The following is a 112990-nucleotide window of genomic DNA, read 5'->3' as shown; positions in this document are numbered from 1 at the left end:
CGGAGACCTCGACGGGCAGGTCCGGCGGGGAGAACGAGGTGGCGTTCTCCATGAGTTCGGCGAGCAGGTGGGACAGGTCGTCCGCGGCGAAGCCGGCCACGTGCGCGTGCGGGGGCAGGGCGGAGATGCGGACGCGCTCGTAGCGCTCGATCTCGCTGACCGCCGCCCGGACCACGTCCACCAGGGGGATCGGGCCCGCGTGCTGCTGGACGTGCTCGGTGCCGGCGAGGACCAGGAGGTTCTCGCTGTGGCGGCGCATGACCGTGGCGAAGTGGTCGAGCTTGAAGAGGGTGGCGAGGCGGTCGGGGTCCTGCTCGCGCTCCTCCAAGCCCTCGATGACCGCGAGTTGGCGTTCGACGAGGCCGAGGGTGCGCAGCGCGAGGTTGACGAAGGTGCCGCCGATGCTGTCCCGCAGCTGGTCCAACCGGGATGCGGAACCGTCCAGTTCGGCGCGCAGCTCCTCGCGGGCGTCGGCCATCATCTGGCGCTGGCCGACGAGGTGCTTGCGGTCGGACTCCAGGGTGGTGACACGCTCGTGGAGGGCGACGGCGTGCGCGTGCAGGGCGTTGACGGAACGGACGACCTGGGCGAACTCGTCGTTGCGGCCGGTGAACGTCACCGGCTCCTCGACGGCCGGGTTCTCGGCGTCGGCGAGGCGGGCGGAGCCGCGGCGCAGGACGGAGAGCGGCCGGGTGAGGCTGCGGGCCATGCCCGTGGAGACGACGACGGCCAGCAGCATCAGGGCCCCGAGGAGGGTGACGCGCAGCTCGAGGCCGGTGACGTCGTCGTCGCGCAGCTGGGCGAGGTCCTTGGTGCGGCGGTCGTAGAACGAGGACTCGGCCCCGCGCATCAGGTCGACGCGGGCGGACAGCGCGGCGTCCAGCTTCTTGGTGCTGGTGCCGAGGTCGCCGTCGCTCAGCGTGGGCTGGTCGGTGAGGGACGTGAGGTACTTCTCGGCGGTGTCGACGTCGCCGCCGGTGACCGTGGAGTCGTAGGAGTCCACCGCCGACTGCGGCGCGCCGTCCCGGAAGTCGGCGAGAGAGGCGTCGGAGCGCAGGCGGCTCTGCTGGGCGGCGGTGGTGAGGGCGTCGCGCTGCTCGGCGTCGGCCTCGGAGGAGACCTTCTCGGTGCTCGACAGGCCGGTGACGGGGTTGTAGACGGTCTCCTCGCGCGTCGGCACGTTCAGCGCCGCGAGCAGCAGTCCGCGGGCGGCGGAGGCCTCCTGGACGGCGGTGTCGAGCTCGGCGAGGGCGTACGCGCCGGAGCCCGCGCGGGGCGGCATGTCCTGCGCGAGTTGCTCGGCGAGGCCGTGCAGGGCGGCGATGACCTCGGAGTAGGCCTCGTGCGCCGCCAGGGCCGTGCTCTTGCCGGTGAGCGCCGTCCGGCGGACGGAGGCGATGGAGTCGAGGGCCTTGCGCAGCGTCGCGGGGACGTCGGTGTCGGCGGTCAGCTCCCGTGACTGGCGGTCCACGCGGGCGCTGCCCTGGGTGGAGGGGGCCTGCGACTTGGGGCGGCCGGCCGCGACGTACACGGTGACCTCGTCGCGCTCGTCCGCGAGGGATTGGGCGAGAGCGAGGGCGTCCTGGGTCTGTTCGGCCAGGGTGACCAGGTCCTGGGAGTCCTTCAGCTGCCCGGAGGCGGCGAGGACGCCGGGGGCTCCCGCCCCGGCTATGGCGGCGGCGACCACGGCCACCGCGACGATCAGCCGGTTGCGCACGTGGGTGGGGCGGCCCTTGCCGACAGGGGTGCGCTCCGCGCCCCCCTCGGAGGCCGTCTTGCTGCCTGTGCGCCGAGGCCGCGTCTTCTGCACCGGTGCTCGCATTCCTGACTCGTGTACCCATGGGCCGGATGTGACGCTCCGTCAACTGGTGCGTACGTCCGGTACGGTTCCCGACCCTCCCAGTGCCGGTGGGCAGGGGTCGCGCATCGCATGCCCCGCCACCCGAAGGAGTGAACATCGGAGGGGAGTTGGCGGGCAAGTTCCCGTGGCGCGTGCGACGGCCTTGCGCGGCAGGCCGGTTGGACGTGGGCGGCGGGCTTTGGCAGTATTCGCCGCCACGTCTTCCCGGACCCCTTCATTACGCCCCAAAACAGGCGTCTGACCTGCGGCGCTACGCCAATTCGGGGATGGATGCAAGCCTTTCGCGAACCTTGTGAAAGGGCGGTGCAGACTGGCCGGATGCGTACGGAACTTGTCTCGGAGCCGGGCGATCGGGCCTACCCCAACGAGGACTTCGCAAGTGTCGGCCTTCCCGCCTGCGGACAGGGCGGTTCGCTCGTCCTCCTGGACGGGGTGACGCCGCCGCGCGACGGCACGGGGTGTCTGCATTCGGTCCCCTGGTTCACCGCGAGGCTGGGCGGGGCCCTGACCGAACTGACCGTTTCACTCCCGGATGTTCCGCTGGCCGAGGCCCTCGCGCTCGCCCTGGCGCGTACCGCCGAGGCACATGCGGAAACCTGTGACCTTTCTCACCCACGCACCCCACAGGCCACCGTGGCTCTCGCCCGTTGGTCGGCGCAGAGCGTCGAGTACCTGATGCTGTGCGACTCGACGCTGCTGCTGGCGTCCCCCGACGGCGTGGTCACGCCCGTCCACGACGACCGGCTGGCCCGTCTGCCCCGCGCCCGCCTGCGCAGCAACGCGGTCGTCGACGCGACGCTGCGCAACAAGGAGGGCGGCTTCTTCACCGCCGCGGCCGACCCGTCGGTGGCCGCCCGCGCGGTGACGGGGACCGTCCCCCGCGCGGACGTGGCCGCCCTGGCCGGCCTCTCGGACGGGGCGACCCGCTGGGTCGAGACGTTCCGCCGGGGCGACTGGACGGACCTCTTCGCCCTCCTGCGCGAGGAGGGCCCGGCGGCGGCGGTTCGGCGCGTACGGGAGCTGGAGCGGGCGGACAGCGAGGAACGGGCGTTCCTGGGGCGCGCGAAGACGCACGACGACGCGACGGCGGTGTACGTGGAGCTGTGAGCGGCGCCGTCGGGGCGGGGGCGGGGTTGGGCCGGGGAGCTCGGCGGCTACTTCTCCATGCCCAGGTTCAGCTGGTGCAGCAGTCGGGCCAGTTCGGCGACCTCGAGGCGGTCCCAGTGGGAGAGCTGGCTGACGTAGCGGCCGCGGCGGGCCTCGCGGACCCGGGTCACGCGGGTGCGGCCCTCGGGGGTGAGGTCGACCAGCCAGGCGCGGCCGTCCGCCGGGTCCGGCTCGCGGGCGATCAGGCCGAGCTCCTCCAGGGCGCGCAGCTGACGGGACATGGTGGCCTTGCCGACGCCGATGTAGGCGGCCAGCTCGGTGGCCCGCTGGCGGCCCAGCTCCTCCAGCCGCACGAGGAGGCCGTACGCGGCGGACTCCAGGTCCGGGTGGACCTCGCGGGCCATCTCTCCCTGGTTGGCACGGGCGCGCCGCAGCAGCACCGTCAGCTCGCGCTCCAGGGAGAGGAACTCCCGGTCGCCCGGCTCCAGACCACGCGACTCCAGCCCTCGCGACTCCAGACCACGCGGCAGGGCCGCGGATTCGCCGCCCCGTCCGTCGCCGTTTCCGTCCTCGTGCACGTCAGCACCTCTGATCCGATGTCCCGATCCTGAAAGTTCTCGCCGATCCGCCGATCCCCGTCATCGCCGCAGCTCCGACAGTATTTCGCAATTTCGCAGGCGGGGGCCGACGGCGGGCCCCCGCGGACACGGCCGACACGGCCGACACGGCCGACACGGCCGACACGGCCGACACGGCCGACACGGCCGACACGGCCGACACGGCCGACACGGCCGACACGGCCGACACGGCCGACACGGCCGACACGGCGAAGGCCCGGGCTCCCTCGCGGGAGCCCGGGCCTCGCCCTATCCGGTCGCGTCCGTCACGCCGCGACCGGAGCCTGTGAATCCTGCACCCGCGCGCCGTCGGCGGCCGGCGACAGGGCCAGTTCCAGTACCTGGCGGACGTCCGTCACGGCGTGGACGTCGAGCTTGTCCAGCACTTCGGCGGGCACGTCGTCCAGGTCGGGCTCGTTGCGCTTGGGGATGACCACGGTGGTCACGCCCGCCCGGTGCGCGGCGAGCAGCTTCTGCTTCACGCCGCCGATCGGCAGGACCCGCCCGGTGAGGGAGACCTCGCCGGTCATCGCCACGTCGGTGCGGACCGGACGGCCGGACAGCAGGGACGCGAGGGCCGTGGTCATCGTGACGCCCGCGCTCGGGCCGTCCTTGGGGACCGCGCCCGCCGGGAAGTGGATGTGCACGCCCCGGTCCTTCAGGTCGGCCACCGGCAGCTCCAGTTCGGCTCCGTGGCTGCGCAGGAAGCTCAGCGCGATCTGCGCCGACTCCTTCATCACGTCGCCGAGCTGGCCGGTCAGGGTCAGCCCCGCCGCGCCCGTCTCCGGGTCGGCCAGCGACGCCTCGACGTACAGGACGTCGCCGCCCGCGCCCGTGACCGCGAGGCCGGTGGCGACACCGGGCACCGCCGTCCGGCGCTCGGCCGGGTCCTGGGCGGACTCGGGCACATGGTGCGGCCGGCCGATCAGAGCGCGCAGATCGCCGTCCGTCACGGTGAACGGCAGCTTCCGCCCGCCCAGTTCGTGCTGGGCCGCGACCTTGCGCAGCAGCCGGGCGATGGACCGCTCCAGGGTGCGGACGCCGGCCTCGCGTGTGTACTCGCCGGCGAGCTTGCGCAGCGCGCTCTCGTCGAGCGTCACCTCGTCCTCGGCCAGGCCCGCCCGCTCCAGCTGGCGCGGGAGCAGGTGGTCGCGGGCGATGACGACCTTCTCGTCCTCGGTGTAGCCGTCGAGGCGGACCAGCTCCATACGGTCGAGCAGGGCCTCCGGGATGGCTTCCAGGACGTTGGCCGTCGCCAGGAACACGACGTCCGACAGGTCCAGCTCCACCTCCAGGTAGTGGTCCCGGAAGGTGTGGTTCTGGGCCGGGTCCAGGACCTCCAGGAGCGCCGCGGCCGGGTCGCCGCGGTAGTCGGAGCCGACCTTGTCGATCTCGTCGAGCAGGACCACCGGGTTCATGGACCCGGCCTCCTTGATCGCCCGCACGATCCGCCCGGGCAGCGCGCCGACGTACGTACGGCGGTGGCCGCGGATCTCGGCCTCGTCGCGGACGCCGCCGAGCGCCACGCGGACGAACTTGCGGCCCATGGCGTGCGCGACGGACTCGCCGAGGCTGGTCTTGCCGACGCCGGGCGGGCCGACGAGGGCCAGCACCGCCCCGCCGCGCCGACCGCCGACGACGCCCAGACCGCGCTCGCCGCGCCGCTTGCGCACCGCGAGGTACTCGGTGATCCGCTCCTTCACGTCCTCCAGGCCCGCGTGCTCGGCGTCCAGGATCGCCTTGGCTCCCCGGATGTCGTACGCGTCCTGCGTCCTGTCGTTCCACGGGAGTTCGAGGACGGTGTCCAGCCAGGTGCGGATCCAGGAACCCTCGGGGGACTGGTCGGAGGACCGCTCCAGCTTGTCGACCTCCTTGAGGGCGGCCTCGCGGACCTTCTCGGGCAGGTCGGCGGCCTCGACGCGGGCGCGGTAGTCGTCGGACTCCTCGCCCTCCGACTCGCCGTTCAGCTCGCGCAGCTCCTTGCGGACGGCTTCGAGCTGGCGGCGGAGCAGGAACTCGCGCTGCTGCTTGTCGACGCCCTCCTGGACGTCCTTGGCGATGGTCTCGGCGACGTCCTGCTCGGCGAGGTGGTCGCGCAACTGCTGGGCGGCGAGCTTCAGTCTGGCGACCGGGTCGGCGGTCTCCAGGAGCTCGACCTTCTGTTCGGTGGTCAGGAACGGCGAGTAGCCGGAGTTGTCGGCGAGCGTGGAGACGTCGTCGATGGCCTGGACGCGGTCGACGACCTGCCAGGCTCCGCGCTTGCGCAGCCAGGCGGTGGCCAGCGCCTTGTACTCCTTGACGAGGTCGGCGACCTGACCGGGCAGCGGCTCGGGCACGGTCTCCTCGAGCCTCGTGCCCTCGACCCACAGCGCGGCTCCCGGGCCGGTCGTGCCCGCGCCGATCTGCACACGGGCTCGACCGCGGATCAGCGCGCCCGGGTCGCCGTCGGCCAGTCGGCCGACCTGCTCGACGGTGCCGAGCACACCGGTGCTCGCGTACGTCCCGTCGATGCGCGGCACCAGCAGCACCCGCGGCTTTCCGGGCTCCGAGCGCGCGGCGGCCTGGGCGGCCTCCACCGCGGCGCGTACGTCGGTGTCGTTGAGGTCCAGCGGAACCACCATGCCGGGGAGCACGACCTCGTCATCGAGCGGCAGCACGGGCAGAGTGAGCGGAATGGACGTCGATGCCATGATCTCCCCTTCGGCAGTCAAGTTGAGCTATGCCGACTCAATGCACATGAGCCCTCGAATGTTCCCCACGATGCCTGCCGTTCGCTGTCAGCGATCACGGCTGCTCTGTAGGCAGCCTGTCAGGCACGGTCCTGCGCCTGCTGTGGCTGTGACTCCGGCGTCGGCTCCGGCTCCGGCGCGGAGAGAAGCGCTGTCGCGCGGCGGGGGAGCAGCAGCGGGGTCGCCAGCAGGAGCACGCCGGCCAGGCCGATGGCCGTGCGCGGGCCGAGCAGGCTGCCCAGCACGCCCCAGAGGGCTGTCAGGAGCGCGGTCGTGGCCTTGGTCGTCACCGCCCAGGCGGACAGTGTGCGGGCGACCCGGCCGGTCGCGGTGCGTTCGAGGCGGTAGGCGGCGTGGACGGGATTGAAGACCCCGCAGCAGAAGATGAGCCCGAGCTCGACGCCCATCACCAGCAGCAGCCCTCCGACGCCCGGCCCCAGGAAGGCCAGGCCGACGGGCCAGATGGCGCGCAGCGTCCCGGCCACGACCAGGACCTGGCGCTGCCCGAACCGGGTGACGAGCGGTCGGGCCAGCCGTGAACCGAGCAGTCCGCCGATCGCGGGCGCGGCGAAGGCGAGGCCGTACTGCCACGGCGCGAACCCGAGCCGGCCGAGCATCAGGACGGCCAGCAGCGGCTGGGCGGCCATCACCAGGCCGTTGAACAAGGCGGTGTTGAAGAACAGCGGACGCAGCGTCGCGTCGGCGAGGATGTACCGCCAACCGTCGAGCAGGTCCCCGGCCCGCATGCGCGCGGCCTCCCGGCGCTCGGGCCGCGGCTCATGGCCGCCCATCGCGCGGATGCCCAGGGCCGAGAGCAGGTAGCTGACCGCGTCGGCAACCACCGTCGCCACCGGACCCAGGAGCCCGATCGCCGCGCCGCCCAACGGCGGTCCGATGATCGTGGTCGTCCAGGCCGTCGACTCGAATCGGGCGTTGGCGACGAGCAGGTCCTCGGCCGGCAGCAACGTCTTCAGGTACGCGCCGGAGGCGGCGCGGAAGGTGATGTCGGCCGCCGCGACGACGATCGAGACCAGCAGAAGCTGAAGGAAGGTGAGCACACCGAGCGCGAACGCGGCGGGAATCGTCAGCAGCGCCGCGAACCGCACCAGGTCCATCGCGATCAGCACCGGCCGCTTACGGCGGAACTCCACCCACGGGCCCAGCGGCACCGCCGCGGCCGCGCCCACCACGGCCCCCACGGAGGAGAGCGCGGCGACCTCGGCCGGTCCGGCGTGCAGCACCCGGATGGCGATCAGCGGGAACGCGCCGAAGGCGAGCCATGTGCCGAGCGCGCTGACCCCGTACGCCCCCCAGAGCCATCCGAACCGCCGCCCCAGCCCCTGTCCGAGCAGCTGTCCCAGCCGGTGCCCGCTCTTCATGCCCGACGCCCCTCGCCACTCACCCGCACAACCGATCCGCGATCGGAAGCATCAAAGCGAGCACCGCCACCAGGAATCAAACAACCACAGAGGCATCAGCCACAACCAACGGTTGTATCCATAGGATGTCGGCATGGACCTCGACACCGTCCGGACCTTCGTCGCCGCCGCCGACGCGGGGCGGTTCCAGGAGGCCGCCGCCGAGCTGGCGATCACCCAGCAGGCCGCCTCCAAGCGCATCGCCGCGCTGGAGCGCAACCTCGGCGTGCGACTGTTCACCCGTACCGCGCGCGGCGCCGAGCTCACCATCGACGGGCAGGCGTTCCTGCCCCACGCGCGCGAGCTCCTGCGCGTCGCCGAGCGCGCGGTCGCGTCCGTGCGCACCGGCCGCCGTCCGCTGCGCGTCGACGTGATCGCCTCGCGCAGCGCGCCGTCGGGTCTGATGCGCGGCTTCCACCGCGCGCACCCCGACATCGAGCTCGACGTGCTGATGCTGTTCGACATCGAGACGGCCGTCGCCGCCATCCGGTCCGGTGCGATCGACGCGTCCTTCCGCGCCGTCGCCGTGCCCGGCCGTCCCCTTCCCGAGGACATCGAGTCCGTCCGGGTGCTCGACGAGCCGCTCCAGCTCCTCACCGGCCCCGCCCACGCGCTGGCGGGCGCCCGGTCGGTGCCCCTGGCCCAGCTCGCCGGGCACCGGATCTGGATGCCCGGCATCGTCCCCGGCACCGAGTGGGCCGCCTACTACGACGACCTCGTCGCCGAGTTCGGCCTCACCATCGAGGCGACCGGCCCCAACTTCGGCTCCGACGCACTCCTCGACACCATCGCCGACACCCCGGCCCTGGCCACCTTCATGGGCGGGCAGACCCGCCTCATCTGGCCCGCCGACCACGGCCTGCGCCGCATCCCGGTGACCGACCCGACGCCCGTCTACCCGCACTCGCTCCTCTGGCGCCGCGACAACCCCCACCCGGCGCTGGCCACCCTCCGCGCCCACCTCGCCGCCACGACGGCCGGCCACGACGCCGCCGGGACCTGGGCGCCGGGCTGGGTGGTTCCGCGCTGATCGACAACGGCTGGCGGCGCGGGAACCCGGAGGTCTATCATCGCAAGTAATAGGTGATTGCCATAGGCGGCCCTTACCGATACTCACCGGTACTCCTAGCGGGGGGAATGGCATGGACGGACTCGTGCGGGCTTGGGTGGACGGCTGGGTCGTGTCGCGCGGGGCCGCTCCGCCGGTCCGGGAGCCCTGGGGGTTCACCGTCGACGTGGGGCAGATCAACCAGGTGTCGCGGCATGTCTTCGAGGCGCTCGGCGACGACGTCCCGGAGGGCGCGGTGCGCAAGGTGGCCGACGGAGTGACCGGGGCGGGGGTCTGTCTCAAGGTGTTCCAGAACCCGGCGGTGGTCGGGGGATGGCTGGGCGACGGGTGGTGGATCAACCCCGAGCCGGGCTATCTCATGACCGTGCCGTTGACGCCGGGGCACGCGCGCGCGGAGGCGTCCGAGGCCCCCGAGATCCCGGCCGGGTACCGGATGCGCGGCTGGTCGGTCGGCGGTGTCCGGCGGTTGCTCGTGGCCGCTCCCGACGGTTCGCTCGCGGCGCGCGGCCAGGTCGCCCTGAGCGATGCCGGCGCCAAGGCCGGTACCGAGGCCGTCTTCGACCAGATCGAGACGGCCCCCGCACACCAGCGGCGGGGACTGGGCAGCCTGGTGATGCGGACACTCCAGGCCACGGCGGCCGCCGAGGGCGCGCGCACCGGCGTGCTGGCCGGGACCCCGGCGGGCCGGGCCCTGTACGAGACCCTGGGCTGGCACGTGGCGGCGATGCTGACCAACGCGAAGTTCACCGGGGCGGGCGACTGAAGCACACGCGGACGGGCGGCTCACGGGAACGGGCGCTGAAGGAGCGGACAGCCGACGAGGCGGGCAGCCGACGGGGCGGACAGCCCCCACCCCGTCCCCGCCCACTTCCGGCATTCGGCCCGAAGTCGCCCCGCACCGCGACCACAATGCGCATATGACCGATGACTGGAAGCGACGACTCGACGCCCTCCACGCGGATCTGGTCCGCCGTGACGATCCGGTCGCCTGGGTGACGGAGGCGGACGCGGTGGAGGCCTCCCGGCGTTACCCGCACATCGCGCTGCGCGGGCCCGTCTTCGGCGTCGCCGCGCGGGATCCGGCCGCCGCCGAGCCACGCTGGCGGCTGCTGAAACCGGTGATCGACGGCATGCCCCAGCAGGCCAGGGACGGGCTGAACTCGCATCTGTGGTTCACGGCGAAGGACGGCGTCGACGACCCGGCGGCCCGGCGCGGGCTGCTCGCGGCCGTGGCCGTGCTGGAGCGCGAGCCGGCCGACGAGGTGGAGGCGTTGGGCGTGCGCTACCGGGTGGTGCGCGGCGACGAGTTCGCCCGGACCGGCGACGACGGTCTGGAGCCGCCCCGCCCCACCGACCCGGAGCCCGCGGACCCCTCCTGGGAGGAGCGCGGCGGCACCCCGTCGCCGGACGTGGACTTCGTCCTCGACCCCGACCGGGACGAGAGCCCGATGGCGGGCGCGTTACGGCTGGGCCTGCGCGACTTCGTCTACACGGGCTCCCGCTTCCCCGCCGACGTACGCGCGGACTCGGCGCGGGCGGCCACGACGCACCCGGACGTCGTCCGCCTGCCCGTCGGCTTCTCGGTGGCCGAACGCGACGGCGTGAACTGGACCCCGCGCGGGTCCGTCCTCGGGACCCCGCACGAGGCGCGCCGCTCGCTGTACTACGGACTGGACCGCGACTGGGCGCTGCTGCACCGCTTCGACGAGCAGAAGAAGGCCCGGTACGCGCAGGCCGCCGAGGCGTTCCGGGCGGCCGGGCGGGCCGACGAGGCGAGCGTGGACGACCGCTTGTTCCGGATCTGCCGGGTCGAACGGATGGTCCGCATGGGCCCCGACGGCCCCGAGCCGCCCCGCCCTTCGGACGTCGACGACTACGGCCCCATGAAGATGCACCCGACCCTGCACGAGGACGGCACCGTCCAGTACGACGACTGACCGACCCGACACACCCCCGCAACGGCGCTCACAGGCAACTCACGCACACTGCAAGCCGGTTCACAGCACGCAGCCGCCCGAACAGGGGCAGAGCGGGACAGGACTCGGGGGACGACGTGAGCGACACGCCAGACACGCCAGGCACACCAGACATACCGAACACATCCAATACACCCAATACACCCAATACACCGGATACGCCGACCACGCCGGACGCGGTGCATGCACCCGATGCCCGCGACGGCCACCGTCCAAGCCGTCGCCCGAGCCGCCGTTCGAACCGCCCGAGTCGTCGCGCCCTCGTCGCCGGAGCCACCGCGATCGCCGCCGCTGCCGTCGCCGTCCCGCTCGCGGTCCGCGCGACCCGCACCGGGGGCGACGGGCGGACCCCGGCCGCCGCCACCCCCGCCCCGGCCGCGCACCGAAGCGCGACGTCCGCGCCCGCCCCTGCTCCCCCGCCCACGCCCACGCCCAGCCCGCGTCTGCGCTCCGACCACCGGCCCAACATCCTTCTGGTCCTCACCGACGACCAGCCCAAGGAGACCGACTGGGCGCTGCGGCAGACCGTCGACTGGCTCGGCCGCGACGGCGTGACCTTCGCGCGGGCCCACGCCAACACCCCGCTGTGCGCGCCCTCCCGGGCCTCGATCATGTCGGGCCGGTACGCCCACCACCACGGCGTCCTCGACACCCGCCACCCCACCCACCTGGACCAGCGCACCACCGTCCAGCGGCAGTTGCACGAGGCCGGGTACCGTACCGGCCTGTTCGGCAAGTACCTGAACTACTGGCGGCCCGCCGACGACCCGCCCCATTTCGACGAGTGGCTGCTCCAGGAGCCGGTGGCCTACAACAACGGCCACTACAACGACAACGGGACGGTCCGGACCGTCCCCGGCTACAACACCACCGTCATCAAGGACCGCGCCCTCGCCTTCATCGAGCGCTCGCGCACGGACACCCGCCCCTGGTTCGCGTACGTCGCCACGCGCGCGTCGCACGAGTTGAACATCCCGGAGCGGAAGTACGCGCACACGCGCGTGCCCGTCTGGAACGGCCGGCCCTCGGTCTTCGAGACCGGCGGGGCCGGCAAGGCGGACAAGCCACCGTTCCTGCGCGCGGCGAAGCACTCCTTCGCCCAGGGATCCGCCCTGCGCACCCGTCAGTTGCGCACCCTGCTCTCCGTCGACGACGCGATGCGCGACTTCCGCGACAAGCTGCGCGAGCTCGGTCAGCTGGAGAACACGCTCGTGCTGTTCACCAGCGACCACGGCCTGTGCTGGGGCGACCACGGCTGGCTGCGCAAGTCGGTGCCCTACCGGCCGAGCCTGGAGGTGCCGTTCCTGATGTCGTGGCCGGCGGGCGGACTGGCCAGGGGCGGCACGGACGACCGGCTCACCGGCCATGTCGACATCGCGCCGACCTTCCTGGCCGCGGCCGGCGTCGCCCCCGACACCCCGCACGACGGCCACTCCCTCCTCGACGCCCGCAACGACCGCGACCACCTCCTCGCCGAGTGGTGGTGGAACCGCCAGGACAAGACGCCGATCCACACCTGGGCGTCGTACGTCGGGAAGAGCGAGCAGTACACCGAGTACTACCGCGGTCGCCTCGACGCCGACGGCCGCCCGCAGGGCTCCGGCGAGGTCCTCTTCCGCGAGTACTACGACCTGCGCGCCGACCCGCACCAACTGACCAACCTGCTCTACGGCGCGAGCCCCGCGCAGGAGCGACGGCTCGGCGTCCCTGCGCTGGCCCGGGGGCTGGCGGGGGCGCGGGGCGTCTGAGAGAGCGCTGGGCGCAGAAAAGGGGCGCGCAGGCGTCCGTACGCCCACTGGTTGCCTCGCGCTCTCTCCTGCAGGCGTGAAGTCCGTCCCCGGTGACGCAGCATCACGTGCCCCACCCGTCGGTCTAGTCGGCGTGATGTCAGACGACCCGCCGGACGACGACAACCACCTGGTGCGCGCGATCGCGGAGGGCAGCGAGGAGGCGCTGTCCACGCTGATCGCACGCCGCTCGGGGCTGGTGCTCGCGTATCTGCTCCACCGCCGTTTTCCCGTCGACGTGATCGAGGAGGCGGTGCAGGAGACGTTTCTGTCCGTCTGGAAGAGCGCCTCGCAGTTCCACGAGGGAAGCGCACGGGCCTGGCTGTTACGGATAGCCGGGTGCCGGGCCGTCGATCTGAGCCGCGCCCACGAACGCTCCTGGGCGCGCGCCGACCGGGCGGCACGGGAACGGTTCGTCCCCGAAGAGGCCGTCGCGCCGTCCGCCGACGAGCGCCTGTTCGCCTCCTTCCCGGACTCGCCGGCCCTGGCCCGGGCCTTCGCCCGACTGCCCGCCCGGCAGCGCGAGGTCCTCGGGCTGCGCTACTTCGAGCAGCTCACCGTCGAGGAGACGGCCGGACGTCTGGGCCTGCGCCCCGGCACCGTCACGGCCCACGCGACCCGGGGCCTGGCCCGGCTGCGCGAGCTGCTGCGAGACGAGGGCGAGGGACGCGAGGGCGAGCAGCGGAGGGCCGAGGGCGACGAGGGCGGGGGCGAGAGCGATGACTGACATCGAGGGGCCGTTCCCGTTCCCCCGGCTCCGCGTCCGCCGGCGCGGGCACCCCCGAGTGGTGCGGGCCCGGCTGCGGCGCGGGGTGTGGCCGGCGGGGGCCTCGGTGCTCGCGGGGATCCTCGCGATCGCAGGCCGGCAGACCTACTCCGCCTGGCGGGACGACTGGTTCGACGTGTCACGGCACATCCACGGGAGCCTCAACATCGTGCTCCCGTTCGCCGCGCTGTTCGCCTGCTGGCAGGGCGGTCTGGAGGCGCGGGCCAGGACCGGCTGGACCGACGAGAGCTCGCCGCGCGGTCCTTGGGCGCGCGCCCTGCTGTCCTTCGCGCCCTCGGTGCTGTGGCCGCTGGCCGTCTACGGCACGGCGCTGCTGGCCATGCTGGCGATCGCCTGGCCGACCGTCCCGTGGGGAGGGCCGCCGTGGCCCATGGCGGCCTACGCCCTCGGCGTGCTGACCGCCACGGTCTGCACGGCGCACGCCCTGGGGGCCCTGCTGCCGTTGCGGGTCGTGCCGCTGATCGTCACGCCGTTCACGGTGTGGGGGGCGGGGACGGACCGTGACGTCCTCGGGTACGCGTTCCCGTCCGAGCGGCCGTACCTCTCCTCGCTCCCCCTTGAGGACGCCTGGCTGCCCTGGGCCGCGCTGGTCCTGCTGCTGACCGTCGCCGTCACGGTCCTCGTCCTGCGCATGCGCCGCCGGCTCGTCCCGGGGCTGCTGCTCGTGGTCGTGCTCGCCCTCTCCGTCCTGGAGCTCCTGCCGCGTGGGAAGGTGGATTCGGGCGTCGGGATCATCGGTGTGCACTGCTCGTTCGGCCCGCCGTCCATCTGTCTGCCGGGCGACCGCGCGGCCCAGCGGACCGAGGTGGCCGAGGTGGCCGCTCACTTCACCGACCGCCTGGCCGGGGTACACGGCGCTCCCGTCAGTTATCTCGCCACCTCCGATCCGTGGTCCGGCTCCTCCTCCGGCTGGTGCTGCTACGGCGAGGGCCCCGTGGTCACGGTCCACCTCGACGCCTCACGCGCCGAGCGCTTCCAGCAGACCGCCCAGTACATCGTCGCCTCCGACACGACCCGGCAGGGGGGCGACGCACTGCTCGTCGCCGCCGTCACCGACTGGCTCCTGCCCCCGGAATACCGCCTGGCCCGCGCCAATCTCGCCGTACGCGACCTGGTCCACCACCTCTCCGCGCTTCCCCCCGCCCCCCGCTCCGCCTGGCTGAGTCAGCTCCTGGCCCAGCTCCGAGCGGGCGGCCCCCTCCCTCCTCTGCCGAAGGAGACGCCCCGATGACCGAACACCACACCCGCCCCGCGCCCGCCGCCCCCCTCCCCTCCGACACCCCCCATCTCCCCGCCGCCTGGGTGACCGCCTACGCCCGGGGACGCCTCGGCGCCGGTCTGCGCGACGGCGCGGAGGCCCACCTTCTGCGCTGCCCGCGCTGTGCGGACGCGGTCGAGAACGCCGTACGACAAGGCCCGTACGGGGTGCGGCTGGATGCGTTGCACCGGTCCCTGATGGACCGTGTCGGCGTGACCCCGCGCCCGCCGGTACCGGTACCGGCGCCCCCGTCGGGGCGGCCCGCGCGTCGGCTCGGTCCGCCCTCCTGGTTCGCGCCGCCGCAGGGGCTGCGGCTGTCGTGGCTCGCGGCCGTGGCCTGTGTGTGCGGGCTGGGGGTGCTGTTCGGTCACCTCAGCCAGTCGCCCACGCCCCGGCTGCTGCTCCTGCTCAGCGCTCCGGTGCTGCCGGTGCTCTGCGTGGCGGGCAGCTACGGCGGCCGCGCCGATCCGTTCGCCGAGGTCACCCGCACCACCCCGGCGGGCGGCCTGCGCATCCTGCTGCTGCGCACCGCGCAGACCCTGATGGCGTGCGTGCCGCTGCTGACGGGCGCGGCGGCCCTGATGCCGCGCGACGACCTGTCGCCGTACACCTCGGCGGGCTGGCTGCTGCCCTGTCTGACGGTGACCCTGGCGACGCTGCTGCTCAGCTCGTACCTGGGCAGCTGGACGGCGGCGCTGACGACGGGCTGCGGCTGGCTGGCGCTCGTGTACCTGCTGGCGGAACAGCTGCCGAAACCGCCCAAGGGGGGCGACGGCGACCGGATGACGCACGTCCTCGAAGGGGTGCAGCTGAAGCTCCTCGACGCGGTCGGGATGACGGCGTTCAGCACCCTCTCCGCCGTCCTCGCCGAACTCCTGATCCTGCGCCGCCACGCCTTCAGCCGGGTGGGCGCCCGATGATCTGCATCGAACGCATGTCCGTACGACGCCGTGGGGCCCTGCTCCTGGACGGCGTCGAGCTGCGCCTGGGGCCCGGGGTGCACGCGCTGCTCGGTCCGAACGGCGCGGGGAAGACGACCCTGCTGCGCGTCCTGGCGACGGCGGCCGGCCCCACCGAGGGCAGCGTCGCCCTGCTGGGCCGCGACCCCCGCGTGCCCGCCCAGCGGCTGGAGATCCGGCGTCGGCTGGGCTATCTCCCGCAGGAGTTCGGGGTGTTCCCCCGCTACACCGTGCGCGAGTTCCTGGCGTACGCGGCCTGGCTGCGGGACATGCCGGGCGGGCGGATCCCTCGGGCGGTGGAGACGTCCGCGTCGGCGGTCGGGCTCACCGAACGCCTCGGGCACCGGCTGAAGACGCTGTCCGGCGGCATGAAACAGCGCGTCGGCATCGCCCAGGCGATGGTCAACACGCCCGAACTGCTCCTCCTGGACGAGCCGACGGTCGGTCTGGATCCCGGGCAGCGGGCCCGTTTCCACGCGCTCGTGCGCGAGTTGGGCCGCACCTCGTGCATCGTGCTGTCGACCCATCTGCTGGCGGAGGACGTACGCGGAGTCTGTGCGGACGCCACCATCCTGCTCGGCGGGCGCGTCGTGTTCCACGGCCCGCCCGCGGCGCTGGACGCGGCCGGCGGCTACGACGCCTTCGTGCCCCCGGAGTGAGCCAGGGCCTCCCCTGGGACCTGGCCCAGCCGCCACCGCCCGACCCAAGGCCAGAGCGCGACGCCGATCGTCAGGGCGATCAGGTGCCCCCAGTTCGTCATGGGGTCCGTGAAGGCGATCAGGTCCTGGAGGAGCATCCCGCCGAAGACCGTGAGCAGCGGCCAGCGCAGCCATGGGCGCAGCAGACCGGCCAGTGCGCCGACGCAGGTGGCGACGCCGAAGCTGATGCCGTAGTCGAGGCGGTGCAGCGAGCTGTCGGGGAGATGGCCCACGAGCACGGCCAGGCCCACCGGGACCTCGGTCGCGAGGGTGGCCAGGACATGCCCGAGCAGGAAGACGACGGCGGTGCGGACGCCGCCTATGCGCCGCTCCAGCAGGGCGAGGACGAGCAGGAAGACCAGGGTGAAGGGGGAGGTGAGTCCGCCGGCCACCCACAGGGCGCTGGCGGCCAGCACCAGGACGGGCGTGCGCAGCAGGTGCGCCACGTCGGTGCTGGAGCCCTGGTGCAGGGCGTGCAGGAGGGCGGGGTCGGCGTGCGCGGTGATGTAGGAGGTGACGGCGAGGACGGCCGCGTAGCCGAGGGTGAAGGGAACGGGGACGGGGATCCGGTGGCGGAGGCGGCGGGAGGCCGTCTCGACCGGCGGGTTCGGGCGGGCCGTCCGTTCGGGGGTGCGCCGGCAGTGCTGTTCGGGGGTGCGCTGGCGGGGCATCCCGTCCAGCAGTCCGGAGACGCCGGGCAGCCCGGAGGCCTCGGGAAGGGGCAGGCTCGGGTGTTGCACGCGATCGACGCGTTCCATCGTGAGGCGCTCCTTCCGTTTCGCCCCAGCCTTCGCGCCGCACCTGTCCCCTGTCTGTGACCGACGCCACGTGGGGACCGATTCTCAGGAACCTCTGAGGCTTCTCAAGGCCCACGCTCAGATCTGCCGAACAGGCGTCCGCCACCTGCCTCCCGAACAGGCGTCCGCCGCCTGCGCCGACCCCGCCGGAATTCCGTCAACAGTCCGTCAGAGAAGTGCCAGGATGGGCCGATGCCCATCCCGTACGACATCCCCGAAGTCCTGGACCGTCGCGAGGGCCCTTACGGCGAGGTGGTCCTGCGCCGGCACGGGGAGTTGCTCCAGATCATCGCCAACGGCTGCTTCCTGATGGACACGTCCGACGGCCGCTCGGAGCGGCTGCTCGTCGACGCGGCGCTGGCCGCGCTGGACGCCCGTCCGTCGCCCGGTGTGCTGATCGGCGGCCTGGGCGTCGGCTTCTCGCTCGCCCACGCGGCCGCCGATCCCCGCTGGGGCCGTATCACCGTCGTCGAGCGGGAGAGCGCCGTCGTCGACTGGCATCGCGACGGCCCGCTGGCCGCCCTCTCCGGACCGGCGCTCGCCGACCCGCGGACGAAGATCGTCGAAACGGATCTGCTCGACTACGTCAATGAGACTTCGGACACGTTCGACGCGGTATGCCTCGACATCGACAACGGCCCCGACTGGACCGTCACCGAGGGCAACGAAGGCCTGTACTCTCCGACCGGACTCGCAAGCTGTGCACGGGTGTTGAGACCCGGTGGGGTACTGGCGGTGTGGTCCGCCCAGCCCTCTCCGGAATTCGAGGGAACCATGAGGAATGCCGGGTTCCAACAGGTGCGTACCGAAGAGATCCCGGTTGCCCGAGGCGTGCCGGACGTCGTGCACGTCGCCGTCCGACCTGGATAGCAAAGCCGTGGCGGCTCCCCGTACGCTGCTGCCCTGACGCCGATCATTTAGGTGTCAACCGCAGTCATGCGCAGACAAGGGACCACCCCACTGGTTCCGAAAAGCACACTTCAGGGGCGGGCGATGGAGCAGACACACACCTCGCACAACGGCACGACGACGGCGACCCCCGGCGCACAGCGCCGTGTGCTGGTCGTCGAGGACGACCCGACGATCGTCGACGCCATCGCGGCCCGCCTGCGCGCGGAGGGATTCCTCGTGCAAACGGCCGGCGACGGCCCGGCGGCCGTCGACACCGCGGAGGCCTGGCAGCCGGACCTGCTGATCCTCGACATCATGCTGCCCGGTTTCGACGGTCTGGAGGTCTGCCGTCGCGTGCAGGCGGCCCGTCCGGTGCCGGTGCTGATGCTCACCGCGCGCGACGACGAGACCGACATGCTGGTCGGGCTCGGCGTGGGCGCGGACGACTACATGACCAAGCCGTTCTCGATGCGGGAGCTGGCGGCCCGCGTGCACGTGCTGCTGCGCCGGGTGGAGCGGGCCGCGGTCGCGGCCACGACGCCCCGCAGCGGCATCCTGCGGCTCGGCGAGCTGGAGATCGACCACGCACAGCGCCGGGTGCGGGTGCGCTCGGAGGACGTGCATCTGACGCCCACCGAGTTCGACCTGCTGGTCTGCCTGGCGAACACCCCGCGCGCGGTGCTCTCCCGTGAGCAGCTGCTGGCGGAGGTCTGGGACTGGGCGGACGCCTCCGGGACCCGTACCGTCGACAGCCACATCAAGGCACTGCGCCGGAAGATCGGGGCCGAGCGGATTCGCACGGTGCACGGAGTGGGCTACGCACTGGAGACGCCGACGCCATGAGCAGCGGGCCGGACGGACCGAGAAGCCCCGGCGGACCGAGCAGCCCCGGGGAGCCCTGGGGCCGCGTACGGCCGTTCTCGATCAAGACCAAGCTGGGCGCGCTGGTCGTCATCTCGGTGCTGATCACCACCGGTCTCTCGATGATCGCGGTGCACACCAAGACGGAGCTGCGCTTCATCACGGTCTTCTCGATGATCGCCACACTGTTGATCACGCAGTTCGTGGCCCATTCGCTCACCTCTCCGCTGGACGAGATGAACGCGGTCGCCCGCTCCATCTCGCACGGCGACTACACCCGCCGGGTGCGCGAGAACCGCCGCGACGAGCTGGGCGACCTGGCCCAGACGATCAACGTGATGGCGGACGAGCTGGAGGCGCAGGACCGGCAGCGCAAGGAGCTGGTGGCCAACGTCTCGCACGAGCTGCGCACCCCCATCGCGGGTCTGCGGGCCGTTCTGGAGAACGTGGTCGACGGCATCGCCGAGGCCGACCCCGAGACGATGCGCACGGCGCTGAAGCAGACGGAGCGCCTCGGGCGGCTGGTCGAGACGCTGCTGGACCTGTCCAGGCTGGACAACGGCGTCGTACCCCTGCGCAAGCGGCGGTTCGAGGTGTGGCCGTACCTGTCGGGCGTGCTGAAGGAGGCCAACATGGTGTCCTCCGCGCGCGCGAGCATGGGATCCGGCGGCAATCACACGCGCACCGACGTGCATCTGCACCTGGAGGTCTCGCCGCCGGAGCTGACCGCGCTGGCGGACCCGGAGCGCATCCACCAGGTCGTCGCCAACCTGATCGACAACGCGGTCAAGCACAGTCCGCCGCACGGCCGGGTGACGGTGAAGGCGCGGCGCGGGCCGCTGCCGGAGTCGCTGGAGCTGGAGGTCCTGGACGAGGGGCCCGGCATTCCGCGTTCGGACTGGCACCGGGTGTTCGAGCGGTTCAACCGGGGAGCCGTCCGCCGGCCGCACGGTCCGGGCAGCGACGGCGGCACGGGACTGGGGCTGGCGATCGCCCGCTGGGCGGTCGATCTGCACGGCGGCCGGATCGGCGTGGCCGAATCCGAACGGGGTTGCCGGATTCTTGTCACCCTGCCGGGATAAGCCATCCGTGCCAAGTTGACGTAAAGTTCGAACCGGAGCCACAAGATCCACGGACGTCCGCACAGCGAGACACGTGTGATCAGGCAGAGGACCCGGCGCAGGTCGGTCCAGGTCCGCACGGGTCCGCACGCCAGGCGTGCGCGACCTGCGACAAGGCATTCCATTTTGCAGCGCAACCGCGCTTGTTTCCCGCCATTTCCACCCGCGAAACGCACTTTCCGATGTGACTTACGCGACGATGCGGCAGCCCGACCTGACCTTCACCCTCTGGGGGGCGTAGCCTTTATTCCCGCTGTCCATCACCTTGTGAAGCGGAAGAGGGCGGTTGCCGCCGTGTCGCCACAGTCCCCCAGTAACGCATCGAGCATCTCGACCGACGCAGACCAAGCGGGCAAGAACCCCGCGGCCGCGTTCGGACCGAACGAGTGGCTCGTCGACGAGATCTATCAGCAGTACCTCCAGGACCCGAATTCGGTAGACCGTGCCTGGTGGGACTTCTTCGCCGACTACAAGCCGGGGGCGGCCACGCCCTCCCCGGCTCCGGCGGGTACTGCGGCCGCGGGGGCCGCAGGGACCACCACGACCCCCACACCCGCCGCCCCGGCGCAGGCCGCGCCCGCCGCCCCGGCTCCCGTGCCGGCCCCGGCTGCTCCCGCGCAGCCCGCGGCAGCAGCTCCGGCCGCTCCGGCTCCGGCCGCCCCGGCTGCGGCTCCCGCTCCCGTGCAGGCCGCTCCGGCCGCCGCCAAGCCGGCCGCCGCGAAGCCCGCTCCGGCCGCCGCCGCGCCCGCCGCGCCCGCGGAGGGGCCGGAGTTCGTGACGCTGCGCGGCCCGGCCGCCGCGGTCGCCAAGAACATGAACGCCTCCCTGGAGCTGCCCACGGCCACGTCCGTGCGCGCGGTCCCGGTGAAGCTGCTGTTCGACAACCGCATCGTCATCAACAACCACCTCAAGCGCGCCCGGGGCGGGAAGATCTCCTTCACGCACCTGATCGGCTTCGCGATGGTGCAGGCCATCAAGGCCATGCCGTCGATGAACTGGCACTTCGCTGAGAAGGACGGGAAGCCCACCCTCGTCAAGCCGCCGCACGTCAACTTCGGCCTGGCCATCGACCTGGTGAAGCCCAACGGCGACCGTCAGCTCGTCGTGGCCGGCATCAAGAAGGCCGAGACGCTGAACTTCTTCGAGTTCTGGCAGGCCTACGAGGACATCGTCCGCCGCGCCCGCGACGGCAAGCTGACGATGGACGACTTCACCGGCGTCACGGTCTCCCTGACCAACCCCGGCGGCCTCGGCACCGTCCACTCCGTGCCGCGTCTGATGCCCGGTCAGTCGGTCATCATGGGCGTCGGCTCGATGGACTACCCGGCGGAGTTCCAGGGCACCTCCCAGGACACCCTGAACAAGCTCGGCATCTCGAAGGTCATGACGCTCACGTCGACCTACGACCACCGGGTCATCCAGGGCGCGGCCTCCGGCGAGTTCCTGCGCGTCGTCGCCAACTCCCTCCTCGGCGAGAACGGCTTCTACGACGAGATCTTCGAGGCGCTGCGCATCCCCTACGAGCCGGTCCGCTGGCTCAAGGACATCGACGCCAGCCACGACGACGACGTCACCAAGGCCGCCCGCGTCTTCGAGCTGATCCACTCCTACCGGGTCCGCGGCCACGTCATGGCCGACACCGACCCGCTGGAGTACCGCCAGCGCAAGCACCCCGACCTGGACATCACCGAGCACGGGCTCACCCTGTGGGACCTGGAGCGCGAGTTCGCGGTCGGCGGCTTCGCCGGCAAGTCGCTGATGAAGCTGCGCGACATCCTCGGCGTGCTGCGCGACTCGTACTGCCGCACCACCGGCGTCGAGTTCATGCACATCCAGGACCCCAAGCAGCGCCGGTGGATCCAGGACCGCATCGAGCGCTCGCACACCAAGCCGGAGCGCGAGGAGCAACTGCGCATCCTGCGCCGGCTGAACGCGGCGGAGGCCTTCGAGACCTTCCTGCAGACGAAGTACGTCGGCCAGAAGCGCTTCTCCCTGGAGGGCGGCGAGTCCGTCATCCCGCTGCTCGACGCGGTGCTGGACTCGGCCGCCGAGTCCCGGCTGGACGAGGTCGTCATCGGCATGGCCCACCGCGGCCGGCTGAACGTGCTGGCCAACATCGTCGGCAAGTCGTACGCGCAGATCTTCCGCGAGTTCGAGGGCAACCTCGACCCGAAGTCGATGCACGGCTCCGGCGACGTCAAGTACCACCTGGGGGCCGAGGGCATCTTCACCGGCCTCGACGGCGAGCAGATCAAGGTCTCGCTGGCCGCCAACCCGTCCCACCTGGAGACGGTCGACCCGATCATCGAGGGCATCAGCCGCGCCAAGCAGGACATCATCAACAAGGGCGGCACGGACTTCACGGTCCTGCCGGTCGCCCTGCACGGCGACGCGGCCTTCGCGGGCCAGGGCGTGGTGGCCGAGACCCTGAACATGTCGCAGCTGCGCGGCTACCGCACCGGCGGCACGGTCCACATCGTCATCAACAACCAGGTCGGCTTCACCGCGGCCCCCGAGTCCTCGCGTTCCTCCATGTACGCGACGGACGTGGCCCGCATGATCGAGGCCCCGATCTTCCACGTGAACGGCGACGACCCGGAGGCCGTGGTCCGCGTCGCGCGGCTGGCCTTCGAGTTCCGCCAGGCGTTCAACAAGGACGTGGTGATCGACCTCATCTGCTACCGCCGCCGCGGGCACAACGAGTCGGACAACCCGGCCTTCACCCAGCCGCTGATGTACGACCTGATCGACAAGAAGCGCTCGGTGCGCAAGCTGTACACCGAGTCCCTGATCGGTCGCGGCGACATCACCCTGGAAGAGGCCGAGCAGGCCCTGCAGGACTACCAGGGGCAGCTGGAGAAGGTCTTCACGGAGGTCCGCGAGGCCGTCACGGCCCAGGCGAGCGTGGGCCCGGTGTCGGACCCGCAGGCGGAGTTCCCGGTCGCCGTGAACACCGCCATCTCCACGGAGGTCGTCAAGCGGATCGCCGAGTCCCAGGTCAACATCCCCGACTACTTCCACGTGCACCCGCGTCTGCTGCCGCAGCTGCAGCGCCGGGCGGGGATGGTCGAGGACGGCACGATCGACTGGGGCATGGGCGAGACCCTCGCGGTCGGCTCCCTCCTCCTGGAGGGCACCCCGGTCCGGCTGTCCGGCCAGGACTCCCAGCGGGGCACCTTCGGCCAGCGCCACGCGGTCCTCATCGACCGCGAGACGGGCGAGGAGCACACCCCGCTCCAGTACCTCGCCGAGGACCAGGCGCGCTACAACGTCTACAACTCCCTCCTGTCCGAGTACGCGGTCATGGGCTTCGAGTACGGCTACTCGCTGGCCCGCCCCGACGCGCTCGTGATGTGGGAGGCGCAGTTCGGCGACTTCGTCAACGGCGCGCAGACGGTGGTCGACGAGTACATCTCGGCGGCCGAGCAGAAGTGGGGCCAGACGAGCGGCGTCACGCTCCTCCTCCCCCACGGCTACGAGGGCCAGGGCCCGGACCACTCCTCGGCCCGCGTCGAGCGCTTCCTCCAGCTCTGCGCCCAGAACAACATGACGGTCGCCATGCCGACCCTCCCGTCGAACTACTTCCACCTCCTGCGGTGGCAGGTGCACAACCCGCACCACAAGCCGCTGGTGGTCTTCACCCCGAAGTCGATGCTGCGCCTCAAGGCCGCCGCGTCGAAGACGGAGGAGTTCACGACCGGTCAGTTCCGCCCGGTCATCGGCGACGCGTCGGTCGACCCGGCCGCCGTCAAGAAGGTCGTCTTCTGCGCCGGCAAGGTCTACTACGACCTGGAGGCCGAGCGGCAGAAGCGCGGTGTCACGGACACGGCGATCATCCGCATCGAGCGCCTGTACCCGCTGCCGGGCGCGGAGCTCCAGGCGGAGGTCAACAAGTACCCGAACGCCGAGAAGTACCTGTGGACCCAGGAGGAGCCGGCCAACCAGGGCGCGTGGCCGTTCATCGCCCTGAACCTGATCGACCACCTGGACCTGGCGGTCGGCGCGGACGTCCCGCACGGCGAGCGCCTGCGTCGCATCTCGCGGCCGCACGGCTCGTCCCCGGCCGTCGGCTCCGCCAAGCGCCACCAGGCCGAGCAGGAGCAGCTGGTGCGTGAGGTGTTCGACGCGTAACCGCTCTCGCGCACGCCGTACGCGGCCGGGCCGCACCCCCTCTTCCGGGGGTGCGGCCCGGCCGTTTCCGCGCATTTATCCTTGACGGCATGTACTTCACCGACCGTGGCATCGAAGAGCTGGAGAAGCGGCGCGGCGAGGAGGAGGTCACCTTCGAGTGGCTCGCCGAGCAGTTGCGTACGTTCGTCGACCTGAACCCGGACTTCGAGGTGCCGGTGGAGCGCCTGGCGACCTGGCTGGCGCGACTGGACGACGACGAGGACGACGAGTAGGTCGATGAGCAGATAGCTCGCTCGCAGCGGTTCACAGCGATGCGCGGCTAGCACGGCGGTGCGCGGTAGTGCACGGCGATACACGGCAGTGCGCGGCAGTGCGCGGCGGTTTTCGGGAGGGGCGTCCATGGACGCCCCTCCCTTCTGTGTGTCTTGACTTTCGACAGCCGCGATATATCGTGTTTTACGGGAGACGCGATATGGCGTGTCGTGACTGTTGCGCTGTGCTGTGCTGCGCTGCGCTGTCTAGGAGGTCTGCACCATGTCCGAGTGGTCCGTCACCGAACCGAGGAAGCTCTCATTCGACGAGCCCGTGAGAGAACTGCACGTGCGCGTCGTCAACGGAACGGTGAACGTGGTGGGCACGGACGAAGGCCCCGCCCGCCTGGAGGTCTCCCACATCGAGGGACCGCCCCTGGTCGTGACCCAGCGCGAGGGGACCCTGACGGTGGCGTACGAGGACCTGCCCTGGAAGGGCTTCCTCAAGTGGCTCGACCGGAAGGGATGGCGGCGCAGCGTCGTCGTCTCGCTCGCGGTGCCGGCCTCCACGCGGGTGGAGGTGGGCGTGGTGAGCGCCGGGGCGGTGGTCTCCGGCATCGCGGGGAGCGCCCAGTTGAGGGGGGTCACCGGGGACACGACGCTGGTGGGCCTGGCCGGCCCGGTCCACGCGCACACCGTCTCGGGGAACGTGGAGGCCCAGGCCCTCACGGGCGACCTGAGCTTCAACTCCGTCTCCGGGGACCTGACCGTGGTCGAGGCGGGGTCCTCCGTGAAGGCCGAGTCGGTGAGCGGCTCGATGATCATCGACCTTGACCCGGCGAGCCGCCGGACCGACGTCAGCCTGTCCAGCGTCTCCGGCGAGATCGCCATCCGGCTGCCCCACCCGACGGACGCCCAGGTCGACGCGAACACCGCGAGCGGCTCGGTCTCCAACGCCTTCGAGGACCTCCGCGTCGGCGGCCAGTGGGGCCCCAAGCGGATCACCGGCCGCCTCGGCGCGGGCAACGGCAGGCTGAAGGCGACGACGGTCTCCGGTTCGATCGCCCTGCTGCGGAGGCCTCCGGCGGAGGACCAGCCCTGGGACGCGGAGCCGGAAACGGGGACGGAAGCGGAGACGGGGGCAGGGGCAGGGGGGCAGGACGGGCCGCGATCCGACCCGCGCTCTTCTTCGGGGGACAATTCCGTTTCCGGCCCGGACGACGAGAGTCCCTCCGACGAGAGTCCCTCCGACGGCCCGGCCGACAGCACGACCGACAAGAAGGTGCTCTGACATGCCCCCCGTCTTCGCCCACGGCCGTCTCCGCCTCTATCTGCTGAAGCTGCTGGACGAGGCCCCTCGCCACGGCTACGAGGTGATCCGCCTCCTCGAAGAGCGCTTCCAGGGGCTGTACGCGCCGTCGGCGGGCACGGTGTACCCGCGCCTGGCCAAGCTGGAGGCCGAGGGTCTGGTCACCCACACCACCGAGGGCGGCCGCAAGGTGTACGCCATCACGGACGCCGGCCGTGCCGAACTGGCCGACCGCAGCGGCGAACTGGCCGACCTGGAACTGGAGATCCGCGAGTCCGTCGCCGAGCTGGCCGCGGAGATCCGGGCCGACGTGCGCGGCGCGGCGGGCGATCTGCGGCGCGAGATGCGGGCGGCGGCCTCCCAGGCCCGCAAGGGCGCGTCCCCGCAGGGGGCCCCCGGGGATCACGGGGACCACGGCGAGCACGGGGAGTTCGGCGACAAGGAGTCGTGGCGCGTCGCCAAGGAGGAGATGCGCCGCGTCAAGCAGGAGTGGAAGGAGCAGGCCCGGCGCGCCAAGGACGAGAGCCGCCGCGCCCGCGACGAGGCCCAGCGGGCCCGCCGCCAGGCCAAGGAGGCGCAGGACCACGCCCGGTCCCAGGCGCAGGAGGAGATGCAGCGCATCGCCCGGCGGGTCCAGGAACAGGTCCAGGACCACTTCGCGCGGGGCGACTGGCCGACGGGCGTACGGGAGGGCCTGACCGAACTGGCCAAGGAGTTCGGGGAGTTCGGGAAGGACTACGGCAAGGAGTTCGGCAAGGACTTCGGCTTCGGCCGTCCCGCCGGCGGCGGTACGGAGTCGTCGGCCACCGCCCGCCCGGAGTACTCCCGGACCCCGGAGGACTTTCCGGCCGACTACGAGCCCGCCTGGGCCCACGAGGAGTCCAGCGGCGACCCGGTCCGCGATCTGGACCGCCTCCTCGACCGCTTCCGCGACGACATCCGCGACGCGGCCCGCGACCACGGCGTCACCGCCGGCCAACTCCACGAGGCCCGCGGCCATCTGGCGAGGGCGGCGGCGCACATCGGGGGGATCTTGCGGGGAACGGAGGGGTGAGGGGCCGCCTGTCGGCGACAGAGCACGACCGCCGACCCCGGCCCCCCGCTTCCCACCGGCCCACCCGGTCCGTCGACCTCCCGGTCCTCCCGGCCCTCCCGGCCCATGCCGTCTCCGTCAGGACGCCGTCCGTCAGCTCGCCGTCCGTCAGCTCGCCTGGGCCTCTCCCCCGCCGTAGAGCACCCGGTTCAGGGACGCGTGGGTGACTCCGTGGTCGGCCAGAACCTCCGCGGCCACGCCGGGGAGGACGGTCAGGGCGAGGAGGATGTGCTCGTCGCCGATGTGGCGGTCGCGCTGGGCCGTCGCCATGCGCAGGGAGCGTTCCAGGATCCGTTTGGCGTCCCGGCCGAAGGGGCGGCGGCCCGTCCAGCCGCCCTTGTCGGGCCGGTCGCCGGACATGGCTCCCACGCCGTGCGCCTCCTCGACCCGGGAGACGATCTCCGAGACGTCGATGCCGAGGTCGGCGAGGGCGTCGGAGTCGGCCCGGGACAGCCCGGCGCGCCGCCTGGCCTCCCGCACCGCCTCCCGCACCGAGTCCTTGCGCTCCGCAAGCCCGAGGGCGGCCAGCGCGAAGGAAGCGCGGCCGGCCTCACGGTCCAGCAGCGCGAGCAGCATGTGCTCGACGCCGACGGTCCGTGCGCCCGAGCTCTCGCAGTGCGAGACGGCGCCCTGCACCACGGCCCGGGCGTCCTTCGTGAACCGTTCGAACATCACTGCCTCCCGTGCTTCTTGTGGACGGCCTGCCTGCTGACGCCGAGTTCGGCGGCGATCTCCTGCCACGACCAGCCCTGATTGCGCGCACTGCGCACCTGCACCGCCTCCAGCTGCTCCAGCAGCCGACGCAGTGCGGCGACGGCGCGCAGTCCGACCCGTGGATCGCGGTCGCCTGCGCGCGCGGCGAGATCCGTTGCTTCGGTCATGACGTCAACCTACGTTGACAGAGGCAGCCTGTCAATTGAAGTTGACACACAAGACAGCGCGGCAGCGACACACCAGCCGTACTTCAGCAGTACTCAGCAGTACGCCAGCGGCACATCAGGAGTGAGTGAGAACCACCTTGCCGAACTGGTCGCCGGACGCGAGCCGTTCGAAGCCCTCGCGGGCCCGGTCGAGCGGCAGCACCTCGTCGATGACGGGGCGCACTCCGGTGGCGGCGCAGAAGGACAGCAGGTCCTCCAGCTCGTCCTTGGTGCCCATCGTGGAGCCGACGACCTTGAGCTCGAGGAAGAAGATGCGGGTGAGCTCGGCGTGCGAGGGGCGGTCGCCGCTGGTGGCGCCGGAGATGACGAGCGTGCCGCCGGGCCGGAGGGACTTCACCGAGTGGGACCAGGTGGCGGCCCCTACGGTCTCGATGACGGCGTCCACGCGCTGCGGCAGCCGTGCCCCCGGCTCCACCGCCTCCACGGCGCCCAGTTCCAGCGCCCGCTTCCGCTTGGCCTCGTCCCTGCTGGTGGCGAAGACCCGCAGCCCGGCCGCCTTGCCGAGCACGATGGCCGCCGTGGCGACACCGCCGCCGGCGCCCTGCACGAGGACCGAGTCGCCCGGCCGTACCCCCGCGTTGGTGAAGAGCATGCGGTACGCCGTCAGCCAGGCCGTGGGCAGACAGGCGGCTTCCTCGAAGGAGAGCTCCTTGGGCTTGGGCAGGATGTTCCACGTCGGTACGGCGACCCGCTCGGCGAAGGTGCCCTGATAGCGCTCGGTGAGGATGGAACGGGGCTCCTCGGGGCCGACGCCGTGACCGCTCTGTCCGATCACGGAGTGCAGGACGACCTCGTTGCCGTCCGCGTCGACGCCGGCGGCGTCGCAGCCGAGGATCATCGGCAGCTTGTCCTGCGCGAGGCCGACGCCGCGCAGGGACCAGAGGTCGTGGTGGTTGAGGGAGGCGGCCCGCACCTCGACGACACTCCAGCCGGGACGGGCCTCGGGGGCGGGACGCTCCCCCAACTCCAGTCCGGAAAGCGGCTGGTCGCGGTCGATTCGGGCGGCGTAGACAGCGAACATGAAGCCGACCCTAGGGTCCACAGGCGGCAAGCGAAACCGGGGCGACCTGTGAGACATGCCCTCTTGCGCTCCCGGCTCGACCGGCGGCGCCGGCCGAACACCGGCCACCCACCCGTGCCCGACGCTCCCCCGTCCGGCGGCGACGGTCGAGCACCGCTCAGGACACGGCAACCCGTTCGGCGGCAATGGTCGAGCACCGCCCAGGACACCCGCCCCGCCCAACGGCGACGCTCGAGCGCCCCTCAGGACACGGCAGCCCGTTCGGCGGCAATGGTCGAGCACCGCCCAGGGCGCCCCGCCCCACCCACCTCGCCTCACCCCGCCCTGCCCTGCCCTGCCCACGACGACGGTCGAACCCCGCCCAGGGCGCCCCAGCCCGTCCGGCGTTTGAGGACGAGGCCCGTTCAGGGCCGATGCGGGGGCGCGGGGGCGGAGCCCCCGGGGACGGTGCGCTGGTGGGTCACCCGAACGGGCGGGCGGGTGGGCAAAGGAAATGGCCCCGCCCAAACGGACGGAGCCATTCAAGGGACCGCACGTCAGCGACGCGCAACCCCTTCCGCCCGAGCCGCCGCAGCGACCGCCGCGGTCACCGCAGGAGCGACCCGCTCGTCGAAGGGCGACGGAATGACGTAGTCGGCCGCGAGGTCGTCACCGACGACCCCCGCCAACGCCTCGGCCGCCGCCAGCTTCATGCCCTCGGTGATCCGGGACGCCCGCACCTGCAGCGCACCCGCGAAGATCCCCGGGAACGCCAGCACGTTGTTGATCTGGTTCGGGAAGTCCGACCGCCCGGTGGCGACGACCGCCGCGTACTTGTGGGCGACCTCCGGATGCACCTCGGGGTTCGGGTTGGCCATCGCGAAGACGAAGGCGCCCTGAGCCATCGAGGCCACCGCCTCCTCCGCGACCGTACCGCCGGAGACGCCGATGAAGACGTCGGCGCCGGCCAGCGCGTCCTCGAGGGAGCCGCTCAGCCCGGCCTTGTTGGTGAACCCGGCCAGCTCGCGCTTGACGTCGGTGAGGTCGCCCCGGTCCGCGGAGACGACGCCCTTGCGGTCGGCGACCGCGACGTCTCCGATACCGGCCTCGACCAGCATCTTCGCGATGGCGACACCGGCCGCGCCGGCGCCCGAGATGACGGCCCGCAGCTCGCCGATGCCCCGCCCGCTCAGCCGCGCAGCGTTCCGCAGCGCCGCCAGCGTCACGATCGCCGTACCGTGCTGGTCGTCGTGGAAGATCGGGATGTCGAGCTGCTCCTGGAGCCTGCGCTCGATCTCGAAGCACCGCGGCGCCGAGATGTCCTCCAGGTTGACCCCGCCGAAGGACGGCGCGAGACGCACCACCGTCTCGACGATCTCGTCCACGTCCGTGCAGGCGAGCGCGATCGGAACCGCGTCGACCCCGCCGAACTGCTTGAAGAGGATGGCCTTGCCTTCCATGACCGGAAGGGAGGCCTCCGGCCCGATGTCCCCGAGGCCGAGGACGGCCGTGCCGTCGGTCACGACGGCGACGACGGACGACTTCCAGGTGTAGTCGTTGACCAGGTCCGGCTGCTCCGCGATCGCGGTGCACACGCGCGCGACGCCGGGCGTGTAAGCGAGGGACAGGTCGTCCTTGTCGCGGACCGGGACGGTGGCCTGCACGGCCATCTTTCCGCCCCGGTGCAGCGCGAACACCGGATCGAACGAGTCGAGGGGCTCCGCACCGCCCTCCTGGCCCGTTCGGTCCGCGCTCTCGCTGCGAGGATTGACGATCTCCGCTGCCACTGTGTCGTACCCCTTAGATGTTCATGGTTTGAGGGTGGCCACTCCTGATTGAGGAGTGGGCGGGCATCGCACAGGGCCCAGAGGTGATGCGTACGGGCGCCTGCGCGTCGGGCGCGCCGCACACGCGCCCTGAGCCCCGGATGAGGGGTGTAAAGAACCTTCTTACCGGACGGACACCGCCGCCGACGAGTCCAATCAGTGCAAGGTCACATGGCGTCCGTTGCAGGACTCCCACAGTCCGCCCAGCTCACGACGGCCGCCTCCACATCCCGCCCGCACCCCGGTCCGTACCTCGATCATGATCCAGTCATATCTCAGTGACATGACTCATGCGCGCGGAGTGGACAAGTACCGGACAAACCCTTGACAGGTACGGACCTGGACGAACGCACTGGATCACCGGTGATCACATCCGGAGATGGGCCTGAGACGAACCGGAGAACTTCCGGCCGGAACGAGGGATTCCCGCAGATGATCCGGCTGTGTCCGGCCGCGATGTACCGGACTGATGCGATTCGGGGGTCGCCCGTTATCCGATTTTGACATGGCTGGCCCCCTGAATGCCGTCGTCCGAATGGCAAGATGCCGTAATCACACGAGGTCGCGACACCCGAAGGTGTGTGTTCTCGTCGACCCATCGGCATCTCCATCCATCCGCCGGAGGAACCCACCATGACCGCAAGCTCCACCCGACGCACGACCGCCGCGCGCACCCGCCTGGCAGCGGTCGGATCCCTCGCGGTCGCGGGCGCCTTGCTGCTCACCGCCTGCGGCGACCAGACCGACAGCGGCGGCAGCTCCTCCGAGTCGTCGAGCGGGGCCAACACGGCGCCGCTGTTCTCCAAGCTGCCCGCGGACATCCAGAAGAAGGGCGTCATCGAGGTCGGCACCAACGCCGAGTACGCCCCGATGGAGTCCGTCTCCAACGGCAAGATCGTGGGCGTCGACCCCGACATCGCGGCCGCGCTCGGCAAGCAGCTCGGCGTCGAGTTCAAGTTCACCTCCGGCGCCTTCGACGGCCTGATCACGGCGGTCAACACCGGCCGCTACGACGTGGCGATGTCGTCGATCACGGACAACAAGCAGCGCCAGGAGGGCCTGGACGACAGCGGCAAGAAGCTGGGCGAGGGCGTCGACTTCGTCGACTACTTCACCGCGGGCACCGCCATCTACGTCAAGAAGGGCAACCCCAAGGGCATCCAGTCCATCGACGACCTCTGCGGTCAGACGGTGGCGGTGCAGCGGGGCACGACGTACGAGGAGGCCCTGCAGGCCCAGTCCAAGACCTGCACGGACGGCGGCAAGAAGGCCCTCAAGATCGAGTCCTTCGAGAACGACACCGAGGCCCAGACCCGCGTGAAGTCGGGCGGCGCGGTGGCCGGCGTCAACGACTACCCGGTCGCCCTGGACATGACCCGTAAGGCCGACGGCGGCAACACCTTCGAGCTCGTCGGCGAGCAGTACGACGCCGGCCCGTTCGGCATCGTCGTCGACAAGAAGAACACCCAGCTGCGCGACGCCCTGAAGGAGGCCGTCGACGCGATCATCAAGGACGGCTCGTACCAGAAGGCGCTGGAGAAGTGGGGCGCCGAGAGCGGCGCGATCAAGGCCTCCGCGATCAACGGCGGCAAGTGATCCACCCGCACCTTTTGAAGCCTTCGAAGGGCAGTCCCCATGACTGACAAGCTCGACAAGTCCGACGCCGGCGCACCACCCGAGGACACGCCCCCGGTCGCGAAGGACGCGGAGTTCTCCGGACCGCCGGAGGCCATCAAGGCCATCCCGGTGCGCCACTACGGCCGCTGGGTCAGCGGTGTGATCGTCGTCGCGCTGCTCGCGCTGCTCGCCAACGCGTTCGCCAACGGCGACATCCAGTGGCACGCGGTGTCCGACAAGGTGTTCGACTCGACCGTCGTGGCGGGCGCTGGGCGCACCCTGCTGATCAGCGTCCTGTCCATGGTGCTCGGCGTGGTCCTGGGCGTCGTGCTGGCCGTGATGCGGCTGTCGAAGAACCCGGTGACCAGCACCGTCGCCTGGCTGTACATCTGGTTCTTCCGCGGCACGCCGGTCTACGTCCAGCTGCTGATGTGGTTCAACCTGGCGCTGATCTTCCCCGTCCTGAACCTCGGTCCGATCTACAAGGACGAGATGACGGACGTCATGACGCCGTTCATGTGCGCCCTGCTGGGCCTCGGCCTGAACGAGGCCGCGTACATGGCTGAGATCTGCCGCGCCGGCCTGCTGGCCGTCGACGAGGGCCAGACCGAGGCCGCGCACGCGCTCGGCATGAGCCACGGCAAGACGCTGCGCCGGATCGTCATCCCGCAGGCGATGCGGGTGATCGTGCCGCCGACCGGCAACGAGTTCATCAACATGCTGAAGACCTCGTCGCTGGTGTACGTGGTGACGTACAACGAGCTGCTGCGTTCGACCTCGGTGATCGGCTCCTCGTCGTACGCCGTGATGGAGCTGCTGTTCGTCGCGTCGATCTGGTACCTGGTCATGACCAGCATCTTCAGCGTCTTCCAGTACTACCTGGAGCGCTACTACGCCCGTGGCAGCAGCCACAGCCTGCCGCCCACGGTCTTCCAGAAGATCAGGGCGAACCTGTTCGGATCCTCGAGGAGCACGGCATGACCGCGATGGTGAAGGCCGAGGGCGTCCACAAGTCCTTCGGGCTGGTCGAGGTCCTCAAGGGCATCGACCTGGAGGTCAAGAACGGCGAGGTGTTCTGCCTCATCGGCCCGTCCGGCTCCGGCAAGTCGACCTTCCTCAGGTGCATCAACCACCTGGAGAAGATCAACGCCGGCCGCCTGTACGTCGACGGGGACCTGGTGGGCTACCGCCAGAAGGGCGACAAGCTGTACGAGCTCAAGGACAGCGAGGTCGCGCTGAAGCGCCGGGACATCGGCATGGTCTTCCAGCGCTTCAACCTGTTCCCGCACATGACGGCGGCGGAGAACGTCATCGAGGCCCCGGTCCAGGTCAAGGGCACGAACAAGGCCCAGGCCAAGGAGCGCGCCCTGCAGCTCCTGGACCGCGTGGGCCTGGCCGACAAGGCCGGGAGCTACCCCGCGCAGCTCTCCGGCGGCCAGCAGCAGCGCGTCGCCATCGCCCGGGCCCTCGCGATGGACCCGAAGCTGATGCTGTTCGACGAGCCGACCTCGGCCCTCGACCCGGAGCTGGTCGGCGACGTCCTCGACGTCATGCGCGACCTGGCCGAGTCCGGGATGACGATGGTCGTCGTCACCCACGAGATGGGCTTCGCCCGCGAGGTCGGCGACAGCCTGGTCTTCATGGACGGCGGGGTGGTCGTCGAGTCCGGCAACCCGCGCGACGTCCTGACCAACCCGCAGCACGAACGGACGCAGGCCTTCCTGTCCAAGGTGCTGTAGCGCCACGACGGTGCTGTAGCGCCACGACGCACGCGAAGGGGCGGTACGGGATTCCCGTACCGCCCCTTCGCGTGCCGCCTCGCCGAGCGGGCGGCCCTACTTGAGCGCGAGCAGCAGGGTGTCCGACGGGGACCGCCAGACCGGGCGGGCCTCGGCGAAGCCCTTCTCGCGCAGTACGCGCGCGTGCCAGGCGGCGGAGGGCATGTCGCCGTCGGCGTGCTCGCCGTAGATCTCGAAGCGCCGGGCCGTGGGTCCGGCGAGGACCGGGTCCTGGGCCGCCAGCTGCCACCACTCGGCCCAGTCGAGGGCGCCGTCGGCCTTGGCCTGATCCATGCGGGCGTGACGCTGTGCGCGCTCCGCCGCGTTGATCCGGGGCGTCGTGTCGTCGATCATGTGGTCCGCGTTCATGAAGACACCGCCGTCGCGGACGAGCTCCGCGACCTGACCGTAGAGGCGCGCGAGGGGTTCGCTGTGCAGCCAGTGCAGGGCCGTGGCGGTCAGGACGGCGTCGTACGACGGGTGCGGCAGCTTCGTCGTCCAGTCGGGGTCGGTGAGGTCGGCCGTCACGAGGGTGACGCGGTCGTCCCCCGCGAAGGTGCCCTCGGCGATGGCGAGGAGGGCCGGGTCGAGGTCGAGGCCGGTGCTGGTGGCGTCGGGGAGGCGGGTCAGGAGGCGGGCGGTGACCGTGCCGGTGCCGCAGGCGAGGTCGAGGACGCGCGGGGCGGGCCCGACGAGCGCCTCGACCATGTCCAGCATGATCCGGAAGCGGTCCTCCCGGTCGGTCATGTACCACTCCTGCTGCCGGTCCCAGCTCTGCTGCCAGGCCGCCCAGTCGGCGCCGGTCGTGGTCGCCCCCGTGGTCGCCCCCGTCGCCCCCGTCGTCGTGCTCGTCGTCCGCGCGTCCGTCATCGCAACCCTCCGCCGCGTATGTCACGTAATACCCTGTAAGCACGACCGGCCGTTACTCCGCCCGCATCCCGACCCTAGAGCCCCCCTGTAAGGACTACAAGTGGAACTGGCCTATTACTCGGACTACGCCGTACGTCTCGTCAACAGCGAGGAACCGGCCCGCGGCAAGGACTCGCTGACCTCGGTCGAGGCGGTCCGCGACCTCTTCGGGGCCAGCCAGTCGGCGGCCCGCCGCGCCACCGACGCGGACGTCACCCGGTTCCGCTCGGTCCGGGCCCGGCTGCGTGCGGTCTTCGAGGCGGCCGACGGCGACGACGAGACGCTCGCCGTGGACCTGCTGAACTCCCTGCTGCTGGAGTTCCCGGTGAGCCCGCAGATCTCCGGCCATGACGTCCGCGACGACAACGGCCGCCCGCTGTGGCACATGCACCTCGCCGACCACCCGTCGAACCCGACGGCCGGCTACGCCGCGATCGCGGCCATGGGCCTGGCCTTCCATCTCACCGAGTACGGCGTCGACCGCCTGGGCCTGTGCGAGGCCGCCCCCTGCCGCAACGCCTACCTCGACACCTCCACCAACCGCTCCCGGCGCTACTGCTCCGACCGCTGCGCGACCCGCGCCAACGTGGCCGCCTACCGGGCCCGCAAACGCCTGGAGGCCGACCGCACGGCCGACACCGGCCTGGCCGCCGACAGCGCCCAGCGCACCTTCGCCAGCGGCGAGCGCTGATCCGGCTTCAACGGGCGGTAGCGCAGCCGGACCCGGCCCAGGATCAGCTCGTCGGGCACGGCCCCGTAGTCGGTGCTGTCGCCGCCTGCGTACGCGTTGTCCCCGCGGACCCACCATCCGCCGTCCCGCCGCTCCACGGCCCGCTTCACCACCAGCAGGTCCTGCTGGAAGGGGTGCCGCAGCACGACCACGTCCCCGGGCCGGACCCTGGCCCCGTACCGCACCACCAGCCGGTCCCCGTGGTACAGCGTGGGCACCATCGACGGGCCGGTCACCTCGGCCAGCCCGAACAACGCGGCCGCCCGCCCGCGCTCGGTCTCCTGCGACAGCTCCGGCATCGCCGGCACCTCCCCGGTCGGTTCCTCCACCAGTCCCAGTCTGACCCCGGACTTTTGTCCTAAGCCCATGGGGGCACCCGCCAAAACCCGTCTTGCAGGGAGTAATGTCCCACCTGAGAAGACGATCACGAGGAAGGAACGCTCCATGCTTTCCCGCCTGTTTGCCCCCAAGGTCAAGGTCAGCGCACACTGCGACCTGCCCTGCGGCGTGTACGACCCGGCCCAGGCCCGCATCGAGGCGGAGTCGGTGAAGGCCGTCCAGGAAAAGATTGCCGCCAACGACGACCCGCACTTCCAGGCGCGCGCCACCGTCATCAAGGAGCAGCGCGCCGAGCTCGCGAAGCACCACGTCTCCGTGCTGTGGAGCGACTACTTCAAGCCCCCGCACTTCGAGAAGTACCCGGAGCTGCACACGCTCGTCAACGACACCCTGAAGGCCCTGTCGGCCGCCAAGGCCTCGACGGACCCGAAGACCGGCGAGAAGGCCCTGGAGCTGATCGCCGAGATCGACAAGATCTTCTGGGAGACGAAGAAGGCTTGATCTCCGATCATGCCGTTTGACCTGCGATTTCTTCGATCGCCTGGGTCGATCTGCCCGCACCCGGCCCACAGGCCGCCGACAACGGCGTCCTTGAGGGTCCGGGTGCGGTCTGCTTCTGCCCTCCCCCTCAGGCGGTCTCGCGCGGCTCCCGCGTCCGGAGGTTGTGGGCGAGGCGGCCGAGCAGTGCGGCGTTGAACAGGCCGGCCAGGGACGTGCCGGTGGCGAAGATCAGGGAGTTCAGCCAGGTGAGCGAGGAGTATTCCGCGGGGGTCGGCACCAGGAGCGCGAGGATGCTGAGCGGGGCCGTGGTCATGAGCGGCCAGATGCCGGCGAAACCCGGGTCCAGCAGCACGTAGTCGGCGCACAGGAAGAAGCCCACCGCCACCGCGACCACGGCGAGATAGCCGCGCGCGAGCCAGTTGTCCACCGCGGGCGCCAGCAGGGCGCGGATCCCCCGTAGGCGAGGGCGTTCAGGGGATCTCGCGGCGAGGGCGCCGAGCACGGCGGCGTTCACGAGGGCGCACAGGAGGAGCCATCCGACCCAGAAGCCGGTGGCCAGTGCCTCGGCCGCCCCGCCGCCCTCGGCGCCGGGGCCGAAGGGGAGCACCACCCCCAGGAGGGAGAGGGGCGCCGTGAGCACCAGGGGGCTCGTGGCGACGGGGCTCTCCGGGAAGAGGAACATGGCTCCGACGGAGGCCGCGACGACGGCCAGATAGCCCCGGGCGGGCACGCTGTCCGTGGCGAGTGCGAGGAGGCGGCGCGGGCGGGAGGCGTTCGGCATCGCGGTGTCCTTCGGGTCGGTCCGGGTGGGTGATCTCCACGGTGGACCGGGAGCCGCGCTCAGGCATGAGTACGAGTACTCACACCTGCATGGGCGTTTCAGGAACGCCGGACCCGTCGCCGCTGTCGTCCTCGCCCGCCTCCAGCAGGCCCGCCGCCTCGCCCACGATGCGCGGATCAGGGGTGCCGACGACCTCCTCGTCCTTGTCGGCGTAGTCGAAGCGGGCGAGCACGCTGCGCATGGCCTCGACCCGGGCCCGTTTCTTGTCGTTGCTCTTGACCACCGTCCAGGGCGCGTACGTCGTGTCCGTCTCGCGGAACATGGCGACCTTGGCCGCGGTGTAGTCGTCCCAGCGGTCCAGCGAGGCGAGGTCCATCGGGCTGAGCTTCCACTGCCGTACGGGGTCGATCCGGCGGATCGTGAACCGGGTGCGCTGCTCGCCCTGGGACACCGAGAACCAGAACTTCACCAGATCCACGCCGTCGTCCACGAGCATGCGCTCGAACATCGGCGCCTGGCGCACGAAGCGCCGGTACTCGTCGTCGGTGCAGAAGCCCATGACCCGCTCGACGCCGGCCCGGTTGTACCAGGACCGGTCGAAGAGCACGATCTCGCCCGCGGTCGGCAGCTGTTCGACGTACCGCTGGAAGTACCACTGCCCCCGCTCGCGCTCGGTCGGCTTCTCCAGGGCCACGACCCGTGCGCCGCGCGGGTTGAGGTGCTCCGTGAACCGCTTGATGGTGCCGCCCTTGCCGGCCGCGTCGCGTCCCTCGAAGACGATGACGAGCCGGCGTCCCGTCTCCTTGATCCAGCTCTGCAGCTTCAGCAGTTCGATCTGCTGGAGCCGCTTGTGCCAGTCGTACTCCTTGCGCTCCATGCGGTGCGGGTACGGATAGTTCTCCCGCCAGGTGTCGACCGGACGCCCGTCCGGCCGCACGAGGACGGGGTCGTCGTGATCGCTGTGGTCGACCCGGAGGCCGGCCGCCTCTGACAGTTCTGATAGTTCGGACAGTTCCGACAGCAGGGGCGGTGTCGCCATCCCGTTCTCCGTTGCATTCGTCTCAGTGGAACTGCGGCACGGGCAGCACGATCAGACGTCGACGTCGTGCGCGTCCACGGGATCGCGGCGGGAAGCGAGGACGACGCCGCCGATCAGCGCCGCGGCGGGCAGGGTGACCAGCCATGCGATCACCATGCGGCCCGCGACGCCCCAGCGCACCTCCGCGAGTCGCCGGGACCAGCGAGGCGGAGGCGATCCTGTGGTCCATTCCCTCATGAGAGCAAGCGCTTACGTACACGAGGCGAACTGGAGGCAAAGCCTGTTCCAGGTCCCCGTGCCCATCGGGTGAGGAACCCGTGGGCAGACCACCGATCTACGATCACTGCATGAGCGCCCCTGTCCCCGCCTCCGTGCCCGTCCGCTGGACGTACGCCTTCGTCGACCGGCCCGTCGAGGGCTTCGCGCGGGCGGCCGCCTTCTGGACCGCCGTCACAGGCACCCGGCTGTCCGAACTCCGGGGCGAACAGGAAGAGTTCGCCACTCTCCTGCCGGGCCCGCCGCACCTACCGGAGCAGACCGACGCCTGTGTGAAGATCCAGGGAGTCGCCGACGGCGTCGGCGGGGCGCATCTCGACTTCGCCGTCGAGGACGTGCCCGGGTTCGTCGGGGCGGCGCTGGGGCTGGGAGCGGAGACGGTCGGCGCGTACGACGGGTGGGCCGTTCTGCGCTCCCCCGCCGGGCAGTCGTTCTGCGCGGTGCCGTGGCACGGGGAGTCCGTCCGGCCGCCCGTGGTCGACGGCAGCCGCCTGGACCAGGTGAGCCTCGACGTCCCGCCGTCCGCCTACGACGCCGAAGTCGCCTTCTGGAGCGCGCTTCTGCCCGACTGGACGTCCCGGTCCGGTTCCCTGCCCGAGTTCCACGTGGTCGCGCCGCCGTCCGGGCTGCCGATCCGCATCCTGCTCCAGCGGCTCGACGAGGAGGCTCCGGCCGCCGCCCACCTCGACCTGGCCGCCGGCCCGGACATCGACGCCGTCCGCGCCCGGCACGAACGGCTCGGCGCGTCCTTCGTCGCCGGACACCCCCACTGGACGGTGATGCGCGACCCGGCGGGCGGCCTGTACTGCCTGACGGGCCGCGACGCGGACACGGGCGGACTGCCGAGGGCGACGAGCGTCAGGCCCTAGCTAGGGGCGCACGGGTCGCCGACCGCCACGGCAGCGGGACGCCCGGGCGTCATGAAGTCCGGGCGGTCGGCGCTTCGGGCTCGTCTTCGGCGGGCTGGGCACCCTCCTCGACGTACTCCTCGCACTTCGGGTTGTGGCACGGGCCCGGGACCCAGCGCGGGACCCAGGCGCCCAGGGTCTTGTGCCGCCGGATGACGGACTGCACGGGCTGCCCGCAGGCCGAACAGACGCGTTGTTCCCTGTCCATGTCCTCAGAGTAGGACGGCAGAGCCGTCGACGCCCCCTCCCGTGCGTCCACTCTCTGCATCCACTCCGGACGTCCGCGCCGTAGGTGAAGGCGCCATAGGTGAAGGCGGGCCCCGCGCACCGTGGGGATGCGCGGGACCCGCCGGACCGGTGACGCCGACACGCAGTCGCACATGCGTACGACTATGTGCTGCGTCGGGTCACGAACTCCGCCAGGGACAGCAGGCCGCCCGCGGACTCCGGGTCCGGGATCGCCCGGGCCAGTTCGTCCATCGCGCGGGACATCCGGTCGGCCGCCTGGTCCTGCGCCCACTCGCGGCCGCCTGCCAGCTCGACGGCCAGCGCCGTGCGGTCCAGGTCGTCCGGTGTGTAGGGCGCCGCGTACAGCTCGGCCAGCTCGCCGGCCGCCGGGGTGCCGGAGGCCAGCGCGGCGACCACGGGCAGGGACTTCTTGCGGGCGGCGAGGTCCGCGCCGGCCGGCTTGCCGGTGTGCCGCGGGTCGCCCCATATGCCGATGACGTCGTCGATGAGCTGGAAGGCCAGCCCGGCCTCACGGCCGAACGCGTCCAGCGCGTCGACGTCCTCCTCGGCCGCCCCGGCGTACAGCGCGCCCACGGCGCAGGCGCAGCCGAGCAGCGCGCCCGTCTTGGCCTCGGCCATGGCGAGCACCTCGTCCAGGGTGACCTCGGCGGGGCCGCGCCGCTCCATGGCCGTGTCCGCCTGCTGCCCGGCGCACAGCTCGACCACACAGGCCGCGAGCCGGGCGGCGGCCGCCGAGGACGCCGGGTGCGGGTCCTCGGCGAGCAGTCCGAGGGCGAGCGCCTGCAGCGCGTCCCCGGCGAGGATCGCGTCGGCGTCGCCGAACACGGTCCAGGCGGTGGGGCGGTGCCGGCGGGTGGTGTCCCGGTCCATCACGTCGTCGTGCAACAGCGTGAAGTTGTGAACCAGCTCGACCGCCGCGGCGGCCCGGGCGGCCGCCGCGCGGGCCGCCGGGCCGCCGAGCGCGGCGGCCGCGGCGAGGACGAGCGCGGGACGGATCGCCTTGCCCGGGTTGCCCGCGGCCGGGGTGCCGTCCGCGTGCTCCCAGCCGAAGTGGTAGAGCGCGACCCGACGCATCGAGCCGGGCAACGCGTCGAGGGCCGACCGCAGTTCGGGGTCGACCGACGCCCGCGCGCGCTCCAGGATCGCCGCCGCCTCCTGCCCGTCGAGCGGTCCCGGACCGGTCTCCCCCTGGCTCCCGATGGACCTCCGCCTTTCGCGCGCATCGCCCCGGAACCGCCTGGTGGCGGAGGTCACCGCCAGCGGCCGATCTCGATGTTCTCCAGGACGCCCAGCGCGTCCGGCACCAGGACGGCGGCCGAGTAGTAGGCCGTGACCAGGTAGTTGATGATCGACTGTTCGTTGATGCCCATGAACCGCACGGACAGGCTCGGCTCGATCTCGTCCGGGATGCCGGACTGGCGCAGGCCGATGACGCCCTGGTCCTGCTCGCCGACACGCATGGCGATGATGGAGCTGGTGCGGGCCTCGGTGACCGGGATCTTGTTGCACGGGTAGATCGGCACCCCGCGCCAGGTGGGGATCCGGTTGCCGCCGACGTCGATCGTCTCGGGCACGAGCCCGCGCTTGTTGAGCTCACGGCCGATCGCGGAGATCGCGCGCGGATGCGCGAGGAGGAACTTGGTGCCGCGCCGCCTGCTGAGCAGTTCGTCCAGGTCGTCCGGGCTGGGCACGCCGTCGTGCGGCTGGATCCGCTGGTCGTACTCGCAGTTGTGGAGGAGTCCGAACTCCCGGTTGTTGACGAGTTCGTGCTCCTGGCGCTCCTTGAGCGCCTCGACCGTCAGCCGCAACTGCTGCTCGGTCTGGTTCATGGGCTGGTTGTAGAGGTCGGCCACGCGCGAGTGGATGCGCAGGACGGTCTGGGCGATGCTCAGTTCGTACTCACGCGGCCGGGCGTCGTAGTCCACGAAGGTGTGCGGGATGTCCGGCTCGCCGGCGTGGCCCGCGGCCAGGTCGACTTCCTTCTCGCCGTATTTGTTGGTGCGCTGCTCCGGGATCGCGCGCAGCGCCTGAAGGTGTTCGCGCAAGGAGTCGGCGCGCTCCGCGAGCTGCTCGACGTCCTGGCGGGTCAGGACCAGCACCGTGCAGGCGGTGTCCGCGCGGGCGGTGTACTCCCAGATGGCGTCCGCGTCGAGCAGGGCGTGGTCGCCGAAGTACGCGCCGTCGGCGAGGACTCCGAGGACCTGGTCGTCGCCGTAGGGTCCGGTGCCGACCTTCTCGACCCTGCCGTGCGCCAGCAGATAGACCTCGTCGGTCTGACCGCCGAAGGAGGCGATCACCTCGCCGGGGCCGAACTCCCGCTGCCGGCAGCGCTGGGCGAGCTCGCCGAGCACCTCCTCGTCCCCGTACGAACGCAGCGCGGGCAGTTCGGCCAGCTCATGCGGAATGACCTCGACCCGGTCGCCGGTCTTGACGAATGTGATGCGGCCGTCGCCGACCGCATAGGTGAGCCGCCTGTTGACCCGGTACGTACCGCCCTGCACATCGACCCAGGGCAGGTTCCGCAGCAGCCAGCGGGAGCTGATCTCCTGCATCTGCGGTGCGGACTTGGTCGTGGTGGCCAGGTTCCGTGCGGCCGCAGTGCCGAGACTCTGCTGTGGCTTGCCCTGCTCCGCGCGGACTTCTTCGCCTACCGACATAGAGAAATGCCCTCCTGATTCATGCACGAGCGCCGAACTGCGCCCGTGCACTGTTCACGCGGGCAAGCCTTCCATCACAGAGTGTGCTCGTGCTATTACACGAAAGAGCGGGAATGGATCACCGGGGGCAGGGAAGAGGCACGTTTCACCGAACGGTGTTCGACAATGAGCGGGTGACCGACCTGCGCCCCCGCCTGCCCTCTCCGCTCCGGGAGGCGGCCGACGACCGGTTCGCCCGGCACGGCGTACGGCTGCTGCTGAAGCGCGACGACCTGATCCATCCGGAGCTGATCGGCAACAAGTGGCGCAAACTCGCCCCCAACCTGGAGCGGGCGGCGGGGCGGACGGTCCTCACGTTCGGCGGCGCGTACTCCAACCATCTGCGGGCCACGGCGGCCGCGGGCCGGCTCCTCGGGCTGCCCACGGTGGGCGTGGTGCGCGGCGACGAGCTGGCCGGGCGGCCGCTGAACCCCTCGCTGGCCCGGTGCTCGGCCGACGGCATGCGGCTGCACTTCGTGGACCGCTCGACGTACCGCCGCAAGACCGATCCGGACGTCGTCGCGCGGGTGCTGCGCGAGGCGGGCGCGGAGGGGGCGTACGTCGTCCCGGAGGGCGGCAGCAACGCGGCGGCCGTCCGGGGCTGCCGGGCGCTCGGGGAGGAGCTGCGCGGCCGGGCGGACGTCGTCGCCGTCGCCTGCGGCACGGGCGGCACCCTCGCCGGTCTGGCCGCCGGGCTCGCCCCCGACCAGCGGGCCCTCGGCGTGCCGGTGCTCAAGGGCGGCTTCCTGGGAGACGAGATACGGACCCTGCAGACGGCGGCCTTCGGCGGTCCCATGGGCGCGTGGCGGCTCGACGAGCGCTTCCACTTCGGCGGCTACGCGCGCGTCACTCCCGAACTCGACGCCTTCGCCGAGGACTTCGGGCGACGGCACGGTCTGCCGGTCGAGCGTCTCTATGTCGCCAAGTTGCTCTATGGACTTGTCGCCCTGGCCGAGGAGGGCGCCTTCCCGCGCGGGACGCGGCTCGCGGCGGTCGTGACGGGGTCGCCGTTCCCTGCATAGACACCTCTCAGCCCGCCTCCCGGTACGCCGCCGCCTCCTCCAGGTCCAGCCGGCGCAGGAGCGTGCGCAGCATCTCGTCGTCGATGTAGCGGCCGTCGCGCAGCCGGACGAACATCGCGCGCTCGGCGCTGATCATCTCGCGGGACAGCCGCCGGTAGGTGTCGTCGACGGTCTCGCCGGTGACCGGGTTCACCTGGCCGAGGCGCTCCCAGACGGCGTTGCGGCGGCGCTCCAGGACGTCGCGCAGTCGGTCGGCGAGGGGTGGGGGCAGGGCGTTGCGCTCGTCGGCCAGGAGGGCGTCCAGGCGCTCCTCGGCGACCCGGGAGGCCTGTGCCTGGGCGTTGGCCTCGGCGAGCGTCTCGGCCTGGGCGTCCCGGCCGGGGAACTTCAGCAGGCGGATCAGCGGGGGCAGGGTCAGGCCCTGCACCACCAGGGTGCCGATGACGGTGGTGAACGTCAGGAACAGGATCAGGTTGCGGTGCGGGAAGGGCGCGTCGCCGTGGTCCACGGTGAGCGGGATGGAGAAGGCGATGGCCAGCGAGACCACGCCCCGCATGCCGGCCCAGGCGATGACGATCGGCCCCCGCCAGGTGGGGTTCTCCTCGCGCGCGCGGATGCGGGCCGACAGCAGTCGCGGCAGAAAGGTCGCCGGGTACACCCACAGGAAGCGGGCGGCGACGACCACGAGGAAGAGGGCGACCGCGTACCAGGCGGCGTCAAGACCCTCGTACGCGCCGAGGCCTCTCAGGACGATCGGGAGCTGCAGGCCGATCAGCGCGAAGACGGCCGACTCCAGGACGAAGGCGACCATCTTCCACACCGCCTCCTCCTGGAGCCGGGTGGCGAAGTCGACCTCCCACGCGCGGTGGCCGAGATAGAGCGCCACGACGACCACGGCGATGACGCCGGAGGCGTGGAACTGCTCGGCGGCCGCGTACGCGACGAACGGGATCAGCAGGGAGAGCGTGTTCTGGAGGAGGGGTTCCTTGAGGTGTGTGCGCAGCCAGTGCAGCGGAGCCATGAGGATCAGGCCCACGGCGGTGCCGCCGACCGCTGCGACCAGGAACTCCTCGATGCCGCCCGCCCAGGACGCGCCCTCGCCGACGACGATCGCGAGGGCCACCTTGTAGGCGGTGATCGCGGTGGCGTCGTTCAGCAGGGACTCGCCCTGGAGGATCGTGGTGATCCTTGAGGGCAGGCCGACCCGGCGGGCCACCGCCGTCGCCGCGACGGCGTCCGGCGGCGCGACCACCGCTCCCAGCACCAGCGCCGCGGTCAGCGGCAGCCCGGGGACCAGCAGGTAGGCGGCCCAGCCGACGGCGAAGGTCGCGAAGAGCACGTAGCCGACCGACAGCAGGGCGACGGGCCGCAGCTGGGCGCGCAGGTCGAGGTAGGAGCTGTCGGAGGCCGACGTGTAGAGCAGCGGGGGCAGCAGGAGCGGAAGGACGACGTCCGGGTCCAGGGTGTAGTCCGGGACCCCGGGCAGGTACGACACCACGAGTCCGACCGCCACCAGCAGCAGCGGCGCGGGCACCGGGGTGCGCCGGGCCGCGGCCGCGATCGCCGCGCTCCCCGCCACCAGCAGCAGCAGTGGCATCACGTCCATGTCTGAACCGCCCTCGTTTTTCCGCGCGGTCGTCCGCACACCCGTCGTAATCTGGCAATCATGAAACAGTGCACGCATGCCGACGCGCTGCCCCGCCCCGAACCCGTCCCGCTCGGCGAGACGTGTCCGGAGTGCCTGCGGGACGGTACCCACCCCGTGCAACTACGGCTGTGCCTGACGTGCGGCCACGTCGGCTGCTGCGACTCCTCGCCGAGCCGGCACGCCACAGGACACCACAAGGAGTCCGGTCATCCGGTGATGCGGACCTTCGAACCCGGCGAGGACTGGCGCTGGTGCTTCGTCGACCATGTCCTCGTCTGAGCCGTCGTTCTGGGAACTTCTCGGACGGTCCGGCCGTCCGACAGGTACGGTTCGACCATCTGACGCCTGGGTACGTCAACCCGGCGCGCCCTCTTCCCTTTTGGGCCCGCAGACCTCTAGACACGGAGCGTGTTCACAGCTTTACTGTGAGTGACGCCAGGGGGTTGGGGTCCCGGGGACAGGAAACCTGAGAGCGCGGTAGCGTCACCGCTGCACCACAGACGCGTTACCCCGGGGGGCGACCCTCGGCCCCGAAAAGCTTGTACCACCTTGGAGGTGAGGGTGTCCCAGATCGCAGGCGAGCCCGCGACCCAGGACTTCGTGGAAGTCCGGCTGCCGGCTGCGGGTGCCTACCTGTCGGTGCTGCGGACGGCCACGGCCGGCCTCGCGGCCCGTTTGGACTTCACCCTGGACGAGATCGAGGACCTGCGCATCGCGGTGGACGAGGCCTGCGCGATCCTGCTTCAGCAGGCCGTGCCGGGCTCCGTGCTCAGTTGCGTGTTCCGACTCGTCGACGACTCACTCGAAGTCACCGTCTCGGCGCCGACCACGGACGGTCACGCCCCCGCGCGGGACACCTTCGCCTGGACCGTGCTGTCCGCCCTCGCGGGCAAGGTCTCCTCCGCCGTCGACGACGACAAAACCGTTTCGATCAGCCTCTACAAACAGCGCGGCGCGGGACCCGGGCCGGCGTGAGGAACGGGGACGGGCCGGTGCGGGACGAAGAGCGCGGCACACGGGAGCTGCCGGCCGAGAGCGCCGGACATCCCGTCTCTCCGAGCGGTTCCCGAGGCATGGCGACGGACGGCATCGACGGCATTCCCGAGCAGGCCCGGCCCCATCCGGAGGACGAGTCGGCCTCCGCGGAGGCCGGCTCGCCGGGCGGCGCCGTGCAGGAATCGCCTCGGGAGAGGCGGATCGGGGGCTCCCCCGGCCGGGCTGAGGACAGGGCTCGACAGAGGGCGACGGGCGGGACGATGAGCGAGCACGAGCGAGACGGCGAACAGAGCGTGCCGGGCACGCAGCACGAGCCCCGGCACGAAACCCGGCACGAAACCTCCGGGCATGCGGACCGCAGCGGGGCACGGGCGATGTTCGTCGAGCTGCGCAAGCTGAACGACGGCAGCCCGGAGTACGCGCAGCTGCGCAACCAGCTGGTCCGTATGCATCTGCCGCTCGTCGAGCACCTCGCGCGGCGCTTCCGCAACCGCGGCGAGCCGCTGGACGACCTGACCCAGGTCGCCACCATCGGCCTGATCAAGTCGGTCGACCGCTTCGACCCGGAGCGCGGCGTGGAGTTCTCCACGTACGCGACCCCGACGGTCGTCGGCGAGATCAAGCGACACTTCCGCGACAAGGGCTGGGCGGTGCGGGTGCCGCGCAGGCTGCAGGAGCTGCGGCTCGCGCTCACCACGGCGACCGCGGAGCTCTCGCAGCAGCACGGCCGCTCCCCCACGGTCCATGAGCTCGCCGAGAAGCTCGCGATCTCGGAGGAGGAGGTCCTGGAGGGCCTGGAGTCCGCCAACGCGTACTCCACGCTGTCCCTGGACGTCCCCGACACCGACGACGAGTCCCCGGCGGTCGCGGACACCCTGGGCGCGGAGGACGAGGCGCTGGAGGGCGTCGAGTACCGGGAGTCCCTCAAGCCCCTACTGGAGGATCTCCCGCCGCGCGAGAAGCGGATCCTGCTGCTGCGGTTCTTCGGCAACATGACCCAGTCGCAGATCGCGCAGGAGGTCGGCATCTCCCAGATGCACGTGTCCCGGCTGCTGGCCCGGACGCTGGCACAGCTCCGCGAGAAGCTGCTGGTGGAGGAGTAGCAAGAAGCGGTACGTCGCGGTAGCGACGCGTTCTTGGAAGGCGACCGCTACTTCTGTGCGTTGCCGGGCCCCCGGATCCCGAGGGCCCGGGTCGTCTCGCCGTTGACGAGCAGGACCAGCGACGCCGCGGCGACGGCCGCGAGGGCGATGCCCGCCGGGATCGCCATGCTGTCGGCCTGCAGCAGGTTGTAGGCCACGGGCAACGCCATGATCTGCGTGATGACGGCGGGCCCCCGGCTCCAGCTGCGCAGGCCCAGCAGCCCGCGGGCGGCGAGCAGCGGCAGCAGCGCGAGCACGATCAGGGTGACCCCGCCGGTGACGGCCTGCTGCCGGTCGTCCGGGTCGCCGGTGAGCCCGAGGACGAGCATCCACATCCCGCCCACGACCAGCGCCAGGCCCTCCAGGCCGGACAGCGCGGCGGCGTACGTCAGACGGCGCGGGCGGGGGCCCGCGGCGGTGTCTACGACGGTGTCCGGGGCGTCGGGAGTCTGCTCACTGCTCACCCCAGAAGGGTAGCCCGCACGACGCTCCGCGCCGCGGCCGCCCACGCACGCGCGACCCCGCCGAGCGGCTTTGTCGCCCCGCGCGTATGCCCGGCGTCCGGGCTCGTATGCGGGCCGGCGCTCGTGTCGAGGCTCACGCGCGATCTCTTACCCGATCCCCACCCTCGGCCTGTGCCCGGTACCACCCAGTAGGTACGCTGCAACTCATGCGTGCACTTCTCGTGGTCAATCCGGCAGCAACCACTACCAGTGCACGGACGCGCGACGTCCTCATCCACGCGCTCGCGAGCGAGATGAAGCTGGAAGCGGTCACCACCGAGTACCGCGGGCACGCGCGCGACCTGGGTCGGCAGGCCGCGGAGAGCGGGAACACCGACCTGGTGGTGGCCCTCGGCGGCGACGGCACGGTCAACGAGGTCGTCAACGGTCTGCTGCACGCCGGCCCCGACCCGGAGCGGCTGCCCGGCCTCGCGGTGGTCCCCGGCGGCTCGACCAACGTCTTCGCCCGCGCGCTGGGCCTGCCCAACGACCCGGTCGAGGCCACCGGCGCCCTGCTGGACGCGTTGCGCGAGGGCAGAGAGCGCACGGTCGGGCTCGGCATAGCCGCCGGCACGCCCGGCACGGACGACGAGGCGGTGCCGTCCCGCTGGTTCACCTTCAACGCCGGGCTCGGTTTCGACGCAGGCGTGGTCGGCCGGGTGGAGCAGCAGCGGGAGCGCGGGCGGAGATCCACACACGCCCTCTACATCCGCCAGGCCGTGCGTCAGCTTCTGGGCGAGTCGCAGCGTCGGCACGGGTCGATCACGCTGGAGCGGCCGGGCGCGGATCCGGTGACCGATTTGGTGCTGTCCATCGTCTGCAACACGGCTCCGTGGACCTATCTGGGCAATCGCCCGGTGTACGCCTCACCTAAGGCCTCGTTCGATACCGGGCTCGACGTACTCGGTCTCAGCCGTCTGTCCACCGCCGCGGTTGCCCTGTATGGCACCCAGTTGCTCACTTCGTCCCCCGAGCGTGGACCCCATGGCAAGCATGCGCACTCGTTCCATGACCTGGACCAGTTCACCTTGCATTCGAAGGTCCCCCTGCCCCTTCAGATGGACGGCGACCACCTAGGGCTGCGCAGAAGCGTGACGTTCACAGGCGTACGCCGTGCACTGCGTGTGATTGTGTGAGCAGAAAGGGCTGAAGTCCTTTCACTCGAACGTTTAGGCCAGGATCCACCCCATGGAAGTACGGCTGTGACCTAGTCGACACCGAGGAATCAAAAAAAACTTTCCGGTAGGGGTTGTATCCGCCGCTGAGGTTTGCGAGTCTCTACGTGGCGATCGGGACGGCCCGCAAGACCAGCCTCCACTGATCACCAGAACCCCTCTTCAATCCACAGGACCACGCCAGCGAACCTGGCTGGTGGCCCTTCACTTGTTGAGGGATTCGTGAAAGCGTTCACATTCACAAGCAACCTGCACGTAATACCAAGGAGAGGTAGCAGCCATGGACTGGCGTCACAACGCCGTTTGCCGCGAGGAAGACCCCGAGCTCTTCTTCCCCATCGGCAACACCGGTCCTGCGCTGCTGCAGATCGAGGAAGCCAAGGCCGTCTGCCGTCGCTGCCCGGTTATGGAGCAGTGTCTGCAGTGGGCGCTCGAGTCCGGTCAGGACTCCGGCGTCTGGGGTGGTCTCAGCGAGGACGAGCGTCGTGCCATGAAGCGCCGCGCCGCCCGCAACCGGGCCCGTCAGGCAACCGCCTGACAACACCCGCCCCGCAAGCCTGAGCTTGGCGGCGCGTACAGCGAGTACGCATCTCCCGCCCCCGAGCCGCAGCGCGCAGTACCCCCGATGCGCAGCACAAGCTGGCAACGAGCATTCGAGCCCCGGACCCCTGAACGGTCCGGGGCTTCGTGCTGTGCGCCCACGCCCGTGCGCCCGCCGTCCACGCCCGCGGTCCTGCTACTTCTGCGCCCGCACCGGAAGGTCCAGGATCACCTGCGTGCCACGCTCCGGCGCGGGGACCATGTCGAAGGTGCCGCCCAACTCGCCCTCCACCAGCGTCCGTACGATCTGCAGACCGAGGTTGCCCGAGGTGTGCGGGTCGAAGCCCTCGGGCAGCCCCACGCCGTCGTCCTGGACGGTGACCAGGAGGCGGGTCTCCTTGGTGGTGCCGCCGCGGACCGCGGAGACCTCGACGGTGCCGGTCTCGCCCTCGCGGAAGCCGTGCTCCAGGGCGTTCTGGAGGATCTCCGTCAGGACCATGGACAGGGGGGTGGCGACCTCCGCGTCCAGGATGCCGAAGCGTCCGGTGCGCCGGCCGGCGACCTTGCCCGGCGAGATCTCGGCGACCATCGCGAGGACGCGGTCGGCGATCTCGTCGAACTCCACGCGCTCGTCCAGGTTCTGGGACAGCGTCTCGTGCACGATGGCGATCGAGCCCACCCGGCGCACGGCCTCCTCGAGGGCCTCGCGGCCGCGCTCGGACTCGATGCGCCGGGCCTGCAGCCGCAGCAGGGCCGCCACCGTCTGGAGGTTGTTCTTCACCCGGTGGTGGATCTCCCGGATGGTCGCGTCCTTGGTGATCAACTCGCGCTCGCGCCGCCGCAGTTCGGTGACGTCCCGGAGCAGGACCAGAGAACCGATGCGCGTGCCCTTGGGCTTGAGCGGGATCGTGCGGAACTGGATGACCCCGTCCCTGGCCTCGATCTCGAACTCGCGGGGCGCCCAGCCGCTGGCGACCTTGGCGAGCGCCTCGTCCACCGGACCCCGGGTCGGCGCGAGTTCGGCGGTGATCTGGCCGAGGTGCTGGCCGACCAGGTCGGAGGCGAGGCCCATGCGGTGATAGGCGGACAGCCCGTTCGGGGAGGCGTACTGGACGATGCCGTCGCCGTCGACTCGGATCAGGCCGTCGCCGACGCGTGGGGCCGCGTCCATGTCCATCTGCTGGTTGGGGAAGGGGAAGGAGCCGGCCGCGATCATCTGCGCGAGGTCGGAGGCGCTCTGGAGGTAGGTGAGCTCCAGGCGGCTCGGGGTGCGCACGGTGAGCAGGTTGGTGTTGCGGGCGATGACGCCGAGGACCCGGCCCTCACGCCGTACGGGGATCGACTCGACCCGGACGGGGACCTCCTCACGCCACTCCGGGTCGCCCTCGCGCACGATGCGGCCCTCGTCGAGCGCGACGTCCAGCAGGGGGCGGCGGCCGCGCGGGACGAGGTGGCCGACCATGTCGTCCTGGTAGGAGGTCGGGCCGGTGTTGGGGCGCATCTGAGCCACGGAGACGTACCGGGCGCCGTCGCTCGTCGGGACCCACAGGACCAGGTCGGCGAAGGAGAGGTCGGAGAGCAGCTGCCACTCCGAGACCAGCAGGTGGAGCCACTCGAGGTCGGAGTCGTCGAGTGCGGTGTGCTGGCGTACGAGTTCGTTCATGGAGGGCACGTCTGCGAGCGTACCCGGGGACGGCGAGGTGTCCGAAAAACACCCGCGGGCCGCGGCGCCTGAGAGGGACCCTCAACCCTCCCGGCACCGCAGCCCGGAGCAATATCGGCCGCGGGGTGTGCGGTCCCGTCGACCGAAGGTGAGGAGCCGGGGCAGTCAGGGCAGAGAGCACCGGGTCCTCGGTCCGCCTCCCTGTGCGGGGAAGACGGAAGTTCTTGTGCTGTTCCCGCACCGTCCATTGTGGACTAGACCACTACGTGTGTCCATGAGCAAGGCTGAAGGGCGGGAATATTCGGATGCCCTAGCATCCAGAACGCAGCCTAGCCTGTGCGGGTTCCCGAGCGGGATGAGATGCAGAGGGCAATTTCACTCCGCTCTGTTAGATTGGTCTAAACCACACGGATCACACGGCACGGATCAGAACGGCAGGCCAGCGTGGAAGTTGTCATCGTTCCTGACGCCAGATCGGGCGGCGAGCTCATCGCCGAGGCCATGGCGCGACTCCTGCGCCGTAAGCCGGACGCCCTGCTGGGCGTGGCCACCGGCTCCACCCCGCTGCCCATCTACCAGGCGCTGGCGGCGAAGACGCAGGCCGGCGCCGTGGACACCGCCCGGGCGCGGATCGCCCAGCTCGACGAATACGTGGGACTGCCCGCCGAGCACCCGGAGTCCTACCGCTCGGTGCTGCGCCGCGAGGTGCTGGAGCCGCTGGGCGTCCGGATGACGGCCTTCCTCGGGCCCGACGGCACGGCCGAGGACATACAGGCGGCCTGCGAGGCCTACGACCAGGCGCTGACCGCGGCCGGCGGGGTGGACCTCCAGCTGCTCGGGATCGGCACCGACGGGCACATCGGCTTCAACGAGCCCTGCTCCTCGCTGGCCTCCCGGACCCGAATCAAGACGCTGACCCAGCAGACCCGCATCGACAACGCGCGCTTCTTCGACGGCGACGTCGACCAGGTCCCGCACCACGTCATCACCCAGGGCATCGGCACGATCCTGGAGGCCCGGCACCTGGTGCTGCTCGCCACCGGGGAGGGCAAGGCGGACGCGGTCGCGGCCACCGTCGAGGGACCGGTCGCCGCGGTGTGCCCCGCCTCCGCGCTCCAACTGCACCCGCACGCCACGGTCGTCGTCGACGAGGCCGCCGCCTCCAAGCTGAAGCTCGCGGAGTACTTCCGCTACACCTACGCCAACAAGCCGGAGTGGCAGGGCATCTAGAACCGTTCCTGTGGACTGGGCGGAAGTGAGCCCGCTCAGTCGCACGCCTCGAACGGTCTCGGGGGCATCGGGGGCACTGGTCCCCGGCGTCCCAGATCGCACAGCAACGCCAACCCGACCTTATGCGCACTCCTTCGGCAAGCAGTCGCCGTCCCCTGCGTCGGCGACGGATTCCGTACGCCATGCATTCCGTACGCCGTGCATTCCGTACTCCATGGGTTCCGTACGACGGTGAAGGCGCCGGGTTCCTGGTCGGGAACCCGGCGCCTTCGTCGTCGTAGCGCCTACCGGCCCGTGAGGGTCTCCGCCGCCGCGCGGCCGCAGACCCGGGCCGCGCCGTGGGTGGCGAGGTGGAGGGCGCCCCGGGGCGGCGCCTGGGGGACGCCCATCTCGACGACGACCGTGTCGGGGCGGGCCGCCAGGAGGGTGTCGAGGGCCGCCGCCATCCAGGGGTGGCGGTGCTCGTCGCGGAGCACCGCGACGATCCGCCGCTCCCCCGCCGCGGCCAGGGCCGCCTGTCCCGCGTCCGTGCCGCTGAAGCTGCCCGTCTCCGTCCCCGGCAGCAGCCGCGCCAGCTCCGCGGCCACGCCCCAGGGAGTCTCGGAACCGACGGCGATATTGGCGACAGGAGTCAGGGCGGCGACATAGGGAGCGGCCGTGAGGGGCGTGAACGTGTCGGCGCCGGTGACACGGAGGGCCCGGCGGGCGGCGACGAGGCCGATGTCCGAGCCCGCGTGACCGGTTTTGGTCTCGGCGGGCGCCGATGCCGTCCACCGCGCCAGCGCCCGTACCCGCTCCGCCGCGTCCACCAGGCGTTCCTCCGGGAGTTCGCCGGTGCGGACGGCCGTGACGAGGGCGTCGCGCAGCCGGCGTACCGTCTCGTCGTCGGCGAGGCCGCCGCCCACGCAGATGGCGTCGGCGCCCGCGGCGATCGCGAGGACGCTGCCCCGCTCGATTCCGTAGGTCGCGGCGACGGCCTGCATCTCGATGCCGTCGGTGACGATGAGGCCGTCGTAGCCGAGCTCCTCGCGCAGGAGGGTGGTCAGGACACGGCGGGAGAGCGTCGCCGGGTGGGTCGGGTCCAGGGCCGGGACCAGGATGTGCGCGCTCATGATCGCCCGGCTGCCGGCTCCGATGGCCGCGTGGAAGGGGATCAGCTCGCGGTCCGCCAGGGCCTCGGCCGGGACGTCGATGCGCGGGAGCGCGTGGTGGGAGTCGACGGCCGTGTCGCCGTGGCCCGGGAAGTGCTTGGTGCAGGCCGCCACGCCCGCCGACTGCAGGCCGGCGACGTAGGCGGCGGTGTGGCGGGCGACCAGGCCGGGGTCGGCGCCGAAGGAGCGGACGCCGATGACCGGGTTGGCGGGGTTGGAGTTGACGTCCGCGGACGGGGCCCAGTTGAGGTTGACCCCGCACTCGGCGAGGCGGCGGCCCAGTTCGTGGGCGACCTGGCGGGTCAGCTCCACGTCGTCCACCGCGCCCAGCGCGTGGTTGCCGGGGAAGCTGGAGCCGGTGCGCACCTCCAGGCGCGTGACGTCGCCGCCCTCCTCGTCGATCGCGACCAGGACGTCGTCGCGTTCCGTGCGCAACTGGGCGGTCAGGGCGGCGAGCTGTTCGGGCGAGGCGATGTTGCGGCCGAACAGGCCGACCGAGGCCAGGCCCTCACCGAGGCGGCGCAGCAGCCAGTCGGGGGCGGTGGTGCCGGGGAAGCCGGGTTGCAGGACCGTCAGGGCGTCGCGCGTCAGTGTGTCTGTGCCGCTGGCGAAAGTCGTCATCGGGGGGCGTTATCCCTTCACGGCGCCCGCGGTCAGGCCCGCGGCCATCTTGCGCTGGACGAGGAGGAAGAGGACGACGATCGGCACGGCCATCATGGTGGCGCCGGCCATCATCGGGGCGTACTCGGTGCCGTGCTTGGTGGTGAAGTTGCCGAGCCAGACGGTCGCGGTCTGGTTCTTCTGGCTGAGCAGCATCAGGGCGTACAGGTACTCGTTCCAGGCCTGGATGAAGGCGTAGACCGAGGTGGCGACCATGCCGGGGGCCAGCAGCGGGAAGACGACCCGGACGAACGCGCCGGTGCGGCTGCAGCCGTCGACCATCGCGGCCTCCTCCAGCTCCTTCGGGATGTTGACGATGAAGCCGCGCAGGGTCCACACCGTGAAGGGGAGGATGAAGGTCAGATAGGTGATGATCAGACCGGAGAGCTTGTCGTACTGGTCCAGGTCGTTCAGGAGCAGGAAGACCGGGATGATCATGGCGACCAGCGGGACCATCTGGACCGCGAGGATGCCCACGATCACGATCTTGCGGCCGCGGAAGGCGAACCGGGAGATGGCGAGGGCGGCCAGCATGCCGACGACCACGCCGATCGCGACGACCGCCAGGGAGACGGTCAGGCTGCGGCCGACCGGACCCCAGAAGTCGGCGATGTCCAGCGCGCGGCGGAAGTTGGAGAGCGTGAGCCCCGTCGGCAGCAGGCTGGGGTCCGGGTCGATGGCGTCCTTGGCCGGCTTGAACGCGGTGTTCAGCATCCAGTAGACGGGGAAGCCGGCGACGGCGAAGACGAGGAGGCCGAGAAGGTTCCAGCCGAACTTCGGCCGCCTCGGAGCGGAAACCGTGCTCATTCGACCTCTCCGATCTTCAGCATCTGACGCATGTAGACGGCGACCACGCCGAGCAGCAGCAGCACGGTGATGAGGGCGATCGCCGAGCCCTGCCCGTAGTCGTTGACGACGAAGGCGCGGTCGTAGGAGTACGTCGTCAGGAGCTGGAACTCGGCCTCGGGATGTCCGTTGCGCATCACGAAGACCTGCGGGAAGACGCCCATGTCCCAGATGACCGACAGGGTCGTGAGCATCACGATGATCGGCTTGAGGATGGGCAGGGTGACGTACCGGAAGACGCCCCAGGCGCCGGCGCCGTCGAGGCGGGCGGCCTCCTCCAGTTCGGCGGGGACCTGGGTGAGGCCGGCGCTGAGGGTGATGACCACGAAGGGCACCGCGCCCCAGACGACCAGGAGCATGATGACGGCGAGGCCCTGCGGTCCGCTGGCGAACCAGTTGTGGCCGATCAGCTCGACGCCGGGCAGCTTGCTGAGGACCGCGTTGAGGATGCCGTAGTCGGCGTCGAACAGCCACTTGAAGACGGTGGTGGCGACGATGACGGGCATGCCCCAGCTGGCCACCAGGGCGATGTTGACGAGGGTCTTCACCCAGCCGGAGACCCGCTGGAGCAGCAGGGCGATCAGCATGCCGGCGACCATCGTGAAGATCACGCAGCCGGCCGCGAAGACGATCGTGCGGACGACGACCTGCCAGAACTCGCCGTCGTCGAGCACGCCCGCGAAGTTGTCGAACCCGACCGACTCGGCCGGCTGGAAACCCCACAGCTGGGACTGCCCGAACTTCTGGAAGGACAGGGTGACCAGCCGGACCAGCGGATAGCCCATCACCAGCGCGAGGACGAGCAGACAGGGGGCGAGCAGCAGCCAGGGGACCGCGGCGGCGCCGGAGGTCCGCCGCACGCGTGGCCGCTTCGGCGCCGGCGGCGGCGGGGCCGACCTCGGCGGCGGCAGCTTGGCAGGGGTGGTGGTGTCTGCGGCACTCATCGCGCGCTCCTCAGCGGTCCCTCGGGTCGTACGGTCGTGCGGGCCTACGAGGGGCAGGGCCCCGTCCCCGGAAATCCCCCGGGGGTCGACGGGGCCCTGCCGCCAGGTCACTTCGTGTTGATGACCTTGTCGATCGCGGCGTCCGCGGTCTTGGCGGCGGCCTCGACCGACTGCTTGCCGGTGCCGATGCTCTGCAGCATGGTCTGCAGGACCTGGGCCTTCTCGACCTGGCCCCAGCCGGGGGCCATCGGGACGAACCAGTTGGACTCGGCGGCGGTGGCCGGGACGGCCGTCGCGGGGTCGTTCTTGAGGGTCGCGAGGTCGGTCTTGTTGTTGGGCAGGTTGCCCTTGGCGATCAGGCCCTTCTGGCCGGAGGGTCCGGTGAAGGCGTTGATCCACTCGGCGGCGAGGGCCTGTGCGTCGGACTTCACCGGGACGGCGAGGTCGGAGCCGCCCAGGAAGACGGGGAGGTTCTTGCCGGACGGGCCGGGCATCACGAAGTTCTCGACGTTGCCGGCGAGCTTGCCGGTCTTGTCGTTCTCCTTCGTCGCGGCGGTCGCGCCCTCCCAGGCGGGGGCGAAGATCATGCCGGACTTGCCCTGGCCGTAGACGATGTAGCGGTCGGACTCGTCCTTGGTCTTGTCGCCGTGCATGTACTTGTCGACGACGTCCTTGAACTCGTTGAGCCCCTTGAGGGACTCGGGCGAGGAGAGGTTGGCCTTCCACTGGCCGCCCGACTCGACGGCGATCGAGCCGCCGGCGTCGTAGACGAAGGACATGGCCGCGTACCAGTCGCGGGTGGGCTGGTACCAGGCGGAGAACTTGTCGCCCTCCTTCTTCTGCACCTTGTCCAGGGCGGCGGTGAGCTCCGCGTAGGTCTTGGGCGTCGACTTCACGCCGACCGAGGCGAAGAGGTCCTTGCGCCAGTTGGCGACGCGGCCGCCGGCGTAGTACGGGACGCCGTAGGTCTTGCCGTCGTAGGTCACGGAGGCCTTGAGGCCGTCCAGCCAGGCGGAGGAGTTGTCGAACTTCGACGCGTCGAGGGAGGCGAAGGCGCCCTTGACCATGTAGCCGAGCATCTCGGTGTTGCCCATCTCGACCACGTCGGGGACCTTGTCGGTGGCAAGGACCGCGTCGAGCTTGGTGTTCTTGTCGGGCCAGCCGTAGTACTCGTGGGTGATCTTGACGCCGGGGTGCGCCTTCGTGACCGCCGCGTCGGCGGCCTTCACCAGCTCGGGCCAGTTGTTCTGGGCGTCGACGGTGAGCCAGACCGTCAGCTCCTTGGCGTCCGCGCCCTTGTCCGAGCCGCCACTGTCCTTGTCGCCCCCGCACGCCGCGATGGAGACCATCATGCCCGCGATACCGATCGCGGCTATCAGCTTGCGCTTCACGCCACCCTCCTCAGGGATGCCACACCAGATGCCACACCCCCCGCCCACAGGCCGGGACCCGGACCTGGACCAATGGTGTAGACCAGTGGGCAGAGCTTGGCTCAGACCAATAGGTCTGTCAAGAGTGGCCGAATCCCCTCCGACCAGCTGTTATGGGACCTACATATGCAAGAACCTTTAAGTAAGAAACCCTCGAAAACATCGACCCCGAAGGGGTGCCGGCCCGGTAGACCACTTGCCTTGGTGGACTAGACCAGCAAAGGCTGCGACGGTATACAGAGGGGATCACGGAACGGCGGGGCGAACAGCGCCGCGTCCGTGCCACGATGTGAGCCGCGGCCGACGGCGTGTCGGCCATTTCGGCACCCGCAGCCGGGAAGGCAGGCCATGAGCACCGACGTCAGCAGTGCGGAGAACGAGGGTGGGGCGACCGTCCGTACCGCGCGTGTGCCCAAGTACTACCGCCTGAAGAAACATCTCCTCGACATGACGGAGACGCAGTCGCCCGGCACCCCGGTCCCGCCGGAGCGGACGCTGGCGGCCGAATTCGACACCTCGCGCACCACCGTGCGCCAGGCACTTCAGGAACTGGTGGTCGAGGGCCGCCTGGAGCGCATCCAGGGCAAGGGCACCTTCGTCGCCAAGCCGAAGGTCTCCCAGGCGCTCCAACTCACCTCCTACACCGAGGACATGCGCGCCCAGGGCCTCGAACCCACCTCGCAGCTCCTGGACGTCGGCTACATCACCGCCGACGACCGGCTCGCCGACCTGCTCGACATCACCGCCGGCGGCCGCGTCCTGCGCATCGAGCGCCTGCGCATGGCCAACGGCGAGCCGATGGCCATAGAGACGACCCACCTCAGCGCCAAGCGCTTCCCGGCCCTGCGCAGGTCGCTGGTCAAGTACACGTCCCTGTACACCGCCCTCGCCGAGGTCTACGACGTCCGGCTCGCCGAGGCGGAGGAGACCATCGAGACCTCGCTGGCCACCCCGCGCGAGGCGGGTCTGCTCGGCACCGACGTGGGCCTGCCGATGCTGATGCTGTCCCGGCACTCGCTGGACAAGGACGGCCAGCCGGTGGAGTGGGTGCGGTCGGTGTACCGGGGGGACCGGTACAAGTTCGTGGCCCGGCTGAAGCGGCCCACCGAGTAGGCCCACCGAGTAGGCCCACCGGGCAGGGGGTCTTCCGCTCCGCTTATCCGTCACTTACATTGCCTGCGCATTACAACAGTGATCAAGGCGATCAGTGAGGGGACGGAGCCGCCGATGTCAGACGCCCAGGAAGTGCCCAAGGAGCCGGTGGTGACGCCTGTGCGCGTCGTCATCGGCCTCTGTCTGCTCGCGCCGTTCGTGGCGATGCTGTGGGTGGGCTCGTACGCGAAGGTGGATCCGGCGTTCATCGGGATCCCCTTCTTCTACTGGTACCAGATGCTGTGGGTGCCTCTCTCCGCCGCGCTCACGGTGACCGCGTACAAGCTCTGGCAGCGTGACCAGCGCGGACGTGCGGCCTCCGCTTCCGCGAAGGGTGGTGCGTCGGAGTGAAGGACGGCGTGAACGGCGTCGCGCTCGCCGTCTTCATCTTCTTCTTTCTGGCCGTCACGGTCATGGGCTTCCTCGCCGCGCGCTGGCGCAGGGCCGACAACGACAGCCTCGACGAATGGGGGCTGGGCGGCCGGTCGTTCGGCACCTGGGTCACCTGGTTCCTGCTCGGCGGCGACCTGTACACGGCGTACACCTTCGTCGCCGTGCCGGCGGCGATCTACGCGGCGGGCGCGGCGGGCTTCTTCGCGGTCCCGTACACGATCCTCGTCTACCCGCTGATCTTCACGTTCCTGCCCCGCCTGTGGTCGGTGTCGCACAAGCACGGGTACGTGACGACGTCGGACTTCGTACGCGGACGCTGGGGGTCGAAGGGGCTGTCGCTGGCGGTCGCCGTCACCGGCATCCTCGCGACCATGCCGTACATCGCGCTCCAACTGGTCGGCATCCAGGCCGTGCTCGACGTGATGGGCGTCGGCGGCGGCGAGGACACGAACTGGTTCGTGAAGGACCTGCCGCTGCTGATCGCCTTCGGCGTGCTGGCGGCGTACACCTACTCGTCGGGGCTGCGGGCCCCCGCGCTGATCGCGTTCGTGAAGGACACGCTGATCTACATCGTCATCGCGGTGGCGATCATCTACATCCCGATCAAGCTCGGCGGGTTCGACGACATCTTCGCCAAGGCGGGCGAGGCGTTCAGCCAGACCAACCCGGCGACCGGGAAGCCGCGCGGCGCGCTCGCCCCGGCCGAGCCGGGCCAGTGGACGTACGCCACGCTGGCGCTGGGCTCCGCGCTCGCGCTCTTCATGTACCCGCACTCCATCACGGCGACGCTGTCGTCCAGGAGCCGTGAGGTGATCCGCCGCAACACCACGATCCTGCCGCTGTACTCCCTCATGCTCGGCCTGCTGGCCCTGCTGGGGTTCATGGCGATCGCGGCCGGGGTCAAGGTCACCAACGGGCAGCTGGCGATCCCGCAGCTGTTCGAGGACATGTTCCCGGACTGGTTCGCGGGCGTGGCCTTCGCCGCGATCGGCATCGGCGCGCTCGTCCCGGCCGCCATCATGTCGATCGCTGCCGCGAATCTCTTCACCCGCAACATCTACAAGGACTTCATCAAGCCGGACGCCACGCCGGCGCAGGAGACCAAGGTCTCCAAGCTGGTCTCGCTCCTGGTGAAGGTGGGCGCGCTGGCCTTCGTCCTCACCATGGACAAGACGGTCGCCATCAACTTCCAGCTGCTGGGCGGCATCTGGATCCTGCAGACCTTCCCGGCCCTGGTCGGCGGCCTCTTCACCCGCTGGTTCCACCGCTGGGCGCTGCTCGCCGGCTGGGCGGTCGGCATGATCTACGGCACGGTCGCCGCGTACGGCGTGGCCTCCCCGACCCAGAAGCACTTCGGCGGCTCGTCGAAGGAGATCCCCGGCCTCGGAGAGATCGGCTACATCGGCCTGACGGCGTTCCTCCTCAACGTCGCCGTCACCGTGGTCCTCACCTTCGCCCTGAAGGCGGCGAAGGCCCCCGAGGGCATCGACGAGACCCGCCCGGAGGACTACACGGCGGACGCGGGCGACCCCGGCGTCCAGGCGGACCTGCCCCCGGCGACCGCGGGAGCCTCGCACTGACCATCCGCATGCACTCCTTCCGCACGCACTGACCATCCGCATGCACTGACCATCCGCACGCGATCACGGGCCGCCGGGGAGAACCCGGCGGCCCGTCGTCGTGCCCGTCCGGCACACTCGGTCCCATGGACATCGTCATCCGGCGGGCAGCGCCCGACGAGTACCCGGCCCTGGGCGAGATCACCGCCCAGGCCTATCTCGAGGACGGGCTCCTCGACTTCGGCGAGAGCGACGAGTACCTCGGCGAACTGAGGAACGTCGCCCGGCGGGCGGCCGCCGCCGAGGTCCTGGTCGCCGTGGCGGGCGACGCCCTCCTCGGCGGGGTCGCCTTCGTCTCCTCGGGCGGCCCCATGGCGGACATCGCCCGCTCCGGCGAGGCCGAGATCCGGATGCTCGCGGTCGCGCGCGAGGCCCGTGGCAGAGGCGCCGGCGAGGCCCTCGTACGCGCATGCCTCGACCGCGCACGGGCCACGGCGGGCTGCACGGCCGTCGTTCTGTCGACCCAGCGCACCATGCGCACCGCCCACCGCATCTACGAACGCCTCGGCTTCGTCCGTACGCCAGAGCGGGACTGGAATCCCTTGCCGCAGCTGGACGACATCACTCTCCTCGCCTACCAGTTGACGCTCTGAAACCGGCGCGACACAACATCTGGGGGTGGCACGACAGCCCGGCACAAGATGTATGCTCGTGCTCGCTGTCGCCGCAGGGGAATCCGGTGCAAATCCGGAACTGTCCCGCAACGGTGTACTTGCGTGCATCTGCACGCTTGTGTCAGTCCGAGGACCTGCCGACAGCACGCGCCCGGCCCATCCGGTCCGGGTGCTCTGACGTCCGGGCCTCGTGGAGTGGGCCGGTGGACGCGACGCCCCGCGCGCTCGTGTGCTGCCCCCTGCCCTCCGCCAGGCCCGCTGCCGAGCGAGGGAGAGCCCCACGTGACCATCGCGCCAGCCGAACCGGCTTCAGTCACCCAGCTGGAGACCGACGGTCCCGGTACCGCGCTGCTGCGGACCCTGACCGAGCTGACCGCCGACCTCCCCGACGCGGACCCCGGCCGGGTCGCCGCCGCCGCCCTGCGGGGACGGTCCGCGCGGGCGGACGAGTCGGAGCTGCGCGAGCTGGCCACGGAGGCGGCCGCCGGTCTGATCTCCGACGACCCCGCGTACTCGAAGCTGGCCGCCCGGCTGCTGACGATCAGCGTCGCCGCCGAGGCCGCCTCCCAGGGCGTCACGTCGTTCACGCAGTCCGTCGCCGTCGGCCACCGCGAGGGCCTGATCGCCGACCGCACCGCCGACTTCGTCCGGCTGCACGCGGCCCGCCTCGACGCCCTGGTGGACCCGCTGGCCGACGACCGCTTCGGCTACTTCGGCCTGCGCACCCTGCACAGCCGCTACCTCCTGCGCCACCCCCTCACCCGCAAGGTCGTCGAGACGCCCCAGCACTTCCTGCTGCGCGTCGCCTCCGGCCTCGCGGAAGACGACACGTCACGCGCTCTGGACGAGGTCGCGGCCCTCTACCGGCTCATGAGCCGCCTCGACTACCTCCCGTCCTCCCCCACCCTCTTCAACTCCGGCACCCGGCACCCCCAGATGTCGTCCTGCTACCTCCTCGACTCCCCGCTGGACGAGCTGGACTCCATCTACGACCGCTACCACCAGGTCGCCCGCCTCTCCAAGCACGCCGGCGGCATCGGTCTGTCGTACTCCCGGATCCGCAGCCGCGGTTCGCTGATCCGCGGCACGAACGGGCACTCCAACGGCATCGTGCCGTTCCTGAAGACGCTGGACGCCTCGGTCGCCGCCGTGAACCAGGGCGGTCGGCGCAAGGGCGCGGCCGCGGTCTACCTGGAGACCTGGCACTCCGACATCGAGGAGTTCCTGGAGCTGCGCGACAACACCGGCGAGGACGCCCGCCGTACGCACAACCTGAACCTCGCGCACTGGATCCCGGACGAGTTCATGCGGCGGGTGAACGCGGACGAGCAGTGGTCGCTGTTCTCGCCGTCGGACGTGCCCGAGCTGGTCGACCTGTGGGGCGCGGAGTTCGAGGCCGCCTACCGCAAGGCCGAGGCCGACGGGCTCGCGAAGAAGACCATCGCCGCCCGCGACCTCTACGGCCGGATGATGCGCACCCTCGCGCAGACCGGCAACGGCTGGATGACCTTCAAGGACGCGGCCAACCGCACCGCCAACCAGACGGCCGAGCCCGGTCACGTCGTCCACTCCTCCAACCTCTGCACGGAGATCCTGGAGGTCACCGACGACGGGGAGACGGCGGTCTGCAACCTGGGTTCGGTGAACCTCGGCGCGTTCGTCGACACGACGACCGGCGACATCGACTGGGAGCGGCTGGACGAGACCGTCCGCACGGCCGTCACCTTCCTCGACCGGGTCGTCGACATCAACTTCTACCCGACCGAGCAGGCGGGCCGCTCCAACGCCCGCTGGCGGCCGGTGGGCCTGGGCGCGATGGGCCTGCAGGACGTCTTCTTCAAGCTGCGGCTGCCCTTCGACTCCGCCGAGGCCAAGGCCCTGTCCACCCGGATCGCCGAGCGCATCATGCTCGCCGCGTACGAGGCCTCCGCCGACCTGGCCGAGCGCAACGGCCCGCTGCCGGCCTGGGAGAAGACCCGGACGGCCAGGGGCGTGCTGCACCCGGACCACTACGGCGTCGAGTTCACCTGGCCGGAGCGCTGGGCGGCCCTGCGCGCGCGCATCGCGAACACCGGCATGCGCAACTCCCTGCTGCTCGCCATCGCGCCCACCGCCACCATCGCCTCCATCGCGGGCGTCTACGAGTGCATCGAGCCGCAGGTGTCCAACCTGTTCAAGCGCGAGACGCTGTCCGGGGAGTTCCTCCAGGTCAACTCGTACCTGGTGAACGACCTCAAGGACCTCGGCGTCTGGGACGCGCGCACCCGGGAGGCGCTGCGCGAGTCCAACGGCTCGGTGCAGGAGTTCGCCTGGATCCCGGCGGAGGTCCGCGCCCTGTACCGCACGGCGTGGGAGATCCCGCAGCGCGGCCTGATCGACATGGCCGCCGCCCGCACCCCGTACCTGGACCAGGCGCAGTCCCTGAACCTGTTCCTGGAGACGCCGACCATCGGCAAGCTCTCCTCGATGTACTCGTACGCCTGGAAGTCGGGCCTGAAGACCACGTACTACCTGCGCTCCCGCCCGGCGACCCGCATCGCCCGCGCCGCCCAGGCCCAGGCGCAGCCCGAGAAGACCATCCCCCTGCAGCAGGCGACCTCCGAAGAGGCCGTCGCCTGCTCCCTTGAGAACCCCGAGTCCTGCGAGGCCTGCCAGTAATGTCCAGCGAAGCCAAAGCTGCGTCTGCCAAGAACCTGCTCGACCCGGGCTTCGAGCTCACCCTGCGCCCGATGCGCTACCCGGACTTCTACGAGCGCTACCGGGACGCCATCAAGAACACCTGGACCGTGGAGGAGGTCGACCTCCACTCGGACGTCACCGACCTGGCGAAGCTGTCCGAGGGCGAGCAGCACATGATCGGCCGGCTGGTCGCGTTCTTCGCGACGGGCGACTCGATCGTGGCGAACAACCTCGTGCTGACGCTGTACAAGCACATCAACTCCCCGGAGGCGCGCCTGTATCTGTCGCGTCAGCTGTTCGAGGAGGCCGTGCACGTCCAGTTCTATCTGACGCTGCTGGACACGTACCTGCCCGACCCGGAGGACCGCGCCGCCGCCTTCGACGCCGTGGAGAACATCCCCTCCATCCGCGAGAAGGCCGAGTTCTGCTTCAAGTGGATCAACGAGGTCGAGAAGCTGGACCGGCTGGAGACCCAGGCCGACCGCCGCCGCTTCCTGCTCAACCTGATCTGCTTCGCCGCGTGCATCGAGGGCCTGTTCTTCTACGGCGCTTTCGCCTACGTCTACTGGTTCCGCAGCCGGGGTCTGCTGCACGGCCTCGCCACCGGCACCAACTGGGTGTTCCGGGACGAGACCATGCACATGTCCTTCGCGTTCGAGGTCGTCGACACCGTCCGCAAGGAGGAGCCGGAGCTCTTCGACGACCAGCTCCAGCAGCAGGTCACCGACATGCTCAAGGAGGCCGTCGAGGCCGAGCTGCAGTTCGGCCGGGACCTGTGCGGCGAGGGGCTGCCGGGCATGAACACCGAGTCGATGCGGCAGTACCTGGAGTGCGTCGCCGACCAGCGGCTGCAGCGGCTCGGCTTCGCGCCGGTCTACGGCTCGGAGAACCCGTTCTCCTTCATGGAGCTGCAGGGCGTTCAGGAGCTGACCAACTTCTTCGAGCGCCGTCCTTCGGCGTACCAGGTCGCGGTGGAGGGCACCGTCGACTTGGACGAGGACTTCTGAGTCACCGTCCTCGAAGCCTTCAGCTGACGGTCGATCCGGCGCTCGTGGAGAAGTCCCACGAGCGCCGGAGCCGTGAGGAGGAGGAAGAAGGCCAGGAAGGCCGCGTATCCGGTGAGTGCGTTCATGAGGTTCATGAGGTAAGCCTCGTACTTGCTCGACACTCCTGACAGTGGCAGTACTGCCGTACACCTTCAAATTCCTGCCACTCCTCGGGCACACTGGCGTCATGCTGAACAACGTGGCCGTGATCCTGCTCGACGGTGTGCACCCCTTCGAGCTGGGGGTCGTCTGCGAGGTCTTCGGGATCGACCGCAGCGACGAGGGGCTGCCGGTCTACGACTTCGCGGTCGCCTCGGCGGAGGGGCCGACGCTGACCACGCACGCGGGCTTCAGCGTGAGCACCGAGCACGGGCTGGAGCGGCTGGAGAGCGCCGATCTGATCGCCGTGCCGGCCGGGGACACGTACGGGCAGCGGGAGTTCCCGCCCGAGCTGCTCGACGCGCTGCGCCGGGCGGTGGACCGGGGGACGCGGGTGCTCAGCGTCTGTTCCGGGGTGTTCGTGCTGGGCGCGGCGGGGCTGCTGGACGGGCGGCGCTGCGCGGTGCACTGGCGGCACGCCCAGCAGCTGGCCCGGCAGTATCCGCGTACGACCGTCGAACCGGACGTGCTCTACGTCGACGAGGACCCGGTGATCACCTCGGCCGGCACGGCCGCCGGCATCGACGCCTGTCTGCACCTCGTCCGCAAGGAGCAGGGCCCCGAGGTCGCCAACGGGATCGCCCGGCGGATGGTCGTGCCGCCGCACCGGGACGGTGGCCAGGCCCAGTACATCAAGCGGCCGCTGCCCCCGTCGCCGTGCGACACGGTCGGCGAGGTGCTGGTGTGGATGGAACGGCACCTCGACCAGGAGGTCACCGTCGAACAGCTCGCCGCCCGCGCCCACATGTCCCCGCGCACCTTCGCCCGCCGCTTCCAGCAGGAGACCGGCACCACCCCTTACCGCTGGCTGCTGCGCCAGCGGGTGCTGATGGCGCAGCACCTGCTGGAGGCGACGGACGAGACGATGGACGCGATCGCCTGGCGTACCGGTTTCGGCACGGCGAGCGCCCTGCGCCATCAGTTCGTACGGGCCCTGGACACGACGCCGAACGCCTACCGGCGCACGTTCCGGGGGCCGCAGGCCGTCGCCTGAGCCCCTCCTTGAGCACCTTGCCCGCGTCTCACCCGGGTATCGCCCGCAGCTTCAGCCGGCGCGGCCGGAGCGTGATGCCGATATGCGTCCGGGGGTCGGAGCCGGGCGCTTCCTCGAAGCGGAACGCGGCCGCCACCACCGCGGTGATCAGCGTGAGCTCGGCCATCGAGAAGTGGTCGCTCGGGCACTTCCGGTTGCCGACGCCGAACGGGGTCATGGCGTACTTGGGCACCTCCTTGGAGCGGTCCGGGAGCCAGCGGTCGGGGTCGAACTCCTCGTGCCGCTCGTACGACCGCGGATCGCGCTGGACCGCGTACGGGCTGTAGACGATGTCGGCGTCGGCGGGAATGCGGTAACCCCCGAGCTCGGTGTCGGCCACCGCACGCCGGGTCAATATCCATACGGCCGGATACAGCCGCATGGTCTCGACCACGACATTGGCGGTGTGCCGCAGCTTTCGGACGTCGTCGAATGCGACCGGCCGGTCGCCGACGACGTTATTCACCTCCTCGCGGATCTTGTCCACCTGATCCGGGTGCTCGGTGAGGACGTGGAGCAGCGACATGACCACAGAGCCGGCTGTTTCGCTGCCCGGGGTGAGTATCGCGATGACCTGGTCGTGGATCTCCTGTTCCCCGATCGGGTCGCCATTGTCGTCCTTCGCCTCCAGCAAAGCTGTCAGCAAATCGTCCGGTTTTTGACCGGATGCCCTGCGGTCGGCGACGATCTCGTCCACGAGCCGGTGCAGATCGGCCAGCGCCCGGTTGAATTCACGGTTGGCCGGAATCGGTACCCGATAAAGCGGACCGAGAGGGACCACCATGCGCTGGTACATACCGGCGAACAGGGTGGCGAGCGCGGAGGTGATGCGCTCGGACCGGGCGTCCATGTAGCTGCCGCGCATCAGACAGCGGGCGGAGATGCGCACGGACACCCGGAAGGACTCCGCGGTGACGTCGAGGACCTCGCCCCGGGTCCAGCGCTCGACGAGCGCGTGCGCCTCCTCCTCCATGATCGCCCCGTAGCCGGGGATGGCGTCGAGCCGGAAGGCGGGCTGGATGGTGCGCCGCTGGCGTCGGTGCAGTGCGCCGTTGGCCGTGGCCACGCCCTGCTTGCCGAGCAGGCTCTCCAGGGACTCCCACAGGGGTCCGGCGATGATGTAGTCGGGGCTGAGGGCGAGTGCCCCCACGAGCTCCGGCGCGGTGACGGCGTACACCGTCTTGGGGCCGAGCCTGAGACGGACCACGTCGCCGTGGTCGCGCAGCCGGGACAGGAAGGCCAGCGGGTCGCGGGCCAGCCGCCAGCCGTGGCCGAGCAGCGGAACTCCGCCACCGGCGAGCGGCGGCTCACGCAGCTCGGGCGTTTCGGGCGTCGCGGGCTTCACGGATTCGACGGTCATTTCTCACCTGCCGCTTCGTTGTTGACGTACGGGGGCGTGGACCGGTCGTCCCAGCTGTCGACCATGTAACGGCCGGACTCGTGGTGGAACCAGTAGACGGAACTGAACCAGTTCCGCATATTCGCGAGGCAGGCCCTTACGGCGACGCCGAGCTCATTTCCGTGGACCGTCCCGTCGGTCAGCCGGTCGGCGAGCCTCAGGACATCCTTTTCGACGGCGAGGAACTCGGTTATGCATTCCTCGACGCGCCGCCTGAGTTCATCGACCGCCTCTTCCAGAGTCAATCCCTCATGGGCGATGAGGCTGATTCCGAGATTGTGCACCTCGTCGCCCGCCAATTCCTTGGGAAGCGAGCAGAGGTCGTTGTACAGGGCGGCGAATTCCTGGCTCAGGAGGGCCGCCCGCCGATAGGCCGGATGTTTCCGCACCGAATTCGGGAGTTCGCGTCCCGCGCTCGGCTCCAGCAGATCGGTCCAGATCCAGTGCGCGAAGGTGAGCCGACGCAGTGCGAGGTATTCCTCGACGCCCGGTATCCGCCCTGCGACACGGTTGCGGAATTCCCGGTCGTACGCCTCGATCACCCGGTGGAAGTGCCGGGCGAACCGCGTGTTCCAGGTGCCGGGAAGGAAGGAGTACAGCCGGCCCACGCTGTCCGCCAACCCGGCTACCAGTGGATCCCTGTGACGCAGGTGGTCCGTCGGTGAGTCCAGGGCCGCATGCAAGCGGAACCTGAGCTGCCGCCATGCGCCGGTCCGGCCGTGCACGACGTCGCGGTCGTGCCGGTCGTCCCAGACGAAGAACCATGCGCTGTAGTCGGCGATGGCCTGTAGGACCTCGTCGGGTGCGCCGAGGTAGTAGCCCGCCATCAAGTCGGTGTAGCACAAGCCGTCGGCATATTCTGCGACCTTGTGTGCCGGCATGAGCCGCTTTTCCAGCAGCCAGGAACGTGTGCTGTCCTGCAACCGAGGCCAATACGGATGCAGTTGCCGGGGAAACGCCGTCTCGATGACCGGGAGAGAGAGCGAGGGCGGGACCGCGGGAGCGGTCACCGTCACTGTGGTGCTGCATGTGGTGCTGTATGGGAAAGCTGGCACGAACAACCCCTCTCAGCCTCCAGTGGGCACACGCCCCTCCCGCCGTGCCGGGCGTGCGCCGTTGCGTATCCCCGCACTTCCCATTCAGCCCTACAACTGACCGTTCTGGGAACGGATTTGCTTCATTCACTACCCCAACATGCCGAGATTCCCTCCCTGCATGACTGGTTATGGATCAGCAGATGTGCGTAAGCGATCGAACGTCCGACGGACATACGAACGACGCCCGGCCGGAGGGTCCGGCCGGGCGTCGTCGGTGGATGCGGGGATACGGCGGTCAGTCGTTGGCGACCACGGGGTAGCGGGGCTCGTTCTCGGCCATCTGCCGCAGGGCGTCCTTCCGTTCGCGCTTGGAAAGACGGTCGATGTAGAGGTACCCGTAGAGGTGATCGGTCTCGTGCTGCAAACACCGAGCGAAGTATCCGGTGCCGCGCACCTTGATCGGGTTGCCCTTCTCGTCCTGCCCGGTCACCTCGGCGTAGTCGGGGCGGGCGAGCGGCGCGTACGCGGTGGGCACCGACAGACAGCCCTCGTTGCTGTCGTCCAACCGGCGCTTGTCGGCGGGCAGTTCGACGAGCTTGGGGTTGCAGACGACGCCGGTGTGCCGGGCGCCCTCGTCGTCGGGGCAGTCGTAGACGAAGACCTTCAGATCGACGCCGATCTGGTTGGCGGCCAGGCCGACGCCCTCAGCGGCGTGCTGCGCGGCGAACATGTCCGCGACCAGCTGCTGGAGCTCCTCGCCGAACTCGGTGACGTCCCTGCACTCCCTGTGCAGCACCGGGTTCCCGACGACGGTGATCGGCCGCGAGGTCCCGGCCGCCCGCCAGGCCTGCTCGCGCTCTTCCGTCCCCTCGGTGTCGATGACGAAGCCCTCGTCGTCCACGGGGAGCACGCCCACGTGCTGCTGATCGGTGTCCTGCTGCGCCATGACCGACGATGCCTTCCTCATACGAACAGGGGTTGAAGCTGCTGATACAGGGTACGGGGAGCGCGCCTCCGAAAGGGGCGCGGGGAACTGCGCGACAAGCCACGACGAAGCCGCGGCCGAAGAAATCAGCAGACCTCTTCCAAATCCCGCCAGTCCCTGGAATCGGGGCTGTCTGCAACCCACCCGTCCAACAGCCCCCTCACCAGCCCAGCCGGCGCAGCCACCCCGCACTCCCGCTCCGGCACCCACAGCTGCCCGTCCGTCCGGTGCCCGAGCGGCCCCGGATGCCCTGGCTCACTGTGATCGTGCGGATCGAGATGCTCACCGTCGCCCTCGTCGGACGGCATCCGCGACTCCGAGCACATCCGGCACAGCAGCCGCACCGACGACGACCAGTCCTCCGCCGCGAACCCCGCGTCCGCGGCCAGCTGCTCCAACGCGTCCCGGTCGGCCTCGCCCGCGGCCTCCAGGAGGACCACCCAGGTGGGCACCGGCGAGGGCGCCCACAGCTCGATCTCGTCGAAGACGGGATAGGAGTGCCCGGTGGAGGTGGTCCGCTCACCGTGCGGAACCCCGTCGTGCAGCACGACCTCGCCCCAGCGCCGCCCGGAGGACGGCAGCGGAATGGACAGCACCTCTATCCGCGCGGGGTCCAGCCGCCGCCCCCACACCACCTCGGCCTCCCCCTCCGGCGACAGCCGTACGGCCGCGCTGCCCAGGTCCATGCCGACGGGCTCGCCGGAGGCGGTCGCACCGCCGGGCACCCGCAGCCCGTACGCCTGCCAGGCGCGGCGGGCCAGCGGCCAGTCCTGCAGGGCGGTGGCCGCGATGCCGACGTTCCACCAGTCGGGGGCCCCGGTCTCCCGGTCGAGCAGGGCGACGGCCCTGAGGCCGGCCGAGCGGGCCTGCTCCCAGTCGTGCCGGAACTTGTGCAGCAGGGCGAGGTTGAACCAGGACTCGGACAGCCAGGGCTCCAGGTCGGCGGCACGTGTCAACAGCGCGCCCGCGTCCTCGTACCGTCCGTCGCCGATCAGCGTGAACGCGCGATCCGTGGCCTGCCGCCAGGAGGCGGAGGGCCGGTGCCGTCCCTTGCCGAAGATCCTCACGATTCCCGCCTGCCAGTTCCGTGGTGTGGGCTGGCCAGTGCCCCCGGACTCTCTCTCCCTCGCATCCAACCACGTGTGGCTGGAAGGCCGCTCATTACCCATCGGTTACCCACTCCCGGGCAGAGTCAGACAACCACGTGACAGCACCCTGGCCAGGGCCTCGACCACCTCGGGCGCGTACTCCCCGCCGGTCCCCAGCCGCAGTTCCTCCAGTGCGGTGAGGGGCCCGCCCGGACCGGCGTCGCGCACCTTCTCCTCGTACGCGTTCACGGCCCTGATTATGCGGGCGGCGAGGGGTTGCTCCGGGTAGGGGTCGGCCTGGCGCTCGACGACCGCGGCGACCTGGGCGTCCGCCCCGGTCTGGCGGACGACGGCCCCGCCGAGCAGGGCGATCCGCCGCTGCTCGGCCGCCGGCAGACCCGCGGTGGCTCCGGCCGGGACCGGGTCGACGAGGCTGAGCTGGCCGATGTCGTGCATGAGGGCCGCGTACTCCAGGACGGTCAGCTCGGGCTCGGTCAGGCGCAGGTCCCGGCCCACGGCCTGGCTGAGGGCGGCGACCCGGCGGGCGTGCCCGGCCGGGGTGTATCCGGCGATCTCGGTGGCACGGGCGAGGGAGGCGATGGTCTGCCGGTAGGTGGCGCGGACGGCCGCGTAGCGGCGCAGGGACAGCTGGGTGAGCAGCAGCGGCACACAGAACACGGGCAGCGCCCAGAGTCCGACCACGGCCACCGCCAGCGCCATCACCGCGCCCGTCGCGCACACCGCCGACCCGATGCCGGGCACCGACCGCAGTTCGTCGCGGAGCAGCGGGGCGAAGGGCCAGCCGGTGCGGGAGCGGGCCAGCGCGGCGGCGACCACGGCGTCGCACAGCACGGTCAGGACCAGCAGCGCGAGCAGCAGCAGCGCGTACCCGGGGCCCCGCCAGCGGTCGAACATCCCATGGTTGTAGAGGGGCTGGAAGCAGACCGCGGCGAACCCGACGGCCAGGACGCGCCGGGCCAGATGGTCCAGGACGGGCCCCTGCCCCCGGGCGAGCTGCGGCACACAGCCCAGCAGCGAGGCGGCCACGACGACCGCCACGACCTGGGCGACCCCGTGATGCGTGGGATGCCCGGCGTGCTCGCCGAGCAGCGCGTACGACAACGACCCGGCGGCCCCGAGCGGCGCGGCCTCCCGGGGCCCGGGCCGGAACCGGGAGCGGGGAAGGGTCAGCTCGCCGACGGCGACGAGGACCCCGAAGGCCAGGGCGACGGGCCGCTCCTCGACGCCGTGACGGAAGGTGACGAGGAGGGATCCGGCGGCGAGGAGAGCGGCCGTGGAGTGCAGCACGAGGAGAGAGCGGCAGGGGCGACGGGAGGTCATCGGCGTTCTCCCGAGTGGCCGGGGGCGGGGCTCATCGGCGTACTCCCGGGCGGTCCGGGCCGGCGGGCTGGGGCGGGACGGCGGCCGGGGGGTCGTCGGCGGTGACCACGGGATGCCAGCCGTCCCGTTCCACGACCCGCGCCAGGGCCGTGACCATCCGGGGGTCGAACTGGGCCCCCGCGCACCGCCGCAGCTCCGCCAGGGCCGCGTCCACCGGCCGGGCCCTGCTGTAGGACCGGGTGGACGTCATCGCGTCGAAGGCGTCCGCGACGGCGACCACCCGGGCCGGCTCCGGGATCTGACCGCCCGCCAGCCCGTACGGGTAGCCGCTGCCGTCGATGCGCTCGTGGTGGTGGAGGATCGCCGAGCGGGCCTCGCCGAGGAAGGAGATGCCACGGGTGATCTCGTGCCCGTACTCCGGGTGCAGCTCGATCACGCGCCGCTCCTCGGGGGTCAGCGGCCCGTCCTTGCGCAGCAGCCGGGTGGGCACGCCGAGCTTGCCGACGTCGTGCAGGATGCCTGCGAAGCGCAGCAGCTCGACGCGGGCGTCGTCCATGCCCAGCTCGCGCGCGATCAGCATCGAGGCCTGTCCGACCCGTTCGCTGTGCCCGCGCGTGTACCCGTCCTTGAGGTCGACGGCCTGCACCAGCGCGCGGATCGTCGCCTGGTGGGCGGCGCGCTCCCGGTGGTACTGCGCGAACACCCACCAGGACACGCCCATCGGGAACAGCACGAGCAGCGCGGCGACCGGCCCGTACGGGCTGCGCCAGAGCACGGCCATCATCAGCCCGGCCAGCCCGTGCACGGCGAGGGGCGCGAGGGAGCGCAGGAACAGGCCCCGGCAGACCCGCCACGGCGGCAGCCCCTCGGCGAGGCCGAGCATCCCGCCGTCCAGGAGGGCGAGCGCGGCGCAGAACACCAGCACGGCCGCGCCCGCCGGCAGCAGCGCGTACGGCACGTCGGAGTCGACCACGGCGTCCCGCCCGCCGAGCGCCCAGTGCACCGTCGAGGCGGCCCACACCGCGAGGGAGGACCGGGCGGCCCGCCAGCCGCGGCGCAGCGCGAAGGGGCCCTGCTCGACGTACGAGAACAGGGCCCCCGGCAACGGGACGAGCGCGGCCGCGGGCGGCGGCAGCAGGAAGGCCCCGGCGAGGAGCACGGGGGAGAAGGTGCCGGCGAACCGGCGCCGGGCGATCTGCTCGCCCCCTGCGTACAGGGCGGCGAGCAGTCCGACGGCCCACCAGGGGGCCCGCACGTGCGCGTGCGGGTCCGCGAGCGGGGACACGCAGGCCAGGGCGCCGAGGGCGACAGAGGCGACGTATCCGCGCGCCCGCGCCGGCACTCCCTCCATGGCGCCTCCCCCAAGCCGTGCCCGTCCAGGCTCCGGAGCCTAGGGTGGCGAGGGGTGGCTGTGCGGGCGTATCACCCGCGGATTAGCACATTCGAGTGACGCGCACGGTCCGAGGAAGCCGGGTTCAGGATTCCTGCGGGGTGGCCGCCACGTCATGGTCGGGCACGGCCTGACCGGTGCGGATCAGGTCGAGTCGGCCCAGGACCTTGGCCCGCAGATCGGTCGGCACGTCGTCATGGCCGCAGCACCGCTTGACCAGCTTCTTCACGGCCTCCTCGAGGCCGTACTTCTCGAGGCACGGCGAGCATTCCTCGAAGTGGTGCTGGAACTTGTCGCGGTCGACAGGCGGCATCTCGCTGTCGAGGAACTCGTACAGATGATCGAGTACCTCACTGCAGTCCGTCTCATGCGGATCTCCGCAGCTCATGAGCCCGAGCCTTTCGCTTCGTTCGACTCTCCGGCGCCGGCCGGGACCAGCCCACGCTCACGGGCGTAGTCCTCGAGCATGCCGCGCAGTTGACGGCGGCCCCGGTGCAGCCGGGACATCACCGTACCGATGGGTGTCCCCATGATGTCCGCGATCTCCTTGTACGCAAAGCCTTCTACGTCCGCGAGATACACGGCGATCCGGAACTCCTCGGGAATGGCCTGAAGAGCTTCCTTCACGTCCGAGTCGGGCAGATGGTCCAGCGCCTGCGACTCGGCTGAGCGCAGACCGGTGGACATGTGCGACTCGGCGCGCGCCAGCTGCCAGTCCTCGATCTCCTCGGCCGCGGAGCGCTGGGGTTCACGCTGCTTCTTGCGGTACGAGTTGATGAACGTGTTGGTCAGGATCCGGTACAGCCAGGCCTTGAGATTGGTGCCCTCACGGAACTGGTGGAAGGACGCGTACGCCTTGGCGTACGTCTCCTGCACCAGGTCCTCGGCGTCCGCCGGGTTGCGCGTCATGCGCAGCGCCGCCGAGTACATCTGGTCGAGGAACTCGAGCGCGTCCCGTTCGAAGCGCGCGGTGCGCTCCGTGGTGGACTCCGGGCCCGTCTCCGCGCCCTGGCCCTCGGGCAGCTCCGCCTGGCCGTTGTCGGTCCCTGCGTCGGTACCGGTGACCGGACCCACCTCCTCAAGATCGCGGGTAAGACCGAAGCCGGCCCCACTCGAATCGGAGGATAGACGACGACCGGTGCCTGCCGCCGCTCCAAAAGGAGTGGCCTTCGCCGCGTGCAGCACCGTCCAGTCCAGCTCGGTACGGCTGCTGCGGCTCGGGCAGATGGTCGAACCCATGCGGCGGACTTCCTCTCCCACGACGTCTGTGCCGGGATGTTCAGCACTTCTGTCCGCCACAACAGCGGTAAGGGGCTCGGCATTCCCGCTCTTTACCCGAGTGACCCGACCCACGCGTCCGGCTGCCCGAGGGAGCGTTGTCCGACTACCCGAGTGACCGGGTCCACTCCACGACCCGGCCGGTGATGATCTCCAGCGCCTGCTCCTCGGTGATCTCCGCCCGCTTGGGCACGGCGAACCCGTGATCGCCGTACGGCACCTCGGCCAGCTCGAAGTCGCCCTCGGGGAACTCCTCGGGCTTCCCGAACGGATCGTTGCCGCCCTGGACGACGAGCGTGGGCACCCCGGCCCCGAGCAGTTCGTCCGCGCGGGACCTCTCGGGCTTGCCGGGCGGGTGCAGCGGGAAGCCGAGGGCGAGGACGGCACGCGCGCCCAGCTCCGCCGCCGTACGACAGGCCACGCGGGCCCCCGCCGACCGGCCGCCGGAGATCACCGGCAGCCCGGGCCCGGCGACGGTGGGCCAGATCCCGCGCCAGCCGACGTCGAGGGTCTTCGGCGCGGGCGCCATCTTCTTGCCGGCCACCCGCCAGGGCTGCTCGACCAGGGCGACGGTCACGCCGTGCGCGGGGAGGACCGCGGCGAGGGCCTGGAGGTCACGTGCCTCGATGCCGCCGCCCGCGCCGTGGCTGACGGCGAGGACGAGCCGCGGCTTCTTCGCCCGGCGCCAGGTGATGCGGGCGTCGCCGGCGTCGGTGGGGATGATCTCGCCGGACTCGCCGGTCCCCGTGGACTCGCCGGACTCGATGGACTCGCCGGACTCGATGGACTCGCTGGTCATCAGAAAAGTGTGCCCTCCTCGGGCCCCTCCAGCTCCTTCAGCAGCTCCGGGCCGTTGTTGCGGACGTTGCTGACGGCCGTGGACACCGGGTACGCGCGCATCAGGCCGGCCGGCGGGGGGTCGAGGAGGGAGCGGAGGTCCTCGGGGTCCGTCCGCGCCGGGTCCAGCCAGGCGTCCCAGCGGTCCGGGGTGAGCATCAGCGGCATCCGGGGGTGGATGTCGGCGAGCGCGCGCGGGCCGTCGGCCGGGGCCACGGCGAGCGGGCTCGTCTCCGCCTCGGTCGTGATCACCGAGCACGTCACCCACCAGGACAGCGGATGGTCGTCGGGCAGGGTCCGGTCCCGCCAGAACTCGTACAGCCCGGCCATCGCGAACACCGCGCCGTCGGCCGGGAGCACGAAGTAGGGCTGCTTGCGGGCCCGCTTCTTCTTCCCCTCGACCTCCAGCTCCCGCTCGTCCGTGGCGGTGACCCACTCGTAGTACCCGTCCGCGGGCAGGATGCAGCGCCGGGCGGCGAAGGCACGGCGGAACGACGGCTTCTCGTGCACGGTCTCGGCGCGCGCGTTGATCATCCGGGCGCCGCCCTCGGGCGACTTGGCCCAGGAGGGCACGAGCCCCCACTTCAGCTTGCGCAGCTGTCGAACCGGGCGCGGATCCTGGGCGTCTTTCAACGGACGGTCGAGGACGGCGTAGACCTCCTTGGTCGGCGCCACGTTGAAATCGGGCGCCAAGGTCTCCTCGGGCTCCCACTTGTCGACTTCAAAGACTCCTGCGAGATCCTCGGGCCTGCGACTCGCTGCATACCGTCCGCACATACGTGCCACACTGCCAGACTCCGTTGGAGTAGAGGGAGCCACCGCCGAACATGGACAGCACCGCCGCCACCGCGCTGCCCGACCTGTGGGACCGGCTCGTCGGCACCCAGCCCGACCCGGACACCTGGGTGGTGATCGCGACCCTGGTCGCGGCCCTCGTCATGGTCGTCCCGCACCCGCTGTGGCGCGTCTCGCGCAACGCCATCACCATCGCCCACGAGGGCGGGCACGGCCTGGTCGCGCTGTTGACCGGCCGCCGGCTCACCGGGATACGCCTGCACTCCGACACCAGCGGTCTGACCGTCAGCCGCGGCAAGCCGCACGGCCTCGGCATGATCCTGACAGCAGCCGCCGGCTACACCGCTCCCCCGCTGCTCGGCCTGGGCGGCGCCTCCCTGCTCGGCGTCGGCCGCATCACCCTGCTGCTGTGGCTGGCGACGGCGCTGCTGGTGGCGATGCTGGTGATGATCCGCAACGCCTACGGGGCGCTGACGGTGATCCTCACGGGCGGCGCCTTCCTGCTGGTGTCCTGGCTGGCCGGACCCCAGGTGCAGGCCGCGTTCGCGTACGCGGTGGTGTGGTTCCTGCTGCTCGGCGGAGTCCGCCCGGCCTTCGAACTCCAGGCGAAGCGCTCCCGCGGCGGCGCGGGAGACTCCGACGCCGACCAGCTGTCCCGACTGACGCACGTACCGGCGGGGCTGTGGCTGTTCCTGTTCCATGCGGTGAGCCTGTGCGCACTGATGGGCGGGGGGCGCTGGCTGCTGGGGCTGTGAAGCCGACCTGCCTCTTCGAGGGGCGCGGGCGGTGCCGGGCGCGGGCTGCGCCGGGGGGCGCGACCGGCCCCGACGGCGCCGCACCCGAACCTCGGCCGGAGACTAAAGTGGGCGCATGCCCGTGAACCCCGCACTCACCGCCCTATGGCCCGCCCCGCACGCGAGCGAGGCCGTCGACGCGACGGTCCACGTGCCGGGGTCCAAGTCCGTCACCAACCGCGCCCTGGTCCTCGCCGCCCTCGCCTCCGAGCCCGGCTGGCTGCGCCGCCCGCTGCGCTCCCGCGACACGCTGCTGATGGCGGGCGCGCTGCGCGCGATGGGCGTCGGCATCGAGGAGACGGTGTCGTCCAGCTCCTCCGGTGCGGGCGGCTCCGACGGGGCGGGCGAGGCCTGGCGGATCCTCCCGGCGGGCCTGCGCGGTCCGGCCACGGTCGACGTCGGCAACGCCGGCACGGTGATGCGCTTCCTGCCGCCGGTCGCCGCGCTCGCCGACGGCCCCATCCGCTTCGACGGCGACCCGAGGTCGTACGAGCGTCCCCTGACCGGGGTCATCGACGCGCTGCGCGTGCTCGGGGCGCGGATCGACGACGACGGCCGGGGCGCGCTGCCCCTGACGGTGCACGGCGGGGGCGCGCTGGACGGCGGGCCGGTCGAGATCGACGCCTCGTCCTCGTCGCAGTTCGTGAGCGCCCTGCTGCTGTCCGGTCCGCGCTTCAACCAGGGCGTGGAGGTCCGGCACACCGGCTCCTTCCTGCCGTCCATGCCGCACATCCGGATGACGGTGGACATGCTGCGCGCGGTCGGCGCCCAGGTGGACACCCCGGAGTCGGGCGGCGAGCCGAACGTCTGGCGGGTCACGCCGGGCGCGCTGCTCGGCCGGGACCTGACGATCGAGCCGGACCTCTCGAACGCGCAGCCGTTCCTGGCGGCGGCGCTGGTGACCGGCGGCCGGGTGCTGATCCCGGACTGGCCGACCCGCACCACCCAGCCGGGTGACCGGCTGCGCGAGATCTTCACCGAGATGGGCGGCTCCTGCGAGCTGACCGACTACGGCCTGGTCCTCACCGGCTCGGGCGCGATCCACGGCATCGACGTCGATCTGAGCGACGTCGGCGAGCTGACCCCGGGCATCGCGGCGGTCGCCGCCCTCGCGGACTCCCCGTCGACCCTGCGGGGCGTGGCCCATCTGCGGCTACACGAGACGGACCGCCTGGCCGCGCTCACCAAGGAGATCAACGAGCTCGGCGGCGATGTCACCGAGTCCGCCGACGGCCTGCACATCCGCCCGTGCCGACTGCACGGCGGGATCTTCCACACCTACGACGACCACCGCATGGCCACGGCCGGCGCGATCATCGGGCTGGCGGTGGAGGGCGTGCAGATCGAGAACGTGGCGACGACGGCGAAGACCCTGCCGGACTTCCCCGACCTGTGGACCGGGATGCTCGGGGCGTCCGGGGTATAGGGACTTCCGCCATGCGCCGCTACGGCAAGCACACCGACGAGGACGACATCCGCAGCCGCCCGAACCGCAAGGGCAACCGACCGCGTACGCACATCCGGCCCAAGCACGAGGACTCCGTCGAGGGCATGGTCCTCACCGTCGACCGGGGCCGGCTGACCTGTCTGGTCGACGACCGGATCGTGATGGCGATGAAGGCCCGCGAACTGGGCCGCAAGGCCGCGATCGTGGGCGACCGGGTCGCGATCGTCGGCGACCTGTCCGGCAAGAAGGACACCCTCGCCCGCATCGTCCGCATCGAGGAGCGCACCTCGGTGCTGCGCCGCACCGCGGACGACGACGACCCCTACGAGCGCGTCGTGGTCGCCAACGCCGACCAGCTCGCCGTGGTCACCGCCCTCGCCGACCCCGAGCCCCGCCCGCGGCTGATCGACCGCTGCCTGGTGGCGGCGTTCGACGGCGGCCTCACCCCCCTCATCGTCATGACGAAGTCGGACCTGGCCTCACCGGACAAGCTGCTGGAGCTGTACGGCCACCTCGACATCCCGTACGTCGTCACCAGCCGCGACGAGCTGGAGAACGGCGACGCGGCGGACCGGGTGCGCGAGCATCTGACCGGGCGGATCACGGCGTTCGTCGGCCACTCGGGCGTCGGCAAGACGACCCTGGTCAACGCGCTGGTCCCGGAGGAGCGCAGACGGGTGACCGGCCATGTGAACGCGGTGACCGGCCGCGGCCGCCACACCACGACCTCGGCCCTGGCCCTTCCCCTGGCGGGCACGAACGACTGGGTGATCGACACCCCGGGCGTACGGTCCTTCGGCCTCCACCACGTCGACCCGTCCCGGGTGATCCTCGCCTTCCCCGACCTGGAGCCGGGCACGGCCGACTGTCCGCGCGCGTGCAGTCACGACGAGCCGGACTGCGCGCTGGACGCGTGGGTCGCCGAGGGCCACGCCGACCCGGCACGGCTCTACTCCCTGCGCCGGCTGCTGTCCACGCGCGAGCGCAGGGAAGGCGACTGACCTCCGCGTTGTTTGTGGGGTGCCGAGTCCGGTAAGTGCATAATCGCACCGAGCCGGACATACGGAGGGACAGCACATGGCGTGGCTGCTGGTCGTCGTGGCCGGGTTGCTGGAGACCGGGTTCGCCGTATGCCTGAAGCTGTCGCACGGCTTCACCAGGCTCTGGCCCACGATCGCGTTCTGCGCGTTCGCCCTGGGGAGCTTCGGTCTGCTGACCCTCTCCCTCAAGAAGCTCGACGTCGGCCCGGCCTACGCGGTGTGGACGGGCATCGGGGCGGCGGGCACCGCGATCTACGGCATGGTCTTCCTGGGCGACCTGGTGTCGGTCCTGAAGATCGTCTCGATCAGCCTGGTGATCATAGGGGTGATCGGCCTGCAGCTGTCGGGCTCGGCGCACTAGCCGCCGCGACTCGGCCTGGGGGCCGGTCCGCGTCGCTCGCCCTAGGCCGGTCCGTGTCGCTGCAACGCGCCGCGCATCAGGTCCGCGACCCCGTCCGCGCCCGGCGGCGGCGCCGCCACGCAGGACAGGGCGAGGCGGACGGCCAGCTCGCAGGTCCTGGCCAGTTCGGCGACGTCCGCCCGGGCGGCGCCGGGACCTGAGAGCATCGCCACGGCCCGGTCGCGAACGGCGCCCACGAGGTCGCCGGGCGAGGGCAGCGGACCGTCGGCCCGCCGCTGCGCCGGAACGGCGGAGGAGGACGGCACCGCGGAGAGCGTCGGCGACGGCAGGCGCTCGCTCCAGCAGCCGGTGAGCATGGCCCGTACCAGCGTGTTCTCACGGGCGGCGGACGTGGTCCACTCGGCGGCGGCGGTGAGTCGCTCCCGGAGGTCGCCGTGCCCGCCGAGGGCCCGCTCGGCACCGGCGAGGTATCCGTCGGCCTCGCGCCTGACCAGCGCCCTGGCCAGCCCTTCCTTGCTGCCGAACTCGTTGTACAGCGTCTGCCGGGACACCCCGGCCGCCGCCGCGACGTCCACCATCCGCACCGCGGACCACGGCCGCACGGCAAGCGCCTTGTAGGCGGCGTCCAGTAGGGATTCCCGCGCTGCAGGCATCGTCGCCTCCCTGGGGACCGGCTTGGTGCCCAGGTTTGACGCGCATGCGGGCACTGTCAAGGGTTCGCGGGCGCACGAGCCTCCTCGCCGTCCGCCTCGCCGTCCGCCTCGCCGTCCGCCTTGCCGTCCATCTCGCCTTCCATCTCGCCTTCCACCTCCCTGTCCACATCGTTGTCCCCACCGCCGTCCCCACCGCCCACATCGCGGTCTCCGCCGTCCCCGCCGCGCAGGCCGCCGTGCAGGACGCCGTCCACTCCGCGGCCCCCTGTGGCCGCTCCGCACCCCCGCCGGATACGGTTCGTCCCATGCCGGACTACCTCGACGACCTCCGCCTCGCGCACGTCCTCGCGGACGCCGCCGACGCCGCGACCATGGACCGCTTCAAGGCCCTCGACCTCAAGGTCGAGACCAAACCGGACATGACTCCGGTGAGCGAGGCCGACAAGTCCGCCGAGGAACTCATCCGCGGCCAGCTCCAGCGCGCCCGCCCTCGCGACGCCGTCCTCGGCGAGGAGTACGGCATCCAGGGCACGGGCCCCCGCCGCTGGGTGATCGACCCGATCGACGGCACCAAGAACTACGTACGGGGCGTCCCCGTCTGGGCCACCCTGATCGCGCTGATGGAGGCGGGCGAGGGAGGCTTCCAGCCCGTCGTCGGCGTCGTCTCCGCGCCCGCGCTGGGCCGTCGCTGGTGGGCCGCGAAGGGCCACGGCGCGTTCAGCGGACGTAGTCTCTCCGCGGCCACCCGGCTGCACGTCTCCCGGGTCTCGCAGCTCTCGGACGCCTCCTTCGCGTACTCCTCGCTCAGCGGCTGGGAGGAGCAGAGCCGGCTCAGCGGCTTCCTGGACCTGACCCGCGAGGTCTGGCGCACGCGCGCGTACGGGGACTTCTGGCCGTACATGATGGTCGCCGAGGGGGCGGTCGACCTGTGCGCCGAACCGGAGCTCTCGCTCTGGGACATGGCGGCCACGGCGATCATCGTGACCGAGGCGGGCGGCACGTTCACGGGCCTCGACGGCCGCCCGGGCCCGCACAGCGGCAACGCGGCCGCGTCGAACGGGCTGCTCCACGACGAGCTGCTGGGGTACCTCAACCAGCGCTACTGACCGGACGCCGACCGCCACAGATGAGCGCGCGCGCCCTCAATTGGCCGCGCGCGCCCTCTTGTTGACCCCCGCTTTACCTGCCACGCTGACAGCACCCCCACTTGTGAACTTGTGCAGTGCCCCCTAGGCGTCTTCGGCGCCGGGCGTCAACCATCGGGGGATTCGCAGGAGGTGCTCAGCCCATGCTCGTCCGCGACGCCATGAGCACGGTGGTCCTCACCATCGGCCCGGCACACACCCTCCGTCAGGCCGCCGCCCTGATGTCCGCCCGCCGGGTCGGCGCGGCTCTCGTCCTCGACCCGGACGCCGGCGGCACCGGCATCCTCACCGAGCGGGACATCCTCAACTCGGTGGGCCTGGGTCAGGACCCGGACATCGAGCGCACCCACGCCCACACCACCAACAACGTGGTGTTCGCCGCCCCGACCTGGACTCTGGAGGAGGCGGCCCGCGCCATGGCGCACGGCGGCTTCCGCCATCTGATCGTCCTCGACCGCGGCGAGCCGGCCGGCATCGTCTCGGTCCGCGACATCATCCGCTGCTGGGCGCCGGCCCGCCAGCAGGTCTCCGTCTGAGCACGCCGACCGACGCGGCACCCACAGACCCAGCGACCGACCCCGCACACGACCCCGCACACACAGACAGGCCGGACTCCCTCCCAGGGAAGTCCGGCCCGTCCGCTCACGACAAGCGGTCCAGTGCCGTCCGTCGCACAGGGCCCTGACCCGCGACGTCCAGCCACTTGCCGTAGTCTCCGTCGGCCCGCCTTCTGGCCAAAACCGCTCCAGAATCCTACAATGGACAATGTCTAAGTCAAGCTGGCCTCTAAAGTCACACCCATTCGGGACCTGGTCCCCCTGCTGTTAGGCTGGTCGTCATGAGTGACCTTCTGGAGCGGCTGCGCGGACGCGGATGGCGGATGACCGCGCAGCGGCGCGTCGTGGCCGAGGTGCTCGACGGCGAACACGTCCACCTGACGGCCGACGAGGTGCACTCCCGGGCCGTCGCCAAGCTGCCCGAGATCTCCCGGGCGACCGTCTACAACACGCTGGGCGAGCTGGTCTCCCTCGGCGAGGTGCTCGAGGTCGCCACCGACAAGCGCGCCAAGCGGTACGACCCCAACGCGCACCGTCCGCACCACCACCTGGTCTGCGCCCGGTGCGGCGCGATCCGCGACGTCCACCCGACCGGGAACCCGCTGGCCGACCTCCCCTCCTCCGAGCGCTTCGGCTTCACGGTCTCGGACGTCGAGGTGACGTACCGCGGGGTCTGCCCGAACTGCGCGGCGGCGTAGCGGCTTTCTTCGCTTTCCTCCTGAGCCCCGGCGCCCTGGGTGTCGGGGCTCGGCGCTGCGCGTGACCTTCCCGAATCTGACGGCCCGTCATATCTTCGTTCTCGTGGCAGAGCCGTATCCGAAACTCAGCGCACACGATCTGACCCGAACCTTCGGCCGGGGCCCGCGCGCGGTCGACGCCCTCGGCCCCCTCGACATCTCCGTCGCCCCCGGCGAGTTCGTCTGCGTGCTCGGCCCCTCGGGCTGCGGCAAGTCCACGCTGCTGCGCATCGCGGCGGGCCTGCTGCGGCCGAGCACCGGAACACTTCGGATCCGCACCGCGAGCCCCCGCCCCGCGGCCATGATCTTCCAGGACTACGGCATCTACGACTGGAAGACGGTCCGCGCGAACGTCCGCTTCGGCCTGGACGTCCAGCGCGTCCCGCGCCGCGAGGCGAACGCCCGCGCCGACGACTGGCTGGCCCGCATGGGGCTGACCGACTTCGCGGACGCGTACCCGGCGACGCTGTCCGGCGGCATGCGCCAGCGCGTGGCCATCGCCCGCGCTCTGGCCGTCGAGCCCGAGATCCTGCTCATGGACGAGCCGTTCGCCGCCCTCGACGCCCAACTGCGCACGATCCTCCAGGACGAGCTCCTCGACCTCACCCAGACGACCCGCACCACCACCCTGTTCATCACCCACAGCCTGGAGGAGGCGATCGTCCTCGGCGACCGCGTCCTGACGATGTCCGCCAGGCCCGGCCGGATCGTCGCCGAGCACCGCCCGCCGTTCCCGCGCCCGCGCACCGGTGAGATCCGGGCCACGCCGGAGTTCACGGCCCTGAAGGGCGAGCTGTGGGACCTGCTGCGCAAGGAGGCGGCACCGGCATGAGCACCCTGCTGAAGAACCCGGCCGAGTCGGTCCTGGTCCGCCGCCCGGGCCCGGAGGAACGGCGCCCCGTCCGTACCCACCGCCGCCGCAGAGCCCTGGAACTGTCTCTGGCGGTGGCCGTCCCGCTGCTGCTGGTCCTGCTGTGGCAGCTGGCGGCCGCCCAGGGCTGGATCGACGACCGGGTCTATCCGGCCCCCTCCACGATCCTCGCCGACGGCTGGGACCGGGCCGCGGCCGGCGAGCTGTGGCCGGACGTGTGGGCCACCCTGAAACGCGTCCTGGCCGGCTACGCGATCGGTACGGCGACGGGCTATGCGCTCGGCCTGCTGATGGGGTCCCTCGCACTGGTCCGGGCTGCCCTGGAACCGCTGCTGGACGCCCTGTACGTCGTGCCGAAACTGGCCCTGCTCCCGATCTTCCTCAACATGTTCGGCCTGGGCGAGGGCCCACAGGTGGCCCTGGTGGCGGCGACGGTCTTCTTCTTCGTCTGGATCTCCACGATGTCGGCGGTGACGGCCGTCCCGTCCGGCCACCGCGACGCGGGCCGGGTCTTCGGGGCCTCCCCCTGGCAGATGTTCCGCCATGTCCTCCTCCCGGCCTCGCTGCCCGCCGTCCTGGTGGGCGCGCGGATCGCGGCGGGTGTGGCGGTTCTGGTCATCGTCGCCTCGGAGCAGATCGCCGCGACCGACGGCCTGGGCCACCTGATCTTCGACTCCCGCGCGCTGTTCCAGAACGACGTGATGTTCGTCGGGATCGTCTGCGTGGCCGCGCTGGGAGTCGTCTTCTCCGAGGTCGTACGACTCCTGGGCCGCCTGCTCACCCCCTGGGCACCGAGGGACCGAGGACGGGGGCAGTCATGACCGCACGAACGCGAGAACGAGAACGAGGACTCGGGCGAGGGCGAGGGCGAGGGCGAGGGCGAGGGCGAGAAGGAGGACGGAGGCGAATGCGAGGGCGACACCACGGCTACGGCGTCGCGCTCGCCGCGGTGGGCACGGTGGGCGCGTTGCTGCTGACGGCGTGCTCATCGCCGTACGCGGGCGACGCGGCCTCGAGGACGACGGCGGGCACGCGGACGATCCGGCCCGTGGAAGGCTGCGGCACCGCCTCCTGGACGGACCCGGCGAACCTCTCCCCCACCCGCGCCCCCGCCCGCTGCCTGCCCGGCGCGCCCTCTCCCAGCCCCCTGTCCCAGCGGCGCAAGCTGACCATCGCGACGGGCACGCTGAGCGCGGAGTACGTCGCGCCGCTGGAGGTCGCGCTCGACAAGGGCGAGTTCGCGCGGGAGGGCCTGGACGTCGAGCTCAAGGTGCTCCCGACCCCCGACGCCCTGCCGTTGCTGGCCAAGGGGGACGTCGACGCGCTGTGGGCGGCGCCGGAGGCGGCGGTGATGAACGGCGTCCGAGGCGGCTTCGACATCCGCTGGGTGGCGGGCAACTTCTCCCCCGCCCCGACGTCGAAGAGCGGCCTGTGGGTGAGGCTGAAGGACGGCGAGAGCGCGACCGACGTCCCGATGTCCGGCAAACGGCTGGGCACGATGATCGGCAAGGGCTCGGTCATCGCCTACCCCCTGCAGAAGGCCCTGGATGACCACGGCGGGAGCCTGAAGAAGATCCAGTACCAGCAGCTCGGCTCGGCGGACGTGCTGACCGCGCTGCGCAACGGCGGAGTGGACTCGGCCTGGCTCCTCGACCCGGTCTGGCGCACGGTCGACGGCAAGCCCGGCTACGCCTTCCTCGGCGGCCAGCCTCAGGGCGAGCCCCTCGGCGGCCTGCTGTACGGCCCGAACCTGCTGACCGACGACGTGGACGCGGGGGTGGCCCTGCTCAGGGCCTACATCCGCACGATCGACACGTACTTCGCCTCGAACTACAAACAGGACGAGACCTTCGTCACCTATCTGGCGAAGCTGCTGAAAATCGACCGCGCGATCCTTCGCTCCACCCCCGCCCTTCGCATGGACTGGGAGATCCGCGCCGGCACCACGACCCGCCTCCAGTCCGCCTACGCGGCCCAGGGCGTCACCTCGGGCCCCGCACTCCCCGAGTCGAGAACGGTCGACCGCCGTCTGTACGAGGAGGCGGTGGGCCACAGCTGACAACGGCCGAAGGCCGGAACCCTTTCGGATTCCGGCCCTCGGCCTTCAGTAGCGGGGACAGGATTTGAACCTGCGACCTCTGGGTTATGAGCCCAGCGAGCTACCGAGCTGCTCCACCCCGCGTCGTTGAATGCAACGTTACGTGAAGACGGCGGAGGAAGGCAAATCCATAAGGCGGAAGCCTGCCTGCACCTGTTTTTCGCAGGTCGACGGCCCCCTGGTGGGCCGGGGCACCCGCCTGCAACGCCGTACGGAACTCGCCGGCTGCCCAGCGCAGCGTCACGCGGACAGCTCTTCGCGCAGCGCGTCCCGGAGCCGAGCCGCCCGCTCAGCGACTTCCGCCGGCCCCATCGACACCGCCCGGTCCGCCCAGCGCTGTCCTTCCGCAAGCTCGCCACGACGCGCGTAGACCAGGGCCAGCCGCAACGCCGCCCGCCCATGCCCCGCGTCAGCGGCCCGCGTCCACCACACGGCGGCCTCGGGCTCGCTCCCCTCGCGTGCGAGCAGCAGCCCCAGGTTGAAGGCTCCGTTGCGCGACCCGGCCTCCGCGGCCGTCCGGTACCACCGAGCGGCCTCGACCACATCGCCCCGCGCGGCGGCCAGCATTCCGACGCGCACCTGCGCCCGCCGGTGCCCCTGTGTGGCGGCCCGCTCGTACCACTCCTCGCACTCGGTCTTCTCGTGCACGATCTCCCCGAGCTCATGCGCGGGCTGCGGCGGCCGGCGGGCGTCGAGCACGGCCGCCAGCCGGTACGCGGCCTCCGCGCTCCCGCCGCCCGCGGCGCACCGCAGATGCCGCTCGGCCTCCCGCTCGTCCCCGTCACGCAGCCGCGCGATGCCGACCTGCAGCGCCGCCTCGGTGTGCCCGGCCGCGGCCGCCCGCTCGTACCAGCGCAGCGCGACCGTCTCCTCGCCCCGCCCCGCGAACAGGATCCCGAGGTTGAACGCGGCGTCGACGCTGCCCGCCTCCGCGGCCTTGGAGAACCAGGGCTCCGCACCGGCCGTGTCCCCGCCCCGGAGCAGCAGGATGGCGAGGGCGTTGGCCGCCTCCCGGTGCCCGGCGTAGGCCGCGCGCCGGTACCACTGCTCGGCCTGCGCGGTGCGGCCCTGCTCGACGCAGAGCAGGGCGAGGTTGTATGCGCCGTTGTCGTCGCCGGCGTCCATGGCGGCCCGGTACCACCGCTCGGCGGTCTGCGTCTGGCCCCGCTCGGCGTGCAGCGCGCCCAGCGCGTTCGCCGCGTTGCCGTCGCCGTCCTGGGCGGCCCGCAGCCACCAGATGGCGGCGTTCTCGGTGTCGCCGGCGTCGCGCAGCAGGAAGCCGAGCGCGCAGGCGGCCCGCGCCTCGCCGTCCTTGGCGGAGGTCAGATACCAGCGCCCGGCCTCCTTGAGCTCCCCGCGCCGCTCCAGGATCGTCCCCAGGTGCAGGGCGGCCCTGCGGTGCCCGCGCGCGGCGGACTGCCGGTACCACTGCTCGGCCTCCGCCTGCGGCGAGACACCGTTGTCAGCCCCGCTCTCACCTACGCCCGAGACCTTGCCGTCCCTGCCGTCCCTGTTCTCCCTGCCGCCCCTGCCGTCCCTGCTCTCCTGGTACTCGCTGTTCCCCTTGGTCTCCCCGGTCCCGTCGGTCCCCTTGTTTCCCTTGCGGTCGAGGGCCCGCGCCAGTCGGTACGCCGCCTCGCGGTGCCCCCGTTCGGCGGCGGCCCGCATCCACTGCTCGCCCGACCTGTCGTCCCCGCGGTGTTCCAGCAGGTCGGCGAGGGCGTACGCGCCCAGGGCGTGCCCCTGCTCGGCGGACTGGCGCAGCCAGTACTCGGCGGCGGGCTCGTCGCCGCGCTCGCGGTGGTAGCGGCCGAGCGCGTGCGCGGCCGCGGCGGAGCCGGCCACGGCGGCGACCCGCCACCAGCCGGCGGCCTCGTCGGGGTAGCCGCGCTGGTGCAGGAGGACGCCCAGGTTGTTCGCGGCGGCCCGGTCGCCGGCCGCGGTGGCCGCACGCAGATGGGGCTCGGCTCCGCCGAGGTCGCCGCGGCGCAGGAGCATGGCCCCGAGGACGCTGACCGCCTCGACGTCGCCGGCTTCCGCCGCGAGCCGCAGGCGCATCTCCTCGACGGCCTCCCCCGCCTCGACGGCCTCCGCCGTCTCGTCCCGGCTCTCGTCCGGGGTCGCTTCCTCACCGGAAGGCTGCACAAACCGCCCTGTCTCGAACAGAGTTGCCTTGTCCCCCATAACGTCCATCGTCGCACCACCTGCAACCCGGATACACCTGGTATACCGGAGCCCGTAAGGTCACTTCAGCGTTTTGTCGACATGCCCACAGAGAGACAAGTCAAACACAGTTCCCTCAACTCCCCACGGCGGCACGGCCATCGTTCCCCCGGCACATGCGTTCGCACACCAAGAAGGCCCGGATCCGTTTCCGGATCCGGGCCTTCTTCAGCAGTAGCGGGGACAGGATTTGAACCTGCGACCTCTGGGTTATGAGCCCAGCGAGCTACCGAGCTGCTCCACCCCGCGTCGTGTTCCACAACCGTACCACGACGCGGGACGCATGATCACCGCTGTTTGATCACCGCTGCGGGGCTACCCGCCACCGGAGCTGCTGCTCGGACTCGGACTGCTGCTGGGACTGCTGCTCGAACCGCTGCCGGAGCTGGGGCTCGCGCTGCTGCTCGGACTGGGGCTGGCGCTGGTCTTGCCGCCCTTGTCCGCCTCGGCCTGCGCGTCCTCGGCCCGCTGCAACGCGGCCTCGAGATCCTTCTGCGCCTTGCCGTACGCCTCCCAGTCGCTCTCCTTGAGCGCCTTCTGGCCGGCGGCGAAGGCCTTCTGGGCGTCGTCCAGAGCCGCCTTGACCGTCGGGTCGGCGGACGACGGCGGTGTGGTGGTGTCGCCGCCCTCGTCCGCAGGCGGCGTCGTGCTCTGCGCGCCGAAGACCTTGTCGAGGGCCTCGTCGAGGGTGTCCTCGAAGGCGGTGTTGCCTCCGTAGGTCACCAACACCTTCTTCAGCAGCGGGTACTTGAGCCCGCCGCCGCGCACATAGACCGGCTCCACATACAGCAGTCCTCCGTCGAGCGGCACCGTCAGCAGGTTGCCGTACTCGATGTCGGAGTCGCCGCCCTTCAGAAGTCTGATGGACTCGGCGATGTCCTGTTCGGAGTTGAACTGGCTCTGAACCTGTTTGGGTCCGTCGACGGTCGTGCTCGTCGGCAGTTTCAGGACTCTGATCTTGCCGTAGTCGGGCGTGCCCGCCTCGGAGTCGACGGCCATGAACGCGCTGAGGTTGTCCCGGCCGTTGGGCGTGAACGTCGTCGTCAGCGAGAACGCCTGCGCCTTCTGGTCGGGCATCTTCATGCTCAGGTAGTACGGCGGCACCGCGTCGCCCGACTTGTTGCTCGGGTCGTCCGGCACCTGCCACACCTCACTGCCGCTGAGGAACGTCGTCGCGTCCTTCACGTGGTAGCGGGTGAGCAGTTCGCGCTGGACCTTGAACAGGTCCTGCGGGTACCGGAGATGGGCCATCAGTGCGTCCGAGATGGAGGACTTGGACTTCACCGTGCCGGGGAAGGCCTTCATCCAGGTCTTCAGGACCGGGTCGGCGGTGTCCCACTGGTAGAGCTTGACCTCGCCCGTGTACGCGTCGACGGTCGCCTTCACCGAGTTGCGGATGTAGTTGACCTGGTTCTGCTGGGCGACCACCGCGCGGTTGTCGTTGGTCGCGGTCAGCGAGTCCGCCGTCGTGTCGCCGAGGGTCGTACGGGAGGCGTACGGATAGCCGTTGGTGGTCGTGTACGCGTCGACGATCCACTGGATCTTGCCGTCGACCACGGCCGGGTAGGCGTCGCCGTCGATGGTCAGCCACGGGGCGACCGCCTCGACGCGCTCCTTCGGCGTGCGGTTGTACAGGATCCGCGAGCCCTCGCCGATCGCTCCGGAGTACAGGATCTGCGGCTCGCCGAACGCCACCGCGTACGCGGCCCGGTTGACCGGGTTGGAGAGGTTGACCCCGCTCTTGCCGGTGTAGCTGGTGGTCTTCTCACCGTTGTCGTCGGAGTAGTCGATCTCCTTCTGGGGACCGCCGACGATCGAGTACGTGGTCGTCTTCTCGCCGTAGTAGATCCGCTGCTGGTACGTGCCCAGGTCGCCCTCGGAGGGCAGGTTGGACTCGGTGAAGAGCGGACGGCCCTCGGAGTCGGCGGTGGTGCCGTTGGCGGCGACCACGCCGTAGCCATGGGTGTAGCGGAAGTGGTTGTTGATCCAGTTCTGCTTGTCGACGCCCGCGAGGTTCAGCTCGCGCAGACCGATGACCGTGTCCTCGTCCGTGCCCTTGACGTTGTAGCGGTCCACGTCGAGGTTGGTGGGGAACGCGTAGTACTTCCGCATCTGCTGGAGCTGCTGGAAGGTCGGCGACACGATGTTCGGGTCCAGGACGCGGATGCTGGCCGTGGCGTCGACGTCGTCGCGCAGCTCGGTCTTGTCCTTGGTCTTGCTGGTGCCCGAGTACTCGGTGACCAGCGCGCCGTCGATGCCGTAGGCCTCGCGCGTCGCCTTGAGGTTCTTCTCGACGTACGGCGCTTCCTTGGCCTGCTCGTTCGGCTGGACCTGGAACTTCTGGACGATCGCGGGGTACAGCCCGCCGATGAGGATCGCCGAGAGCACCATCAGGCCGAAGCCGATGACGGGCAGCTGCCAGGTGCGCCGCCACAGGGTGGCGAAGAACAGCAGGGCGCAGATGACGGCGATGCAGAACAGGATCGTCTTGGCCGGCAGATAGGCATTGGCGTCGACGTACCTGAGGCCTGTCCAGTTGTCGGTGGCCTTGAAGTCGCTGGACTTCACGGCCAGCCCGTACCGGTCGAGCCAGTAGGCGACCGCCTTCAGGGTGACGAAGACGCCCAGGAGCACCGAGAGGTGTCCGGTGGCGGCGGAGGTGGCCCGCGCGCCGGGGCTCGTGACGCGCAGCCCGCCATACAGGTAGTGGGTGAGCGCGGCGGCGATCAGGGAGAGGATCGTGGCGGCGAAGCCGAAGCCGAGCAGGAACCGGTACCAGGGCAGGTCGAAGGCGAAGAAGGACACGTCGAGGTGGAACTGCGGGTCCTTCTGGTGGAAGGGCACGCCGTTGACCCACATCAGCCAGGTCCGCCACTGGCCGGCGGCGGAGGCTCCCGCGATCAGGCCCACCAGGGAGGTGATGCCGAACAGCAGCCACTTCTTGTAGGGCGCGATGCCCATGCGGTAGCGGTCGAGGCTCTGCTGCTCCACCGACATGGCGCTCAGCGGCGGCCGCATCCGATGGGCCAGCCAGATGTTGAATCCGACCGCGAGGGCCATCAGCAGACCGAAGACGAAGAACAGTCCGATCTTCGTCCACAGCATGGTGGTGAAGACCGACGAGTACTTCACCGAGCGGTACCAGAGCCAGTCCGTCCAGAACCCGGCGAACATGGTGAACGCCATGCCGAGCACGGCGAGGACGCCCAGTGTCATGAGCAGGGTCCGGACGCGCCGGGACGGGCGGCCCACTCTCATCCGCGGCCCCGTGGGGCCTCCGCCGCGGTCCGGCATCTGGAAAGCCAAGGTGCGCACCTCGAAAGTCGCAGTTGATCCGTCAGGCCCGCGGGTTCGTGGGCCGTCCATGGCCCCCCGTGATCGCGGGCCCACACCTATGCAACTTACTCACCGTTTACTCGGTTCCCGATTCCGCCCGGGAACGAGAGAGGATTGTGACCATGTCCAACACTCCCATGGCGGCGAGCCCGCTCACCCGGGCCGTACTCGAGATCGACGAGTACGCCTCCGGCCTCGGCTGGGACCAGCCCGCCCGCCTCTTCGCCCTCGTAGACACCGCACGGCTGCGGGCCCAGGAACCCGCGCTCGCCGCGCAGCTCGGCCTTCAGGACGAGCCCGCGACGACCGGTCTCACCCCGATCGAGCAGGACGAGGTGCCGACGGACAAGCCCCTCGACGAGTTCCTCGCCACGATCGCCTGGCCCGACGCGGTGGTCGGCTGCGCCCTCACCGTGGAGCGGCTGATGCTGCCCCCGTCCGCCGAGGCCCAGGTCCCGCAGGGGCTGAGCGACGCGAAGCTGACGAAGTGGGTGGCCGAGCACCCCGCGCGTCAGGAGGTCCGGATGACGGTCGCGGTGCTGCGCGACGGCACCCGCGACTCGGCCCTACGTCTGCGCGAGAAGGACGCCCCGACGGAGGTCCTCACCGGCGCGGGCCTGGTCCCCGGCCTTGCGGAGGCGCTGTCGGCGACCTTCGAGGAGTAGCCGGGCGGGTTTCGCGGAGCAGCCCGGCGGATCGCTGAGGAGTGGCCCGGCGGGCTGCTTCGGCTACGTCGGCCACTTCGCCCGCTTCGGTTACTTCGCCCGCTTCGGTTACTTCGTCGTGCACTTCGGCAGGTCGGCGGTGTCGCCGCTGCGGATGTCCTTCAGCGCGCCGAGGGCGTCGTCGATGGTGTTCACCTTGACGAGCCTGAGCCCCGAAGGGGTGTCCTTGGCGGCGGCCGCGCAGTTGTCGGCGGGGGTCAGGAAGTACCGGGCTCCCTGGCTGCGCGCGCCGACCGTCTTCAGCTCGATGCCGCCGATCGGACCGACCTTGCCGTCGTCGTCGATGGTCCCGGTGCCGGCCACGAACGTGCCGCCGGTCAGACTGCCCGGGGTGAGCTTGTCGTAGATGCCGAGGGCGAACATCAGGCCGGCGCTGGGGCCGCCGACGTCGGCCAGCTTGATGTCGATGGTGAACGGGAAGGTGTGGTCGGTCCCGGCCGAGATCCCGACGATGGCGCGCTTCTCGCCGCTGTCGTCGGAGGTCGCGGTGGTGATGGTGATGTCCTGGGTCTTGGTCGCCGTCTTGTTCGCCTTCTCGGCGGCGGCCTGTTCCTTGGCCGGAACGATCGTGAACACGACGTCCTCGCCCGGCTTGTGCTCGGTCACCAGCTTCGCGACGTCGCCCGGCTCCTTCACCGCGGTCCCGTCCACGGCCTTGATCACATCGCCGGCGTGCAGCCTGCCCTCCGCCGGGGACCCCTTCACCACGGTGGACACGATCACCCAGGACTTCACCGGGACGTCCAGCTCCTTCAGGGCCGCCACCTTGGCGCTCTCCTGGGACTGGCTGAACTCCTCGGCGTTCTCCTGGGTGGACTGCTCCTCGGTCTTGCCGTCCGGGTACAGCGTGTCGTGCGGCACGACCTTGTTGTCGTGCGCCAGCCATCCGTAGACGGCCTCCACGAGGTTCATCCGGTAGTCGGCGCTGGTGACCCGCACGGTGGTCATGTTCAGATGACCGCTCGTCGCGTACGTCTTCCGTCCGGAGATCTGCAGCACCGGCTCGCCGTCGTGATCGCCGAGCGTGTTCACCGTCGGCCCCGGGGACATCTCCGCATACGGCACGGGGATGAGCACTCCCGCGCACAGGAGCGCGATCAGCATCAGGGTGGAGGCGAGCATCGTCGCGGTGCGGCGTGGCATGCCTCGACATTACGGGACGCCTCTGTCAGCGCACCGTCAGGGCCACCACCCGGGTCACGTACGGGAGTGCGGCCGCTCCATGGCCTCGCGGAACCGGGCGTACCCGTCCAGTTCCGGGCCGTCGCCGCGCGCCTTGCGGGTGCGGTTGGCCCAACTCCCCCACAGGCCGGCGCCGACCGCGGCCACCAGCGGAATCAGCAACCAGGCGAGCGCAGCCACGCCGACCTCCCAACCCCGAACCCCAACTGACTGATCAGCAGATTAACCATCCGTACGGACAACGCTCACGCCAGGGGTGCGGTTACGCAACTCAGCAGGCCGGGTGTGGGTGGGCTCAGCAGGCGCCGACCCACTCCTCGGTGCCGTCCGAGAACGTCTGGTGCTTCCAGATCGGCACCTCGTGCTTGAGGTCGTCGATCAGCTTCCGGCAGGCCTCGAAGGCCTCCCCCCGATGCGGGCACGAGACGGCGACGACCACCGCGAGATCACCGACCCTCAGGTCCCCGATCCGGTGCACCGCGGCCAGGGCCCGCACCGGGTACTCGGCGACGACCTTCTCCGCGATCCGCCGCATCTCCGCCTCGGCGCTGGGATGGCAGGAGTACCCGAGCGCGTCGACGTCGGCGCCCCCGTCGTGGTTGCGCACCGTGCCCACGAACAGCGCCGTCCCCCCGGCCGCGTCGTCCCCCACGGCCCGGAAGACCTCGTCGAGCGAGAGCGCGGAGTCACGAACGGCGATGAGCTTCACGGGGTCCTGCGCCGCCTGCTCGCCGGGATGGTCGTCAGTGGATGCCATGCCTCCATCGTGCCGCACGTCCATGATCAGGGGGAATAGCGTGATCGCCCGGTACGCGCGCGTGGAGGTTTGGAACTTCCTACCTCCGTCGAGCCTTCCCGCCTCCGCCGGGCCTTCCCGCCTCCGCCGGGCCTTCCTGCCTCAGGTCGGGCCTTCCTACCTCCGCCGGGCCTTCCGAGCCCGCCGGACCACGGCCGCCGCGCCCAGCAGAGCCACCGTCGCGCCGGCCGCACCCGCCGCCGTGGCGTCCTTGCGGCCCAGCCGCCGCCCGACCACCGTGTGCCGCCCGGCCACCTCCTCCAGCAGCTCCGCGAGCACCTCCTCGTTGGTCCACTGCGCCCGCCACCCCGCGTCGTGCAGCCGGCTCCCGCTCACCACCCAGGGGTACATCGTGTACGCCAGATCTCCCGCGGGAGAGGGCGTCAGCCCGATCCGGTGCAGCCGGGCCGCCGCGCCCAACGCGACCGCCGACGGCAGCTCCATCCGCCGGATCCCGCTGAGCTCCTCGACCTCCTCCTGCTCCAACCAGCCGTCGCACCCGACGGCCAGCTCACCGTCGACCTTCTCCAGGACGGCGTACTCCAGAGCGCTGCACAGGTCCTCGACGTGGCAGAACTGCCAGGCCGGACGGGACCCGGCCACCACCAGCAGCCGCGGCGACTCGAAGTACCGGGTCAGCGCGGTGTCCGTGCCGCCCACCAGCACCGCAGGACGCACCACGGTGACGTTGAGCCCCGGATGCGCCCGAGGCGCCCGCCGTGCCAGCCGTTCGATCTCCAGCAGATCGCCGACCCCGGTCGCCTCCGCCGTCGCCCGCAGCTCCGCGTCCTCCGACAGCGGCAGCTCGTTGTCCTCCAGCGCCCCGTAGACCATCGCGGAGGTGCACAGCACCACCCGGTGCACCCCGGCCGCCGCGGCGGCGGTCAGCACGGTCTGCGTCCCCCGCACGTTGTAGGCCGTCCGGGCGGCGGCCTCACTCCCCAGGTCGAGGTCGAGCGCCAGATGGACCACGACGTCCGCCCCGCGCAGCTTCTCGGCGATGGCGGGGTCGCGGACGTCGAGGATGTGCCACTGCGCCGCGTCGCACTCGCCCCGCCGCTCGTCGATCGCGACGACCTGCCTGACCTCCTCCGACGCGGCGAGCCGCTCGGTGAGCAGTGCGCCGACCCCGGTCGCGGCGCCGGTCACGGCGACGACCGGCCCGCGCGCAGAGCCAGGGGTTGAGTGGTTTCGCGCTGCGCGAACCTGCGGATCTGGGGAACTCACCCGGTGTCTCCAGCGGTTGTCTTGGCATACGGGCGCGAGTGACGCGTACGTACCAGGTGGCATCCATCCTGCCGCAGGCCAGGAGTCGGCGAAGCACCGAGGCCCGATCGAGCCCCGGGGTGTCTACGCTGGGTGGTGTTGCAGGGCAGCCGCGCCGCCGGGCGAGACCCGGTGGCCTTACCAGCCGAGGAACCCCGTGAGTGACACCCCATTCGGATTCGGCCTTCCGCCGGAGGAGCCGGAAGACGGCGACGAGGGCAAGAAGAAGGACTCGCACAGCGGCGGTGGTCAGGGACCGGCCAACCCGTTCGGTTTCGGCGGGCTGCCCGGCGCCGGAGGCTTTGGCGGCCCCGGTGCGGACAATCCGCTCGCGGCCATGTTCGGTTCGCTGAACCCCACCGACCTGGGCGCCGCGTTCCAGCAGCTGGGCCAGATGCTCTCCTACGAGGGCGGTCCGGTGAACTGGGACATGGCCAAGCAGATCGCCCGCCAGACGGTGTCCCAGGGCACCTCCGACGGCGTCAAGGACGCGAGCATCGGCCCGGCCGAGCGCACCGCGGTCGAGGAGGCCGTCCGCCTCGCCGACCTGTGGCTGGACGACGCGACGTCCCTGCCGTCCGGCGCCGGCTCGGCGGTGGCGTGGTCGCGCGCCGAGTGGGTCGAGGCGACGCTGCCCGCGTGGAAGGAGCTGGTGGACCCGGTCGCCGAGCGCGTCGGCGCGGCCATGGGCGACGTCCTGCCGGAGGAGATGCAGGCCATGGCGGGCCCGCTGATCGGCATGATGCGCTCGATGGGCGGGGCGATGTTCGGCCAGCAGATCGGGCAGGCCGTCGGCGTGCTCGCGGGCGAGGTCGTCGGCTCGACCGACATCGGCCTGCCGCTCGGCCCGGCCGGCCGGGCCGCGCTGCTGCCGGCGAACATCGAGGCGTTCGGCAAGGACCTCGGCGTGTCGAAGGAGGAGGTGCGGCTCTATCTCGCCCTGCGCGAGGCCGCCCACCAGCGACTCTTCGCGCATGTGCCGTGGCTGCGCTCGCACCTGTTCGGTGCGGTCGACGGCTACGCGCGCGGGATCAAGGTCGACACCGCGAAGCTGGAGGACGTGGTCGGCCAGTTCGACCCGCAGAACCCCGAGCAGCTGCAGGACGCCCTCCAGCAGGGCATGTTCCAGCCGGAGGACACCCCGCAGCAGAAGGCCGCCCTGGCCCGGCTGGAGACGGCTCTGGCGCTCGTCGAGGGCTGGGTGGACGCGGTGGTGCACGCGGCCGCGAAGCCGCGTCTGACGTCCGCGGACGCGCTGCGCGAGACCCTGCGTCGGCGCCGCGCCACGGGCGGTCCGGCGGAGCAGACGTTCGCGACGCTGATCGGTCTGGAGCTGCGTCCGCGCCGGCTGCGCGACGCCTCCCGTCTGTGGGCCTCGCTGACGGACGCGCGCGGTGTCGACGGCCGGGACGCCCTCTGGGCCCACCCGGACATGCTCCCCACGGCCTCCGACCTGGACGATCCGGACGGCTTCGTGCACCGCGAGCAGCTGGACTTCTCCGAGCTGGACAAGATGCTCGGCGAGGCGGCGAGCGGCGGCCTCGGCGAGAAGCCGAACCTGAAGAAGGACGACGGCAAGAAGGACGACGACAAGGGCGACGACACCGAGTGACTCTGTACGACGACGCGGTCCTCGTCCTGAAGGGGCACGAGGGCCAGGAAGAGCTGCGCCAGAGCTACCTGGATCACCTGGCCGCGCATCCGGACGGCATGTGGAAGGCCTGCGGGGACGGGCACATCACGGCGAGCGCGCTGGTGATCGACCCTGAGCGGGGCCGGGTGCTGCTGACCCTGCACAAGAAGCTGCGGATGTGGCTCCAGATGGGGGGCCACTGCGAACCGGGCGACGAGACGCTGCCGGCCGCCGCACTGCGCGAGGCCACCGAGGAGTCCGGCATCGGCGGGCTGACCCTGCTCCCCGGCGGCCCCGTGCGCCTGGACCGGCATCACACGCCGTGCGCGTGGCACTACGACGTTCAGTACGCGGCGCTCGCCCCGGCCGACGCCGTGGAGGCGATCAGCGACGAGTCCCTCGACCTGCGCTGGTTCGCCTACGAGGAGGTCGCGGATGTCGCGGACGAGTCGGTCGTACGGCTGCTGGAAGCGACCCGCGCCCGGCTCTGAACGGGTAAGGGGCGGCCGCCTGGACGGTCGCCCCTTACGTCTGTTTTCCGGACGGTCAGCTCCAGACGTTGCCCTGGTTCTGCGCCCGCGCCCCGTGCTGGCCCATCCCGTACTGCGCGGCGAGGCCGGAGCCGATCGCCGCGTTCTGCGGCGGCAGCAGCTCGCTGGGCTGGACGAGGGCGAAGCCGGTGCCCATGAAGCTGAGCTCCCAGCCCTCCCCGGTGTTGCCGCGCCGGCGCCACACCCCGGAGGAGTGCGTCTGTGCCTGCATCTGCACGCGCAGCCCGGTCGACCAGGCGACGATCGCGTCGGCGTCGCAGTTGACGTACCGGTCGGGCGTGACCTGCATCATCAGCGGCGCGCCCGAGGTCATCAGGGCGACCCTGCCCCGGCCGGTGATGTTGAGCTGGTACTTCCCGGAGCCGGAGATGCCGTACTGGCTGTCGACGGCGATGACCTCGTGGTGCAGCGAGGAGTCCATGGCCAGCACATAGCTGCTGTCCACGGTCAGCCCGTCCTGCTCGACGTCCACGAGGTGGACGTGCTGGGCGAGGTTGGCGAGGTAGACGGTGCCCTGTCCGTGACAGCGCATCAGGTCCAGGCCCTCGCCGGTGTACGCACGCGCGCGTCCCTGCTGGTTGCTCTGGTACTCGGCGTCGAACTCCATCAGTCCCTGGTAGGCGACCATCGTGCCCTTGCGGGCGAGGATGTCGTCGTGGCCCTCCAGGGTGACGCGGAGCATGTGCTTGTTCTGCAGGCTCCAGCGCTCCTGGGTCTGCAGGTCGTTGTGGGCGAACAGTGGGCTCTGCATGGTGTGGTGTTCCCCCTCAGCCCCGGAGCCGGAGACGGTCGGTGCTGTCCTCGCTGGGCTGGACGACGACGATGCCCTGGCCGGAGAAGGCCATCTGGTAGGCCTCGCCGCTGCCCCGGCCGATGAGCGACTGCGCCTTGAAGCTGCGCTTTCCCTTCACCTTGAGGTTCGGGGACCAGGCGACGAGCGCGTCGGGGTCGACGTACGTCTCGTCCTCGCCGCCGCCGCAGTCGACGACGATCGGCTTGCCCCGGGAGGTCAGCGCGACCCAGCCCTGCCCGGAGATCTTGGTGTTCCACAGGCCCTGTCCGGCGAACTTCGCCAGCCCCTTGACCCGCTCGACGCCCCAGGTGAGGTGGGCGTCGAAGGCGAGGAGGTTGGTGGCGTTGACGGAGATGCCGTCGCCGTTGAGGTTGATCACGACGACGTTGGCGCCGTAGTCGGCAAGGTAGAGCAGACCGTCGCCGGTGCACTTCATCAGGGGCGCGCCCTCGCCGGTCATCCAGTCGCGCGCGATCTGGCGCACGGCCGGCGGGTTGGGCTCGTACTGGACGAAGCCTTCGTAGGCGACCATCGAGCCCACGCGCGCGAAGAGGTCGTTTCCGGTCTGCATGGCGACCTTCAGCATGTGGTTGCCGTGGTTCTCCATGCGGGCGGTGACGGGTGCGGGGGCATAGCCCGCGAGCGGCTGGTTCATGACGGGCTCCCTCAGACCTCGTACGGCTGGACGACGATGAAGTTGCCGGGCGCGCCCCGGAACTGGAGGTTGACGCTCTCTCCGGTGTCGCCGGGGTAGGCGTTGCGGCGCATCCGCACCTGGCTGGAGACGACCACCTGGGAGGCGGCCGACCAGGCGACCACGGCGTTGCAGTCGGCGAACGTGGTGGGGGTGACCGGCAGGACGACGGGCGTGCCGTGCGTCTTCACGACGATCGTGCCGGTGCCCTGGAACTGCATGGTGAACAGCGCGCCGCCGGGGATGCCGTGGCCCTCGATCCGGCGGACCTCGTACTGGAGGCTCTCGTCGAAGGCGAGGACGTTCTCGGCGGAGACGCAGATGCCGTCGCCCTGGAGCTCGATGGGGTGCAGCATCGTGGAGTTCTCGGCGAGGAAGACCTGTCCCTGGCCGGTGCAGCGCATCAGCTGCATCTCCTGGCCGGTCGCGTTGCCCACGATCCGGCCGGCGAAGCCCGCGCCCTTGTAGCTGAAGTCGACCTTGCCCTGGTACAGCACCATGCTGCCCTGCCGGGCGAGCACGGGCTGGCCCCCCATGCCGAGGTCGACGCGGATCAGCTTCTTGTTCTGCTGCGTCCAGCGCTGCCCGGTGGGGGTCTCCTTGAACTGCTGGAGCGCGGCGGCCACTCCGGTGCCGCCCTGGGGCGCGCCCTGCGGCACGCCGTACGCCTGCTGGCCGGGGACCTGGCCGAACGGGGGCTGCTGGCCGTAGCCGGGCGGGGCCTGCTGGCCGTAGCCGGGGGGCATCGGGGCCTGGGGCGCCTGGGGCTGGCCGTAGCCGGGCGGCATCGAGGCGGGCGGCGCGGCGGGCTGGCCGTACGGCTGCTGCTGCGGCGGCTGGTTGTACGGCGGCTGGGGCTGGCCGTAGGGCGCGGGGGCCGGGGCCGGCGGCGGGACGTGGCCGCCGCCGGGCGGGGTCAGGGGCGCGACGATGGTCGGCGCGGCGTGCACCGAGGGCGCGGGCGCCGGGCCGGGCGGCGGGGTCGCTCCGGGCGGCGGCGCGAAGCCCTGTGCGGCGGGCTGCGGCTGCTGCGGGGCGGGAGCGGGCGCCGGGACGGGGGCCGACGGGGTGCCGAACGCGGGCGGGGCGAAGCTGGGAGCGGCGCCGGTCTGCGGCTGCTGCTGCGGGGCCGCGGGGGCCTCCTCCTCCATCACCTCGCCGCCGAAGTTCTTCAGCAGCGCTTCCAGACCGCCGTCGAAGCCCTGCCCGACGGCCGCGAAGCGCCACACGTCCTTCAGATAGAAGTCGCCCAGCATCACGGCCCGCTCGGTGGTGAACTCCGAGCCGTTGAACGCGTACCGGGCCACCTCCTCGCCGCCCGCGACGATACGGACATAGCCGGGACCGACCTGCGACATCTGACCGGCGCCGTCGATCGTCGCCGTGAACGCCAGCTTGTGGATCTGCGGCGGGATCTGGTCGAGGGTGATGCGGAAGGACTCCGTGTCGCCCGCCTGGGCGCCCAGGAGCTGGATGGACTCCTCGGGGGACTTCGGCTGGTTGAAGAAGACGAAGTACCGGTCGTCCGAGAGCCGTTCGTCGGCGTCGAGGCCGAAGCAGCTGATGTCGAAGGACAGGCCGGGGCCGGTGATCTGCACGCCTACGTACAGATCGGTGCCCGCGGTGAGGTCACTGATCCTGGCCTTGTGGCCGCGTTGGAATTCCCTGGGCATGCGTAACGACCGTCCCCCATCCCGATTGCGAGTGCGTCGCGTCAGGCTAACGTCAATCTCGGACAACGCACGATGTCGGTACAGACCCGGTACACAACCGGCCTCCCCCACGCGCGCGGGTCACTCCTCTCGCGCGCCGGGCAGGTGGGGCAGCCGTTCGGCGGCGACCACGCCCTCCAGGTAGCCGCGGGCCCGCTCGGTGCGCGGGTAGGCCTCCAGCAGCCGCCAGAAGTCGGGGCCGTGGCCGGGCACGAGCAGGTGGGCGAGCTCGTGGGCGAGGACGTAGTCGATGACGTACTCGGGCATGCCCTTGAGGCGGTGCGACAGGCGGATGCTGCCCTCGGCCGGCGTGCACGAGCCCCAGCGGGTGTTCTGGTTGGTCACCCAGCGGACCGAGGTGGGGCGGGCCCGGCCGCCGAAGCACTGGGCCGACAGCCGCTCGGCGCGCTCGGCCAGCTCGGCGTCGCCGGGCACGCGCCGGCTCTCCTGGGCGGCCAGCTTGTCGAGCATGACGCTCACCCAGCGTTGCTCCTCCGCCTCGGACATCCGGGCAGGGATGAGCACGACGGTGCGATCGCCCTCGCGGTACGCGGAAACCGTCCGACGTCGACGGGCGCTTCTGCGAACCTCGATCGCGCTCGTCCCCGAGCCGCTCGGCGGCTGGCTCGTCGTGCTGCGCTGTGTCGTTCCGGCGCGGTGCGGTGGGTCGGCGGGCACGCCCCGACGTTACCCGCTGCACACGGGGGAAGTCCCGACTCCGGGACGGTTCGGTTGCGATCACTCACTCCGCATGTGCCGCATACGACGGATTTGTACGACGAACGCCGGTGCCTGTGGACAACTTTCGGCGCGTCTCGGCGGGTCCGGGCATGCTGGCAGTCGTCGCACGAGGCCCGTCGCGAGCCGAAGGGGCTGGACGAGGGATGACGAGGGATCTGGCCGGGGATCTGGCCGGGGATTCGGCCGAGGATTCGGCCGAGGATTCGGCCGAGGATTCGGCCGAGGATTCGGCCGAGGATTCGGCCGAGGGATCTGGTGTGGGGATCCAAGAAGGATCTGGCTTAGGGATCTACGGGGGGCGTTGATGCATCCGATGGTGAAGCCCGCGCTGCGGCGCGGCTGGCGGGACCTGAACACCGTGCAGTTCGGGATGGCGCCGGCGCACGCGCTGACGCTCGGCCCGGTGGACACGGCGACGGGCAGTTTCCTCGACCTGCTGGACGGCACCCGCGGGCTCGGGCTGCTGCGGGACCAGGGCCGGCGCATGGACCTGCCCGACGGTCATGTCGACAGGCTGGTGGAGCGGCTGGCGCGGGCCGGGCTGCTGGACGACGCGCGCGGGGGCGGTCCGGACGCGGCGGCCCTGCGGGAGAAGAAGGAGGTCCTGGACCGGCTGCGCCCCGATCTCGCCTCGCTGTCCCTGACCACGTCGGAACCGGGCGAGGCGATGGGGCGCCTGGCCGCCCGACGCGAGCTGCGGGTGCAGGTGCGGGGCGCGGGACGGGTCGGTGCGCTGCTGGCGTCGCTGCTGTCGGGTGCGGGTGTGGGCCAGGTGGACGTGTGCGACGGCGGCCGGGTCGAGCCGGAGGACGTCGCGCCGGGCGGGCTGCCCGCCGAGGCGGTCGGCGAGCGCCGGGACGAGGCCGCCCGTCGTGCGGTCCGCCAGGCGGCCCCGGACCGCCCGGACCGCAGGAGCGCACGGTCACCGGCCGAGGCGGAGCGCCCCGGCTTCTCCTTGGTGATCATCGCCCCACGGGACGACGTGCCCGTGCACGCGCCCGATCCGTCGGCCGCCGAACCTCTGATCGCCTCGGGCACCCCTCATCTCTACGCCGGAGTGGTGGAGGCGACGGGCGTCGTCGGCCCGCTCGTCCTGCCCGGTGAGACGGGCTGCGCCGGCTGTCTGCAGCAGACGCGCGCCGACCGGGACCCGACCTGGCCGCGGCTGGTCGCGCAGTGGCAGTCCGGGAAACGGCGTCCGGCACGGGCCTGTGACCTGACGCTGGCCACGACGGTCGCCGGTCTCGCGGCCGCCCATGCGCTCGTCTTCCTCGACGGCCGGGTTCCCTCGAGCGCGGGGGCACGCTGGGAAGTGTCGCTGCCCACACTTCAGTGGCATGCGCGGCCGGTGTGGGCCCACTCCGCGTGCCCGTGCGGGGCCGCGGAGAAAGGTAAGCGGGAACACACCCCCGAGGACACGGCATCGCACGCGACAATGGCGGAGCAACGGCATTCGAAGGAGTTACGCCGTACGACGGACGCGGCGCGGCTGGCTGGGACCTGGAGGGCGCATGTCTGATCTTCCCCGGAAGGCGGTCACCCGAACCGCCAAGCTCGCCGCGCTCCCGCTCGGCTTCGCCGGTCGGGCGACCTGGGGCCTGGGCAAGCGGATCGTGGGCGAGTCCGCGGAGATCGTCGGCCGCGAGCTGCAGCAGCGCACGGCGGATCAGCTGTTCAAGGTCCTCGGGGAGCTGAAGGGCGGCGCGATGAAGTTCGGGCAGGCCCTGTCCGTCTTCGAGTCGGCCCTGCCCGAGGAGGTCGCCGGCCCCTACCGTGCGGCGCTGACGAAGCTCCAGGACGCGGCGCCGCCGATGCCGACGCGCACCGTGCACTCCGTGCTCGCGCAGCGGCTCGGCGAGGACTGGGCCGAGCTGTTCGTCGAGTTCGACGACAAGCCGGCCGCGGCGGCCTCGATCGGCCAGGTGCATCGCGCGGTGTGGCGGGACGGACGCGAGGTCGCGGTCAAGGTCCAGTACCCCGGAGCCGGCGAGGCCCTGCTGTCCGACCTCACCCAGCTCAGCCGCTTCGCCCGGCTGCTGGGTCCGCTCATCCCCGGCATGGACGTCAAGCCCCTGATCTCCGAGTTGCGGGACCGCGTCTCCGAGGAGCTGGACTACGCCCTGGAGGCGCAGGCCCAGCAGGCCCATGCGGAGGAGTTCGCCGACGACCCCGATGTCGTGGTCCCGGCGGTGGTCCACCAGTGCGACCAGGTCCTGGTCACCGAGTGGATGGACGGCGTGCCCCTGTCCGAGGTGATCTCCGACGGCACCCCGGAGCAGCGTGACCGCGCCGGCCAGCTGCTGTCCCGTTTCCTCTTCTCCGGCCCGGCCCGAACGGGCCTGCTCCACGCCGACCCGCACCCCGGCAACTTCCGCCTGCTGCCCGGCGGACCGGACGGCGAGGACGACTGGCGCTTGGGCGTCCTGGACTTCGGCACGGTCGACCGGCTCTCGGGCGGCCTGCCGCAGCCGATCGGCGATTCCCTGCGGATGACCCTCGACGGCGACGCGGACGGCGTCTACGACCTGCTCCGCACGGAGGGCTTCGTCAAGGAGTCCATCGAGCTGGACCCCGACGCGGTCCTCGACTATCTGCTGCCGATCATCGAGCCGGCCCGGGTCGAGGAGTTCGAGTTCACCCGCGGCTGGATGCGCAGCCAGGCGGCCCGGATCGCCGACCCGCGCTCCCCGGCCCATCAGTTGGGCAAGCAGCTCAATCTGCCTCCGGCGTATCTGTTGATACACCGGGTGACGCTGAGCACGATCGGTGTGCTGTGCCAGCTCGGCGCGAGGGTGCGGCTGCGCGAGGAGTTGGAGGAGTGGCTGCCCGGCTTCGTCCTGGAGGAGTTCGTGGAGGACTTCCTGGAGGCGGGGGACTCGGCGGCGGAGGCGTGAGGCCTCGGGTGTGAGCCGGATGTGTGAGGCGGAGGCGTGAGGCGTGAGGCGGGAGGCGTGTCGCCCAGCGGGGCTGCCGCCCGGCCTCAGGTGACGTATCTCACCACCAGGCCGGGTCCAGTCGGCCCTCGATCGCCCTGAGGTTCTTCCGCGCGCAGGCTTCGCAGAGGTAGTGCCGGACGCCGTTCTCCACGGAGCAGGTCCAGGTGACGGGCGGCGGCTCGCCTGCTCGGACGCCGCAGCGGGCGCACACAAGGGGGCGGGGCTCCGCCGGGGAGCCGCCGTGATCACTGCCTCCGGGAAGACTCGTCACTCTCGGGACGATACGCCGCGGCCGTCGGATCACCGGGCACAACGCACCGCGGGGGCCGGTCCGTTCGGACGGACCGGCCCCCGCGGGGTGTGAGTTACGCCTGCCCTGTGGGGAGGCCACCGCTTCCGGTGTGATCGGTCATGCGGCTACTGCATCACGGCCATGGCGAGCGCACGGCGGGCGCGCAGCGAAGCGCGCTCGGCCCGGCGCTGCATCCGGCGAGCGGTCGCCAGGCGCACGGCCCGGCGTTCCCGCTCGGCCTCGTGCAGTCGCTCGTGCATATGCGCACGAGCCAGGGCTTCTGGAATGAGTTGCATCTCGCGGGTCCTGTTCTGGCGCGACTCGTACGCGCCGGTGGTGGTGATGTCTTCGGTCGCGGAGCCTGCGGGCTCGCTGGCGGACGGCTTCATCGGGGCCTGCTTCTGGGGATCGTTCGTGAGGGGGCGGTCGATTGTTCCTGCGGTGTTCATGCCGTGACCGGGTTCTTGCGCGGGCGACCACGCGGCCGCTTCCGGGCGACGACGACGCCCTGGACGAACAGCTCGCCGCCCCAGACGCCCCAGGGCTCACGCCGCTCCTTGGCGCCGGCGAGGCAGGCCTCGACCAACGGGCAGGTGCGGCAGAGGGACTTGGCGTACTCGACGTCCGCCGGCGACTCCGCGAAGAAGACCTCCGGGTCGTAGGAACGGCAGGGGACGGGTACGCCGAGGTTCTCGATGGCGTCGTCGAGCGCGGTGAGCGCCGTGAGCGGGGTCAAGGTGGAGTCCTCCGTGAGGCAGGGCGGGGGGATCGTTTCGGAAGGCGGTACGGACGGGGCGTGCGCTTCGAGTTGCACGGTTGGTCTTCCTCGTCTGGTCGGTCCGGTCCGGTGGGACCGGGTGTCGGCTGGGTACCGGGTTCTTTTCTTGTCCCGAGGCCCCTTCGCTCCGTCGTCCCCGTTGGAGGACAAACAGAAGGGCCGCGGATCCCGGGTGGGGTTCCGCGGCCCTGAAGGCGCCTGCCTGATCGTCGATCAGGCTGGATCACTCCAGGGTTCTGGCCCACGGAAGGCCCACATCAGGTGGTGCTGCGTCGTCTGCTTCCGGAATCCGGCACCGGCTGCCGCAAAGGCATAGGTCCGTGCCTGTGCCCCTACTGCTTCCAGTGCCTCGGTCGGTCGCTCATTGCGCTCACGGACGGGAAGACCCGCGGGAGCAACGGAGGAGGACGCCGGACGGTCGGCACGAATGCCGGACAGACCGGTGCCCAGGTTCGAAACGCCGAGCATGCACAGGGAGACGACCGAGGGATCGGTCAGTTTGGCGGTGGAGCTGCTGTTGATGATGATCACTGGAATCGCCTCCTCTCGGCGTCTCGGGGACCGGGGGTGAACCCAGCCCGTCGGGTATGCAAGTACAGCACGGAATCAGGGCCTTCGAGAAGGCCGCCGTCCCCGTGTCTAAGAACCTATGGGGATTGCCGGGGCATGCGCAAACTATTTTTTCGACGAGTTCACATCAGTCACCCGCTTCTTCCCCTCCCACGTCCTGGCCTGCGCAGATGGCCAGCACATCGGCTCCGTAGCGGTTGAGCTTGCGCACTCCGACGCCCGGGATCCGCGCGAGCTCGCCGTCTTCCTCGGGAACGGTCTCGGCGATCGCCATCAGCGTCTTGTCGGTGAAGACGCAGAAGGCGGGCTGTCCGTTGCGCTGCGCCTGGACCGCGCGCCAGTCCCGAAGCCGTGCGTAGAGGCCCTCGTCCATGTCGGAGGGGCAGTCCTCGCAGCGCATCAGCTTCATCTCGCCGGCGTCGGTCAGGGAGCGCCCGCAGACCCGGCAGCGGGCCGGGGTGCGCTGGGTCCTGCGCGGAACGGCGGGGGTGCCGACCGCCGCTGCGGCGAAGCCGCGCTCGATGCCTCCCGCGGCGCCGACGGAGCCGCGGGCGGCGGCGCCTGAACCGGGGCGCAGGCCGTCGAGGAAGCGGCTGGGGCGGCGGCTGGGGCGCCCGCCGGGCGAGCGGGACAGCGCCCAGGAGACGTGCAGGCGCTCGCGGGCCCGGGTGACCCCGACGTAGAGGAGACGGCGCTCCTCCTCGATCTGCTCGTCGGTCCTGGCGTAGGTGATCGGCATCATCCCCTCGGCGACACCGACGAGGAAGACGACGTCCCACTCCAGGCCCTTGGCCGAGTGCAGGGAGGCGAGGGTGACGCCCTGGACGGTCGGGGCGTGCTGTGCGTTCGCCCGTTCGTCGAGTTCGGCGACCAGGTCGGCGAGGGTGGCGGCGGGTCTGGCGGCGACGAAGTCATGGGCGAGGTTGACCAGTGCGGCCAAGGACTCCCAGCGCTCTCTGACGGCCCCGGAGCCGGCCGGGGGCTGCGGAGTCCAGCCTTCGCCCGAGAGGACGGCACGCACCTGGGAGGGCAGGTCGACGGTGTCCTCGAGAAGGGTGTCGTTGCCGCCGAAACGGGCCGCCCCGCGCAGGGCGACGCCCGCCTTGCGCACCTCGGGGCGGTCGAAGAACCGCTCGGCGCCGCGCAGCTGGTAGGGGACGCCGACGTCGGCGAGGGCCTGTTCGTAGGTCTCGGACTGGGCGTTGGTGCGGAACAGGATGGCGATCTCGGCGGCCGGGACGCCGGCGGCGAGGAGTTCGCGGATGCGGCGGGCCGCGCCCTCGGCCTCGGCGGGCTCGTCGGCGTACTCGGCGTAGCCGGGCTCGGGGCCCGGGTCGCGCTGGGAGATCAGCTCCAGCCGGTGGTCGGCGGCGCGGCCGCGGGCCTGGGAGAGCAGTCCGTTGGCCAGGTGGACGACCTGGGGGGTGGAGCGGTAGTCGCGGACCAGTTTGACGACGGTGGCGGCGGGGTGGCGGGTGCGGAAGTCGAGGAGGTGGTCGGGGGTGGCTCCGGTGAACGAGTAGATCGTCTGGCTGGCGTCCCCGACGACGCACAGGTCGTCCCGGTCGCCGAGCCACAGCTCCAGCAGACGCTGCTGGAGGGGGCTGACGTCCTGGTACTCGTCGACCACGAAGTGCTGGTACTGGGCGCGGACCTGCTCGGCGACGTCCTGCCGGTCCTGCAGCACGGCGACGGTCAGCAGCAGGACGTCCTCGAAGTCGATGACCGCGCGGTCGCGCTTGAGGTCCTCGTAGGCGGCGTAGAGCTGGGCGATCTCGGCGGGGTCGCGGGGGGCTTCGCGGCCCGCCTTGGCGGCGGCCAGGGCGTAGTCGGCGGGGACGGTCTGGGTGACCTTGGACCACTCGATCTCCCCGGTGACGTCCCGCAGTTCGCCCCGGTCGAGGCGGATGCGGCAGGCGGCGGCCGCGTCGGCGACGAGCTGGATCTTGCGGTCGACGAGCCGGGGCATGGAGCCACCGATGACTTTCGGCCAGAAGTACTGCAGCTGGCGCAGGGCCGCGGAGTGGAACGTACGGGCCTGGACGCCCTGGGCTCCGAGCTGGCGCAGCCGGCCGCGCATCTCGCCGGCGGCGCGGTTGGTGAAGGTGACGGCGAGCACGGTGGAGGGGTGCAGTATCCCGGCGCGCACGCCGTAGGCGATGCGGTGGGTGATGGCCCGGGTCTTGCCCGTGCCGGCTCCTGCCAGCACGCACACCGGGCCGCGCAGGGCGGTGGCCACCTCGCGCTGCTCGGGGTCGAGCCCTTCGAGCACCGCGTCGGCCGAGTCCGGTACCTGCGGGAAGAGGGGGGAGTGCGTTGCTGCTGTCACATGGCCATGCTGCCAGGTCGGCGGAGACGGACGAGCCGGTTGTCCACAGGTGGGCCCTCGCGGTCGTACTAATGCGGTGAGAGTCACCTTCGGCCATCGGCGCCCGGGGGGAATGGCGGCTCTTTCCCGTGCGTTCTCTCCCTGCGAGAGTCCGTCCCCCGACCTGCCGAAGGAGCCCGAGAGACATGCTGGGCACTGTGACGATGTACAGCACCACGTGGTGCGGCTACTGCCAGCGGCTGAAGAAGCAGCTGGAGCGCGAGGGCATCGCGTACACCGAGATCAACATCGAGCAGGACCCGGAGTCCGCGGCGTTCGTGGAGAAGGCGAATGGCGGAAACCAGACGGTGCCGACCGTGCTGTTCGCCGACGGTTCGACGCTGACGAACCCGTCGCTGGCGCAGGTGAAGCAGAAGGTCGGCGCGTAAGCGGTTCACGCACATAGGGGTGGCCGTCCCGGTCCGGGACGGCCACCCCTATGTCGTTCTCAGATAGGTCGTTCTCAGATGAAGCTGCGCGTCGGCAGCGGCTTGCCGTACCAGAGCTCGATCAGCCGGGCCGCGATCGAGATGCCGTACGGGGGCAGCACCTCGCCGGACTCGAAGGCGGCGCCGAGCTCGTCGCGGGAGAACCAGCGGGCCTCGTGGATCTCGTCGCCGTCGACGTTGATGTCGGTGGAGGTGGCGCGGGCCATGAAGCCCAGCATGAGGCTGGACGGGAACGGCCACGGCTGGCTGGCGATGTAGTCGACCTGGCCGACGGTGACGCCGGCCTCCTCGAAGACCTCGCGGCGCACGGACTGCTCGATGGACTCGCCGGGCTCGACGAAGCCGGCGAGGGTCGAGAAGCGGCCCTCGGGCCAGTGGACCTGGCGACCCAGCAGGATGCGGTCCTCGTCGTCCGTGACGGCCATGATCACCGCCGGGTCGGTGCGCGGGTAGTGCTCGGCGCCGCAGGCGGGGCAGCGGCGGATGTGGCCGGCCGCGGCGATGACCGTGCGCTCGCCACAGCGGGAGCAGAAGCGGTGCAGCCGCTGCCAGTTCTCCAGGGCGACCGCGTGCACCATCAGGCCGGTGTCGCGCGGCGACAGCAGCAGTCCGGCCTCGCGCAGGCCGGCCGGGCGGGCGGACTGGTCGATACGGCCGGGCAGCGCGTCCTTCTGGAGGGCGAAGTAGCTGACGCCGTCGTCGTCGGCGCCCAGGAAGTAGCGGTGCGCCTCGGTGAGGGGGGCCTCGAACGAGGGGGTCATGACGAGCTCGGTCCGGCCCTCCGGCGTCTCGTCGATGAGGACCTGGCCGCCGGAGACGACGAAGCAGCGCGTCGTGGGGTGGCTCCACGCCGCCGCGAGCCAGGCCTCGTCGAGCCGGTGGTGGGCGGCCCGGTCGATGCCGCTCGGGGCGGTGAGCGAGATGGGTAGGTCGGCGTTCTGATCGGTCCAGGTGGTCACGGGTGCTTCCAACTCCCCCGGTGGAACGGATTGTTTCGGCGGGCGGTTCAGCGGGACGTACAGCAGGGGGCGACCGGGGCGGGTGCGGTGGCGCGGTGCGGGGCGGTCGGTCCAGTGTGCCCCGCGCGCGGGTCCGCTCCGGACCGCGCGAGGCGCTCAGGGCGCATGGCGCCAGTTCTCCGCCAGGTCGCCCCAGAGGTACGCGGTGGTCTCGACGCCCTTGAGGAGGAGGTCCAGCTCGACCTTCTCGTTCGGGGCGTGCCAGCCGTCCGAGGGGACGGAGACGCCCAGGAAGAGGACGGGAGCGCCGAGGACTTCCTGGAGGTCGGCGGCCGGTCCTGAGCCGCCCTCGCGGGTGAAACGGACGGGGCCTTCGAAGGCGCGACCCATGGCGCGGACCACGGACTGCAGGGCGGGGTGGTCCAGCGGGGTCAGGCACGGGCGCGTGGCGGGGCTGAAGGCGATCTCGTGGCGGACGCCGGCGGGCACCTGCGCGGCGGCCCAGGCGCGGACGGCCTTCTCGACCTGCTCGGGGTCCTGGCCCGCGACCAGCCGGAAGGACAGCTTCACGAAGGCCGAGGACGGGATGATCGTCTTGCTGCCGGGGCCCTGGTAGCCGCCGCCGATGCCGTTGACCTCGGCGGTGGGGCGGGCCCAGATGCGCTCCAGGGTGGTGTGCCCGGCCTCGCCGTGGGTGGCGTGGGACCTGGCGGTGCGCAGCCACTGGTCCTCGTCGAAGGGCAGCTCGGCGAAGAGCTCCCGCTCGCGGTCGGTCAGTTCGACGATGCCGTCGTAGAAGCCGGGGACGGCGACGCGCGCGTGCTCGTCGTGCAGCGCGGCGACGAGGCGGGCGGCCGCGGTGGCCGGGTTGGGCACGGCGCCGCCGAAGGAGCCGGAGTGGATGTCCTGGTCGGGGCCGGACAGCCGGATCTCGCACTCCGCGAGACCGCGCATGCCCGTGCACACCGTGGGGGTGTCCTCGGACCACATGCCGGTGTCGGAGACGATCACGGCGTCGGCGGCGAGTCGCTCCGCCTGCTCCTCGACCAAGGCGCGGAAGTTCGGGGAGCTGGACTCCTCCTCGCCCTCGATCAGCAGCTTGAGGTTGACCGCCGGGGCGGTGCGGCCGGTGGCGGCGAGGTGGGCGCGGACGCCGAGGGTGTGGAAGAACACCTGGCCCTTGTCGTCGGCCGCCCCGCGCGCGTAGAGGCGGTTCTCGCGGACGACGGGCTCGAAGGGGTCGGTGTGCCAGCCGTCCTCGCGGGCGGCGGGCTGCACGTCGTGGTGGCCGTAGACCAGGACGGTGGGCGCCGCGGGATCGCCGGAGGGCCACTCCGCGTAGACGGCGGGCGCACCGGGCGTCTGCCAGACCTCGGCGGTCGGGAAGCCCGTCTCCTTCAGCTTGGCGGCGAGCCAGTCCGCACTGCGCCGTACGTCGGGGGCGTGGTCGGGCTGCGCCGACACCGACGGAATGCGCAGCCACTCGGCGAGGTCGTCGAGGAAGGCGGCGCGGTGCTGCTCGATGTACGTGCGGACGGCGCTGACGGCACTGTCAACGGGATGGCTCATGGTCACGAGCCTATCGGCCCGCACCGACATCCTCGCCGGGCCCTTGCGCGGCGTTTACTTGCGCGGTACGCCCTCCGCGGTCGTCCTGGACGCCCTCTTCCCCCGTCAACAGGCGCTCCAGGGCGGCACGGTCGGGAAGACCGGCGGGCCGCACGACCTCTCCGGTGCGCACATAGAGGAACGCCGCTGTGACGGATTCCACGGGCACGCGCTGCTGTTCGGCCCAGGCGAGCCGGTACAGGGCGAGCTGGAGAGGGTCGGCGGTATGGGCGCGGTGGGTCTTCCAGTCGACGATGTCGTACGTCGCCGTGGCGCCGTCGCCCTCTTTGTAGACGGCGTCGATGCGGCCCCGTACGACGCGGCCGGCGAGGGCCAGTTGGAAGGGGGTCTCGATCCTGTAGGGCGTGCGGTGGGCGTACTCGGTCAGCTCGAAGGCCTCCTTGAGGGCCTCCAGGTCGCGTTCGTCGGCGATCTCGGCGTCGCCGCCGGGCAGCTCCTCCGGTTCCAGCAGGGGCAGCGTCAACGCCTCGAAGCGGGCCTCCACCCAGGCGTGGAACCGGGTGCCCCGGCGCGCGGCCGGTTGTGGGGGGTGCGGCATGGGGCGCGCGAGTTCCTGCGCGAAACCGTCCGGGTCGGCGGCCAGGCGCAGCAGCTGTGAGGCGGTCAGCGTCGTCGGCAGGGGGACGTCCGTGACGCTTCGGCGGGTGCGCTGGAGCTCTCCGGCGAGCGCGTCGAGGTCGCGGTCCCAGGAGGCGACGGTGCGGGCCTCCTCGGGGGTGAAAGGGGGCCGGCGCCGGGCACGGGGGCGCCGGGGCTCGACGGAGGGGGCGGCGGAGGGTTCGGGGGCCGTCGCCTGGTGCGGGAACGCGGGGCGGTCGGCGCTCCAATCGTCCCAGTCGCCCGGGCTCTCCTCGACCGGGCCTGCCTCGTCGTAAGGGCTTGCCCCGTCGTAAAAGTCCGGCTCGTCGTAGAGGTCCGCCTCGTCGTACGGGGGCTCGTAGGAGAGTTCGTCCTCGTCGGGCGGCGGGGGCCAGTCGGGGTCGTCGTGGGCGTCCGGGTCGTGGGTGGCGGTGGGGTGGCCGGCCTCGTGCGAGGCGAGGTCCTCCAGGTGGGCGAGGACGGTCTCGGCGGCGGCGCGGCGGCGTGCGAGGGCGTCGTCGTCCAGGGGCAGCGGCCAGACCTGGTCGACGGTCGCCGCGTGCAGAACGGGGTTCTCCTGGTCCTCCTCGGGGGCGTCCGCCCAGACCTCGATCTCTCCGTGTCCGGCCGTGCAGTGGTCGTACAGCTCCTGGAGGAAGGCGGACGGTCCGCGGGGCTTCTTCTGGGTGGGGCCCCACCAGTGGCCGGAGCCCAGGAGCAGGGAGCGGGGGCGGGTGAAGGTGACGTAGCCGAGGCGGAGTTCCTCGGTGTGCTGGTGGTCCTTCATGGCCTCCTGGAAGGCCTTCATGCCCCGTGAGTCCCAGGATTCGAGGTCGGGGAGCGTGTCGGCGTCGCCGCGCAGTTCGTGCGGCAGCACCTTGGCCTGGGCGGTCCACTTCTCCCGGCCCTGGCCGCTGGGGAAGGTGCCGGTGACCAGGCCGGGGACCGCGACGACGTCCCACTCCAGGCC

The 112990-nt window shown here is 71.2% G+C and carries 105 protein-coding genes, 2 tRNA genes, 1 pseudogene and 1 riboswitch (2 of these 109 cut by a window edge); of the genes and pseudogenes, 52 read left to right on the top strand and 56 right to left on the bottom strand.

Annotated elements, in window-relative coordinates; translation table 11 throughout:
• On the bottom strand, positions 1-1810 hold the 5' portion of the coding sequence (locus OG562_RS29010; RefSeq protein ID WP_266402953.1) for a nitrate- and nitrite sensing domain-containing protein. It extends 1076 nt beyond the left edge of the window; only the first 1810 of its 2886 coding nucleotides appear in the window; the start codon lies at positions 1808-1810; its stop codon lies off the left edge, out of view.
• A 369-nt stretch (positions 1811-2179) separates the two neighbouring features.
• Here OG562_RS29010 and OG562_RS29005 point away from each other — a divergent pair, with 369 nt between their 5' ends.
• Positions 2180-2968, top strand: a complete 789-nt coding sequence (locus OG562_RS29005) for a hypothetical protein (RefSeq protein ID WP_266402952.1) — start codon at positions 2180-2182, stop codon at positions 2966-2968.
• Between the two features lie 47 nt (positions 2969-3015).
• On the opposite strand, the gene OG562_RS29000 is transcribed toward OG562_RS29005, so the two are convergent.
• From OG562_RS29000 to OG562_RS28990, 3 genes are all read right to left on the bottom strand, one after another.
• The gene (locus OG562_RS29000; RefSeq protein ID WP_266409600.1) at positions 3016-3486 is read right to left on the bottom strand and encodes a MarR family winged helix-turn-helix transcriptional regulator; all 471 of its coding nucleotides are present in this window, start codon (positions 3484-3486) and stop codon (positions 3016-3018) included.
• A 365-nt stretch (positions 3487-3851) separates the two neighbouring features.
• Positions 3852-6275: an endopeptidase La gene (gene lon / locus OG562_RS28995; RefSeq protein WP_266402950.1), complete on the bottom strand. Its 2424-nt coding sequence runs from the start codon at positions 6273-6275 to the stop codon at positions 3852-3854.
• A 119-nt stretch (positions 6276-6394) separates the two neighbouring features.
• Complete coding sequence (locus OG562_RS28990) at positions 6395-7693, bottom strand: MFS transporter (protein ID WP_266402948.1); 1299 nt, start codon at positions 7691-7693, stop codon at positions 6395-6397.
• Between the two features lie 133 nt (positions 7694-7826).
• On the opposite strand from OG562_RS28990, the gene OG562_RS28985 reads away from it, so the two are divergent.
• The 8 genes from OG562_RS28985 to OG562_RS28950 all read left to right on the top strand — a co-directional run bounded on the left by OG562_RS28985 (position 7827) and on the right by OG562_RS28950 (position 16227).
• On the top strand, positions 7827-8762 hold the full coding sequence (locus OG562_RS28985; protein ID WP_266402946.1) for a LysR family transcriptional regulator: 936 nt from the start codon (positions 7827-7829) through the stop codon (positions 8760-8762).
• 112 nt (positions 8763-8874) lie between these two features.
• Positions 8875-9564 (top strand): GNAT family N-acetyltransferase, encoded by a 690-nt coding sequence (locus OG562_RS28980; protein WP_266402943.1) that lies wholly within the window; start codon positions 8875-8877, stop codon positions 9562-9564.
• A 154-nt stretch (positions 9565-9718) separates the two neighbouring features.
• Positions 9719-10738 carry a DUF5954 family protein gene (locus OG562_RS28975; RefSeq protein ID WP_266402941.1) on the top strand — a complete coding sequence of 340 codons (1020 nt, stop codon included), beginning with the start codon at positions 9719-9721 and terminating at the stop codon, positions 10736-10738.
• Positions 10739-10956: 218 nt separating this feature from the next.
• Entirely contained in the window at positions 10957-12525 is a 1569-nt protein-coding gene (locus OG562_RS28970) for a sulfatase (protein ID WP_266402940.1), read from the top strand.
• Between the two features lie 136 nt (positions 12526-12661).
• Positions 12662-13291, top strand: a complete 630-nt coding sequence (locus OG562_RS28965) for an RNA polymerase sigma factor (protein ID WP_266402938.1) — start codon at positions 12662-12664, stop codon at positions 13289-13291.
• Positions 13284-14582, top strand: a complete 1299-nt coding sequence (locus OG562_RS28960) for a hypothetical protein (protein ID WP_266402937.1) — start codon at positions 13284-13286, stop codon at positions 14580-14582. Before OG562_RS28965 ends, OG562_RS28960 begins: the two co-directional genes overlap by 8 nt.
• Entirely contained in the window at positions 14579-15529 is a 951-nt protein-coding gene (locus tag OG562_RS28955) for a zf-HC2 domain-containing protein (protein ID WP_266402936.1), read from the top strand. The genes OG562_RS28960 and OG562_RS28955 overlap by 4 nt, the downstream gene beginning before the upstream one ends.
• Positions 15526-16227, top strand: a complete 702-nt coding sequence (locus OG562_RS28950; protein ID WP_266402935.1) for an ATP-binding cassette domain-containing protein — start codon at positions 15526-15528, stop codon at positions 16225-16227. Before OG562_RS28955 ends, OG562_RS28950 begins: the two co-directional genes overlap by 4 nt.
• Here the strand turns inward: OG562_RS28950 and OG562_RS28945 are convergent.
• Entirely contained in the window at positions 16200-17024 is an 825-nt protein-coding gene (locus tag OG562_RS28945) for a rhomboid-like protein (RefSeq protein WP_266402933.1), read from the bottom strand. The two genes, OG562_RS28950 and OG562_RS28945, sit on opposite strands and share 28 nt — an antisense overlap.
• Before the next feature lie 231 nt (positions 17025-17255).
• Between OG562_RS28945 and OG562_RS28940 the strand changes: the two genes are divergently transcribed.
• The 7 genes from OG562_RS28940 (at position 17256) to OG562_RS28910 (ending at position 26681) form a co-directional block, all read left to right on the top strand.
• Positions 17256-17933: a spermidine synthase gene (locus tag OG562_RS28940; RefSeq protein ID WP_266402930.1), complete on the top strand. Its 678-nt coding sequence runs from the start codon at positions 17256-17258 to the stop codon at positions 17931-17933.
• 123 nt (positions 17934-18056) lie between these two features.
• Positions 18057-18797 (top strand): response regulator transcription factor, encoded by a 741-nt coding sequence (locus OG562_RS28935; RefSeq protein WP_266402928.1) that lies wholly within the window; start codon positions 18057-18059, stop codon positions 18795-18797.
• Positions 18794-19897 carry a cell wall metabolism sensor histidine kinase WalK gene (locus OG562_RS28930; RefSeq protein WP_266402926.1) on the top strand — a complete coding sequence of 368 codons (1104 nt, stop codon included), beginning with the start codon at positions 18794-18796 and terminating at the stop codon, positions 19895-19897. Before OG562_RS28935 ends, OG562_RS28930 begins: the two co-directional genes overlap by 4 nt.
• A 333-nt stretch (positions 19898-20230) precedes the next feature.
• On the top strand, positions 20231-24067 hold the full coding sequence (locus OG562_RS28925) for a multifunctional oxoglutarate decarboxylase/oxoglutarate dehydrogenase thiamine pyrophosphate-binding subunit/dihydrolipoyllysine-residue succinyltransferase subunit (protein WP_266402924.1): 3837 nt from the start codon (positions 20231-20233) through the stop codon (positions 24065-24067).
• An 89-nt stretch (positions 24068-24156) separates the two neighbouring features.
• On the top strand, positions 24157-24339 hold the full coding sequence (locus tag OG562_RS28920) for a DUF6104 family protein (RefSeq protein ID WP_019058231.1): 183 nt from the start codon (positions 24157-24159) through the stop codon (positions 24337-24339).
• Positions 24340-24601: 262 nt separating this feature from the next.
• Positions 24602-25609, top strand: a complete 1008-nt coding sequence (locus tag OG562_RS28915) for a DUF4097 family beta strand repeat-containing protein (RefSeq protein WP_266402919.1) — start codon at positions 24602-24604, stop codon at positions 25607-25609.
• Position 25610: 1 nt separating this feature from the next.
• On the top strand, positions 25611-26681 hold the full coding sequence (locus tag OG562_RS28910) for a helix-turn-helix transcriptional regulator (RefSeq protein WP_266402917.1): 1071 nt from the start codon (positions 25611-25613) through the stop codon (positions 26679-26681).
• Positions 26682-26828: 147 nt separating this feature from the next.
• Here the strand turns inward: OG562_RS28910 and OG562_RS28905 are convergent, their stop codons facing one another.
• The 4 genes from OG562_RS28905 to OG562_RS28890 form a co-directional block, all read right to left on the bottom strand.
• Complete coding sequence (locus OG562_RS28905; protein ID WP_266402916.1) at positions 26829-27392, bottom strand: Clp protease N-terminal domain-containing protein; 564 nt, start codon at positions 27390-27392, stop codon at positions 26829-26831.
• Positions 27392-27601 carry an HTH domain-containing protein gene (locus OG562_RS28900; protein ID WP_266402915.1) on the bottom strand — a complete coding sequence of 70 codons (210 nt, stop codon included), beginning with the start codon at positions 27599-27601 and terminating at the stop codon, positions 27392-27394. The genes OG562_RS28905 and OG562_RS28900 overlap by 1 nt, the downstream gene beginning before the upstream one ends.
• Positions 27602-27716: 115 nt before the next feature.
• Positions 27717-28682: a zinc-binding dehydrogenase gene (locus OG562_RS28895; protein ID WP_266402914.1), complete on the bottom strand. Its 966-nt coding sequence runs from the start codon at positions 28680-28682 to the stop codon at positions 27717-27719.
• Positions 28683-29218: 536 nt separating this feature from the next.
• On the bottom strand, positions 29219-30448 hold the full coding sequence (locus OG562_RS28890) for an NADP-dependent malic enzyme (protein ID WP_266402911.1): 1230 nt from the start codon (positions 30446-30448) through the stop codon (positions 29219-29221).
• Positions 30449-31120: 672 nt separating this feature from the next.
• On the opposite strand from OG562_RS28890, the gene OG562_RS28885 reads away from it, so the two are divergent.
• Genes OG562_RS28885 through OG562_RS28875 form a run of 3 tightly spaced genes read left to right on the top strand, consistent with a single transcriptional unit; the run spans position 31121 to position 33843 of the window.
• The gene (locus OG562_RS28885) at positions 31121-32083 is read left to right on the top strand and encodes an ABC transporter substrate-binding protein (protein WP_266402909.1); all 963 of its coding nucleotides are present in this window, start codon (positions 31121-31123) and stop codon (positions 32081-32083) included.
• Positions 32084-32122: 39 nt separating this feature from the next.
• Positions 32123-33085 (top strand): amino acid ABC transporter permease, encoded by a 963-nt coding sequence (locus OG562_RS28880; RefSeq protein ID WP_266402907.1) that lies wholly within the window; start codon positions 32123-32125, stop codon positions 33083-33085.
• Positions 33082-33843 (top strand): amino acid ABC transporter ATP-binding protein, encoded by a 762-nt coding sequence (locus OG562_RS28875; RefSeq protein WP_323187566.1) that lies wholly within the window; start codon positions 33082-33084, stop codon positions 33841-33843. The genes OG562_RS28880 and OG562_RS28875 overlap by 4 nt, the downstream gene beginning before the upstream one ends.
• A gap of 96 nt (positions 33844-33939) precedes the next feature.
• Here the strand turns inward: OG562_RS28875 and OG562_RS28870 are convergent, their stop codons facing one another.
• Positions 33940-34752, bottom strand: coding sequence for a trans-aconitate 2-methyltransferase (locus OG562_RS28870; RefSeq protein ID WP_266402905.1), 813 nt, complete (start codon positions 34750-34752; stop codon positions 33940-33942).
• 100 nt (positions 34753-34852) lie between these two features.
• Here OG562_RS28870 and OG562_RS28865 point away from each other — a divergent pair, with 100 nt between their 5' ends.
• A complete protein-coding gene (locus tag OG562_RS28865; RefSeq protein WP_266402903.1) occupies positions 34853-35482 on the top strand; it encodes a CGNR zinc finger domain-containing protein in 630 nt (209 codons plus the stop codon).
• Here the strand turns inward: OG562_RS28865 and sodX are convergent.
• A complete protein-coding gene (gene sodX / locus OG562_RS28860; protein ID WP_266409597.1) occupies positions 35386-35820 on the bottom strand; it encodes a nickel-type superoxide dismutase maturation protease in 435 nt (144 codons plus the stop codon). The two genes, OG562_RS28865 and sodX, sit on opposite strands and share 97 nt — an antisense overlap.
• Positions 35821-35965: 145 nt before the next feature.
• On the opposite strand from sodX, the gene sodN reads away from it, so the two are divergent.
• Positions 35966-36361, top strand: a complete 396-nt coding sequence (gene sodN, locus OG562_RS28855; protein ID WP_266402902.1) for a superoxide dismutase, Ni — start codon at positions 35966-35968, stop codon at positions 36359-36361.
• A 127-nt stretch (positions 36362-36488) separates the two neighbouring features.
• On the opposite strand, the gene OG562_RS28850 is transcribed toward sodN, so the two are convergent.
• The 3 genes and pseudogenes from OG562_RS28850 to OG562_RS28840 all read right to left on the bottom strand — a co-directional run.
• Positions 36489-37142: an SCO4225 family membrane protein gene (locus tag OG562_RS28850; RefSeq protein ID WP_266402900.1), complete on the bottom strand. Its 654-nt coding sequence runs from the start codon at positions 37140-37142 to the stop codon at positions 36489-36491.
• A gap of 79 nt (positions 37143-37221) precedes the next feature.
• The gene (gene ppk2 / locus OG562_RS28845; RefSeq protein WP_266402898.1) at positions 37222-38181 is read right to left on the bottom strand and encodes a polyphosphate kinase 2; all 960 of its coding nucleotides are present in this window, start codon (positions 38179-38181) and stop codon (positions 37222-37224) included.
• A gap of 51 nt (positions 38182-38232) precedes the next feature.
• Positions 38233-38376, bottom strand: a pseudogene (locus OG562_RS28840) (inorganic phosphate transporter); the annotation flags it as partial.
• Positions 38377-38552: 176 nt separating this feature from the next.
• Here OG562_RS28840 and OG562_RS28835 point away from each other — a divergent pair.
• On the top strand, positions 38553-39326 hold the full coding sequence (locus tag OG562_RS28835) for a VOC family protein (protein ID WP_266409595.1): 774 nt from the start codon (positions 38553-38555) through the stop codon (positions 39324-39326).
• A 49-nt stretch (positions 39327-39375) separates the two neighbouring features.
• On the opposite strand, the gene OG562_RS28830 is transcribed toward OG562_RS28835, so the two are convergent.
• The 3 genes from OG562_RS28830 to OG562_RS28820 all read right to left on the bottom strand — a co-directional run bounded on the left by OG562_RS28830 (position 39376) and on the right by OG562_RS28820 (position 42271).
• Positions 39376-39573: a hypothetical protein gene (locus OG562_RS28830; protein ID WP_266402896.1), complete on the bottom strand. Its 198-nt coding sequence runs from the start codon at positions 39571-39573 to the stop codon at positions 39376-39378.
• A gap of 182 nt (positions 39574-39755) precedes the next feature.
• Complete coding sequence (locus OG562_RS28825) at positions 39756-40814, bottom strand: family 2 encapsulin nanocompartment cargo protein polyprenyl transferase (RefSeq protein WP_266409593.1); 1059 nt, start codon at positions 40812-40814, stop codon at positions 39756-39758.
• A gap of 50 nt (positions 40815-40864) precedes the next feature.
• Positions 40865-42271, bottom strand: a complete 1407-nt coding sequence (locus tag OG562_RS28820) for a family 2B encapsulin nanocompartment shell protein (protein WP_266402894.1) — start codon at positions 42269-42271, stop codon at positions 40865-40867.
• 113 nt (positions 42272-42384) lie between these two features.
• Here OG562_RS28820 and OG562_RS28815 point away from each other — a divergent pair, with 113 nt between their 5' ends.
• The gene (locus tag OG562_RS28815) at positions 42385-43332 is read left to right on the top strand and encodes a 1-aminocyclopropane-1-carboxylate deaminase/D-cysteine desulfhydrase (RefSeq protein WP_266402893.1); all 948 of its coding nucleotides are present in this window, start codon (positions 42385-42387) and stop codon (positions 43330-43332) included.
• Between the two features lie 7 nt (positions 43333-43339).
• Here OG562_RS28815 and OG562_RS28810 read toward each other — a convergent pair whose 3' ends face one another.
• The gene (locus OG562_RS28810) at positions 43340-44938 is read right to left on the bottom strand and encodes a Na+/H+ antiporter (protein WP_266402892.1); all 1599 of its coding nucleotides are present in this window, start codon (positions 44936-44938) and stop codon (positions 43340-43342) included.
• 60 nt (positions 44939-44998) lie between these two features.
• On the opposite strand from OG562_RS28810, the gene OG562_RS28805 reads away from it, so the two are divergent.
• The 3 genes from OG562_RS28805 (at position 44999) to OG562_RS28795 (ending at position 47079) form a co-directional block, all read left to right on the top strand.
• A complete protein-coding gene (locus OG562_RS28805; protein ID WP_266402890.1) occupies positions 44999-45259 on the top strand; it encodes a UBP-type zinc finger domain-containing protein in 261 nt (86 codons plus the stop codon).
• A 282-nt stretch (positions 45260-45541) separates the two neighbouring features.
• On the top strand, positions 45542-45955 hold the full coding sequence (locus tag OG562_RS28800; RefSeq protein ID WP_030784224.1) for an anti-sigma regulatory factor: 414 nt from the start codon (positions 45542-45544) through the stop codon (positions 45953-45955).
• Positions 45952-47079, top strand: coding sequence for an RNA polymerase sigma factor SigF (locus OG562_RS28795; RefSeq protein ID WP_266402887.1), 1128 nt, complete (start codon positions 45952-45954; stop codon positions 47077-47079). The genes OG562_RS28800 and OG562_RS28795 overlap by 4 nt, the downstream gene beginning before the upstream one ends.
• Before the next feature lie 47 nt (positions 47080-47126).
• Here OG562_RS28795 and OG562_RS28790 read toward each other — a convergent pair whose 3' ends face one another.
• Complete coding sequence (locus OG562_RS28790) at positions 47127-47582, bottom strand: hypothetical protein (protein WP_266402885.1); 456 nt, start codon at positions 47580-47582, stop codon at positions 47127-47129.
• Between the two features lie 206 nt (positions 47583-47788).
• On the opposite strand from OG562_RS28790, the gene OG562_RS28785 reads away from it, so the two are divergent.
• Together OG562_RS28785 and OG562_RS28780 are read left to right on the top strand one after the other, a co-directional pair.
• The gene (locus tag OG562_RS28785) at positions 47789-48757 is read left to right on the top strand and encodes a diacylglycerol kinase family protein (RefSeq protein ID WP_266402883.1); all 969 of its coding nucleotides are present in this window, start codon (positions 47789-47791) and stop codon (positions 48755-48757) included.
• Positions 48758-49076: 319 nt separating this feature from the next.
• Positions 49077-49334, top strand: a complete 258-nt coding sequence (locus OG562_RS28780; protein WP_006380970.1) for a WhiB family transcriptional regulator — start codon at positions 49077-49079, stop codon at positions 49332-49334.
• Between the two features lie 198 nt (positions 49335-49532).
• On the opposite strand, the gene OG562_RS28775 is transcribed toward OG562_RS28780, so the two are convergent.
• A complete protein-coding gene (locus tag OG562_RS28775) occupies positions 49533-50999 on the bottom strand; it encodes a sensor histidine kinase (RefSeq protein ID WP_266409591.1) in 1467 nt (488 codons plus the stop codon).
• Positions 51000-51443: 444 nt separating this feature from the next.
• On the opposite strand from OG562_RS28775, the gene nagB reads away from it, so the two are divergent.
• The gene (nagB, locus tag OG562_RS28770) at positions 51444-52229 is read left to right on the top strand and encodes a glucosamine-6-phosphate deaminase (protein WP_266402867.1); all 786 of its coding nucleotides are present in this window, start codon (positions 51444-51446) and stop codon (positions 52227-52229) included.
• A 284-nt stretch (positions 52230-52513) separates the two neighbouring features.
• On the opposite strand, the gene OG562_RS28765 is transcribed toward nagB, so the two are convergent.
• The 4 genes from OG562_RS28765 to OG562_RS28750 all read right to left on the bottom strand — a co-directional run bounded on the left by OG562_RS28765 (position 52514) and on the right by OG562_RS28750 (position 57221).
• A complete protein-coding gene (locus OG562_RS28765) occupies positions 52514-54001 on the bottom strand; it encodes a glycoside hydrolase family 3 protein (RefSeq protein ID WP_266402866.1) in 1488 nt (495 codons plus the stop codon).
• A gap of 9 nt (positions 54002-54010) precedes the next feature.
• Positions 54011-54847 carry a carbohydrate ABC transporter permease gene (locus OG562_RS28760; RefSeq protein ID WP_266402864.1) on the bottom strand — a complete coding sequence of 279 codons (837 nt, stop codon included), beginning with the start codon at positions 54845-54847 and terminating at the stop codon, positions 54011-54013.
• The gene (locus OG562_RS28755) at positions 54844-55830 is read right to left on the bottom strand and encodes a carbohydrate ABC transporter permease (RefSeq protein ID WP_266402861.1); all 987 of its coding nucleotides are present in this window, start codon (positions 55828-55830) and stop codon (positions 54844-54846) included. Before OG562_RS28755 ends, OG562_RS28760 begins: the two co-directional genes overlap by 4 nt.
• Before the next feature lie 107 nt (positions 55831-55937).
• Positions 55938-57221, bottom strand: coding sequence for an extracellular solute-binding protein (locus OG562_RS28750; protein ID WP_266402859.1), 1284 nt, complete (start codon positions 57219-57221; stop codon positions 55938-55940).
• 387 nt (positions 57222-57608) lie between these two features.
• On the opposite strand from OG562_RS28750, the gene OG562_RS28745 reads away from it, so the two are divergent.
• The 7 genes from OG562_RS28745 to OG562_RS28715 all read left to right on the top strand — a co-directional run bounded on the left by OG562_RS28745 (position 57609) and on the right by OG562_RS28715 (position 65916).
• A complete protein-coding gene (locus OG562_RS28745; RefSeq protein ID WP_266402856.1) occupies positions 57609-58373 on the top strand; it encodes a GntR family transcriptional regulator in 765 nt (254 codons plus the stop codon).
• Between the two features lie 114 nt (positions 58374-58487).
• The gene (locus OG562_RS28740; RefSeq protein ID WP_266402854.1) at positions 58488-58763 is read left to right on the top strand and encodes a DUF3311 domain-containing protein; all 276 of its coding nucleotides are present in this window, start codon (positions 58488-58490) and stop codon (positions 58761-58763) included.
• Positions 58760-60385, top strand: a complete 1626-nt coding sequence (gene mctP, locus OG562_RS28735) for a monocarboxylate uptake permease MctP (RefSeq protein ID WP_266402851.1) — start codon at positions 58760-58762, stop codon at positions 60383-60385. Before OG562_RS28740 ends, mctP begins: the two co-directional genes overlap by 4 nt.
• A gap of 125 nt (positions 60386-60510) precedes the next feature.
• Complete coding sequence (locus OG562_RS28730) at positions 60511-61017, top strand: GNAT family N-acetyltransferase (protein WP_266402848.1); 507 nt, start codon at positions 60511-60513, stop codon at positions 61015-61017.
• A 35-nt stretch (positions 61018-61052) separates the two neighbouring features.
• A riboswitch (cobalamin riboswitch) is annotated at positions 61053-61195 on the top strand.
• A gap of 125 nt (positions 61196-61320) precedes the next feature.
• Positions 61321-63696, top strand: a complete 2376-nt coding sequence (locus tag OG562_RS28725) for a ribonucleoside-diphosphate reductase subunit alpha (RefSeq protein WP_266402846.1) — start codon at positions 61321-61323, stop codon at positions 63694-63696.
• A complete protein-coding gene (locus OG562_RS28720) occupies positions 63696-64724 on the top strand; it encodes a ribonucleotide-diphosphate reductase subunit beta (protein WP_266402844.1) in 1029 nt (342 codons plus the stop codon). The genes OG562_RS28725 and OG562_RS28720 overlap by 1 nt, the downstream gene beginning before the upstream one ends.
• Positions 64725-64950: 226 nt before the next feature.
• Positions 64951-65916, top strand: coding sequence for a GlxA family transcriptional regulator (locus OG562_RS28715; RefSeq protein ID WP_266402842.1), 966 nt, complete (start codon positions 64951-64953; stop codon positions 65914-65916).
• A gap of 28 nt (positions 65917-65944) precedes the next feature.
• Here the strand turns inward: OG562_RS28715 and OG562_RS28710 are convergent, their stop codons facing one another.
• From OG562_RS28710 to OG562_RS28665, 10 genes are all read right to left on the bottom strand, one after another.
• Positions 65945-67315 carry a cytochrome P450 gene (locus OG562_RS28710; RefSeq protein ID WP_266402841.1) on the bottom strand — a complete coding sequence of 457 codons (1371 nt, stop codon included), beginning with the start codon at positions 67313-67315 and terminating at the stop codon, positions 65945-65947.
• Positions 67312-68364 (bottom strand): epi-isozizaene synthase, encoded by a 1053-nt coding sequence (gene cyc1 / locus OG562_RS28705; RefSeq protein ID WP_266402839.1) that lies wholly within the window; start codon positions 68362-68364, stop codon positions 67312-67314. Before cyc1 ends, OG562_RS28710 begins: the two co-directional genes overlap by 4 nt.
• 322 nt (positions 68365-68686) lie before the next feature.
• Positions 68687-69337, bottom strand: coding sequence for a peptide deformylase (gene def / locus OG562_RS28700; protein ID WP_266402837.1), 651 nt, complete (start codon positions 69335-69337; stop codon positions 68687-68689).
• Between the two features lie 125 nt (positions 69338-69462).
• The gene (locus tag OG562_RS28695; RefSeq protein ID WP_266402834.1) at positions 69463-70443 is read right to left on the bottom strand and encodes a hypothetical protein; all 981 of its coding nucleotides are present in this window, start codon (positions 70441-70443) and stop codon (positions 69463-69465) included.
• Positions 70444-70548: 105 nt separating this feature from the next.
• Positions 70549-71805, bottom strand: coding sequence for an HD-GYP domain-containing protein (locus OG562_RS28690; protein ID WP_266402832.1), 1257 nt, complete (start codon positions 71803-71805; stop codon positions 70549-70551).
• A 31-nt stretch (positions 71806-71836) separates the two neighbouring features.
• Positions 71837-73156 (bottom strand): HD-GYP domain-containing protein, encoded by a 1320-nt coding sequence (locus tag OG562_RS28685; RefSeq protein ID WP_266402830.1) that lies wholly within the window; start codon positions 73154-73156, stop codon positions 71837-71839.
• A 124-nt stretch (positions 73157-73280) separates the two neighbouring features.
• Positions 73281-73583 carry a mycothiol system anti-sigma-R factor gene (gene rsrA / locus OG562_RS28680; protein WP_266402829.1) on the bottom strand — a complete coding sequence of 101 codons (303 nt, stop codon included), beginning with the start codon at positions 73581-73583 and terminating at the stop codon, positions 73281-73283.
• Positions 73580-74269, bottom strand: coding sequence for an RNA polymerase sigma factor SigR (gene sigR / locus OG562_RS28675; RefSeq protein ID WP_266409589.1), 690 nt, complete (start codon positions 74267-74269; stop codon positions 73580-73582). Before sigR ends, rsrA begins: the two co-directional genes overlap by 4 nt.
• Positions 74270-74579: 310 nt before the next feature.
• Entirely contained in the window at positions 74580-75272 is a 693-nt protein-coding gene (locus OG562_RS28670) for an alpha/beta family hydrolase (protein WP_266402826.1), read from the bottom strand.
• Positions 75272-76087, bottom strand: coding sequence for an SOS response-associated peptidase (locus OG562_RS28665; protein ID WP_266402824.1), 816 nt, complete (start codon positions 76085-76087; stop codon positions 75272-75274). The genes OG562_RS28670 and OG562_RS28665 overlap by 1 nt, the downstream gene beginning before the upstream one ends.
• A 50-nt stretch (positions 76088-76137) precedes the next feature.
• Between OG562_RS28665 and OG562_RS28660 the strand changes: the two genes are divergently transcribed.
• The 4 genes from OG562_RS28660 (at position 76138) to OG562_RS28645 (ending at position 79747) form a co-directional block, all read left to right on the top strand.
• Positions 76138-76860 (top strand): M50 family metallopeptidase, encoded by a 723-nt coding sequence (locus tag OG562_RS28660; RefSeq protein WP_266402822.1) that lies wholly within the window; start codon positions 76138-76140, stop codon positions 76858-76860.
• A 115-nt stretch (positions 76861-76975) separates the two neighbouring features.
• Positions 76976-78325 carry a 3-phosphoshikimate 1-carboxyvinyltransferase gene (aroA, locus tag OG562_RS28655; RefSeq protein ID WP_266402820.1) on the top strand — a complete coding sequence of 450 codons (1350 nt, stop codon included), beginning with the start codon at positions 76976-76978 and terminating at the stop codon, positions 78323-78325.
• 11 nt (positions 78326-78336) lie between these two features.
• Complete coding sequence (gene rsgA, locus OG562_RS28650) at positions 78337-79347, top strand: ribosome small subunit-dependent GTPase A (protein ID WP_266402818.1); 1011 nt, start codon at positions 78337-78339, stop codon at positions 79345-79347.
• Positions 79348-79423: 76 nt separating this feature from the next.
• On the top strand, positions 79424-79747 hold the full coding sequence (locus OG562_RS28645) for a multidrug efflux SMR transporter (RefSeq protein ID WP_266402816.1): 324 nt from the start codon (positions 79424-79426) through the stop codon (positions 79745-79747).
• Between the two features lie 41 nt (positions 79748-79788).
• Here OG562_RS28645 and OG562_RS28640 read toward each other — a convergent pair whose 3' ends face one another.
• Both OG562_RS28640 and OG562_RS28635 read right to left on the bottom strand, forming a co-directional pair.
• The gene (locus tag OG562_RS28640) at positions 79789-80400 is read right to left on the bottom strand and encodes a TetR/AcrR family transcriptional regulator (RefSeq protein WP_266402814.1); all 612 of its coding nucleotides are present in this window, start codon (positions 80398-80400) and stop codon (positions 79789-79791) included.
• Between the two features lie 56 nt (positions 80401-80456).
• On the bottom strand, positions 80457-80654 hold the full coding sequence (locus OG562_RS28635) for a hypothetical protein (RefSeq protein WP_266402812.1): 198 nt from the start codon (positions 80652-80654) through the stop codon (positions 80457-80459).
• Positions 80655-80705: 51 nt separating this feature from the next.
• Here OG562_RS28635 and hisN point away from each other — a divergent pair, with 51 nt between their 5' ends.
• The 6 genes from hisN (at position 80706) to OG562_RS28605 (ending at position 85769) form a co-directional block, all read left to right on the top strand.
• Positions 80706-81506 carry a histidinol-phosphatase gene (gene hisN / locus OG562_RS28630; RefSeq protein WP_266402809.1) on the top strand — a complete coding sequence of 267 codons (801 nt, stop codon included), beginning with the start codon at positions 80706-80708 and terminating at the stop codon, positions 81504-81506.
• A gap of 182 nt (positions 81507-81688) precedes the next feature.
• The gene (locus OG562_RS28625) at positions 81689-82081 is read left to right on the top strand and encodes a cyclic nucleotide-binding/CBS domain-containing protein (RefSeq protein WP_266402807.1); all 393 of its coding nucleotides are present in this window, start codon (positions 81689-81691) and stop codon (positions 82079-82081) included.
• A 302-nt stretch (positions 82082-82383) separates the two neighbouring features.
• Entirely contained in the window at positions 82384-82800 is a 417-nt protein-coding gene (locus tag OG562_RS28620; protein WP_266402805.1) for a Fur family transcriptional regulator, read from the top strand.
• Between the two features lie 103 nt (positions 82801-82903).
• Positions 82904-83671, top strand: a complete 768-nt coding sequence (locus OG562_RS28615) for an ABC transporter ATP-binding protein (protein WP_266402803.1) — start codon at positions 82904-82906, stop codon at positions 83669-83671.
• On the top strand, positions 83668-84531 hold the full coding sequence (locus tag OG562_RS28610) for an ABC transporter permease (protein ID WP_266402801.1): 864 nt from the start codon (positions 83668-83670) through the stop codon (positions 84529-84531). The genes OG562_RS28615 and OG562_RS28610 overlap by 4 nt, the downstream gene beginning before the upstream one ends.
• 86 nt (positions 84532-84617) lie before the next feature.
• The gene (locus OG562_RS28605) at positions 84618-85769 is read left to right on the top strand and encodes an ABC transporter substrate-binding protein (protein ID WP_266402799.1); all 1152 of its coding nucleotides are present in this window, start codon (positions 84618-84620) and stop codon (positions 85767-85769) included.
• 49 nt (positions 85770-85818) lie between these two features.
• On the opposite strand, the gene OG562_RS28600 is transcribed toward OG562_RS28605, so the two are convergent.
• From OG562_RS28600 to OG562_RS28585, 4 genes are all read right to left on the bottom strand, one after another.
• Positions 85819-85892, bottom strand: a tRNA-Met gene (locus OG562_RS28600).
• A 156-nt stretch (positions 85893-86048) separates the two neighbouring features.
• The gene (locus tag OG562_RS28595; protein ID WP_266402797.1) at positions 86049-88001 is read right to left on the bottom strand and encodes a tetratricopeptide repeat protein; all 1953 of its coding nucleotides are present in this window, start codon (positions 87999-88001) and stop codon (positions 86049-86051) included.
• Between the two features lie 205 nt (positions 88002-88206).
• Positions 88207-88280, bottom strand: a tRNA-Met gene (locus tag OG562_RS28590).
• Between the two features lie 66 nt (positions 88281-88346).
• Positions 88347-91325 carry a UPF0182 family protein gene (locus OG562_RS28585; RefSeq protein WP_266409587.1) on the bottom strand — a complete coding sequence of 993 codons (2979 nt, stop codon included), beginning with the start codon at positions 91323-91325 and terminating at the stop codon, positions 88347-88349.
• A 164-nt stretch (positions 91326-91489) separates the two neighbouring features.
• Between OG562_RS28585 and OG562_RS28580 the strand changes: the two genes are divergently transcribed.
• Positions 91490-92032: a PPA1309 family protein gene (locus OG562_RS28580; protein WP_266402796.1), complete on the top strand. Its 543-nt coding sequence runs from the start codon at positions 91490-91492 to the stop codon at positions 92030-92032.
• 108 nt (positions 92033-92140) lie between these two features.
• Here OG562_RS28580 and OG562_RS28575 read toward each other — a convergent pair whose 3' ends face one another.
• The 4 genes from OG562_RS28575 to OG562_RS28560 all read right to left on the bottom strand — a co-directional run bounded on the left by OG562_RS28575 (position 92141) and on the right by OG562_RS28560 (position 95297).
• On the bottom strand, positions 92141-93235 hold the full coding sequence (locus tag OG562_RS28575) for a PDZ domain-containing protein (RefSeq protein WP_266402794.1): 1095 nt from the start codon (positions 93233-93235) through the stop codon (positions 92141-92143).
• Positions 93236-93289: 54 nt separating this feature from the next.
• Positions 93290-93454, bottom strand: coding sequence for a hypothetical protein (locus OG562_RS28570; protein WP_266402790.1), 165 nt, complete (start codon positions 93452-93454; stop codon positions 93290-93292).
• A gap of 115 nt (positions 93455-93569) precedes the next feature.
• A complete protein-coding gene (locus tag OG562_RS28565) occupies positions 93570-94031 on the bottom strand; it encodes a molybdenum cofactor biosynthesis protein MoaE (protein WP_266402788.1) in 462 nt (153 codons plus the stop codon).
• 156 nt (positions 94032-94187) lie between these two features.
• Positions 94188-95297: an SDR family oxidoreductase gene (locus OG562_RS28560; protein WP_266402787.1), complete on the bottom strand. Its 1110-nt coding sequence runs from the start codon at positions 95295-95297 to the stop codon at positions 94188-94190.
• A gap of 196 nt (positions 95298-95493) precedes the next feature.
• Between OG562_RS28560 and OG562_RS28555 the strand changes: the two genes are divergently transcribed.
• Together OG562_RS28555 and OG562_RS28550 are read left to right on the top strand one after the other, a co-directional pair.
• Positions 95494-96948, top strand: a complete 1455-nt coding sequence (locus tag OG562_RS28555; RefSeq protein WP_266402786.1) for a zinc-dependent metalloprotease — start codon at positions 95494-95496, stop codon at positions 96946-96948.
• Positions 96945-97460, top strand: coding sequence for an NUDIX hydrolase (locus tag OG562_RS28550; RefSeq protein ID WP_266402785.1), 516 nt, complete (start codon positions 96945-96947; stop codon positions 97458-97460). Before OG562_RS28555 ends, OG562_RS28550 begins: the two co-directional genes overlap by 4 nt.
• Positions 97461-97515: 55 nt before the next feature.
• Here the strand turns inward: OG562_RS28550 and OG562_RS28545 are convergent, their stop codons facing one another.
• The 4 genes from OG562_RS28545 to OG562_RS28530 all read right to left on the bottom strand — a co-directional run bounded on the left by OG562_RS28545 (position 97516) and on the right by OG562_RS28530 (position 101397).
• Complete coding sequence (locus OG562_RS28545) at positions 97516-98271, bottom strand: AIM24 family protein (RefSeq protein ID WP_266402784.1); 756 nt, start codon at positions 98269-98271, stop codon at positions 97516-97518.
• 16 nt (positions 98272-98287) lie between these two features.
• Positions 98288-98968 carry an AIM24 family protein gene (locus OG562_RS28540; RefSeq protein ID WP_266402782.1) on the bottom strand — a complete coding sequence of 227 codons (681 nt, stop codon included), beginning with the start codon at positions 98966-98968 and terminating at the stop codon, positions 98288-98290.
• Between the two features lie 11 nt (positions 98969-98979).
• Complete coding sequence (locus OG562_RS28535) at positions 98980-100680, bottom strand: TerD family protein (protein ID WP_266402780.1); 1701 nt, start codon at positions 100678-100680, stop codon at positions 98980-98982.
• 120 nt (positions 100681-100800) lie between these two features.
• Positions 100801-101397 carry a M48 family metallopeptidase gene (locus OG562_RS28530; RefSeq protein ID WP_266402777.1) on the bottom strand — a complete coding sequence of 199 codons (597 nt, stop codon included), beginning with the start codon at positions 101395-101397 and terminating at the stop codon, positions 100801-100803.
• 367 nt (positions 101398-101764) lie between these two features.
• On the opposite strand from OG562_RS28530, the gene OG562_RS28525 reads away from it, so the two are divergent.
• Both OG562_RS28525 and OG562_RS28520 read left to right on the top strand, forming a co-directional pair.
• On the top strand, positions 101765-102979 hold the full coding sequence (locus tag OG562_RS28525) for a TOMM precursor leader peptide-binding protein (protein ID WP_266402774.1): 1215 nt from the start codon (positions 101765-101767) through the stop codon (positions 102977-102979).
• Positions 102972-104354 carry an AarF/ABC1/UbiB kinase family protein gene (locus OG562_RS28520; RefSeq protein WP_266402772.1) on the top strand — a complete coding sequence of 461 codons (1383 nt, stop codon included), beginning with the start codon at positions 102972-102974 and terminating at the stop codon, positions 104352-104354. Before OG562_RS28525 ends, OG562_RS28520 begins: the two co-directional genes overlap by 8 nt.
• Before the next feature lie 100 nt (positions 104355-104454).
• On the opposite strand, the gene OG562_RS28515 is transcribed toward OG562_RS28520, so the two are convergent.
• The 5 genes from OG562_RS28515 to OG562_RS28495 form a co-directional block, all read right to left on the bottom strand.
• The gene (locus tag OG562_RS28515) at positions 104455-104667 is read right to left on the bottom strand and encodes a hypothetical protein (protein WP_266402770.1); all 213 of its coding nucleotides are present in this window, start codon (positions 104665-104667) and stop codon (positions 104455-104457) included.
• 146 nt (positions 104668-104813) lie between these two features.
• The gene (locus OG562_RS28510) at positions 104814-105137 is read right to left on the bottom strand and encodes a hypothetical protein (RefSeq protein WP_266402768.1); all 324 of its coding nucleotides are present in this window, start codon (positions 105135-105137) and stop codon (positions 104814-104816) included.
• The gene (locus tag OG562_RS28505; protein ID WP_266402767.1) at positions 105134-105502 is read right to left on the bottom strand and encodes a WhiB family transcriptional regulator; all 369 of its coding nucleotides are present in this window, start codon (positions 105500-105502) and stop codon (positions 105134-105136) included. Before OG562_RS28505 ends, OG562_RS28510 begins: the two co-directional genes overlap by 4 nt.
• A gap of 177 nt (positions 105503-105679) precedes the next feature.
• The gene (locus OG562_RS28500; RefSeq protein WP_266402765.1) at positions 105680-105997 is read right to left on the bottom strand and encodes a hypothetical protein; all 318 of its coding nucleotides are present in this window, start codon (positions 105995-105997) and stop codon (positions 105680-105682) included.
• 166 nt (positions 105998-106163) lie between these two features.
• Positions 106164-108365: an ATP-dependent DNA helicase UvrD2 gene (locus OG562_RS28495; protein ID WP_266402763.1), complete on the bottom strand. Its 2202-nt coding sequence runs from the start codon at positions 108363-108365 to the stop codon at positions 106164-106166.
• A gap of 185 nt (positions 108366-108550) precedes the next feature.
• On the opposite strand from OG562_RS28495, the gene OG562_RS28490 reads away from it, so the two are divergent.
• Positions 108551-108793 carry a mycoredoxin gene (locus OG562_RS28490; protein ID WP_266402761.1) on the top strand — a complete coding sequence of 81 codons (243 nt, stop codon included), beginning with the start codon at positions 108551-108553 and terminating at the stop codon, positions 108791-108793.
• 74 nt (positions 108794-108867) lie between these two features.
• Here OG562_RS28490 and nudC read toward each other — a convergent pair whose 3' ends face one another.
• The 3 genes from nudC to OG562_RS28475 form a co-directional block, all read right to left on the bottom strand.
• Positions 108868-109812 (bottom strand): NAD(+) diphosphatase, encoded by a 945-nt coding sequence (nudC, locus tag OG562_RS28485; RefSeq protein ID WP_266402758.1) that lies wholly within the window; start codon positions 109810-109812, stop codon positions 108868-108870.
• Between the two features lie 156 nt (positions 109813-109968).
• On the bottom strand, positions 109969-111381 hold the full coding sequence (locus OG562_RS28480) for a dipeptidase (RefSeq protein ID WP_266402755.1): 1413 nt from the start codon (positions 111379-111381) through the stop codon (positions 109969-109971).
• A 10-nt stretch (positions 111382-111391) separates the two neighbouring features.
• Positions 111392-112990 carry the 3' end of an ATP-dependent DNA helicase gene (locus OG562_RS28475; RefSeq protein ID WP_266402752.1) on the bottom strand. It continues 1986 nt past the right edge of the window, so only the last 1599 of its 3585 coding nucleotides appear in the window; its start codon lies off the right edge, out of view — the gene reads right to left on this strand; its stop codon occupies positions 111392-111394.

The sequence above is a fragment of the Streptomyces sp. NBC_01275 genome, from assembly GCF_026340655.1.
Taxonomy (GTDB): Bacteria; Actinomycetota; Actinomycetes; order Streptomycetales; family Streptomycetaceae; genus Streptomyces.
Note: the sequence above shows the minus strand (reverse complement) of the source record. Positions and strands in the feature narration are given on the sequence as shown.

Bases quoted from the DNA above. Each gene is read 5' to 3' on its own strand.
- OG562_RS29005 (WP_266402952.1), top strand. From the start codon at position 2,180: ATGCGTACGGAACTTGTCTCGGAGCCGGGCGATCGGGCCTACCCCAAC.
- lon (WP_266402950.1), bottom strand. From the start codon at position 6,275: ATGGCATCGACGTCCATTCCGCTCACTCTGCCCGTGCTGCCGCTCGAT.
- OG562_RS28990 (WP_266402948.1), bottom strand. From the start codon at position 7,693: ATGAAGAGCGGGCACCGGCTGGGACAGCTGCTCGGACAGGGGCTGGGG.
- OG562_RS28985 (WP_266402946.1), top strand. From the start codon at position 7,827: ATGGACCTCGACACCGTCCGGACCTTCGTCGCCGCCGCCGACGCGGGG.
- OG562_RS28980 (WP_266402943.1), top strand. From the start codon at position 8,875: ATGGACGGACTCGTGCGGGCTTGGGTGGACGGCTGGGTCGTGTCGCGC.
- OG562_RS28975 (WP_266402941.1), top strand. From the start codon at position 9,719: ATGACCGATGACTGGAAGCGACGACTCGACGCCCTCCACGCGGATCTG.
- OG562_RS28965 (WP_266402938.1), top strand. From the start codon at position 12,662: ATGTCAGACGACCCGCCGGACGACGACAACCACCTGGTGCGCGCGATC.
- OG562_RS28960 (WP_266402937.1), top strand. From the start codon at position 13,284: ATGACTGACATCGAGGGGCCGTTCCCGTTCCCCCGGCTCCGCGTCCGC.
- OG562_RS28955 (WP_266402936.1), top strand. From the start codon at position 14,579: ATGACCGAACACCACACCCGCCCCGCGCCCGCCGCCCCCCTCCCCTCC.
- OG562_RS28950 (WP_266402935.1), top strand. From the start codon at position 15,526: ATGATCTGCATCGAACGCATGTCCGTACGACGCCGTGGGGCCCTGCTC.
- OG562_RS28945 (WP_266402933.1), bottom strand. From the start codon at position 17,024: ATGGAACGCGTCGATCGCGTGCAACACCCGAGCCTGCCCCTTCCCGAG.
- OG562_RS28940 (WP_266402930.1), top strand. From the start codon at position 17,256: ATGCCCATCCCGTACGACATCCCCGAAGTCCTGGACCGTCGCGAGGGC.
- OG562_RS28935 (WP_266402928.1), top strand. From the start codon at position 18,057: ATGGAGCAGACACACACCTCGCACAACGGCACGACGACGGCGACCCCC.
- OG562_RS28930 (WP_266402926.1), top strand. From the start codon at position 18,794: ATGAGCAGCGGGCCGGACGGACCGAGAAGCCCCGGCGGACCGAGCAGC.
- OG562_RS28920 (WP_019058231.1), top strand. From the start codon at position 24,157: ATGTACTTCACCGACCGTGGCATCGAAGAGCTGGAGAAGCGGCGCGGC.
- OG562_RS28915 (WP_266402919.1), top strand. From the start codon at position 24,602: ATGTCCGAGTGGTCCGTCACCGAACCGAGGAAGCTCTCATTCGACGAG.
- OG562_RS28910 (WP_266402917.1), top strand. From the start codon at position 25,611: ATGCCCCCCGTCTTCGCCCACGGCCGTCTCCGCCTCTATCTGCTGAAG.
- OG562_RS28905 (WP_266402916.1), bottom strand. From the start codon at position 27,392: ATGTTCGAACGGTTCACGAAGGACGCCCGGGCCGTGGTGCAGGGCGCC.
- OG562_RS28900 (WP_266402915.1), bottom strand. From the start codon at position 27,601: ATGACCGAAGCAACGGATCTCGCCGCGCGCGCAGGCGACCGCGATCCA.
- OG562_RS28895 (WP_266402914.1), bottom strand. From the start codon at position 28,682: ATGTTCGCTGTCTACGCCGCCCGAATCGACCGCGACCAGCCGCTTTCC.
- OG562_RS28885 (WP_266402909.1), top strand. From the start codon at position 31,121: ATGACCGCAAGCTCCACCCGACGCACGACCGCCGCGCGCACCCGCCTG.
- OG562_RS28880 (WP_266402907.1), top strand. From the start codon at position 32,123: ATGACTGACAAGCTCGACAAGTCCGACGCCGGCGCACCACCCGAGGAC.
- OG562_RS28875 (WP_323187566.1), top strand. From the start codon at position 33,082: ATGACCGCGATGGTGAAGGCCGAGGGCGTCCACAAGTCCTTCGGGCTG.
- OG562_RS28870 (WP_266402905.1), bottom strand. From the start codon at position 34,752: ATGACGGACGCGCGGACGACGAGCACGACGACGGGGGCGACGGGGGCG.
- sodX (WP_266409597.1), bottom strand. From the start codon at position 35,820: ATGCCGGAGCTGTCGCAGGAGACCGAGCGCGGGCGGGCGGCCGCGTTG.
- sodN (WP_266402902.1), top strand. From the start codon at position 35,966: ATGCTTTCCCGCCTGTTTGCCCCCAAGGTCAAGGTCAGCGCACACTGC.
- OG562_RS28850 (WP_266402900.1), bottom strand. From the start codon at position 37,142: ATGCCGAACGCCTCCCGCCCGCGCCGCCTCCTCGCACTCGCCACGGAC.
- ppk2 (WP_266402898.1), bottom strand. From the start codon at position 38,181: ATGGCGACACCGCCCCTGCTGTCGGAACTGTCCGAACTATCAGAACTG.
- OG562_RS28830 (WP_266402896.1), bottom strand. From the start codon at position 39,573: ATGGACAGGGAACAACGCGTCTGTTCGGCCTGCGGGCAGCCCGTGCAG.
- OG562_RS28820 (WP_266402894.1), bottom strand. From the start codon at position 42,271: ATGTCGGTAGGCGAAGAAGTCCGCGCGGAGCAGGGCAAGCCACAGCAG.
- OG562_RS28815 (WP_266402893.1), top strand. From the start codon at position 42,385: ATGGATCACCGGGGGCAGGGAAGAGGCACGTTTCACCGAACGGTGTTC.
- OG562_RS28810 (WP_266402892.1), bottom strand. From the start codon at position 44,938: ATGGACGTGATGCCACTGCTGCTGCTGGTGGCGGGGAGCGCGGCGATC.
- OG562_RS28805 (WP_266402890.1), top strand. From the start codon at position 44,999: ATGAAACAGTGCACGCATGCCGACGCGCTGCCCCGCCCCGAACCCGTC.
- OG562_RS28785 (WP_266402883.1), top strand. From the start codon at position 47,789: ATGCGTGCACTTCTCGTGGTCAATCCGGCAGCAACCACTACCAGTGCA.
- OG562_RS28780 (WP_006380970.1), top strand. From the start codon at position 49,077: ATGGACTGGCGTCACAACGCCGTTTGCCGCGAGGAAGACCCCGAGCTC.
- OG562_RS28775 (WP_266409591.1), bottom strand. From the start codon at position 50,999: ATGAACGAACTCGTACGCCAGCACACCGCACTCGACGACTCCGACCTC.
- OG562_RS28765 (WP_266402866.1), bottom strand. From the start codon at position 54,001: ATGACGACTTTCGCCAGCGGCACAGACACACTGACGCGCGACGCCCTG.
- OG562_RS28760 (WP_266402864.1), bottom strand. From the start codon at position 54,847: ATGAGCACGGTTTCCGCTCCGAGGCGGCCGAAGTTCGGCTGGAACCTT.
- OG562_RS28755 (WP_266402861.1), bottom strand. From the start codon at position 55,830: ATGAGTGCCGCAGACACCACCACCCCTGCCAAGCTGCCGCCGCCGAGG.
- OG562_RS28745 (WP_266402856.1), top strand. From the start codon at position 57,609: ATGAGCACCGACGTCAGCAGTGCGGAGAACGAGGGTGGGGCGACCGTC.
- OG562_RS28740 (WP_266402854.1), top strand. From the start codon at position 58,488: ATGTCAGACGCCCAGGAAGTGCCCAAGGAGCCGGTGGTGACGCCTGTG.
- OG562_RS28730 (WP_266402848.1), top strand. From the start codon at position 60,511: ATGGACATCGTCATCCGGCGGGCAGCGCCCGACGAGTACCCGGCCCTG.
- OG562_RS28720 (WP_266402844.1), top strand. From the start codon at position 63,696: ATGTCCAGCGAAGCCAAAGCTGCGTCTGCCAAGAACCTGCTCGACCCG.
- OG562_RS28715 (WP_266402842.1), top strand. From the start codon at position 64,951: ATGCTGAACAACGTGGCCGTGATCCTGCTCGACGGTGTGCACCCCTTC.
- OG562_RS28710 (WP_266402841.1), bottom strand. From the start codon at position 67,315: ATGACCGTCGAATCCGTGAAGCCCGCGACGCCCGAAACGCCCGAGCTG.
- def (WP_266402837.1), bottom strand. From the start codon at position 69,337: ATGGCGCAGCAGGACACCGATCAGCAGCACGTGGGCGTGCTCCCCGTG.
- OG562_RS28690 (WP_266402832.1), bottom strand. From the start codon at position 71,805: ATGACCTCCCGTCGCCCCTGCCGCTCTCTCCTCGTGCTGCACTCCACG.
- OG562_RS28685 (WP_266402830.1), bottom strand. From the start codon at position 73,156: ATGGAGGGAGTGCCGGCGCGGGCGCGCGGATACGTCGCCTCTGTCGCC.
- rsrA (WP_266402829.1), bottom strand. From the start codon at position 73,583: ATGAGCTGCGGAGATCCGCATGAGACGGACTGCAGTGAGGTACTCGAT.
- OG562_RS28670 (WP_266402826.1), bottom strand. From the start codon at position 75,272: ATGACCAGCGAGTCCATCGAGTCCGGCGAGTCCATCGAGTCCGGCGAG.
- OG562_RS28665 (WP_266402824.1), bottom strand. From the start codon at position 76,087: ATGTGCGGACGGTATGCAGCGAGTCGCAGGCCCGAGGATCTCGCAGGA.
- OG562_RS28660 (WP_266402822.1), top strand. From the start codon at position 76,138: ATGGACAGCACCGCCGCCACCGCGCTGCCCGACCTGTGGGACCGGCTC.
- aroA (WP_266402820.1), top strand. From the start codon at position 76,976: ATGCCCGTGAACCCCGCACTCACCGCCCTATGGCCCGCCCCGCACGCG.
- rsgA (WP_266402818.1), top strand. From the start codon at position 78,337: ATGCGCCGCTACGGCAAGCACACCGACGAGGACGACATCCGCAGCCGC.
- OG562_RS28645 (WP_266402816.1), top strand. From the start codon at position 79,424: ATGGCGTGGCTGCTGGTCGTCGTGGCCGGGTTGCTGGAGACCGGGTTC.
- OG562_RS28640 (WP_266402814.1), bottom strand. From the start codon at position 80,400: ATGCCTGCAGCGCGGGAATCCCTACTGGACGCCGCCTACAAGGCGCTT.
- hisN (WP_266402809.1), top strand. From the start codon at position 80,706: ATGCCGGACTACCTCGACGACCTCCGCCTCGCGCACGTCCTCGCGGAC.
- OG562_RS28625 (WP_266402807.1), top strand. From the start codon at position 81,689: ATGCTCGTCCGCGACGCCATGAGCACGGTGGTCCTCACCATCGGCCCG.
- OG562_RS28620 (WP_266402805.1), top strand. From the start codon at position 82,384: ATGAGTGACCTTCTGGAGCGGCTGCGCGGACGCGGATGGCGGATGACC.
- OG562_RS28610 (WP_266402801.1), top strand. From the start codon at position 83,668: ATGAGCACCCTGCTGAAGAACCCGGCCGAGTCGGTCCTGGTCCGCCGC.
- OG562_RS28605 (WP_266402799.1), top strand. From the start codon at position 84,618: ATGCGAGGGCGACACCACGGCTACGGCGTCGCGCTCGCCGCGGTGGGC.
- OG562_RS28595 (WP_266402797.1), bottom strand. From the start codon at position 88,001: ATGGACGTTATGGGGGACAAGGCAACTCTGTTCGAGACAGGGCGGTTT.
- OG562_RS28585 (WP_266409587.1), bottom strand. From the start codon at position 91,325: ATGCCGGACCGCGGCGGAGGCCCCACGGGGCCGCGGATGAGAGTGGGC.
- OG562_RS28580 (WP_266402796.1), top strand. From the start codon at position 91,490: ATGTCCAACACTCCCATGGCGGCGAGCCCGCTCACCCGGGCCGTACTC.
- OG562_RS28575 (WP_266402794.1), bottom strand. From the start codon at position 93,235: ATGCCACGCCGCACCGCGACGATGCTCGCCTCCACCCTGATGCTGATC.
- OG562_RS28565 (WP_266402788.1), bottom strand. From the start codon at position 94,031: ATGGCATCCACTGACGACCATCCCGGCGAGCAGGCGGCGCAGGACCCC.
- OG562_RS28545 (WP_266402784.1), bottom strand. From the start codon at position 98,271: ATGCAGAGCCCACTGTTCGCCCACAACGACCTGCAGACCCAGGAGCGC.
- OG562_RS28540 (WP_266402782.1), bottom strand. From the start codon at position 98,968: ATGAACCAGCCGCTCGCGGGCTATGCCCCCGCACCCGTCACCGCCCGC.
- OG562_RS28535 (WP_266402780.1), bottom strand. From the start codon at position 100,680: ATGCCCAGGGAATTCCAACGCGGCCACAAGGCCAGGATCAGTGACCTC.
- OG562_RS28525 (WP_266402774.1), top strand. From the start codon at position 101,765: ATGCATCCGATGGTGAAGCCCGCGCTGCGGCGCGGCTGGCGGGACCTG.
- OG562_RS28520 (WP_266402772.1), top strand. From the start codon at position 102,972: ATGTCTGATCTTCCCCGGAAGGCGGTCACCCGAACCGCCAAGCTCGCC.
- OG562_RS28510 (WP_266402768.1), bottom strand. From the start codon at position 105,137: ATGAACACCGCAGGAACAATCGACCGCCCCCTCACGAACGATCCCCAG.
- OG562_RS28490 (WP_266402761.1), top strand. From the start codon at position 108,551: ATGCTGGGCACTGTGACGATGTACAGCACCACGTGGTGCGGCTACTGC.
- OG562_RS28480 (WP_266402755.1), bottom strand. From the start codon at position 111,381: ATGAGCCATCCCGTTGACAGTGCCGTCAGCGCCGTCCGCACGTACATC.